The sequence below is a fragment of the Exiguobacterium sp. s36 genome, from assembly GCF_018618345.1.
Lineage (GTDB): Bacteria > Bacillota > Bacilli > Exiguobacteriales > Exiguobacteriaceae > Exiguobacterium > Exiguobacterium chiriqhucha.
The window spans coordinates 1-110,135 of record NZ_JACSLW010000008.1 but is presented as its reverse complement, the minus strand read 5'-3'; the positions used below and the strand labels follow the sequence as shown (position 1 = coordinate 110,135).

Sequence of the window (110,135 nt, the reverse complement as noted above, 5' to 3'; positions counted from 1 at the left end):
GCATAACTTTGAGCGGCTTTCGAGAGCGCGATCGTCGCACGTGGACTGATCCCCGTCTGAACGTTCCGGTGACTACGTGACGCGGTCGCGATCGAGACAATATAGCGTAACACGTCTTTCGAGATGTGGATTTTCATGGCATCGGCTCGATATTGCAGGAGTTGCTCGAAATCGACATTCGCCAATACCGCCTTACGGGTCTCGGTGACGGATTCCTCCAGCAATTGAAGTTCGAATTCTTCGGTCGGATACCCTGTATGTAGACACATCATGAACCGGTCAAGCTGCGCATCAGGCAAAGAGAAGGTACCAGATGATTCAATCGGGTTTTGCGTCGCGATGACGAAGAATGGGGTAGGAAGGTGATAGGTCTTGCCCCCGACCGTCACCTGTCGTTCTTCCATCGCTTCAAGCAATGCAGACTGGGTACGTGGGACGGCCCGGTTGATTTCATCGATGAGCACGATGTTGGCGAAGATCGGGCCTTGCTTGTTTTCAAACTCTTGCGTCTTTAGATTGAAAAAATCTGAACCGACAATATCTGACGGTAATAAGTCGGCTGTGAACTGAATTCTTGAAAAGTCGCCGTGGAAACTCGTCGCTAACGTCTTGGCCAACATCGTTTTCCCGGTGCCCGGTACATCTTCTAAGAGCACATGTCCGTTTGCCAACAGCGACGTCACACACAACTCTACTACTGTCGGGTTGCCCAAATAGACTTGGTTGATTTCCTCAATCATCGTACGAATGTTCATCAAGATTTCTCTCCTTTGTAGTGTTGTATATACTGTCTGACAGATACTTTGAAATCATGAAGTGAGCGCTCGTCGATCACGTTCAGTTCTCCATATCGCACATCGGCATAAGGTTTCACAGATTGTTCGAATCGAATGCGTGCAAACCACTCTGAGACGGTCTCGTGAGGTTTTCGTTTTTGAGTGTCGCTCAAGGTGTCATTCAACTCCACGAGTAGTTTCCCAAGCTCAGTATCAGAGGCATAGAGAAAGGTTGGTGTTGTATTGGTCACCGTGTTCATGTTGGCTCGAGATGATAATGGTCTCTCGTCAGCTGAGGACGATGTCGCTTTGCGTCGCCGTTTATCCCACCAATCGTGTACGCGCTTGTAGTTCTTGAGAAATAAAATGAGCAAGAAAGCTATAACGGCCCATTTCAGGACGTCTGAAGTATCCCCTTGGTCTTCACCAGACGTCTTTTTCTCAAACCGTTCTTTCGACAAAAGATCATACCACTTCGGTATATCATTAGTATCCTCTAGATTCTCTGTTTTATCTTTAAAGGTTGCCAATTCACCGTCGATGTACCTTGGATTTCCCGACATGTCTTGTTGGGTCGGGCGATCTACAATCATTGTATAAAGGAAAGTACCCCCGATTTTAAATAAAGCGACGATGATTAAGGTCGATATGATGAAATAATACATTTTTCTTTTCTGCATAAGCCCTCCTTCATCGATTAGTCTCTATGATAACTTAGTCTTCTTAAAGGAATTCAATGTATACTTATATATTCCTTTATAATAAAAAAATGTTAACAATTGAAAAATAATACATTAAAAAGCGAATCACCAGATTGGCTAATTCACCGAATAATGAAAACATAATAAATATTATTGGGGAGTGGCAAATGAAGGTCCATTTACTGCACACTACAAAATTTTGGAACATCCGCGTCGGCACAGACGAGTTCGTCGTCCAGTATGGAAAGCTCGGTACGGTCGGTAAAGTCCAACTAAAGTCTTTTGATACGGCAGAAGAGTGTAAGAAAGAAGCCGACAAACTCGTCCGTCAAAAACTAAAGAAAGGGTACGTTGAGGTCGAGTACGACTGGGACAACCATCTTTACTTAGATGACCCAGAGGTCGGCCCGCATCCGTTGACGGCCAACCCGGCGTTTATGCAACATTTCCAGGAAGACTTTTATTTAGACTGTACGGACGAGTACGCGCCGTTCGGGAGCGATGAAGGGGCCGACGTCCTCGACATGTTCGGAGAAGCGCTTCGAAAAGAGCAGGACTTCGATTTTCTGGAAGGGGCGTATGCCGTCCTGTCTGACTGGCTCGAGGAAGACATCTCGACGCCGGACGACTGGATGTTGAACGGAGATCGTTTCGTGTGTGACGTCGTCATCCTCGCGAGCGCGTTCGCTTCAATCAAACTGACCGGACGAATCACGGATGCGTTGAAACGTTCTGCCCATGAAGCGTTAACCACAATCGTCGAGGAAGTCGAGCCTGAGGATACGCATCGGTTTCAGCTAATCAACGAACAGCTCGCCACTTTCCCCGTGTCGAAATGAAACTTTTTCAGAAAAACGGCGTATACTAAAGAGAGAGAAGGACAAACGTCCGAACGAATAGGGGGAAACACCAATGTCAGACATAGAAACAACACCGACATCATTCAGCGGCACATTGCCAATCGAGGCACGCACCGTCTTCCGACTGTCGAGCGCCATCTTTTATCTCATTGGGCTCGTCATCACAGGGGGCCTCGTCGCCGCAGCGCTTTATTTTGACTGGCCGACATGGCTGCAATATACGATGTACGTCTTACTCGCCATCGACCTCATCTATAGTGTGATTGATATTGTCGTCTTCCAAAAATGGAAGCAAGAGCGGTTCACGTATGATGTGAAACCACTCGAGATTCGCTTGCATCATGGCGTCATCACGACAAACGACGTGTTGATCCCGATGACGAAAGTACAATACGTCCACGCCCAGCAAGGCCCGCTGCTACGAAAGTACGGCTTGCAGACGATCACGATTGGAACGGCGGCCGGGTCACATGACATCTATGCGATCGAGGAATCGTTCGCGAAGTCGCTTCGGGAACAGATTGCCGTCTATGCCCGCATCGAAGAGGAGGATGTCGTATGACGGAAGCCGCCCTCACGTGGCATCGACTGCCGAGTCGCGTCCTTATGCTTCGAGTGTTAGAGGTCATCAAGTCGTTCGCCATCCCGCTCGTGCTCTTGTTCGTTTTGAACAACGACTGGGAGTCGACGTTCGGCATCATCCTACGCGTCGGGATCTTGCTGTTCCTCGGACTCGACATCTTGCAGAAGTTCTTCGGTTGGCTCAACTTCCGCTATGCGCTCGATGAGAAGACGGTATATGTCATCGACGGCAACTGGATCAAGAAAGAGAAGTCGCTCCCGCTCTATAAGATTCAGAGCGTCCACTCGAACAGCCCGTTCTTGTACAGGTTGCTCGGCGTCGTCGAATTGACGTTCGATACGAACGCGAACAGTGACGATGCCTCGTTCAAGCTGGCCGGTGTCTTCCCGAACGAGGCGAAGCGGCTCGAGGACATTCTCGACCACGTCCGTCATCGGAAAACAGAAACTGCCTCACCGATAGAAGGAGAGGCTGAAGCAACGTCAGAACCGCTATCAATCGAAAAGCCGGCAAGTCGGTTGTTATATGCACTATCGACAAGAGAGATCATTATCGCCTCGTTGACGTCACTATCCGTCTTCGCGATCTTCCCGGTCGCTTCGACAATCATCTCGTCGATTGATGACTTCATCAATCTCGACGGGACGTTTGACACGGTCGGTGATTGGGTCGTCCACGCGTCAATTATCGCCATCGGTGTGCTCGTTTTGTCGGTCTTGCTCCTGTCGATTGTCATCGGCATGGTCATCAATTTCTTGAAATATGGGAACTTCCGTCTCGAACGGCGCGGCGATCGAGTCCGCGTCGAGAAAGGTCTTTTAAATCGTTCGGCAAAAGAAATCCCATATGAAAAAATCCAAGCAATCCGCATCAAAGAGACGTTCATCCGGCGCTGGTTCAATATCGTCGGTGTCGAACTCGTCGCGGCTGGAACGATGGACGAGGTGAAAGATGAGTCCTCGACCATCCTCCCGTTCGTGAAACGAGAACGGGCGATGAATGTGTTGAACGAGCACTTCGATCAGTTCGTCTGGTCTGATGCGCTTCATCGTCTGCCGAAGCGCTCGCTCTGGATCAAACTGTTGCGCATCAACTGGGTCGGTCTCATCATTTCGGGCGTCGTCCTTTACTTCTTTCGAGATTACGCCTGGTGGCTCATCCTCCTGTGGGCCATCATCATCGGCGGCAAACTGTTGAGCTATATGACGACGTGCTACGCCCAGAATGGTCGGTTCATCGAACTACGGACCGGCGCCTTCACCGTCACATCGTTTTTGACTGACAAGCCGCGGATTGAGCAGATTCAAGTGACGCAGACGCCGCTTCAACGCCGTTTCGATGTATGCAACGTCCTATTCTCGACGCGCGGTGTCTTATCACATGAATTGATTGAAGATATTCCGAAACAAGAGGCGGACGCCATGCTGAACTGGTTCTCCCGCTATACGGTACAGGAAGATATGAAAACACCGGGCTAACAGATAGCCCGGCCAGGTGATCGACGAGCCCACTCGCGTGTTGCAAGTGGGCTCGTCTTTTTAAATCGGCTTGAGGGGCTCGCTCCGACATAAGCTTGAAGTTGATCCTCTTTTGTGTGAATGCAACAATCATGGCACGTGTAGGTCACACGTGCCATGATTGTTCATGAACAGCATTGGAAGAGACTTTTGGGAGAATGATTGTGAACGTCGTTTTTCTTGGTTGACTCGTCACGTGAATCTCGCCCTCGTGTAAATCGATGATGGACTTGGCGATGGCGAGACCGAGACCTGATCCGCCGGTGTAATGTGCGCGTGACTTTTCCACTCTAAAAAATCGTTCAAACACGTATGGGATGTCACGTGATGGGATGGCCTCCTCGCCGTAATTCGTCATGTTGATAAGAACCGTTTCATCCGTATCTTCAATGAACGTATCGATATACGTTCCGTCACGACCGTAACGAATCGCATTCTCGAGTATATTTTCAAACACACGGACGAGCTTCAACGCATCACCTTCAACGATGGGTCGCTTGGCTGAGGAACTGAATCGAGCTTCCATTTCAACTTCCGAGAGACGTAACGTCGACTGCATGATGAGCTGATTGAGCAATTCATCGAGACGGACCTCACTTGTTTGCAGCGCGATTTGGTCGTTTTGTAGAAATGTATAGTCAAAGATATCGTTAATCAAGCCTTTCAGATGGATCGCATTCTCATGAATGACTTGGATGTAATGACGCAATTCCACCTCGTCCCGGTAACGGTCGCTGTGAATCAAGTCAAGATAACCCGTGATCGACGTGAGCGGGGAGCGTAAGTCGTGCGCGACGTTCGTCACGAGCTCGTGCTTCAAACGATCAGCTTGAACCAATTCCTGCTCCGCTTTTGCAGCACTGTCCGAGATGGCGCGAACGGTCGCCATCAACTGCTCTAGCTCTGGCGGGACCGATGGTTCAACCAAATCCCGATTGGCATGGAGTTCTTCGACAAGTGAAGTCATCCGCTCAATGTGAAACTGTAAATACCGTTTACGCTCATATTGATAGATCAACACGAGACAAACGATGACCATCAGACTGTAAAACATGACGATGACACCTTCCCGGAAATACGACAATACGATGATCAGACTCTCCACAAATCGTGAAGACTCCTCAAAGTACCAGACGGCAGGCAGTAACATAACACCGCTCAGGGTAGCGACTCCAAACGCAATCACCACATACAGCAGACGTTTCCACATCGGGATGAACGTTATGACGCGCCATATATTATGTCTCAATTTTATATCCCACTCCCCACACCGTATGAATGATGACCTCATGTGGCACAACGGCATGTAATTTCTCGCGGATGTTACTGATATGAACCATCACCGTCTGATTCGACCCGACGCCATGCTCTTGCCAGACAGCCTCAAATATTTCTTCAGAGCTATACACCCGGCCTTTATGTTTCGCCAGTAAATACAAAATCTCAAATTCACGTGCAGTCAATCGAATCGTCTGCTCTTGCATCATGACGGTGTGGCTGGCTCGATCGATGAGGAAAGGGCCAGCTTGTACACTTGAGGACTCGCTTGGTCGGTTATAGTTTGAACGACGCAACAAGGCTTTGATACGTGCCATCAACTCGAGCGGATTGAACGGTTTGATGATGTAGTCATCGACCCCTGTCGTTAATCCCTGAATCTTATCCATGTCACCCACTTTGGCACTGACCATCAGGATCGGGATTTGGCTCGTCTGGCGCACCCTTTTACAAAATTCAAGCCCATCCATCCGAGGCATCATCCAATCTAAAATAATTAAATCAAACGGTTCTTTGTTGAACAAGGCGAGCGCCATTTCTCCGTCGGTCGCCATCGTCGTGAGATAGCCGTCATTCTTTACGTACACATCAATCAGTTCTGCGATTTGGACATCATCATCCACTACCAAGATTTTTGTCATGCCGGAAACTCCCTTGCGGATTAAAGTTGGAAATTTTGATATAAACGTCGGAACGGAGCATATTGGACGATGAATCGAACGAGCAGGAACCCTAAAAGTGCGCCAATCGCATTCGCCAATAAATCATTCACATCCGTACTCCGTCCACTGCCTAGTGTCGTACGTACCAATAATTGAGTCAGTTCAAGGATCAGACTAAACTGAAATCCTAATTTAAGGACTTCTTTTTTCGTGATTGACGGTTTTAAAAATGGAAGATAGCATCCGAACGGGAGGAACATCACGATATTCAGTACAAATGAATACAAGTCGATGGTCAAAATCGGAATGAAATTGATTGTTCTCCACCATTGGATTTGGTTCGCATATTTTCCTAAATTGACGTCAATCGGGAAGAACACAAAGTGCAGGACACCTAATAAGTATATCCCGAATGATAGAAGCAAAATAGTTTGAGCAGCTTTTACACGTTGCTTCCGAAATGACCAGACGAGTAACGTGATGAGACCGATAATTGCGAGCGGAATCAGAACAATCCCTGATTCGATGGTGAACATGATTGAATAATCTTGATTATACATGGTTGTAAACCTCCTAAGAATTTGAACTGTCTTCAGTGTAGATGGCAGATCTAAAGAATTCTTAAAGGAGTCATAAATGAAATCTAAAAAAGGCAAAGCGACCCGCCTTGCCTCGAACAGTTGAACCATCGACCAAGAAACTTGGTCTCGGATCGATGCCGGGCGTCTTGCGATCATTCGTCACGTCAACTTCACCGGTTTCGTGTTTCTGATACTGAAAAATGGGAACAAGTATGGTATGATGCAAGTAGAAAGAGACCGGTGCTGGACACACCGGCCTCTGGCTTACAGGCTACCACTTTAAGAGTGGTCCCAGCCGCCACAATGGTTAGTGAATCAGAAAGTGACCCATCTCATTGCGCCGAGGGGGTCATTTTTTTGTGCGTTCAGACGTTGCACGATCGGATGTTTGGTGTAATACCAAGTGAACGATGATCGGAGCGAGGATCGGGACGATCACATAATCGCCGACCCAGGTCCATAGTTGTTCCATCCGCACCACCGCCTTCCTCCATTGTGGACTTGGCGGCTGACCCCACTATTGCTGCGTTAACCTGCCTCTTCATTATAGCAGATTATCCCCTAAAAAGATGCTAAAAACAGGAACGTTTGTTCTTATTTTAGAAATTGAACCTTTCGTCCGAATGGGTCTCATGACTGGGTCTAAAGATGGATTTGAAACAATATTAGCTTGTATGTCAGAGGTCAGACAGGATATAATCAATCTCGTGTGTATAACCACATGGGTGGGTGAGGGTGCCAATAAAGGATTGATTCCTATGGCAAAACAAATAGAATGGAAAACAGAAACATACGGGGGCGTGCTGAACTTTCTGGCGACAGCATACATCCCGGCCGTTCACGCGGCAATCTTGACACAAGCTGGACTCCCGTTCGAGGGAGCGCTCGTCGGAGCGATTTTGACAAGCATCATCGGAACGTTCATCGCAGGGCTGTTCAACTTGCCGCTGCTCCTGTTACCAGGGATGGGCATCAACGCGCTGTTCACGTACACGCTCGTCCTGCAGATGGGACTGAGCTGGCAAGGCGCGCTTGCCGTCTCGTTCGTCTCAGGGGCGCTCGTCGTACTGTTGACGGTGACGAAGGTGGCGAGGAAACTGGCAAACGCGTTCCCGCCGATCATTCATGACGGATTGACGGTCGGGCTCGGCCTATTCCTTATCTTGATCGGACTCGAGGCGGCGGGGATCGTCTCGGGCGGTGGCGGGGCACTGCTTCATATCGGAGACCTCGGGGAACGGCCGGTACAGGTCGCATTCCTGTCGCTCTTCGTGGCCATCCTGCTCTTCTTGAAGATGGGACCGAGCAGTTTCTTATGGACGATCGCGTTCGGAGTCGGCTTGAGCGCCGTCATGGGCACGCTCGACTGGACCGGTGAGTTCGCGCTCATGCCGTTCTTCGAGTCGTTCGGCACTGTGTTCGGAAACGTCTCGTTCGCCGAGTCGGCGTCACCGATCTTCCTTGTCGCCGTCGGCGTATTGACGCTCGTCTTGCTGATCGAGAACATCAGCCTGATCCAGAATCAGACGCGCGCCATCGGCAAGGATGCGGACGCACCGAAAGGGCTCGTCGCCCAAGGGTTGTCGACGATGGCCGGTGCCATGTTCGGCTCGAGCCCGACCGTCTCGACGGTCGAAGTCGCGGCCGGCATCTCGGTCGGCGCTCGGGGCGGCATCGCCTCGTTCGTCACATCAGGCCTTTACGTCGTCTCGCTCTTGTTGTTGCCGCTGTTCGCGATCATTCCGGTGACGGCAATCGCGCCGGTGTTGATCATCATCGGCATGATGATGTTCCAGAACGTGAAGCATCTCCCGCTCGACAATTGGGAGCATGCCTTCCCGGCGATTCTCGTCATCATCATGATTCCGTTCACGTATTCCATCGTCGATGGCATCGGGCTCGGATTCATCACCTACACGATGATCGTCTTGTTCAAGAAGGGCTATCGGTCGCTCAGTCCGGTCGTCGGTGTCTTGACCGTATTGTTCTTAGTTTTCTTTTCTTTACCAGTCTGGCTATGAGATAGGGCGGTACCGTGTATACGGTGCCGCTTTTTTGGATGATGAAACAAAGGGGGTGTTTGAATGGATCAAGCAGGCGGATTCATTTCCATCGGGATAGCTTATCCGAGCCATTATCTGTTATCTGAACTTGCTAAAAATGTATGTGCGGAACTGTTAAGTAGCGGTGGCGAAATCATAAACGTGACATACAGTCAGAATGAGGCGGGCACTAGTTGGACGACAACGACAGATACCGATTTTGCTCAGATCGGGCATTACGGATCTATCCATTTACAAAGCAACTATTTTGGAGACGTGGACATGACGATGACCGCGTCCCTTCAAGAGCTGGACACCTATGTCGGGATTCTCATCGATATAAAGTGGAATGATGTCGTTTCACCCCCTGCATCGAGACCCGTGTTCACACAGGAAATCGAACGACTGCTCGTTGACGTGTATCGCCACATGCCAATCTCGTACGCGCTTGCCGGGCACGAACTTGAGCTCGATTGGGCACTTGATGCGTTTCCGACATCAGCGGACTGGTTGGATACGTTCCCTCTTTCTATGGTCCCGTCACCACAAAGCGTGGCGGTAACTTACGGTTCAATTTCAATCGACGGGATGACTTCTCAAACCAATAAGAAGAGGTCTATCCCTTTGGATGCATAAGTGAGGCTCAATCACCCCCACCAAGCATTTCTTGATTGACGAAGCTCAGAGCTAAGCGGCCGGAACATGATACAATTTTCTTAGCTTATAACCGAAGGAGGACACTTTCATGACGAACACTTCAAACGTCATCGACGAGTTTGCATCCTATACAAAATGGCTTAACACGCTAACGGAATTGGATGAAACGACGTGGGAGAACTCGATTTCGACCAACAAATGGTCAATCAAAACGATCGTACTTCACATCGCCCATTGGGACAACCATCTGTTGAACGTCATCATCCCGGCCATCAAGAACGGGGAAGGGATGATCTTCCCTGAGTTCGACTCGTTTAACGCGCGAGCGACCCAAAAAGCAAAACGTCTCTCGGGAGAAAACGTGCTCCAATTAGCCAAAACAAGTCGGAGTTCGCTCGTAGAAGCGCTAACGTCACTTCGTCAAGAGACGCTGACTTCGCAGACGACGGCGAACGGAGCGACTCATTGTCCGCATCAAAGTGTCCCGTATACGCTTGCCTATATCGTCACCGAGTTCATCGAACATGACCGGCACCACCAGCAACAAGTCAACGCCATATTGGGAAGAACATCTTGAAAAGACGAGCGAAAGTACGCGGTGTCAGACGAAGACTGAAACGGTTGCGCATGTATGTCGACGAACAGACCCATTCGTTCCCGACGACGTTCCACGACGGGTATTGGCATAACAAAATCCCAATCGATCAACCGTTCTTACTATCGGTAGAGGAGAACAGCCGAATTCAGAAAGCAATCATCGAAGCGATGGTAGAGGGTTCTTCACGTCTCGTACGTCTCCGAGAAGAGGAGCGGTTCCGGGTCGTCGTCTTGATCGACCTACCGTCGCTTTGGCAGTCCGAACTTCTCGTGTTTGAAAGTGACGCAAGACTGAAAGCATTTATGGATCGGGACACTTCAGAGCAGGTGTGGACGCGGTTGCCTAACGATCATGTATTCCGACAAAGGCTCAACCTGTCGGCAGACATCGAGGTTCATCGGTTCCATGAGCTGATTCAAGATGAAGATTATATGCGTAGTGGGGAAGTCTGGTTGCTCGTTCAATGAACGGGCAATTTTTTTATTTAAAAACTGAATATTCTATCAATCCGTATGCTATAATCTTTCCAAATCCATTTTCCATAAAAAGGATTAAATGGAATCGATGAATGAAGGGAGCCGTGAGATCGGATGCGGTTGAATCAACAGATTCACAGACGGATCGTTGCATGAGAAAGGCCAAAGCTCTTTTTATATTCACGGTTTTGATTTCGTTACTGGTTGTCGCACTCATTTCATTCTCAGGTCAAGTCGCATATACATACTTTAAAGGATTGGACATTTCCGGGAGCCCCATCACGAGCTGGGTCACGGATTGTCATGACAAGCGAAAGTTGTTTGGGATTATCGAAGTGGTTGACACCAATCGTTGGTGCGGAGGTGGCGCTGACGAAGATTCTGCGTCCAAGTCTTCTGGAAGTGGAAGCATTGTTGGACCATCGGATGAGGAAGGCGGTTCACCGAGAGGAAATCGGGAGGACCTGTCTCCGTCATATGGGAAACCATCCAATGACGAAGCCGATCGCCTTTCCTTGTTCCCGTACATCCTCAGCGCACTCCTTCTGTTGATTGGCGCATGGATGTGGCGCAGGCATCGCTTGATGAAAAAAGTGAGGGAAGCCGTTCCGACAGACGAGAGGATTTACCCAAAGCAAAATCCAGACGGAACGTTCGAAGAACAAAAACGCCCCGTCCATCCGCTGCCGGATTCTCCGTTACGGCAACATCTGATTCAATTCGAACAAGCGCTGCCACCACAACAACGACGACGACCGTTCGAGACGTTATCCGCCTGGGCGAGACGCATCCAACTCGATGCCTCACTACTGAGCTATTTAGAGACCCGTTATGACAAAGTCGAGATCACACCACAACGTGAAGAAGTGTTTAAACAACAGCTTGATGCCTACCTACTTCGCTTTAAAAAGGAGTCTACCCCATGACCATCAAACGCGTATTGGAACAATTGGACCGAATCTATCTCGGAAAACCTGAAATCACGCGCCTCTGTTGCACTGCGCTACTCGCAAACGGACATATTTTGTTAGAAGACGTACCGGGTACCGGGAAGACACTGCTCGCCAAGAGCATCGCGAAGAGCTTCGAGGCCGAGTTCACACGAATCCAGTTCACGGCCGATTTACTACCGTCAGACATCATCGGATCAGATTTCTTTAATGTGCAAACGCAGACGTTCGAAAATCGGACGGGTCCAATCTTCACGAATATCCTCTTGATTGACGAAGTGAACCGGGCCGTGCCACGAACGCAATCCGCCTTGCTTGAGGCGATGGAGGAGCGGCAAGTCTCGATTGGCGGAGTCACGTATCAACTGCCGCAACCGTTCTTCGTCATCGCGACACAAAATCCGATCGAATCGGCAGGGACGTTCGCCTTGCCGGACGCACAACTCGATCGCTTCTTGATGTCCCTTCAAGTCGGCTACCCTGAAGCGGGGGAGGAGCTGCAGTTGATTCTACAGACGATTTCAAAAACTCGGCACGTCGTTCATGCCCTCATGTCGTCCGAGACATTTTTAGCAGCACAGCGAGAAGTTGAAGATGTCCGCATCCACGAGGACGTCGTGACCTACCTGCTCGCGCTCATCCAAGAGACGCGAAACCATCCGCTCGTTGAAGTCGGCGCCAGTCCTCGGGCGACGCTCGCCCTCGTCAAGGCGTCTCAAGCCTACGCCTATATCCAGGAACGAGAATTCGTGACGCCGGAAGATGTTCAAGCCGTCGCGACGCATGTGTTAGCGCACCGATTGACACTCACGCTCGAAGGGGACGTGAAATCGACGAAACGGGAAGTCCTCACTGACATCTTGGAGCGAGTCGACGTCCCAGTCGAGAAGGTGTGAAGATGCGTCAGGTCGAAGTAAGTACACCATCCCTCTTAGATGAAAAGCTTTGGCCGGCCTACACGAGTATCCTCGTCCTATTCGTTTGGTTTCCGTACGTCTGGCCGTTCGCTTATCTGTCTGGCGCGATTTTAGGGTTGATGCTCGTAAGAAAGTGGTTGACGAAGAAAATCGTCGAGGTGACACGTCTATCGTTCCACCAAAAAGAACAGTTGTTGTTCATGAATGATTGCGTCTCGTTGAAAATGGAGGTGACAGGAGTCGAGCGTCTCAAAGAACTCGGAATCCCGACATCGGTCCGCCTGGTCACGGGACACGGCTTGACGTTTGACGAAGATCAGCGCGTACATGTCATTCAACTTCGTGATGAATCGACCTATTTGTTTCCAATCCACGCGAAACGGCGCGGGCCCGTCCAAATCGATGAATGTACACTTCAGTTCAGACTCCCATTTGGACTTGGCACCATCTTCGTCACAGATCATACGCTTCCGTCCTGGATCATCCTCCCATCCGTCTCGAGACAGAACAGGTTCGACTCACGCATGTTGCGGATGGGGCATCGACTCGTCAAGCATTCACCGCTAAACGACCCGTTGATGATTCAAAGCACAAAACGGTATGAGCAAGAGCCGGTCAAACAAATCGACTGGGTCGCAACAGCTAAGACAGGGAAGATGCAGGCGAAAGTGTATCAACGCCAAAACCTCGATACTTTTACACTCATGCTCGACTTGAGCGGGCCGCTCGGAAACGGTCTTCACGCGCGCTATGAGGAATTGATTCAACAAGCCGCTTATTTGGTATCCTATTTAGTGAAGGAAGATTGTAAAGTCGAACTGTTCATCAATCGGCTCAATGCCGATAATCAGATTGATCACCTGCGAATGAGTGACGGCCGTAAGCAACTGCGCCGCGCCCTCGTGCGTTTGGCGTGGATTCACGAATCCAATCGATCCGTCGCCTCGAAACGATTTGACCAAATCATCGACCGACAAAAACATCCCCATGCGGAACTGATTCGGATTGACGCGTCACTTCTCAAACAGATGTCTGTCGGTTGAAAGGAGAAACAACATGTTCCGCCACCTCACAACATTTGCTTTAGCCTTGACCCTCGCGCTCGCTGCCACGTCCGCAGCTGCGGCGCCGACTGAACGATCCGCGGAGCGTTTTGCTGAAAAACATTTCGAGTCGATCGTCCTCGACCATATCGAAGGTGACGACCCGAGTAACTATCACTTGACGGAAAGTCGCGCCATCTCGTTCGGTTCGCTCCATGAAGTGATGATTGCCGCGCAATCCTGTTATTCGTCGGACGAAATGTGTACGTTCGTTCCGAGTGACGAGTACGTGTCGACCGTCTTACAGGACGGAGAACCAAGAAACGTCATCGGCACGTACGAGCAAGAACCGGGCCTCTTCGCCTTCTCCACGTTCGGGTATGGTGACGAGTTGGCCATTGCCTTAGCTGATGTGTCCGGTACATTGGTCCATTCCGCGCGAGAGAATGCCTGGTTTGACTATGATGGAAAGACGTTGACCGCCTTGACGACCGATGCGAAACGGTTCATCGAAGGAGACACGATCACGCTCGAGATGTATCAGAAACGCTTGGTCGAGACACAATCCAACACCGAAGCGCAACCAGGGGATGCGCTTACTGGTGGTTCAGGTGACGTTCAGACGACAGAGCCAACATCATATCGGATGCTTGGCCTCGCGTTGTTGGCGGGGCTCCCGCTCGGTTATCTTTTGTACCGGAGGCGAGGAAAAAGATGAATTTGAAACGTCCGTGGTTGCATGAAGTCGATGCGACCACGGCTTTATTTGTGCGTCAACATGCGGTGCACACGAATAAGTTTGAACAAAAGACGGAGAGTTTATCACGTTCGAATGATGGGACGTTATGGAAAGTGGACCGTTACGAATTCGACCAAGTTTATAATCAAGCGCTTGATGACACGTATCGCTCGATTCGTCGACAAGCTGCTGACATCTTCTCTTTTCATCCGGATGGCTTACAAATCGATGAACGCTTTACAAATAAGACGATATTGCGATTCCTCGTCTTGCATCCGTTCACAAGAGCCGTCTATGTCGATGCCGCACCATCTGGGGTCGTTGAGACGGTGTATGTCTGGATGCATCCGATTGAGGTGTGGAAACAAAGAGACCAAATCACTCGTGTGACGCTAGATGTCTCGAACATCGCGGCGGAAACCGACTTGCATCACCTGTTAAAAGAACAGTTCCATTTCCCTGCTCACTATGACATGAACTGGAACGCATTTTGGGACGCTATCACCGATGAGAACGGATTGCCGGATATCGTTGATTTGTATGGTTGGATGGAGTTAGAGCAACGTTTGCCTGAGGCGGCGAACACGCTCGCAACATGTTTTACGGACTACGAGAACGAGCCGGACTTGAAACCGTGTCGTATCATCTATCAAAAGAATGAGATGCTTATTTTACCGCGGCATGCATTAAAAGAGGGAGAAGCAAATCGCCTGATTTACCGACAACTTGCTGGCGCGACTTTCCCGTTACGCGTGGAACGAAAGACGTCAGTACGGTTGCCGAAGCGACATCTTTTCGCGTTTGAACGCTCAGAAGAGGAGTTTGTCACATTCGGAATTGTTCGCAATCATGAGGATATTGAGCCATGGCTGACACTTTCCCGTGACGACCAGCGTGAAGACGTCGTCACCTTCTCAAATGAAACGGATTGGCTTGTGAGTTCTTACCGTGAGGGACTGACACTCCAAGGGACGACAATTGAATCTGTTGAGTCGATTGACACAGCGGATTACGAGACGTTCTTTCACCACGTGATACGAGGGTCGTTTCCAATCGAGTTGACGTTCTGTCTCGAAGGAACGTTTGGACCAAAAGAGAAAGTCTATCGATTGATGCTACATGACGCAGCGTGGGAGAAGTTGATTGAAGACAGGTTGTTGCCTCAACTAGAGATTCCGAAAACAAAAGGGTTTTGGCAACCTTTCTCTTCACCCATATCTGAACAGACACTTGAGACGTTCTTAGAAGAGCTTCATCCTCATATCTTCGGAAACTTCGTACTGGCGCATGATGCGGACGATGTGTATCACTTTCTTGATCATGTGAACGGGTCAATCAAGCGGTTTTAACTTCGTGAGTGGAGCTTGTGCATAGCGCGTCACAAATTATTTTGACGAATTGGAGCTGTACAAATGAAAATATACACGTGTATCTGTTGTGGCTACAAAACGATGGAAAAGAAGCCGCCAGGGACGTTTGCGATTTGTCCAAACTGTTTTTGGGAAGATGAGGGTGTGAATCCTGATTGTTGGGGAGGAGCTAATGGTATTTCATTACGAACGGCGCAGCGAAATGTGATTCGGTTTGGCGTATCCGATGAATGTTACGTCAACGAGTACAGTACGAAGGAATATCAAAAAGATGTGATGTGGAAACCCATATGGGAAACAGAAAACTCTCAATCGTCGTTAATTTTAATTGATGGTAATGTCTTCTGTAAGAAAAAGAACAAGAATATTGATATCAATCGGTTCAATGAACAATTTGAAAAAATGTTGAAACAAAATGGATGGACTTTTGGCGGAGAGTTTGTTCAATCTGAAGAATAAGAGACTCTTTTGAAAACTACACAATGCATCATGTCATAAGATTATACTTGCATGGTATTTAGAGTAAGATAACATGGAGAAATCAGGTGGAAACGATGCATCGATATAGATTAATCAAATACAATCCAGAATACCGAGATGAGTTCGGTGGCTACGAAAAAAACGAGTGGACATCAATATCCGATGTTGGAAAGTCGTTTGATGGCGTTATATTTAATTTCGAGAAATACATGAGAGTGGAAGATGCATATGTGAAATCGGTGAAAATGATTATGGATTATTGCAAGGTGACTGCGCTAAAGATTACATATATTGAGAAGAGAGGAGTTCTCTCAGCTCACGAATATAACTCACCTAATTTTCCAAAGAACCTATATGATTTAAAAACGGCAGCTTTGTACAAAAGTGTTAAAAAAAGAACCGTGCTGACCGGATGGAGAATCGAACACATGATTCGCTTGATGTTACGAGAAGAACTTTATGCGCAACTCGTCGGTAATGAACCGGATCATAAAAGTGAACCATTCAAAGTGTTCATCGGATACGAATATTTGATGGGGATTCATACGAATACAAATCTTCAACAACTGAAAGAGCAGCTTTTAAAGATCGGAATGTATCTCGAAAACCCGTACGAGGAGTAGTGACTTGAACATACTTAGAGAATTCAAATCGATCGATAGTGAGGTTTGGCGAGTACTACTTGACGAGAGTGACGCATTCCTCGTGATTAAAGATGAGAAAAGACGAAGCGAGCTCACCGACTATCCATGGTTTTCTGAACATGAGGCTTCTCAATTTGAGTCAAAAGAAAATATGATTCATGTCAGTTATCTCGTCACTCCGGACGTCCGATTGAGTCCGGAACACTTGGCGGAAGTGTATGAAGTCGTCGAACAGATATTGCATCATGTCGCCCAGGCCACGTGTGATATCGTATTCATTCCATACAGTTTCCCTACCGAAACGGAGATACATACTCATATAAATGAGACGTGTAAGATTGATTCGTATTCAGTCGATGCGTATCGACATCTGACTCAAGTACAATCCGAATAGATTACGGTTCGACAAAAACACCGCTCTACGCCATCGCGTCGAGCGGTGTTTTTTCACATGTACGGTCCGTTCGCCTGGACGACGAACTGTGAGTGTTCGTAATGATACGTGATGCGTGAATAATCGAATGGCTTCCCGTTCGAAAGATGGAAAATCGTCTCGATGCGGAGCGTCGGGTCCTCCGTCTGTAAACCTAGATAGCCGGATTCCGTCTCAGTCAATCGCCCGACCTGCATGTACATGTCCGAAAAGCCGATGGTGACACCGAGTGCGCCTTGTACGTAATCGAAGATCGAGTCGGCGACGATTTCTCGGTTCAAATACGGAACGATCGCCTTCACATAGTACGACTCCTCGTAACAGAACACCTCGCCGTCGACGAAGCGGACCCGCTCGACGCGATAGACGTCATCTGTCACGTCGATGCCAAGGTTCTGTGCGACCATCGCGTCCGGTTTCGTGACCGAGACGTCGAGAACGTCCGACGTCAACACCCGGTCACCGAGGTTACTCTTGAACCCTTGTGTCGAGAACAGACTCATATAGCCCGGACGGTTGTGGCGCCGGACGAAGATGCCGCTCCCCCGTAATTGAAAGATGACGCCTTTTCGCTCAAGCAATTCGAGTGCTTTCGTGATCGTACTCTTGCTGACGGCATATTGGCTCATCAACTGCTCAAGGACGGGTAGTTTATCTCCTTGCTTCAAATCATGTTGATTGATGTACTGTTCAATCTCTGCTGCCACTTGTTGATATTTAAGCACGCTCATCCCTCATCTACTTGAAAATGTTGCCTTCATTATACCACACACATGTCTACGAAACGTTCACAAACTATTTATTGTATCGCTATTGATTAATTGTACCGGTACAATTATAGTAAGAGTGTACAAAATGTAAGCGTTACATCAAAGGAGGGTTTTCAGTTGAGTAAAGTTCGGGATTATTCAAAGCTGGCTCGGGATATTTTAGAGGCCGTCGGAGGGGAAGACAACGTCATCAATGCGGCCCGCTGTGCGACGCGACTCCGTCTCGTCTTGAAGCGGTCGAATCCGCAAGCGAAAGAACAAGTCATGGCGATGCCAGGTGTCATCACGGTCGTCGAGACGGGTGGCCAGTTCCAGGTCGTCATCGGGCAGCATGTCGGGGAAGTGTTCGATGAGTTCACGAAACTGGTGCAAATCGAAGGGACTGAGGTCGAAGACGGAAACAAGGGGACCGTCCTGAACCGCATCATCGCTACGATGTCCGCCGTATTCGCACCGTTCATCTATATCTTGGCCGCAGCCGGGATTTTGCAAGGGGTACTCATCATCACGACATTGTTGTTCGACGGTTTCGCCGAGACGGGGACGTACGAAGTGTTCAGCTTCATCTCATGGGCACCGTTCACGTTCTTACCGATTTTCATCGCCATCACGGCATCGAAACACTTTAAGACGAACACGTTCATCTCTGTCGCAGCCAGTGCGGCGTTGGTCAGTCCGACATGGGCCGAGATGGCGGCTCGCATCACGTCAGGGGAGACGATCAGTTTCCTTGGTCTCGCCTTGTCAGGTACGACGTATACGTCATCGGTATTACCACCGCTCTTCCTCGTCTGGATCTTATCCTACGTCGAGCGGTTCTTGAACCGACACATGAACGAGGTCATTCGTCCTTTGTTCGTACCGTTCTTCAGTTTGGTGCTCATGGTGCCGCTCACGATTCTCGTCATCGGACCAATCACGACGATGGGTGCGGTCGGGATTGCCAACGGCTACAACTTCTTAGCGGAGAACGCCCCGATGCTCGCTGGCGCAATTATCGGTGGTCTCTGGCAAGTCATCGTCATCTTCGGGGTCCATTGGGGCGTGACGCCGATGGTGCTCGCAAACTTCGACTTGTATGGCCGTGACTCATTCCAGGCATATCAGACGATTGCCGTCATCGCCCAAGTCGGCGCCGTTCTCGGTGTCATCTTGAAAGCGAAGAGCCAAGAAATCAAAAAAGTCGGTGTCTCGGCTGGGATTACTGGACTATTCGGAATCACGGAGCCTGCCATCTACGGGGTGACACTCCGCTTCAAGAAACCGTTCATCTTTGGATGTATCTCGGGGGCCGTCGGAGCCATCGTGGCCAGTTTCTTCAACCCGTATTATTTCGCTTACGCCGGTCTCCCGGGTCCGCTCACCCTTGTGAACGGAATCAGTGAAGACGTGCCGACCTCGATTTGGGGACTGTTGATCGGGACAGCGATCGCCATTATCCTTCCGGTCGTCTTGATTCAAATCTTCGGTTTCGGAGAAGACACGGCCAAACAAGTGACAGAAGTGACGGAAACACCTGCGACGGCAGAAGCGAGTGCGACGCTCGTCCAGGAAGAGACGATTGCTTCACCGCTCTCAGGAAAAGTCATCGCCTTGAGCGATGTTCCGGACGATGTATTCGCCTCCGGGGCGATGGGTAAAGGTTATGCCGTCGATCCAGACGGGAATAAGGTCATTGCACCGTTTGACGGGACCGTCGTCATGGTCGCACCGACGAAACATGCGATCGGTCTCCGTTCGAACACGGGAATCGAGTTGTTGATCCACGTCGGTCTCGATACGGTGACGCTCGATGGGAAACCGTTCACCGTACACGTCAAAGACGGGGATAGCTTTAAAGCGGGCGATGTGTTGACGACGTTCGACCGTGACATGATCGCTGCACATAATATTTCAAGTATCACGCCTGTCATCGTGACGAACAGCGCGACATACGCTGACGTACTCGTCCAAGCAAGTAATCAGACAGACACGACGACACCAATGCTCACGATTGTTAATCAATAAGGAGGAACTACGATGAAGACATTACCAAAAGACTTTCTATGGGGCGGCGCCCTCGCCGCGCATCAATTTGAAGGCGGCTGGGACGCCGACGGCAAAGGGCCGAGCGTCGTCGACGTGTTGACAGCAGGCGCTCACGGCGTCGCGCGTCGCATCACGGACAAGGTCGAGCCGGACGAATTTTATCCTAACCATGAGGCGATCGACTTCTATCACCGTTATAAAGAGGACGTCGCGCTCTTTGCCGAGATGGGCTTGAAGTGTCTCCGCACGTCGATCGGTTGGAGCCGGATCTTCCCGAACGGGGACGATGCGGAACCGAACGAGGCAGGACTCCAATTTTATGACGACTTGTTCGACGAGCTGTTAAAGCACGACATCGAGCCGATCATCACACTATCTCACTTCGAGATGCCGCTTCATCTCGCACGTGAGTACGGCGGGTTCCGCAACCGTGCCGTCGTCGACCATTTCGTCCGCTTCGCCGAGGTGTGTTTCGACCGCTATAAAGACAAGGTCAAATATTGGATGACGTTCAACGAGATCAACAACAAGATGGACGTCAACAACCCGCTCTTCTTATGGACGAACTCAGGCGTCATCGTCGAAGACGGGGAGAACGCCCGTGAAGTGATGTATCAGACGGGGCACCATGAGTTGATCGCGAGCGCCCTCGCTGTTTCGAAAGGGAAAGCCATCAACCCAGACTTCGAGATTGGGGCGATGGTATCACACGTTCCGATTTATCCGTTCTCGTCAAACCCGGACGATGTCATGCTCGCCGAAGAAATGATGCGTCAGCGTTACTTCTTCCCAGACGTGCAAGTGCGCGGAGTCTATCCGAGCTACGCCTTGAACGAATTTGAACGTGAAGGCTATTCAATCCCGTTCCTCGATGGGGACGAAGAGATTTTGAAGAATGGGACCGTTGATTACCTCGGTTTCAGTTACTATATGTCGACGACCGTGAAGAGTGACGTCGTCGCCGATAATAGCGGCGACATCGTCAACGGTGGTCTGCCGAACGGCGTCGAGAACCCGTACATCAAGTCGAGCGACTGGGGCTGGTCGATCGACCCCGTCGGTCTCCGTTATGTGCTCAACCGATTGTACGACCGCTATCAAATCCCGCTCTTCATCGTTGAGAATGGATTCGGTGCTGTCGATGAGATCGTCGACGGGAAAATTCATGATGCGGCCCGCATCGACTACTTGAAGGCGCATATTGAGCAGTTGAAACAAGCGGTCGTCTATGATGGCGTCGACTTGATCGGCTACACGCCATGGGGCATCATCGACATCGTCTCGTTCACGACGGGCGAGATGAAGAAACGGTACGGTATGATTTATGTCGACCGTGACAATGAAGGCAACGGCTCGATGGAGCGGATGAAGAAAGACTCGTTCGATTGGTATAAGCATGTGATTGAAACGAACGGGGAAGCGCTCGCGTACGAGCCTTCGAAGTAAACGACAATACCCCCTGAAGACAATTGTCTTCAAGGGGTATTTTTCTGTGCTTACGTCGTTTTCGGTTTGACCGCCACCCAGACTTCGCTATAGACGTTGTCCGACGGTCCGTCATGCTTCGTGAACGAGATGCTTGGCAAGTCGGCCAGTTCGTAGCCCGACGTCGGCAGCCATTCGGCATACGTCTTGGCCATCGTCTCCTGGAGCGTCTCCGGGAACGGGCCGGTATTCGGGAAGACGGCCCACAGGTTCGACTCGATCGTAATCTGTTCAAGATCCTCATACGGATTATCTTGTGTCGTCGCGAAGCCAATCATGTGCGTGAGTGAACCCATTTCGTCCAAATAGCCTTCATCGAAGTCGTACGACACGTTGAGCACTTGATTTGGATAAAGGTCCACCAATTGATGCATCTCGCTTCGCTGTTGCTCCGTGATTGACTGCGCCAACTCGACGATGTCATGATTCACGCCTTCGAACTGAATCGGGACGCGTTTGGACACGCCGACGACGTTGAATGAAGGTTTATGTTCTAATTTGAATTCCATTGAAATTCCTCCTTTGATGTCGATGTAGAAAGTGAATTTCGGGAATGACTTTTGAATCTTGTTCTTGATCACTTCAGACGGTAAAAAGCCACACCAGTCTCGAAACGATCGAGAGAACCCGTCGACGGATTGGTAGCCATACGTATAGGCCACGTCCGTGACCGATTTCCCATGAATCAAGTCCTTATTTGCTTCTGACAGCCGACGATTTCGGATGTATTCATTAAGCGTCATCCCGGCCATATAGGAAAACATGCGTCGAAAATGATAGTCGGACACCCCGACGATGCGGGTGATATCCTCACTCGTGATGTCTTCTGTTAGATGTTGATCGATGTGGTCCATCAATCGGTTCAGTGATTCAAGCATCAGCATTCCCTCCTTTCTGCATTCATCATACTTCGAACATCGTAGGGGCACTCGATGATTTTGATACGTATATCATCGGATAGAAGGCATCACTGGTTGTAGCCGATGAACATCGTGAACATGATGAGGATGACCGATGACGTCATGAGTAGAAACGCAATCGAGCTCGCGAACACGAGAAATGCTTTGGAGAAGTGACGTCGTCGTTTCCAAATCCCGATGACGAACACCACGTTCAGCATGAGAAACAGTGCGAGCAACAGTAACGGGAGGGCCCGGTCCTGCATTAGAATAAGTAAGTCCATAGATGGTTACCTTCCTTTAACTTTTTTTAAAATCAGGATATTTATCATAACTGCCCTTATAATAAACAAGAATTAATACGCATATCGTTTGTTACCAAGGAGGAAACAACTATGAAGAAGCTACTTCGTGCGACCATCGCCGGCATCGCGTTGTTCACGCTGAGCATCGCGCCGTCAGAAACCGCGGACGCTGCACCGAAAAAATTTAAGAACTGCACCGAACTGAATAAGACGTACAAGGGCGGTGTCGCCAAAACGAAGACGACGAAAAACAAAGGTGGGAAGACGAAGTACAAGCCTTACGCCAACAGTTCGTTATACGAAGCGAACAAATCAAAAGACCGTGATAAGGACGGCATCGCCTGTGAACGCTAAGAGATGAGAGGACAGCCGTCCTCCGTCTCTTTTTTAGTTGTTGAAGCGGTAGGATACGTCTCCCGCAGCATCGTAACCGGTGATCGACTCAATCGACTCGATTTGGTCGACGAGCACGAACCAGACATCATTCCCGGCCTTCGTCTTCAACAGTTCCGGTTCGAACCGTTCCCCGTTCAACTCGACGACGACTCTTGTCGTCTCGCCGTGGTTCATCCCGTAAAGGATATCGTACGGGGAACATGCTGACGTATCCCCGCACGATTGGCCGAAAGTGGCCCACGTGATGCCTGCTTCGGACAGCGATTCAGATGTAATCGACCGAACCTGATTGTCGACAGTAAGTTCAAGACCTATGCTTTGCGCAACCGGCTCTTCACTCCATTCCTCGACGGTGTAACTGTTCATGAAAAAGCGAAGACTCATATTACGGTCATCAACAGGGTAGGTGAGAATCGGTTCCGCTCCTTCGGGCAATTGTGGCTGCTTCGTCGAATCAAATGCCCAGGCCACTCCGGCTGATACCAACAATAAGCACACAAGAATGAGGACAATCTTTTGCTGACGGTTCATGACAGACTGCTCACTTTCTCAACTTGTAAAAACTGTCGTACCTGTTCAATCGGGAACGCAGGGTTCCAATGGACGAAGTGGCCGCCTGTCATTCGTATGTAAGTGATCGGCAGCTCATGCCGTTGCAGGTCCATCATGGCTGACTTCGTCAATCGGGCTTCTTTGTCGTCCAGTCCGACAAAATCGCCGTAAATAAGCAACGTCGGGACTTGAAGTGAACGGATGAGCTGCGGCACGTCAAGGTGATAGAAGGTGAACAACAGATTCAATCCGCCTCGTCCGAGCTTAGCCGGGTCGTTCAACGCACGTCGAATCTCGTCTCGTTCAGTGAGACCTGTCTGTGCGCAGAAAGCCTTAACCTGTTCCTCTGGCATCGGAGCTGACACGTTGTCTGAAATGATTTTTGTCTCGATTTTCCGGACGAGTCGAGGTCCGAACAGACGATAAAGTCCGCTCAGGAGCGGGACGGCAAGGCCCAACACCCCATATTCTCTCAACGGAACGCGCGGGAACGTCTTATGGCCTTGGTCGAGCAAGACGAGCCGCTCCACTTGCTCGGGATAGTGAGCGGCGAAAGCGAGACCGACCGTACCTCCTAGCGAATGCGCCATCACGTGTACAGGTCCGAGTCGATGTGTGACGACATAGTCGTTGACCCAATCCGCCAATTGTTCGGACGACACGATCTGCTCGATTCCTTCACTTCTCCCGAACCCTGGCAAATCTAACAAATGAACTTCGAAGTCGTTGCGCAACGCCTCGGCGAGCGAACGGCCTTCTTCACCAGTGAATCCTCCAGCCGGTAAAAATAAAACAGGTGTCCCGCTTCCAATCACTTCCGCATGATAACGACTCAATCGAACCCCGCCTCTCAAATTCCAATATCTGTATCTTTTCATTGTACGTGACTGACAACTTTAACAGAAGCAGATTCTTCCAAACAGAGATACGTTTTCCTCCAAATCCGGGTAAAGACTAATGACACGTGAGTAAATTGCACTTGTCGTTTTCTCTGTCGTTCTTGAGTTGTCTCAACAAGGAGGAATGCGGTGTGAAATTATCGGGTAGAACGGCAATTGTCACCGGGGCAGGGTCAGGCATGGGACGGGCCATCGCCAAACTGTTTGCCGAGGAAGGGGCACGCGTCGTCGCCGTCGACATGAACGGGGATACGGTCGAAGCAGTCGCGTCAGAGATTAAAGCGAGCGGTGGGGAAGCCGTCGGCGTCGCCGGGAATGTCACAAAGCAGGAAGATATCGACAAGATGGTCGAGACGGCGACGAGCACGTTCGGTTCGCTCGACATCTTGGTCAACAATGCCGGCATCATGGACAACTTTTTGACCGTCGGCGAAGTGACCGACGAGGTGTGGGACCGCGTCATCGCCGTCAATTTGACCGGACCGATGAAACTGGCCCGGGCCGCGATCAACATCATGGACAAGCAAGAAACGGGCGGCGTCATCATCAATAACGCCTCGGTCGGTGGCCTGTTCGGGACACGGGGCGGCGCCTCGTACGTCGCCTCGAAGCACGCACTTATCGGCCTGACGAAAAACATTGCCGCCACGTACGGTACGTTCAACAAGATTCGGGCCAACGCCATCGCACCGGGCGGGGTCAATACGAATATCGGCGCCACCATCACCGCGCCGAGCGAGCTCGGGATGCGGGCCATCCAAGGGGCAGGGGAGGCACCGATGGGTGAACCGGAGCAGATCGCCAAGGTCGCGTTGTTCCTCGCCTCCGACGATTCGAGTTTCGTCAATGGCGACGTCTTGAAAGCAGACGGCGGTTGGACCGCCCGTTAACGAGAAAAGCCGACACGCGCGTGTCGGCTTTTGTTATGTCTTCTGCTTGCGAAACGCGAGCGGCGTTCGGTTATGTACTTTCTTAAACGTCTGCACGAAATGGCTCACGCTCGTAAAGCCAAGCCGGTTCGCTACTTCAGCGACTGGACTGTCCGTCTCACATAACAGACGTGCGGCCCGCTGCATCCGGACGTCTTGGACGTAGGCGAGCGGCGATGTGTCCCCCCATTTTGAAAAGTAACGGCAACACTCGGCCCGGCTCAGTCCACCGGCAGCAGCGATGTCTTCGAGCGACAGCTTCATCGTGTCATGGTCGTGTATATAGGAAATCATGCGTTGCATGCGCTCCTGTCCATGCCGCCTCGTCACGGGCGGCCGTTGAATCCAATAGCGCCAGACGACGACAAGCTGCAGTGTCGCATCGAGCAACGCGAAAGCCGAGTCTTTCTTTAAACTCCTGATTACTTTATGAAGCGTCTCGAGGATGGCCTTGTCACCCGGTTCAGCCGGATGCAGCATGTGATGGCCAATCGTCTCGATGAACGGTGTGACATATTGCTCCGCGAGCGGCGGTGCCATCAAGTCGAACGGGTCGACATGAAGCATCGTCATTTGAAACGAGTCATCTGTCCGTTCGACTTTTGTGACCTGTCCGCGGTCGAGCATCAATGCCATCCCGGCCCGAAGCCTTAAACGGGTACCGTTGATCCGGACCTCGACTTGACCTTGGGTGACCAGCCAGATTTGAAACTGCTCATTGGTCGTGAACCCGATCTCCATCGTCCGTTCGGTCCACGACTGGACATCAATCATGTCTGCTTCAACTTTCATCTCTTCACCTCAACAATCAAATATTTATTTCGGTTTTGCACCGGGTGGAGACTTCGTTTTCTCGTTATCAAGCGTCAATCCAGACATTTCGACTCCATCTCCGTTGGACAGTGCTAACAAGTTCCTTCTATATAATGGCGTCAGAAGATGAACCAGCCCGTGATACCGGCGTGCACCAAGATGGCAATCGGGACACCGATCCGAAACATCGGCTTCAACGTCTTATGCCGGAAGAGGCGCATCGCAATATAAGCCCCAAATGCTCCTCCAATCCAAACAAGAATGAGTAACGTTCGTTCTGAAATTCGCCATTCCCCTGATTTCGCACGGCGTTTATCGAGGAAAAATGACATAAACGCTAGTAAATTAGTCACAATGTAATATAGCAGTAATAGTTCCAAAGACTAAAACCTCCTTTCTCTTCTCCTTAGTATAGACGAAAATGGCTCAACAAAGCCATTTGTATTTGGATTGTAAAAAATCAGATTCCTCTCATCTCGCTGAAAGCTTCTGTAACTGAACTGATATCACTCTCATATCAGGCTGTAACGGCAGTGAAATATACAGGTGTTACAGTAAGGGGGCGTTAGAAAAGGGAGGAATATTCTTATGAAAAAACCACTATTGACACTAACGGCACTCGCTGGCCTTAGTTTAGGAGTCGCTGCTCCAGCTTCGGCAGCATCAACACACACAGTTCAGTCTGGGGATACACTTTACCGTATCGCCGTGAACAACAACGTATCTGTAAATGATATCAAACAAGCGAACGGCTTAAACTCTAATATGATTTATCCAAACCAAGTATTGAAGCTTGCGAAGTCAGAAGCTAAAGCTTCAAGCGCTTCAAAAACGTATACAGTTAAAGCAGGCGACACGTTGTATCGCATCGCGACAAACAACGGCGTATCTGTCAACCAATTGATGACATGGAACGGTCTTAAATCAGATCTTATTTTCCCTGGTCAACAATTCTCTGTAAAAGGTGCCAACGCAGCATCGGTTGCAAACAGTGCACCAGCCGCTAAACCAAAAGCATCAACATCTGCACCAGTGACGAAACAGTCTACGTCTACAACGCAAACCCAAGCTCCGGCTTCAGGTAAGACGATGACTGTGGAAGCAACGGCTTACACGCCATACTGTGCAGGATGCTCAGGAATCACGGCAACAGGAATCGACGTCCGCTCGAACCCGAACCAAAAAGTCATCGCGGTTGACCCTTCAGTCATCCCACTCGGCTCTAAAGTATGGGTTGAAGGCTACGGCGAAGCAATCGCTGGAGATACTGGTGGCGCCATCAAAGGTAACAAAATCGATATCTTGATGCCGACACAAGAGCAAGCGCTCAACTTCGGTCGTAAATCAATCACAATCAAAGTCTTAAACTAATCGATTTACTCCAAAAACACCGCAGGCGCGGTGTTTTTTTGTGTGTCTATGACTGTGTCTGCAAACGAGCATTTCGTTTTGCCCATCATCGGGTAAACTAGATGATAAAGGAGGCGTCGAGATGGTCCCAACTGAAATCATCATCAGTATTCTTGGTATCGTACTGATTGTCCTGAACGTGACGTTCGCCGTCACCATCATCTTCTTCGAGCGGCGTGACATCGGTTCGACATGGGCTTGGTTGCTCGTGCTGTTTTTCATCCCACTGCTCGGTTTCTTCATCTACATCTTCTTCGGACGGTTAATCAAATCGAACAACTTTTATCAGGTCGACGAGGAGCGTCGTCACGAGTACGCCAAACACGTCGACGACCAATTGACCGAGCTTGATGCGCATGAAGGGCTTTTCGCCCATGACCCGCTCTTGTCAAAATATCGAAGGCTCGCCCGCTTGAACTTATCCTCCACGAATGCACTCGTGACGTATCATAATACGATTCAGGTCATCCATGACGGCGAGCAGAAGTTCGAAGCGTTATTCCATGACATCGAGATAGCGACGCAGGAAATCAACATCCAGTACTATATCATTCAAAATGACTCGCTCGGCCAAGCGCTCATCGAGGCACTCACGCGCCGGGCAAAAGAAGGCGTCAAAGTACGTCTGCTCTATGACGCCGTCGGCTCACGGGGATTGCGACGCTCCCATTTCAAACAACTCCTCGCGCACGGCGGCGAGGTGAAGTCGTTCTTCCCGTCACGCCTCGGTATCAACTTCCGCGTCAACAACCGGAATCACCGAAAGCTATGTATCATCGATGGGGAGATCGGCTATATCGGCGGTTTCAACGTCGGGAATGAATACCTCGGGACGAATCGTCAGTTCGGCTATTGGCGCGATGTGCATCTGCGGATGAGAGGGGAGGCGGTTCGTGAATTGCTCGAGCGTTTCCTCCTCGATTGGAACCGTGCCGTACCGACGAAACACCGGGCCGAGAAAGAGGACTTCCGTTGGCCGACTTCTCTACTCGAGACGTCTCGGTCACCGGTACAAATCGTCACATCTGGCCCGAACTCGTCGACCGAGCATTTGAAAAACATGCTCGTCAAGATGATCACCGAGGCGAAAGAGACGATTTACATCCAAACCCCATATTTCATCCCTGACGCTAGCTTCCTTGACGCCTGCCGCAACGCGCTCATGTCTGGGACGAAGATCCGCCTGATGATTCCGAACAAGCCGGATCACATGTTTGTCTATTGGGCGACGTATACGAATGCGGCCGAGCTCGTCCGCTACGGTGCCGAAGTATATACGTATGAAGGTGGGTTCCTCCATGCGAAGACGCTCGTCATCGATGGCGAGGTCGCCTCGATCGGCACGACGAACATCGACGCGCGCAGTTTCCGTCTCAATTTCGAGATCTCAGCGCTCGTTTATGACGAGGTCGTTGCCCAGTCTGTCATCGATGCATTCAATCGAGACCTCGCATGTGCCGACAGGTTAACGATTGAGCGTTATGAGACACGAACGAAATGGATCCGTTTCAAAGAGAGCGTGTCACGCTTGCTCAGCCCAATCCTTTAAAAAAGACCAGTCAAGACCGTCCGGCAGTGCCCGGCGAACTGACTGGTCTCTTATTTTTTGAGCGTCTGGGTGACATGTCGTTCGAACGCCTCGACGATGGGTACCGGGGCTTCTTTCTCCCCGTACTCGGCGGCCTCGAGCCAGACGGCGAAGCGGTTCCCTTCGCTGAATCCGATGCGGTCGAACCATTCCATGACCGTCTCCTCACGATGGCGAGGATGGGCCTGTTCGAGCCGGCGCCCGGCATCGAGCAAGCGGACGTGCCGTGGGGCCCGTGTGACGCGACGCCCGGCATCCGCTGCTTGATGGCGCTGTTTCGGTACCGTCACAGCCTCTTGAATCTCTTTACGGCGTTGCAAATAGATGAACAAGGCGACCAACCCGACCAGAAGGACGAGAAAAGCCAAAATCAAGAACAGCGATTGATTCGTCGCCGATTCGAGCAACGTCTCATTCGAAATCGTCTCGGCATCAATGTTCGGATTGTCCGGCACGAGAATCCGGTTGACGCGGTCGGTCGGATCCAAGTTGAACCCATCGAACCAACCCCCGATCCACACGAAGATGGGGCGAATCCAGGCGACGAGGTTACCGAACAATAACTCTTTGATTGTCCGGATGATCACAGCCAGTCCGAGACCGACGGCGAGGGCGACGACGAGCGTCGACAGCATCCGTTTATAGTCACGGCGGTAATATAGGCTCCGCTGCCAAAACAAGAACAAGAACGGGAAGACGATCATCGCGAGCGGCTGCGACGCCGGCGGAGACAACCAATCGACGATCAGGAAGAGCACGCTGGCGATCGCGTAACGGTCCGTCCAGTCGAGCGTCCGGATAAAGGCATGGACGTACGTGAACAAGAGCAACGTCACGCTCATCTCATAAGAAAACCAAAGGGCGGCGATGCTGAGTGCCGTCTGGACACCGAGTTGCCAGTTGCGCGGCAAGCGGAGCGTCAAGAGAAATACGAGTGGAAACGCGTGACCGACATAGAAAGCGGCAAATACCCACCAAAGTAGTTTCATCGGCCGTCACCTCCGAGCCGTAGAATCGATTGGCTGCCGCCATATTTGGCGACTTTCCGTTCGAACAGCGACCGGGCGAGCGGGAAGTCACGCTCCGATAGACAAGCGAGCGTCGTCATGACCTTGCGGAAATGCGTCTCACCGCTCCCCGGGGCGAGGTCATAGGTGATCCCTTCCTTCGTCAATGTCGGCACAATCAGCCCATAGCTCGCGTTCTCTTTCTCGAAGTCGCGGCATAGCGCCGCCGCCTGCGAAATCAACCGCTCCATCTGATGGGTGAGGGCGCGTCCGTCTTTCGTCAGCAAGTCGAGCACGACGACATATTCGTTCGCTTGGACGGGTTGCTCGGTCCGGGCAAGTAGCTCGCCGGTCTTCGCATAGGCCGACCAATACAGTTGCCGCATCGGCTGGCCGTGATACGGCGCCACTGACTGGAACGTCTCCGGGTCACGGTAGGCGCTATGACGGACCATCTCCTCCCCAGGTAACGTCGGAGGGCGCTTCGGAATCGGATAAGGCAGGAATTCAGGGAAGACATAGCCGATGCGGTCGAGCGGGTCTTCCTTATAGAGCGAGAACATACGGAGCGGGTCACGAATCTCCATACCGATCGCCTCCATGCGGATTGGTCCGCGTCGAATCGCCTTGAGCGGGAGCGTATAGGCGACGACCGCCTCGCGTCCGACATAGTTCTCTTGGCGCCAGAAGGCGTGTTCCTCCGACTCGACGGTAGGATGGAGATATCCTGACAGACGGACGACACCGAGCGGGACAGGCGCCGTTGAAACCAATTTGATTGTATACGTCTCTTCATCGTTCGGGAACAGCTTCAGCTCGTCGGTCACTTCGACATGTACGTATTCAGCGAGCCGGAACAACAACTCCGGCATGATGAGCGCATACAAGCTGAAACCGATAATTACACTCGCGAGGAAGACGTTGCCGTATAGGGCGGTGAACACCCCGACGACGAACAAGAGCCACATATACCCGGACTCGAGGTAGCGAGGGCTGACGAGTTGCATATCACACCTCTGACGGGACCGGGATGGTCTCCAAAACGGACTTGATCAATTTAGACGGCTTCGTCTTGAGCGACGCCTCGACCGTCAAGACGATGCGGTGTCCGAGAATCGGCAAGGCGAGCGCGCGGATGTCTTCCGGTGATACGTAATCCCGTCCGTCCATATAGGCATGCGCCCGAGCCGCCATCGTGTAGGCGAGCGTCGCCCGTGGGCTCGGTCCGACCTCGATATCCCGGTGATGACGGAGCGCCTCGACGAAATCGAGGAGATAGTCCTCCATCGCCTCGTGAAACAAGACATCACGGACGGCTTGCTGCATCTCGGCAAGTTCGGTCTGTTGCAACGTGAACGGGGCCGCACTCAAATGCTCGTTCCGTAGCAACCGGCGTTCCGACTCCCGAGACAACGGAGCGAGCGACAGTTTGAACAAGAAGCGGTCGAGTTGAGCCTGCGGCAACGGGAACGTCCCTTGCCCATCGAACGGATTTTGCGTCGCGATGACGAAGAACGGGTCCGGTAGACGAAGCGACACCTCACCGAGCGTCACTTGTCGCTCCTGCATCGCCTCCAGCAGTGCCGACTGTGTCCGAGGTGTCGTCCGGTTAATCTCATCGACGAGCAAGATTGACGTGAAAATCGGTCCAGTCCGGCGTTCGAACGTTCCCGTCGTCGGATTGAACAGCTCCATCCCTAAAATGTCACTCGGTAGCGTGTCCGGTGTACATTGCACGCGTTGGAACGCGGCCGAGACCGATGTGGCCAGGCTTCGTGCAAGCGTCGTCTTGCCGGTACCAGGCCGGTCCTCGAGCAGCACGTGGCCCCCGGAGAGGAGAGCGATCGTCGACAGCTTAATCGCCTTCGACTGCCCGATCACTTGATCGTTTAAATGTGTCGTCCATTGTTGCACCATAATGTAAGTCCCCCGTCTATTTTCTGAATATTTATAAAAATCATAGCACACTCGCGGACCGAGATGGAACGCTAAAGAACGGTGTTGCTAAATATGTAGGTCGATCATGGTCAATCCGAAGAAGACTTTTTCGCTTTCTTACGGCTCGGGAACTCGATGATCAAGTAATACAAGACAATCATGCTTGTGAAAGGTTGCAGGACGCTGACCCATGTTGTCCCGTCGAACAAAATATACGTAAGTGTGATAAGAACGGATGATCCGAATAATAATTTTGAGAACATAGGCGACGTCTCTCCTTTGAATCGCAATATGGAATAGGTTGACTATACCATGTCACTTTCGCAATAACCGCCCGACAAAAAAACTGACCTGCCTGTATGAGGCAAGTCAGTCATCGTTTCGGTGTATCCAAATAGCGTTCGAAATGCCGCTCCAGCCAGTCCTGGAAGAACGACATGAACGTACAGATGCCCCAATAGATCAAGGCGACAACCAAATAGACGGTCATATAATCGAATTCCCGACCCCCGACGATTTTCGCCTTATTGAAAATCTCCGGAACCGTGATCATGGCGGCGAGCGAACTCGCTTTAATCAAATCGAGGAACACGTTCGAAAGCGGGGGGAGGGCAATCCGCGTCGCCTGAGGTAAGATGACCCCTTTCAGCGTCAACCACTTGTTCATCCCGAGCGAGCGGGCCGCCTCGACTTGTCCTGGATCGACGGCACGGATCGCAGCCCGGACAATCTCCGCGATATAGGCCGCCGAGTTCAGACTGAACCCGATGATTGCCGCCGTCAGCGCTGCGAACTCGATGCCGATGAATGGAAACCCTGAATATAAGATGAACAGGATAATCAAAATCGGTACACCCCGCATGAACGAGATATAGAACGTCGACGGGAACCGTAACAACCGCGACGGTGACAGTTTCCCAAGGGCGAGCACGAGACCGAGCAACAAGCCGAAGAACATGCTGACGAATGAGATCCAAAGCGTGTTCGGCAAGCCGCCTAGCAGATAAGGGAACGAGCGCACAGCCAGGTCGACGTCAAAGATTGCTTCCCATTTCACACCTTCGAACATGATGGCTTAGTCCAATTCGACGATCGTCGCGTCGACGTCCGGTTCGACCGAGACATCGGCTCCGTTATAGAACGTTTCTGACAACTCTTTCACCGTTCCGTCTTCAAGCATCTCGCCAAGGACGCGGTCGATGTTCTCTTGGAGCTCTGCATTCTCTTTGTCCATCAAGAACGCGACTTCCTGTGGGTTATAGGCGATATCCGGGTGGATCGTGATATCGAAGTCCGGGAAGAAAGCGAGGGCGAGTGTCTGAAGATAGTAGTCGTTCAAGATGACGTCGGTCCGTCCTGTCGAGACGTCACGAAGGTACTGGTCGTTCGTCGCGTTGTCATAGATGACTTCCTCCGCCCCGTATTGACGTGCCACGTCCATGAAGACGGTTGTCGCTTCACCAGCGGCCTTTTTGCCTTTCAAGTCCTCGATTGACTCGATGCCAGACAAATCGCTCTTGCGAACGATGGCCGTCCCGTACGTGTACTTGTACGGTGTTGAGAAGGCGAACTTCTCTTTCCGGTCCTCTGTGACCGAGATATCGTTCGCTGCGACGTCGACTTGTCCGTTTTGGACGCTCGTCAACATGTTGTCGAACGCCATCTCTTTGAATTGAACCTCAAGGTCAAGACGTTTCCCGACCTCTTTCATGAGCTCGACGTCAAACCCAGTCAATGTATCGCTATCTTCTTCACGGAATGAGGCCGGGTAGAGTGTCCCCGCTGTACCGACCGTGAGTGTACCGTCTTCTTTGATTTCGTCCCAGCGCGAAGTTTCGGCCTGATCGGTGCTAGAATCACCACACGCCGCGAGCGGGACAGCCAGTAATAGCGATGCTGCCAAACCTTTTGTCATACGTTTCATTCAAGTTCCTCCTTAAGTTATCATCTGTCTAAAAATAGCATGACATACGCTTACAGGCAACTCCTAAGAGCGGATGAACAGCATTAAAGTTATTTTTGAAACATAAATCCATAAAGCGCTAACATGTTGATGAATGAAGGATTCAATCGAATGACACAGTTTAGTAATTATGATGAAACAGATCAATGGATGTCGGTTTGAACAATACGGTTTAAGCGAAAATATCATCGTGATGATCAGCCGACTCCAACCCACGTGAACTTTAATAATTCATGTATGATAGATAGTAAAGGCATATTCGTAACATATTAAAATGAGGAGAGCGGGGTACAAATGGAGAAATGGGAAAGATGGACCGTCAATCCAGAGATACCAGATAAACTATATCTGCAGGCGCTAATTAATGATAAAGACGGATTAACACTCGTGTTTATTGATGCCCATGAGAACACACATACATTCTTGTTTGACGGACTTGTGTTGTCGTATCGACATACAGACGAAGGAACGCTTATTAGAACGCTAGAACATTTATACAAACATCATGACCCTGATTTTTTTGGCGACTGGACACTCTTTAAAGTGACCGATTCCAGCTATTTAAAATGGTTAGCTGAAGAATCAACAAACATTTACGAAACGGTTTATAATATTCAGCATTACGTGTTCCTGACATCAAATGATGTAATTGAAGTGTTGTCGACAGAACCACCGACTTTGATTTCATGACCGCCACTTTATGGCTAGTCTAGTGAGACCATTTGGTTCTGGCATGGAGCGGTCATTACATATGAAGGGAGAAAGATGCAATGGAAGAAGCACCGAACATCTCGATCAAAGCGTTAGATGAGTATTCCATCAGCGTCGTAAACGAAGCCAATAATGCGTTTCCAGTCATCGGGAAAATCATCCCGAGCTTTTGTGACGGGGTTTGGATGTATGAGGAACAGGTATATGAGAAAGCCTATGAGACGAGCTTCCCGGACGATTCACTGGACTGGCATGAATACATCAACAGTGAGGACAAACAAATATTCTTGGCATTCGACGAGACAACATGTATTGGACAAATCCGTGTGGTGAAAGACTGGAACCGTTTTGCGTATATCGAGAACATCGCGGTCCGTGGCAGCCATCGCAACAGCGGGCTTGGGCATTTGCTGATAGAAGCTGCGCAGACGTGGGCAAAAAAGCAATCGTTGCTTGGATTGTCACTCGAAGCGCAGAACGATAACGTGATCGCGTGTCGATTTTATGCGAAAGAAGGGTTCGCGCTCGGCGGTGTCGATACGCTCAAACACACCGGCAATCCGAACATCGACATGACGTTGTATTGGTACAAGATTTTCTGATTTTTTTCGAGAGGAGAGATGTCACATCTGACATCGATTTTCTCTGTTTTTCTTCTAGTTAACATAACATATATTATCAGTAAAAATAAAACTCCGTCTCAATACTTTAGTATACTTAAAGTAGTGAGACGGGATTTGAAATTTGAGGAAAGGGATTCAAGATCGTGTAAAACGAATCAAAGTGACACCTGGTTCCGGTTCGAACTCGGCGCTCGGTTTGAATCCGAGCTTCGTGTACAGCTTCTTGGCCGGACCGTTATGTTTTCCCGTATGCACATAGACAAGCTTGTCTTCATGCAAGCTGAGCACATGTTCGAGCAACGTCGTCGCGAGCCTCGCCCTGAAATACGTCGGATCGATACATAATTTCGTGACCTCGACCGTGTTCTCGGCCGCTTCGACCGTGATGAATCCGATCAACCGCTCGTCGTTATATAAGCCATAGCTCGTCCCAGGCAGATTTTGAATCACTTCGACCGTCTCATAACGCGCTGGAATCTCATCGAATCCGAACAGCTCGGCCTCGACCGCATAAGCGTTCCGTTGAATCTCGAGCATCTGCTCGGCCAGTTGATAATCTGTCGTCTGAATCTCGCGTAACTCCATCTATCAGCACCTCCGGTTTATCGTGAAAATAGACGTGCTTGCTTGCGTTTGGCCCGTTTCAGCGCCAAATAGAGCCGGTGTGTCCCAGCGACGGGCTGTCCGTGTCCAACGAACGTGTGGCGCGGTGCCAGGTCGATCAACTTCTCCGCATGCTCGACCGCTGCCCGTTTGTCCCAGGTCGCGACGCCCGGCAGCGGGAACAACGGGCGTACATCCCCTGCCACGGCGACTCCCCCACGGGTCTGGAACGCGTCACCAGCAAACAAGTTCCGCTCCTTTTCATCGAAATAGGCGATGGAGCCCGGCGTATGACCCGCTGCCGGATAGACCCTCAGACCGAACAAGCGCTCACCTGGGTCGAGCAATTTATCCGGCAAGGAGTGGATTGTTGGGAGCGATCCTTTTAGTTTGAGTGACCGCTCATCCGGGTCGGTCGTCTTGTCCCCTTCGAGGAGACGAGCATCGCGCCTCGAGACGTAAAGCTCGGCGTGCGGATGCGCCTTCAAGATGGCGTCGACACCACCGACGTGATCGCCATGGGCGTGCGTCAGCAAGATGGCGAGCAGCGGACGCTCCTGTGCCTCGATATACGCTAAAATCGCTTCCGCATTGCGCGCGAGGGCGGTGTCAATCAAGACGAGTCCGAGCTCCCGCTCAATCAACTGGACGTTAATCGGTAATACAGGCGCATAGAATGTCAGTTGATGGACGTGGTCAATCCGTGTGACTTTCATGATATCCCCTCCCTTAATCAAACAACGTGATCCAATCTTCTTGCCATCTAGCTTCAAAACACATATAAAGCTGTTCCTGCGTGTTCCGCGCGGTCGATAAAGGTGGTAAGTTGTCCCGCGTGAAGAACGCGACCTCGCTCGTCTCATGGCTCACCTGCGCCTCTCCACCAATCAGCTCGCATTCGATGAACAGTTTATAGTAATGCTGCGACAGCGGTGGATGGTCGTGATGATGCATGTCGAACAACGCGAGTAGCCGTACCGGTACGACATCAAACCCGGCCTCTTCCTCAATCTCCTTAATGATATTTTGGGCCGGGGACAACCCGACCTCACAAAAACCACCTGGTAACGTCCAAAGCCCGTCCGACCGCTCTTTGACGAGCAAGAGCGCATCGTCCCGGAAGACGACACCGCGTACGTCGAGTTTCGGTGTCGGGTATCCATCGACGTGCGTCAGTTTCGTGACCTCCTCCAAGGCGAGGTCTGACTGTCGTTCGAACATCTCGGTCGCGATTCGTTGGAGCTCGACGTAACGTTCGCGATCGAACTCGTCTTTCGTAAACGTCAAGCCGGCCTGTGCCAGCGCCTGGAGCCGTTTGGCCCAGTCGAGCCATTGAGACATAGTGATCCCCCCATGATTTTTCCTCTTACCCCATTCGCCAAACGATGGACTTGTTCCTTTTAGGAATACCCGCTCCCATAAGAAAGTACCTATCCTCCCCGTGATATACTGAAATGAGAACGGTGGCAAAGGAGGAACGATATGTCGATGGCAGTGTTATCCCAGTTCAAAGAAGACTTGGACGGCTATACCGAACGGCAGTTGCGCTATCAGGAAGCTACAGACGTCTGGTCAATCGGACAGATGTACGACCATATCATTGTGGTGGCCGAGGAATATGCGGATGAGATTGAACGTTGTCTCGCCTCACACGAAGAGCAACCGCTCGGGAAGACCGAATTCGGTGAACGATTGTTTCAGGCCGGTGGGTTCCCTCCGATTAAAATCCGTTTACCTGATGAGATGAACCAACCTCCGAACAACTCGGACAAGCGTGAGACGCTCGAGCGACGACTCGACGAGTTGTCTGCGCGTTTGAAGCGACTTGAACCGCTCGTCCGCTCGGCGAACCGTTACGTCAAAGCCCGGCATGGTGGTTTTGGCTGGCTGAACGCACAGGAGTGGTACGACCTCATCGAGATGCATACCCGGCATCACTTGCGCCAACAGGCCGATTTGGAGCGCTATCTGATAGAGGCCGAGCTTTGAATCCATAAGAAAACCCCTGTATCAAAGACAATGGTCTCTGGTACAGGGTTTTCTTTAGTTCGATCTCAATCGAGATACACGTCCTCAATCTCTCCGAATGTCTCTTCATCAAACACGAACGAGCCGTTGGCGTAGCGGTCCAAGAGCGTCAACTGCTTCGTCTTGACCGTCTTCGCTTTCTCTTTCCCGATGATGTGGAGCGTCTCATCGTCATGCACCGGGAGCACGCGACGAATCTGGTGCGGTTTCGATTTGACTTCGCGGATGAGCATCGTCCCGCGCAAGTTGCGGTTCGTGCAGTCGAACTGATCCTCGAGCTTCATCTTCTTGACCGCTCCACGTTGCGTCACAAGGACGAACAGTGGCGGTGTGAAGAAGGCGAAAGCATCTGCGACCATATCCCCATCCTTCAAGTTCATCGCTTTGACGCCGGCAGCGCGCTGACCGACAACCGGCACGTCATCTTCTTTGAACCAGAGGCCGTAACCGCGCTCAGAGACGAGGAACAGTTGGCCAGGCCCGTCACTGATGCCGGCGAAGACGACCTCGTCGTCGCCTTTCAGTTTGAGCGCCATGAGCGCCTTCGACTTGCGTTGGGCGTCATAGTCACGGAGCGGTGTCCGTTTGACCATGCCTTCACGCGTCACAAACAGACAGTGCGCGTCGGTGTCGAACGTCGAGACGACATCGGCCGAAACGACTTGTTCGCCTTCGATCGGCACGAGGTTGGCGACATGCTGACCGGCGTCTTTCCATTTCGACTCTGGAATCTGATGGACCGGGATGAGCAAGTAACTGCCCTTGTTCGTCCAGACGAGCAAGTGGTCCGTCGTCATCGCCTGGGTGACGAGGACGGGACGGTCTTTCTGCTTCATCTCCGGCATCTCGTCGCTCGAGGCGCCATATGAGCGCATCGATGAACGTTTGACGTACCCGTCGCGGCTGACGAACACCATCGTCTCTTCGACGGCGATCATGACCTCTGTCTTCAGTTTCAACTCTTCGACCTCGGACTCGATGACCGAGCGGCGTGCGTCGCCGAACTCGTCACGGAGTGCGGTCAACTCTTTCGAGATGAGCTTCCGTTTCGTCGCGTCGACGTTCAAGATGTTGGCGAGGCGAGTGATCTCTTTTTGGAGCGCCTTCGCCTCTTTTTGCAGTTCGACGATATCCGTGTTCGTCAAACGATACAATTGGAGCATGACGACCGCTTCGGCTTGGCGGTCCGTGAACGAGAACCGCTCCATGAGCTTCTGTTTCGCCTCAGACTTGTCTTTGGCCGAACGGATGAGTTCGAGCGTCTCGTCTAGGACCGAGATGGCCTGCTCGAGCGCATCGACGATCTCGGCGCGTTTCTTCGCCTGGTCGAGCTCGAACGTCGTGCGTCGAGTGACGACCTCTTCGACGTGCTTCAAGTATGCGTCGATGATCGACAAGAGGCCCATCTGTTTCGGTGTCCGGTTGACTATGGCGACCATGTTGTAGTTATAGGCGAGCTGAAGGTCGGTATGCTTCAAGAAGAAATGGAGCACACCTTCCGCATCGGCTTCCTTCTTCAACTCGATGACGACGCGGACACCGGTCCGGTCGGTCTCGTCACGGACTTCGGCGACGCCTTCGACTTTGCGGTCGAGACGGAGCTCTTCCATCTTCTTGACGAGGTTCGCCTTGTTCACCTCATACGGGAGCTCGGTGATGGTAATCTGTTCACGACCTCCCTTAAGTGGCTCGATGACCGATTTGGCACGGATGATGACCTTGCCTTTTCCGGTCTCGAACGCCTTCAAGATGCCGTCTTTGCCCATGACGATTCCGCCAGACGGGAAGTCAGGTCCTTGCATATAACGGAACGCGTCATTCGTCGTCTCGACCTCACCTTTCAAGCGAGCGATGGCGAGGTTGAGCACCTCGGTCAAGTTGTGCGGCGGAATCTCGGTCGCATAACCGGCAGAGATCCCCGTCGTCCCATTCATGAGCAAGTTAGGGAGGAGTGACGGTAAGACGAGCGGCTCTTCGGTCGAATCGTCGAAGTTCGGCGTGTAGTCGACCGTGTTCTTCGAGATCGACGTCAGCATGACGCCGGCGATCTTCGACAGACGGGCCTCGGTATACCGCATCGCGGCGGCCGAGTCGCCGTCCATCGAGCCGTTGTTCCCGTGCATGTCGATGAGCGGGTAACGCAACTTCCAGTCCTGCGATAGGCGCACCATCGCCTCATAGACGGAACTGTCACCGTGCGGGTGATAGTTACCGATGACGTTACCGACCGTCTTGGCCGATTTGCGGTACGGTTTCTCGTTCGTGTTGCCTTCATGGTGCATCGCATACAGGATGCGGCGCTGAACGGGTTTGAGTCCGTCGCGCGCGTCCGGGAGGGCCCGATCCTGGATGATATATTTTGAGTAACGCCCGAAGCGGTCACCGACGACCTGTTCGAGCGACAAGTTTAAAATGTGTTGAATCGTCGACATCGTTACATCACTTCCTCAATCGCTTTAGTCACGTGTTCATTGGCGATGATTGAATCATCTTCCTGGAGGCCGAAGGCGACGTTCTCCTCGATCCATTCCCGGCGATGGGCGACATTGTCTCCCATGAGCACCGAGACGCGCTTGTCGGCGACGGCAGCGTCGTCGACCGTGACACGGATGAGCGTCCGTGTGTCGGGGTTCATCGTCGTCTCCCATAGCTGGTCGGCGTTCATCTCACCGAGACCTTTGTAGCGCTGGAGGATATAGCCCTTCTTATACACTTTGACGAGCTTCTCGAGCGCCTCTTCGTCCCAGGCGTACTCGAACTGTTCCGACTTGCCTTTCCCTTTCGAGATCCGATAGAGCGGTGGCAAGGCGACGAACACTTTGCCGGCCTCGACGAGTGGGCGCATATAACGGAAGAAGAACGTCAATAGGAGCACTTGGATGTGAGCCCCGTCCGTATCGGCATCGGTCATGATGATGATTTTGTCGAAATTACAGTCCTCAAGGTCGAAGTCATGGCCGACCCCGGCCCCGATCGCGTGGATGATCGTATTGATCTCCTCATTCTTCATGATGTCCTGGAGTTTCGACTTCTCCGAGTTGATGACCTTCCCGCGCAACGGCAGGATGGCCTGGAACGTACGATCACGGCCCTGTTTGGCCGAACCGCCGGCCGAATCACCCTCGACGAGGAACAGTTCGTTCTTGGCGGCGTTCTTCGACGTCGCCGGCGTCAGTTTCCCGTTCAAGATGCTCGAACGTTTCTTCTTCTTGCCGTTGCGCGCCTCTTCCCGGGCTTTCCGGGCGGCTTCGCGGGCCTGGGCGGCGCGGATCGCCTTCTTGATGAGCATCGTCGCCATCTGCGGGTTCTCCTCGAGGAAGATCGTCAGTTGTTTGGCCATGACACCATCAGCGCTCGTACGGGCCTCGGGCGAACCGAGTTTCGATTTCGTCTGCCCCTCGAACTGGAGGAACTCTTCCGGGATCCGTACCGAGACGATGAGCGTCAAGCCTTCGCGGACGTCACCGCCGTCAAGGTTCTTGTCTTTTTCTTTCAACAATCCGTTCTTTCGGGCGTACTCGTTCACGATGCGGGTCATCGCCGTCTTGGCGCCGACCTCGTGCGTGCCGCCGTCACGAGTCCGGACGTTGTTGACGAACGAGAGGACGTTCTCGGAATAGGCGTCCGTGAACTGGAAGGCGAGCTCGAGCTCGATATCGTTCTCCGTCCCTTCGAAATAGACGATTGGATGAAGCGTCGCCTTATCGTCGTTCAAATATTGGACGAACTCGGCAATCCCTTCCTCGTAATGGAACGTCTCTTCTTTATCCGAGCGCTCGTCCGTCAACGTGATCGTCAATCCTTTTAACAAGAATGCTGATTCACGGAGCCGTTCAGCGAGCGTGTCGTAGTTATATGTCGTCGTCGAGAAAATCGAGGCGTCCGGTTTGAAGTAGACGCTCGTCCCTGTCTGACGCGTCTTTCCGGTCTCGAGGAGCGTCGTCTGCGGGATCCCGCCGTCGGCAAACGTCTGCTCGAACACTTTGCCGTCGCGATAAATCGTGACGAGGACCTTGCTCGAGAGTGCGTTCACGACCGAGGCGCCGACCCCGTGGAGTCCACCTGACGTCTTGTAGCCGCCTTGGCCGAACTTACCGCCGGCGTGAAGGACCGTGAAGATGACCTCTGGCGTCGGTTTCCCGGAGGCGTGCATCCCCGTCGGCATCCCACGCCCGTGATCTCGTACCGTGATCGCGTCATCTTTATGGATGGTCACATCGATTTGGCCACCGAATCCGGCGAGCGCCTCATCGATTGCGTTATCGACGATCTCATAGACGAGATGGTGCAAGCCGCGATGGTCGGTCGAACCGATATACATCCCCGGACGTTTCCGGACAGCAGTCAGTCCTTCGAGCACCTGGATGGCGTCTTCATTGTAATTAAATAAGTCTGTTGACATCTTCGTCACCTCAATTTCGAACACACGTTCGTTTTTCTATCCTATTGTATAGCTGTTTTTGGATTCTGGCAAGCCTCCCTCCGCGAGCGGGGCTCGTGAAAAAAAGGAGACCTACCAAGGAGGTAGGTCTTAACCGAGAAGGCGGGCGTGCTCGACATAGATGCATCGATTTTCGATGTAGTCGAGTCCGGCATCGCGAGCGATCCGCTCGGCGTCCGGGCTGGTGAGCCCGAGCTGGTTGAAGACGAGACCGACATCCCCATGTCGGACGGCATCTTCGGCCACGCCGGCCAAATACTCATTGCGTCGGAAGACGTCGACGATATCGACGCGCCCCGGGATGCTCTCGACCGTCGGATAGACTTTGCGTCCGTTCCACGACTCGAGCGTTGGATTGACAGGGATGACTGTGTAACCTTGCAAGATCAAATAGTCTGCGATTTGGTTCGCGGTCTTGTTCGGGTTCGCTGACACGCCGACGACAGCGATCGTCTTCGCCTCGGTGAGCCATTGTTTCAAACGTTGATCGTCCATCCTGAAATCCCCCTTTTGTTTACGTTCTCAGTGTACCTTTACCTGAATCACCGTTTCAAGCTTTATTTTCTTTTATCATACAACTGTAACTCTTTCAAATTTTTAAAACAAATCAATTGGTTCACCATAACTAATTATGTAAACCGGATTATATGACGTGATTTCTCCGGTTCGCAGGTCGATGTGTGTCTCGGGTGAAAATGACGTGTAAACGAACGTTGCGTGAAATATCTATTTCACGCAATCATAATGACGTGTTCAAGACGTTTTCGAGTTTGGGATTGACTTGATTCTCGAATGCCCATGGGCAAATCGATGACGGTTCGGTATACTAAGATTCAGGAGGTGTTCGCGTGGGAACTGCCTATGAGGAACGTCGCGGTACACTATATAATTACCGCATCACTTTTTACGGGAACGCGCTCGCTTGGCTCATCCACGTCGTGTTCTTGATCACGTTTTGGCAACTCGGCGTCACGGTACTCGCCTGGTCGAATCTACTCAGCATTCTCTATTACACGTTATCCTTTTATTTTGTACATAAACGATTGTATCGGGCGTTCTTCGTCGGTCTGTTCGTCGAAGTCGTCTATAACGCGATTATCTCGACGGTCGTGCTCGGTTGGGGTGCGAACGTCCACTATTTCATCATCATGGTCACCTATGGCGTATTCTTCATGCCGAACGTCAGTCGGTCCATCCGGATTGTCTCGACGATGCTCGCCATGACGATTTACGGTTTCCTCTACCTGAACGTGACGACAGGGACGCAACCGCTCACGTCGTCGTTCGAGCAAATATTTGGCCTCTTTTGCCTCTTGTCGACGATTGCCTTGATTGCTGGGCTATCTTTCGTCTTCGAAGGTTCCGTCGTCGAGGTGACGTCCGAGCTTGAACGGACGAACGAACGGTTGCATACGCTCGCCTCAAGGGACGGGCTGACCGGTTTGTATAACCGGACGACGGGTTACCGTTTGGTCGAAGATGAGATTCGCGAAGCCGCCATCAATGGACGGCCATATGCCGTCGCCCTCGGGGACATTGACCATTTCAAGGCGTTCAATGAGCAACACGGTCATGACTGCGGCGATCTCGTCCTCAAACAAGTCGCCTCCGCGCTTGCCCGAACCGATGGGATTGCCATCCGTTGGGGCGGCGAGGAGTTCCTCATCTTCTTGACGGACAAGTCAGCTACAGAAGCCACGGAGACGATTGACCGCTTGCGGCAACGCATCAAATCACTCGAGACGATTTATGACGGCCGCCGACTCAGCGTGACGATGACGTTCGGCGTCACGACGCGGAGCGGATTCGAGGCCGTCGACACACTCGTCAAAGAGGCGGACGACAGGCTCCGGGCCGGCAAACAGGAAGGCAAGGACCGAATCGTCACGTCAATCCATCAGTAAGCAAGGAGAGATCTTTTGAGTATATTTCGCAAGCTCGGACAAGCGCCGACCAAGACCACGACGAAACGCTTTAACTTGAGCGGCTACGAACGCATGCCCAGCTTCATTCAACGTTTCCTGAACCACCTGGCTGCCAAACACTACTCCGAACAGACCGCGCAGCGCTATCTCTATGACTTTTTAGACTTTTTCCGTTGGGTCGAGGCCGCCAGCGCATCCGAGGTCGACCCAGCGTCGGTCGAGATTGACTCGTTCGTCGAGTTCGACCACGCGGGGGCCGAGGCGTACGCGACATATCTCGCTCTCGAGCTCGACAACGCGCCGAGTGTCATCAACCGCAAACTGTCTACGATGCAGTCACTGTTCAACCATTTGATTGAGACGGGCGTGACGGCCCATAACCCGTTCCAGGCAGTCGAGCGGCCGAAGCGCGCCAAACGCAACCCGGTCTATTTGACGGAGCAGGAATGGCTCGACTTCTCGACGCTCGTCCGTAGCAACGTCGGCATGTCCGACCGCGAGGCGAGTTGGTACGAGCGTAACCGGGACCGGGATTTCTTGATGATTCAATTGCTCGGGTTGACCGGGATGCGCGTCTCGGAACTCGTCGGCCTCGATTGGAACGATATCGACCGCGAGAGCGGGACGATTCGCGTCATCGGGAAAGGCAATAAGGAACGGGTCATCCCGATCGCCTCGCCGCTCGAGCCGCTCCTCGACGCCTATCGACGTCACGGGTCAGGTCCGCTGTTCCACTCGGAGCGAGGCAAGCGCATCTCGGTGCGGACGGTGCAACATACGTTGAAGGGGCACATCGACCGCTTGAAACCGTATTTGCCGTTTTTGACGCATAAACAGGTCACGCCGCATAAACTCCGGCATACGTTCGCTTCCCGGCTCGCCATGAGCGGAATCGATGTGTTGACGATTCAACAGTTGCTCGGCCACGAATCAGTGGCGACGACACAAGTCTATGCCCATATCGGCGACGAGAAGAAAAAACAAGCTGTGATAGGTTTACGATAACTTATTATGTAAACCATTATAAAACACCTGAATCAATCACATCGATTGGTTCAGGTGTTTTAGTTATAATTGCTTCGTCTATAGAATCACAATCGTCTCATCGAGGACCGTATAATAGGCATCTTCGAACGTTTGCCGCTCGTTTGTCTCGAGATTGAACACGGTCACACCCCCACCTGTCCCATCTGCCGCCGACTCATGGATGAAATAGTTCGAGGCGAGCACGCGCTCGAATGGAGCCGTGTCGAGGAAGCGGGCACCGGTCGTCGCGTCAATCAATTCGGTGTGGTCCGTTGATTCTTCCACTTTAATGAAAATCGTCGAACTAACATCGTCATATGTGAAGTCAATCGGCTCGTAGGCGCCCCAGTCGACCACCGCCACCTCGCGGAGCACGTCCGGAGCGGTCAATTCATAAATCGTCTCCTCGTTCGCCTCGTCGACGAAAGTCGAGAACCGAAGTCGCTTGTCCCGTTCACCCAAGTATTGGACCGTGTCCCCTTCCCCGTGCAGACGAATCAAGTCCTCGAACGGAATCTCGTTTTGACGGGACCTGATCGCCTCGACCGCCTCGTCGAGCGAACAAATCAGAATCGCCTCCGAATGGTCGATCGCATCGTCCGGGGAGACCCGACCGTCCTCGAGTGCCTCGTAATAGGCAAACTCGTCCAAGCGGGCGTTGCAGACGATATATGGAATGCCATCGAGCTCGGTCGAGAACAGATAGAGCTCACGGAACTTACCGGCATGTCCGACGAGTCGCTCGTCACGGATTCGCTCTTGGAACGACGTCTCCGCATCATACAACCATGCCTCATCGGTATCTCCGAAACTCGTCAGGAAGAGGAAGTAACGGTCCGCGAGAACCCAATAGAGTGTGCTGTTACCACGTTTCTCGAACGTCGCGAGCACATCTTCTCGTCCAGAGCGATAGTCGAACGCAATCAACTCCGTGCGGACGACACCCGTCCGGTCTGGTATCTCATTCAAGAAATAGACGCGGGCGTCACTGACGAAAAGCTTCGAGATCCCATAGTCTTCATAGGCGCGATGACTGATCGGCGTGACGGTACCGTCCGCTTCATCATAGCGATAGATCGAGAAACTCGTCTCGCCGGTCTTCTCTCGATAGTAGATGGACGTTTCGGTGACGGCGATCAAATCCTCATGGCTGATTGGCATGGCACGTGCGTCAACGATTCTCATAGGGCACCTCTCTCATAGGAAGATTCAACCGGCTCGACGGTGACGATACCGGGTGGTCGTTTCGGGAATGAAATCCGCAAATGGGCGAACTCGATGATGGATTGGTGAGGATCGGTCTTCTCGACCCAACGGACGCGTTGGCGATTCGCCAACGCGTGGCCAATCTTTTCTTCAATTTGGAACTGGGAAATGCCACGATAGGCGACTTCTTGGATATAGGTCGATTCATCAGGCTCGAACTGTTGCCAAATGCCCATCACGAGCTGTCCGAGCGATGAGACCCGTCGCTCAGGCAAACGGACCGTCCGGAGCGTCTTCTCCACTTCCTTCAAACATTCGAGCGGGTCGTTCGCGACGGCGAACAGCCGCTTGGCCGAATTGTTCATGGCCCGGTAGCGCCGTTTTCCGCTCTCGAGCCGGAGCACTTGTGCATACGGCTCAACCGGAACCCCGTGGAAAAACGTATCTGTCCCACCCCAGGAATAGCCGAAGGCAGGGTCGAATTTCTGAATCGTCTTCATGAAGGCGAGCATGAAATCCTCGACTTCACGACGCTCGAGCCGTAACCATTCGGCGAGCGCGAGCGTGCCGCGGTCTTTTTTAATGCGATGCACCGGGAAGAACAAGTCCCCTTCAGCCAGGCGATGCGGTTTGAGTTCCGTCCCGTCGGCGCGATAATCCGTCGCCGGACGGCCGCTTCGGCCCGCGTAGATAATCCATTCGTCATCCGTGCTCTCAAACGCGTAGGCTTGGTGCGCCCAAGGCGGCGTCACGTATAGGGCCGGATACTCTTCATACGTCTCCAGGTGCAGATAGGAACGGTCGGTCCACAGTTGCGCGAGCAGGTTAACGATTTCTCCCGTCTCGGATTCTTTCGGTGAGATATAGTTGCCGGTATTGCCGATATACGTCAAGACATGGAAGTCGTAGGCGTGATACAAGTGTCGGACGATGCGCTCGAACACGGCGGCAATCATTCGCTCGAACAATGGATGGTCCTCGTTCCGGTCGACCGATGTCGCATCGACTGTGCACATGAGCCACCCCATACGTACGTACAGGCGAATCCGGAGCGGATACGAGATCAATGGGGACGAAGATGCATGAATCTCCGTCAGACCGAGGTTGGCCATGTTCTCGACCTGTAACGTGAATCCGCTACGCCTCAGTTGCTCCTCCATCTTCTTTTTCCAATTGATCGTCTCCATTCGCATTCACTCGCTTTCCGTTGCCATCGGTCTTGTCTGGCTCATTGTGAAATTTTTCCCGTTTCTTGAATCAAACAAACGCCTTTCCACCAGCATGTTCGGTGAGTCGCTGAAGTGCCTCATCAATGATAGCGCGGGACGTCCCGAAATTGAGGCGTTCGAACGTCTGGCCCGACTCGCCGAACGGGCGACCTGGCGACAAGAACAGGCGGACGTCCTCATGCAGCCACTTCTTTCGCGCTTCCGGTTCTAAGTTGAGCGCCGCGAAGTCGATCCAAAGGAGATAACTCGCCTCAGGCATGAACGTCTTCAATTGGGGCAGCTCTTCCTGGAACCGCTCGACGAGGTAACTCGCCTGCTCCTCGAGTTCGGCCGTCAACTGGTCGAGCCAACGTTCGGCCCGCGGGTCCGCATAGGCGGCGGTGATGGCCGTGTTCGCGAACGGTGTCGGCAGCACATGGTGTTTGTTCTGTACTTGGATAATCCGCTTGCGCATCGCTTCGTCCGGACAGATGATATACGATGCGAACAACCCGGCGATATTGAACGCCTTCGATGGGGCACTCACCGTGATGACATCGTCATCGAGGCGGTTGAGAGCGGTGTGTCGTTGTGACGGATAAGTCAAGTCGGCATGAATCTCATCCGCGACGAGGATGACGTCATGGCGACGCGCCAGTTCGACAACTTGCTTCAGCTCGGCCTCGGTCCATACCCGTCCGACCGGGTTATGCGGCGAGCAGAGCAAGAACAGTTTCGCCTTGCGCATCTGCGTCTCAAGCGCATCAAAGTCCATCTCGTAGCGGCCATCAGTTTGACGGAGCGGGGCATCGAGCAACTCCCGTTTCAACCCGGTCACCAGTTCATGAAACGGTGGGTAGACGGGCGATTGAATGACGATTCCGTCTCCTTCCTCGGTCAACGCCTCGACGATGTGTGTCAATCCAGGCACAACGCCGTTCGAGAACAGTACGTGATCGGCATCGACCTTGAGCTTGTGACGGCGGTCGTACCATGAACTCACGGCGGCTTGCGCGTCTCTCGAGAACAGCGTATACCCGAACTCCCCTGTCGCTGCCCGTGCCGTGAGCGCCTCTGAGATGGACGGCGCTGTGCGGATATCGATGTCTGCGACCCAGAGCGGCAGGACGTCGTCCTTGACGTGGAACCACCGGTCGAGCCCGTCCCATTTCACTGAATCCGTTCCCGTCCGGTCAAGCGATTGATGTAAGATTGATTTCATGTTCATCCCTCCTACATCTACTGTAACAAAAAACGAGCGCATGAGTCCGCAAAACGATGGCAGATTCGGGGCGTGTCGGCTATAATCGACCAAGATACTTCAAGGAGGTGAACCCGATGACCGTGACCGTCATCCGCCATAAACGCCGGAAACGAGCAGCTTTTTTCGTGACACCGGACGGCATCGAGCTGCGGATTCCGGCGCGACTCCCGAACCGGGTCGTCGAGACGATTTTATCGAATCATGCCGGCTGGATCGCGGAACGCATCGCGGCACTACCTAAGCGTGACGTCTTGCCCGATGACAGACTGCTTCTTCATGGGGAGACGTTCCCGCTCATCAAATGTGATTCCGAGACGACGTTCCGCTTCGATGGCGAGCGATTCTATTGTCCACTCGCGTGGGACGAGTCATCACTTCGGGAAGCGTACGAGGCCTGGCTTCGCGAACGGGCTCTCACTTATGTCACGACGCGTGCGCCCCATTATGAACGTATGCTCGGCGTGAAGGCGAACCGGATTCGCATCGGCCATCAAAAGACGCGCTGGGGGTCGTGCAGCTCGACCGGTACGATTTCCATCAACGTCCGGCTCATGCTCGCTCCAAAAGAAGTAATAGATTACGTCATCGCCCACGAATGGGCCCATCTCGTCCATTTCGACCACTCGAAAGCGTTCTGGTCGACGCTCGCATCAGTCTATCCTGATGTCACCGGCGCGATGGCCTGGTTGAAACAGTATGGCCATACACTGCAAATCAAAAAAACCAATTGAACGTTCCCTTCTCACGGGGCATGTCCGATTGGTTTTTTAGATGGCGGACGTGAACCGCTCGGCCGTGCCGTTCAGTGATTCGGCCGACTGTTCGATATGTGCAAACCGCTCGAGCGTCTGTTCCATGATGCGCACACTCTCTTGGATGTCTGCACTGGAGCGAGTGACACCGTCGACAATCGAGACGAGTTCTTTGTTCATCCCGTCCGTGTTCGCACGCACCTCGATGACGGCGCGTTCGACGAGACGTGACAAGTTCCGGACCTCGGTCGCGACGACATTGAAACCGAGTCCGTGCTCCCCTGCCCGCGCGGCCTCGATGGCGGCGTTGAGTGACAACAGGTTCGTTTGGGCGGCAATCTCTTTAATCGTACTGGCGATTTTCGTGATCTCGGCTGCCTGCTCCTGCAAGTTCGCAAGCATCTTCAAGTTCTGATTCGAGTCCGCGTCGAGACGTTCGATCGTCTGCTTCAGCTGTTGACTCTCTTCCATGCCGCGTTGGGCCCGGTCGTCAAGATTAGCGGCCATGTCACGGAATGAACGTCCATATTCTTCAATCGTTTATTGGCGACTCGTGATGTCGGAGGCGATTTTTACGACACCGACGACCTCGTCTTGTTCATAAATTGGCATATACGTCGCCTCGAGCCAAATCGAGTCACCTCGGGCGTCAATCCGTTCGATTTTGTCGGCCGAACTGAATCCGTCGAACAGCTTGTTTCAAAACGCTTGATAGTCGGAGCTGCTGACGAAACTTGGTGTGCAGAACAAGTGATGGTGCATCCCAATCATTTCATCACGTTTATATTTCATCGCCTTGGCGAACAGGTCGTTCACATCGACGACGCGTCGTTGACGGTCGAATCGGATCATCGCCACATTGGCTTCGAGGGCGCGGAGCACGTCAGGGGATGAGAGACTAGCGGTTGTTGTCAGTTGCATTCCGATTATTTCTACCTTCTTTTCTCGATTTCCTGTAGTGCTTTCCTCCTGTAATGTAGCGGAATTCTAGTGTACCTTGTGCGAAAAGTCCTGAATAGCATCAGTTTTTGAAATCGAGTCAATATCTTGAATTTGAAGTGTTTTCCAGTCATTCTCGATGAGACCACAATCAAAAGGACCCGTGCTTTGCACGAGCCCTCAATCATTTCGATTGATCGAAGATGGCTTGCAACCGAGTGACCAGTTCGGCCGTGAGTTCGCCCCGGCTGTCCTTCGGATTGATGCCGCCGATTATCTGTTCTTCGTACCAAATCCCGAAGTCGAGCGAACGCTCGGGCGCATCGTCCGGCGTATAGACGAACGTCGCTCTCACATCCGGGTCCCGCTCGATTGGAACGGGTTGGTCTTCCCATTCAACCTCATCCGTCGTTCGATCAAGCTGAGTAATCGTCTCAGCGTCGGTAATGGTGCGTATCGGTCCATAGGCACCATCCGAGTTTAACGGCTGATAGTCGATGCGAGACGGATCCAAGTCTTCCTCGCTACTGGCACAACCGCCAAGAAGCAGTCCCATACAGATGACACATCCTGACAACATGCGTTTCAACAGGGCATCCCTCCTCGATTTACGTCCAATCCATTCATTCGAACGCCTGCGGGAACAGCTGTTGGAACGTCACCGCCCCGGCGCTCGACAGTTTGAACACTTTCCCGGTCTTCACGTCCTTCACATAGACATCGACTTTTTTCGACCGTTGCTGATAACTGACTTCGAACTGTTGACCGAGATTCCCACGCAACAGCGTCAAATACTTATAGTCATTCATTTCACCACTCTTCGTCGACGGGCGCGCGGTCTCGACGGCTTCGACCAACCGATCATAAGCTTTGCCGCTCACGTTCACAGCATCAGGGTAAGGGAGCGGGACTTCCCGGTGATACGGATACTGATGGAGGTAAGCGACCGCTATCTCGTCTTGATCTGCAGAATCGGTCAAGAGAGGGCTCGTTCGATAGCGCATCGACACGGTTTTTGTTACGTTTTGTCCGTCCACGTCAATCGTGACGTCATATAGCGGATAGGCTGTCATCGGTTCCATCGTGCCACCGTTATGGATTCGACGGAAGGTTAAACTGTCAGCCCCGTTGAGCAAATCGGCATCTTGTAAAATGGAGGAGGAATAGCGAGCCTTGTCTCCACCATAAGACTGGAGCAGATGAGGCATGTTCGTGGCCTTATCTCGTCCTAATGCGATAAACACATCGGACGGTCTAAGGTTCGGCAAAAAGTGGAAAGATGGGGTAAAGTAGCCCCCTTCTTCAATCCCAATCTCGACCGTGCCACTAAATCCAGGCGAAATCCTCATAAGTGTGACCGGATACGGTTCGATGTCTTGTTCATTGTCATAGAAGGCGTCCGGCTTATGTAACGCAGCCCGTTCATTTTCGGTCGCGATATAGACGGTCGGAAGAGCAGACATTTCAGTTCCGACCTCGTCTTTCAAGTAGGCAGGTCTTTCTGCAAGCTCGACGGCCCGATACCCTTCCATCCCGTCCATCCGGTCTGATTTACAGAGCGCATAGATTGTATCCCCCTCGACATAGGTCACTTCATTAAAACTATATCCATAATAGTCATCATTCATAAGCGGGGCCCGGGTCGCATACGCCATTCCAAGCACGGAAAACGTCTCTCCATTCAGTTCGGACAGGGGTTCACCGTCTTCACATTGGTTCAATATGGCTTCGGCATCCACTACAGGCTCCTGACTGTTCATCGTAACCCGCTCGGCCTGCCAATGCTCCTCGATATGGCCATAGCGGACGACGTCAACGTCTTCCGAGCAGCCTGCCGTCAACCATAACAGTGACAATGCCATCAACGCTCGTTTTTTCATATTCAACCCACTCATTTCTTCTTCAAGTCAGGGAAGTAGGACAAGAACGTCTCGGCCCCTTCGCTCGTCAGTTTGTACGTTTCGTCGGTCGAGCGGTCGGTCACGTAAATATCCAGCTTCTTCGAGCGCTGTTTATACGTCACCTCGAACTCTTGTCCCTTGTGTCCATCGACGATTGTTAAAAGCGGATAGTCGCCTTCATCACCTTGACGCTTCGTCGGTTCAGCGGAATTGATCGCTTGGACGAGGTCATCCATCTCGTTCCCCGCTGCTTTTAAAAGAACCGGGTATGACAACGGAGATTCCGGGTTGAACGGCTGTTGATGAAGATAAACGAGCGGACCGACCACAAGTGGCATGTAGTCTTCGTCAGGTTGCGTCTCGAGCTGCTTTCGTTCCGCTGTCGATAATAAGTCAGAAGTGCGGTATGTGAACGTCATCGTCTCATTGACGACTTTTCCATCACGAGTATAGGTGAACTCATACAATGGATAAGTCTGGTCCGGGACGAGCTCCGCCTCGAGGGGGATGCGCTCGACGCTCAACGCTTCATATGTAAGCCCTTCTGCGGTTTGGTCAATCATCGACTCGAGTGGAGTCACCGAGAAATAAAGATCCGCAAACATGAGCAGCAAATACGGTTTCTCAGTAATCGTGTCGTAACCGATCGCTACTTTGATATCTTTCATGCTGGCCATCGACGGATCGAACGAGAACAACGGATATGGACTCGGCATTCCCCCGATTTCTACTTCAATCTCACCGTACAGAGCCGGGGAAAAGGCGACGAGCGTTTCGAGGAACGGTTCAATCGGGTTGCCTGACTCGTTCAATTCATCGGCATCCCGTAAGGCGGTTTTGGCGGACTTATCGGCCGGACCGACGACTGGATAACGACCGATCGGTGTCCCTGTTGATACGTCCACATCGTCAGGGAACGACTCGATCACTTCCGCCGAGAAGCGGTTCGAGGCCATGTCACGACAAAGCACATAATTCTCATCCCCTTTCATATATGATACGGCCTTGAACGCATACTCCTCACCCGTGTCCGTCATCGGATAGCGGTTCGCCACGATCGTATCGAACACGATCAAGTCGCCTTCCAGCTCGGTCGTCAACTTACCGCTACAGGCTTCAAGCGTCTCGTCGGCTGAATGAAGGGAAATCAACTCCTCCTTGGCATACTTGCTGACGGTCCAATGCGCGTCGACGTAAGACAAGTTTACGACGTCCGGCTTTTCCACACCGCAACCAACCAATAAGCCTGTGGATAGTACAAATAAACCGACTAACTTTTTCAAATCATCCGCCCCTCACCATTTATTTGTACCAATTTTACCATTATATTACTTTAGGAGGGAACACGAAAAAACCCGTCCGACGACCTGGACGGGTTCAATGACCGTTACACAGTTTTATCGATGGCTCGGGTCAATCTCGTCTCGACATCGCGTGCTACAGCTTGGAGCGCCTCATCCTCGATCAGTTCGATCAGTTTCGTCGGCTTTGGCATCCCGACATGGGTCGACCCGTCTTTCGTGAAGACGGCGAGCTTGCATGGGAGGAAATAACCGCCTTCCCGGTGCGCCGTGATGACTTTTTTCGCTTCTTTTGGATTGCACACTTCGAGGATGCGGTAGTCCCCATCAATCGCTTGACCTTTCTCTTCGAGCGTCTCACTCAAATTGAAGTCCCAAAGCACCCCGAACTCTTCCTCTTTGAGCGTCGTTTTCAGCTTCTCGACGACCGCTTCGACCGTCTGATCGGTCTTGACCGTGTAATCAAACATGTGAACCTCTCCTAAGATGTAGTCTCTCTCGTTTTGTACCCGAAGTGAGGACCGACAAATTGTCTGTTTGGTCGAAAAAAGTATATGTGATTTGAAACATATTCGATGTCCGTCACGTATGTATGAGAGAAAATAAAGAAGTCCATACTTACGTAAAGGAGAAGTGGTTGCCGTGACGGTCACCGTATTCACACATACAAGCTGCAGTTCTTCCCGTAAGACGATCGATTGGTTACGCGAACAGAACATCCCGTTCATCGAGAAAAAATTGACCGACCAAGGGATGTCATTCACCGAGTTCAAAGATATGCTCCGCCTCACCGAAAACGGGACGACCGACCTGCTGTCCGTCCAAAAGAGCGTGTATAAACAAGCGGCGGATCAACTCGACGAGATGTCGCTCCGTGAGCTGTACAGTTTCGTGGCGTCGCATCCCCAGATTTTAAAAAGTCCCATCGTCGTCGACGACAACCGGATTCAAATCGGGTTCAGCGAGAAAGAGATCCGGACGTTCATCCCGCGCCATGACCGCATCGCCGAATTGAAACGATTACTCGACAACAAGTAAGAGCCCTGCCGAAGCAGAGCTCTTTTTGTTATGCCTTCTTGAGCCGGGCCGCCAAGCGGTTGCCGAATGACTGAATCGATTGGACGAGTAGAATCAAGACGAAGATGGTCACGTACATGACCTCCGGCTCGAATCGGAGATGCCCGTATTGATAGGCGATATCGCCGAGTCCACCGGCCCCGACGAGTCCGGCCATCGCGGTCGCCCCGATCAAACCGATCGTCGCAATCGTCAAACCGAGCACGATTGAAGAGCGGGCCTCCCGGATCAACACGTACCAGATGATTTTCCGGGTCGAGATGCCCATCGCTTCATACGCCTCGACGACCCCGCGGTCGACCTCGAGCAGCGCCGACTCCATGAGCCTCGCGATATACGGCGCCGTGAACACGATGAGCGGCAACAGCACGCCTTGGACGCCGATCGTTGTTCCCATGATGAAACGGGTGAACGGGAGGATGAAGAATAAGAGAATGATGAATGGGATCGAACGGACGACGTTGATGACACTCGACAAGATGCCGTAGAAATAACGGTTGGCGAGCCGCCCGTGCGGTCGCGTCAAGACGAGTAGCGTCCCGAGCGGCAGTCCGATCAACGTCGAGATGACGAGCGCGATGCCGGTCATCGTGAGCGTCTGAATCGTCCCCGTCCAAATCAAGTCACCCCAATTTTCCCAAAACTGAAGCATGGTTCGTCACCTCCTTCACTTTCACACCACTCGCTTCTAAGAAGCGGACGGCTTGGTCGGTCTGGCCCTCATCGCCGTCCAAATGGACGAGTAGATTACCGACGAGACCGCCTTTTAGCTTTTTGATGCCGCCCCCGATGATGTTCGGCAGCAAGCCGAACCGTTTCGTCAATTGGGCGAGCACGGCCTGTTCACTTTGATGGCCGATGAACGACAAGTTTACGAGCGTCCCGTGCGTGCTCAATTCTTCGACGACCTCTTTCGGGACATCGAGGTTCGTCTTCAAGAACTTGCGCGTCGTCGCATGTTGCGGGTCCGAGAACACGTCGAGCACGTCCCCTTCCTCGATGATCTGTCCTGCCTCGATGACCGCGACCCGGTCACAGATGCGCTCGATGACTTCCATCTCGTGGGTAATCAGGAAGATCGTCAGTCCAAGCTCGCGGTTGATATCGAGCAAAAGGTCGAGAATCGACTCGGTCGTCTCCGGATCGAGCGCGCTCGTCGCCTCGTCGCTGAGCAGGATGTCCGGCTCATGTGCGAGGGCGCGGGCGATGGCGACACGTTGTTTTTGCCCTCCTGAAAGTTGTTCAGGATAATGTGTCCGATGGTCGGTCAATCCGACGATGTCGAGGTATTTGTCGACACGATTCCGGATTGTCTGTTTATCAAGTCCTTCAAGACGGAGCGGGATGGCGACGTTCTCTTCGACGGTCGCCGTCTTCAGCAGGTTGTAATGTTGGAAAATCATCCCGATTCGATGACGCAACTTCGAGAGGCCGCGCTTGTCGAGCTTCGTGATGTCCTGTCCCTCGATCTCGACCTGACCCGACGTCGGTCGTTCGAGTAGATTGATCATGCGGATGAGCGTGCTCTTCCCGGCACCGCTTCGGCCGATGATACCGAAGATTTCGCCTTTCTCAATCGTTAACGAGACATCGTCGAGTGCGGTGACGGCACCTTTATTCACAGTGAACGTCTTTGTGATTTCTTTAAGTGCGATCATAGATCCTCCTTAAAACGCCGGGACGATTGAGCCGTTGAACGTCTCTTCGATGAACGTCCGAACTTCGTCCGAGTGGTAGTACGATTTGAGTGTCGCGACGACTTCATCATCCTTGTTGTCGGTACGGACGACGACGTAGTTCGGATACGGGTTGTCGACCGTGTCTTCATGGAACAAGGCGTCCTCGTTGATCGACAGGCCGGCACCCATCGCGAAGTTCGTGTTGATGGCAGCGAGTGCGACTTCCGGGAGCTGGGTCGGGAGCTGCGACGCCTCGAGTTCGATGAATTCAAGGTTGAGCGGGTTCTCGGCGATGTCACGTTTTGTCGCCTTGTCTGTCAATCCTTCTTTGAGCGTGATGAGTCCCGCTGTCTCATAGAGACGGAGCGCGCGTAGCTCGTTCGCCGGGTCGTTCGGGACGGCGACCTTGTCACCTTCTTTCAAGTCCTCGATGTCGGTCAATTTCTCTGAGTAGAGACCCATCGGGAAAGCGACGGTCTTGAACACGTCGTCGATTTTATAGCCTTTATCGGACTTTTGCAGTTCTAGGAATGAGAGCGTCTGATAACTGTTCACGTCGAGGCTACCCTCGGCGAGCGCCGTGTTCGGCGTATTATAGTCGTTGAACACTTTGATATCGAGTTCGAGGCCGTCTTCGGCCGCGAGTTCTTTCACTTTCTCGGCGATCTGTTGGTGCGGCCCGCCCGTGACGCCGATCGTGAGCGACTCCGTGCTGAGCGCCTCACTCGCGTCTGATTGTCCGCATGCTGAGAGCGCGATGGCGGCGAGTAGTGATGTTCCTGCGAGTACTGTTTTCTGTTTGATGTTCATGTATGTTCCTCCTCCAAAATGAAAGCCCGCTACTCATTCAGAGTGGCGGGCACGACAAGTCAAAGTCGGACACGCTCATCTCCCAGACGATTTCGTCTGTTGGAATTAGCACCATGATCATTACGATCTGGTTGCCGGGTTTCACAGGGCCAGTCCCTCCACCACTCTTGATAAGCAATCGGTCTATTAAGTTGTTATCATCTTACTTTTAATTGGTTTAATTGTAAATAGATAATTGTAAATTTTCAAAAATTATTTTCAAAAAATCTTTGTCGAGCGGGGCAGGCAACTGTTGCAGCTCGGTCTCCGTCATAACGGAGTCGACGAGAACTGGGATGTCACCCGGTCTGACACCGAGCGTCTCGAGCGTCGTCGGGGCACCGAATCGCTTCAACCAAGCCTCTAAGTACGGCGCATCGGCCGAGCCCCGCAACCGCTCTTGGACGATCAGGCCGAAGCCGACCTTGTCCCCATGCAAGAAGGCGTGCGTCGAGTCGAATCGGCTCAAGGCGTTATGGACCGCATGCCCCACGGCGACCCGTGTCCCGGCGTCACCAAATCCTCCGACGGCACCGCCGATCGCGAGCACATGATCGATTGCGAAGCGCACGTCGTCGCTATATGACTTGAAGGCATGTTCGCTCAAGTCGAGTTCGACGAGTCGTCCACACTGTTCGGCCAAGGCGAGCCCGGTGTTGACGCCGGCATCAATCGAGCTGTCCCCGCTCAAATAGCGTGCCTCGTAAAACTTCGCGACCGTGTCGATGACACCGGCCCGGAAGTACTCGTATGGGGAGCGTCTCATGACGCGCGAGTCGACGATGACCCGCTCGATGACGACGCGAAACAGGTCATAACGGTCGTAGCTCCCATCCTCCTGATAGACGACGCTGAGCGGCGTGAACGCGGCACAGTTCGAGGCAAGCGTCGGGATGACGATCAGCGGGACGCTCTGTTGATAGGCGACAAGTTTGGCCGTGTCGACGAGTTTGCCACCCCCGATGGCGATCAACACATCGGCGTCAAGCGGTTTGAGCCGTTCGACTTCGGCGTCCGTGCACTCCCCGCCGAACGCTATCGCCGGATAGTCGACGATGTCAGGATAGACGGCGCGCACGACGCCATAGCCGTTCTGACCGTGCAGGACGTGGGCCCGGCGACCGGCAATCAAGTCATCGAGACGTTCGAGCGCGTCATCGGCGTGATCATATTCAAGAACGGCCTGACGAATCATGCGCGCACCTCCTCGTAGGCGGCGAACAACCGCTCGATCCGTTCGACGGCCTCATCGATCTTCGGTTCCGGTGAGACGAGACCGAAGCGGACGTAGCCGTTCCCTTCCGAGCCGAAGAAGTAGCCCGGGGTGACGGCGACACCGGCTTCATGCAGCAGTTTCCGCGAGAACGACTTGGCATCACCCTCAGGCACTTTCGCCCAGACGAAGAACGAGCCTTCCGGCGGTTCGACGGCCCAGCCGGCCCGGTTCAACCCGTCGATCAGGCGATCACGCCGTGCCTCGTACAGTCGTGCCAAGTCATCGCGAATGGTACGGGGCGCCTCGAGCGCAGCGACAGCCGCCGCCTGGATGGCCGAGAACACGCTGACGTGGACGTGGTCCTGATACGTGTTGATCGCCTCGATAATGTCCGCGTTCCCGACGGCAAAGGCGACGCGCCAACCGGACATGTTGAACGCTTTCGACATCGTATATACCTCGATCCCGACTTCTTTCGCCCCTTTCGCCTGCAGGAAGCTAGGCGGGACATGGCCATCGAATCCGATGCTGCCGTATGCGAAATCGTGGACGACCATCAAGCCCCGCTCCCGGGCGAAACGGACGGTATCGTCAAAGAAAGCGGGTGAGGCGACGGCTCCGGTCGGATTGCTCGGGTAGTTCAAATACATGAGTCTTGCATCTTGCGTATCGAGCGTCTCATAGTCCGGCAAGAAACCGTTCTCTTCCCGGAGGACGAGGTCCCGGACGACGGCTCCGGCGAGACGAGCCCCCGAGATATAATCGGGATAGCCCGGGTTCGGTAACAGAATCCCGTCTCCAGGTTCGAGCACGCATTGCGGTAACGTGATGAGACCAGATTTTGAGCCGATGAGAATCGCTACTTCTGTCTCGGGATCAAGTTCGACTCCATACTCATTCAAATAGAACGTCGCCACTGCTTGCTTCAGGCGGGCCTGACCGCGGAACGGACCGTATTGATGGGTCGAGGCGTCGAGGAGCGCCGTCTGGAGCGCGTCACAGATCGGCTCAGGCGTCGGCAGGTCGGGCGTCCCTTGTCCGAGTCGGATGATGTCATGGCCGGCCTGTTCGAGTTCGGCCACCTCGTTCGCGAGTCCGACGAAATGTTGGGGTGGTAACGTTTTAAGTAGATGTGAGCGTCTGTCAGTCATGAATAGTCCTCCTATGCAAAAAACACCCCTTTCCGCGGAAAGGGGTGTCGAGATACGGACGTATTCAAACAACCACCTTTCCATCTCTCAAGGTCACCTTGCTGGAATTAGCACAGTATTGAATCAATCTGTTGCTGAAGCTTCATCGGGCCAGTCCCTCCGCTTCTCTTGATAGAAAGTGTTTTATATGCGATTTGTCTTTTTGTAATATGTCACTTAGTTAACCAAACGTTACCAATCTTGTCAATCCTTTTTTGAAAATGAGCATGTCCTCTTGAATCCCGATAAAAAAACGTTCATAGTGAAAGTGAACGTTATTCTACAAAATTTAAAACATGAGGGGATGGACCTTTGGAATTAAACCGTCAATTGATTTGGAAGTTGAGCGTGATCGGCCTGATCCTGCTCGTGCTCTGGAAAGTCATCAGCGAACCGGATACGATTTCGCAGATGATGCATTATACGTTCCAGTTGCTGACGCCGATTATTATGGGAATCGCCATCGCGCTGCTCCTGAATACCGTCCTGTCCTATATAGAAGAACGGTTTCAACTAAAACGATATCAAGGCTTGCTAATCGTCTATATCATCTTTATCGGGATTCTCGTCATCTCTGCGGTAACGCTGTTCCCACGCATTTATTCGAGCCTCGCCTCGCTCATCGAGGAACTCCCGTCCTATATCCGGCAAATCGACGGGTATCTGTCACAGTTGAACACGTATTTGAAAGAGTATAACGCGACAGTCGCCCAGGCCATCGATTTCAGCCGGTTCGAGGAGCGCTACTCGGGCTGGGTCGAGACGGCCGTCTTGTCGTCGGTCAGCTACGTGTCGAGCTTCACGATGACGCTCATCAACTTCTTGATTGGGATCGTCATCTCGATTTATCTTTTAAAAGACAAAGAGATTTTTGCCCGCATGTTCAAGCGGCTGTTGTATGCGATGTTCCCGGTCGCGTCAGCCAAGACGACGATCGACATCTTCCAAGAGATGGATTACATCTTTAAACGCTATATCATCGGGAAGTCGCTCGACTGCCTCATCATCGGGGTGCTGGCCGTCGCCGGTCTGTTGATTATCGGGGCGCCATACGCGCTTCTCCTCGGCGTCATCGTCGGTGTCTTGAACTTCATCCCGTACGTCGGGCCGCTGCTCGGGATGATCCCGGCGTTCATCATCACCTACTTCTATGACCCGTTCACGGCGCTCATCGTCCTCTTGTTCATCTTCTTGTTGCAACAATTCGACGGACTCTGGCTCGGCCCAAAGATTCTCGGCGACAGCGTCGGCATCACGCCGTTCTGGGTCATCACGTCGATCATCATCGGCGGCAGCCTGTTCGGCCTCGTCGGGATGTTCATCAGCGTGCCGGTCACGGCGATGATTCAAGTCGTGTTCTCACGCTTGATCGACTACCGGCTCAGTCGCAAAAATTTGAATGAATTGTTATGACACATTGATGATTTAGGTTGACACATTTCACAGAAATATCATAATCTTGAAGAGAAGACAGTCCAATGCAGAAAGGAGAGGTACCGATGTCAGTCATTCAACGCTCGCACGTCCAAGTCCATATTGACCGGCAGGCGCCTCTCCGTGATTTGAATCCGTGACGTTCGCCTGCCTTCCGAGGCATGTCTAAGATCGTAGGGACGCGTATGCCTTTGTGCATGCTGCGTCCCTTTTTACATTCCAATAATTAAAGCAGGTGAACCTAATGATTCAATCACTCAAACGACTCGACCGCAATATTTGGATCCGCTTCCTCGGGGAGACGATCACCGGCGTCATGATGTTCATGATCGCGCCGTTCCTTGTCCTCTATTACAGCGACAAGCTCGACAGTTATATCCAGGTCGGTGTCATCATGGCGACCGGTCCGATCATGGCCCTCATCGGTTCGGTCGTCGGCGGACGGCTCGCAGATTTGTATGGCCGCAAACCAATCATGATGATCGCCATCCTCGGCGACGCGCTCGCGCTCGTAGGTTTCGCGTTCGCCGAGACGTTCTGGCCGCTCCTCATTTTGAACGCCATGCTCGGTTTGACGAACTCGTTGTTCCATCCGGCCGCGAGCGCGATGGTGGCGGACGTGACCGAGCCCGAACAGATGAACGAGGCGTTCGGCCTGTTGCGGATGGGCCATAACATCGGGGCGGCGCTCGGCCCGCTCCTCGGCAGCGCCGTCCTGTTCATCGACCGGCAGTATATCTTCTTCTCGGCGTCATTCGTCTTTATCCTTTATGCGCTCGTCCTCGGCCGCTTCATCCGGGAGTCGCTCCCGGAGACGACCGAGGCCGATACACCGTCTAACCGGGACGTCCTACGGGTGTTCTATAACGATAAGGTGTTCCTCGTCTTCATCTTCGCCGGTGTGTTCATCTCGATGGGCTTCTCGCTCATCGAGAGCATGCTGCCGCTGTTCTTGCGCGAGTCGATGCCGTCGTTCACCGACCGTGAAAACCCGTTCGCCTATATGCTCGCCTTGAACGGCATCATGGTCGTGTTGTTCCAGTTCCCGATTGCCTCGAAACTTGGACGCAAGCCATTCGGTAACGTCATGCTCGCCGGGGCGATCATCTTCGGGGTCGGCATGATCTTGATCGCGGTCATGCCGCGTCTCCTCTACTCCATAGGGACACCGTACCTCGTCCTCGTGAGCGTCTTGCTCGCGGTATACGCGTTCTATACGCTTGGCGAGATGATCATGTCCCCGGTCCAACAGACGTTCATCGCCTTGATCGCTCCGGAGAATATGCGTGGGGCCTATAATGGGGCCGCCAGTATCCAATGGTTGATTGGCGGGGTGACGGCTCCGATCATGGCGAGCCTGTTCTTTGACCAGCGGGCCGGACATATCGCCTTAATCCTCGTCGGGGCGGCCAGTTGTGTGTCAGGCCTCATCTACTGGCAGCTCGGACGTCGCGTCAGTGCGGCCGAAGCGAAACAAAAGACGGCTTGACCTATATAAATCACACTGAACCTAGTCGTTTAGTGTGATTTTTTAATTCGTTGCAAATTCGTTAAATTTTGAATATTTGCTTCTATTATTCTTTACAAACATAATGATTCTTTTTATGATAATACGGTTAAGGAGGGATCTTTCATGGAAAGGATCGATAAACAGAAAATTGTGGACAGCGTGCCACAAAAAGGTTTTTTCGGACAGCCGAAAGGGTTGTTCACGCTATTCTTCACTGAGTTTTGGGAACGGTTCTCGTATTACGGGATGCGTGCCATCCTCGTCTTCTACATGTATTACGAGGTATCAGATGGCGGTCTCGGTCTCGACCAGAACGTCGCCTTGTCCATCATGTCGGTGTATGGCGCACTCGTCTACATGTCGGGGGTCATCGGGGGATGGCTCGCTGACCGTGTGTTCGGGACGTCCCGGGCCGTCTTCTTCGGCGGTGTGTTCATCATGCTCGGTCATATCGTACTGTCGATTCCGGGTAGCCTGACGTTCTTGTTCATCTCAATGGCGTTGATCGTCATCGGGACCGGTCTCTTGAAACCGAACGTCTCGAGTATCGTCGGTGATTTATACAATGAGACGGACCGTCGTCGTGACGCCGGGTTCAGTATCTTCTATATGGGGATCAACCTCGGTGCCTTCATCTCGCCTTTGATCGTCGGAGGGGTTCAAAAGAGTTATGGCTTCCATTGGGGCTTCGCGCTCGCCGCGGTCGGGATGTTCATCGGTCTCGTCGTCTTCATGGTCACGAAGAAAAAGAACCTTGGTCTCGCCGGTTCATACGTACCGAACCCGTTGACACCGTCTGAAAAGAAAAACGCAATCAAGTATACGACGATCGCAGTCGTGCTCATCGGTGGTCTGTTGGCCGTGTTGATTCCACAAGGGTTGTTCACGATTAACACGTTCATCGGTCTCGTCGGTGTGTTCGGGATCGCGATTCCGACGATTTATTTCATCGTCATGTATCGCAGCCCGAAAACGACGGAAGTCGAGCGGTCACGGATTATCGCCTATATTCCGCTCTTCATCGCCTCGGTCATGTTCTGGGCGATTCAAGAGCAAGGCGCAACGATTTTGGCCAGTTATGCGGATAAGCGGACCGACCTTGAATTTTTAGGGTTCACGCTGTCACCGGCCTGGTTCCAGTCGCTCAACCCGTTGTTCATCATCATGCTCGCTCCGGTGTTCGCATGGCTTTGGGTCCGACTCGGTGACCGTGAGCCGAGCATCCCCACGAAGTTCGCCTTCGGGATTTTGTTCGCAGGGTTAAGTTTCTTGGTGATCTTGCTCCCGGCCTACTTCGGTGGCCCGGACACGCTCGTCAATCCGCTCTGGCTCGTCCTCAGTTACTTCATCGTCGTGCTCGGTGAGCTCAGCCTGTCGCCGGTCGGTCTGTCGGCGACGACGAAACTCGCCCCGGCTGCCTTCTCGGCCCAGACGATGTCACTCTGGTTCTTGTCGAACGCGGCGGCACAAGGGATTAACGCCCAGCTCGTTCGTTTCTATTCACCAGAGAACGAGATGCTCTACTTCGGGATTATCGGTGGAGCAGCGATTGTACTCAGTATGATTTTGTTCGCTCTCGCCCCGGTCATCAAAAAGTATATGCGCGGGATTCATTAAGCGTAAAAGCCCATTCCTCGGCCGAGGAATGGGCTTTTGTATACGTTGCTTATTTACGGACTTGGATGAGCGACAAGTAGCGGTCGATCAAGTCATGGTTGAAGTAATCATGGAACCGGTCCGACTTGAGCGATTGAATCGACTCATGGAACGTCGCCGGGAGTGACGAGATGCCTTGGCTTTCAATCTGCTTCGCCGAGTACTCGAACAAGTCGTCCTCGTTCGGTGCCGACGGCTCGAGCTGTTGCTCGATGCCCTCGAGTCCGGCATAAATCAATGACGCAAGCGCGAAGTACGGGTTCGCACTCGGGTCTGGGTTACGGACTTCGACGCGCGTCGCGCTTCCGCGGGACGCCGGAATCCGAATCATCGAACTGCGGTTCGACGGGCTCCAACAGATGTTGACCGGTGCCTCGAAACCTGGCACGAGACGCTCGTACGACTCTGGGAGCGGGTTCGTGAAGATAGCCGTTGCGCGGGCATGCTTCAGAATCCCTTCGATGAAGTGACGGGCCGTGAGCGATAGACCGTAATCCGACTCCGGCTCTTCGAATGCGTTTACAGTCGGGTTGCCGTCCTTGTCGTTCTTCCAAACCGAGATGTTGAGGTGCATCCCCGAACCGTTCACGTCACGGAGCGGTTTCGGCAAGAATGACACTTTTGCACCTTTCTCTTGGGCTGCCAATTGAACGATTTCTTTGAAGAACTGGATGTTGTCGGCCGTGTGGAGCGCGTCATCATATTTGATGCCGATTTCGTGCTGGGCCGGTGCGACTTCGTGGTGGACCGCCTCGATGTTGAAACCGACTTCGCTCAAGCGGTTGGCGATATGTTGGCGGACCTCATACCCTTTGTCTTCCGAACGTGTCGAGAAGTAACCCGCCTCATCGTAAAATTCACCATTCTCGTCGAAGATGAAGAATTCCGGCTCAGCGCCGACGAAAATCGAGTAGCCGTCACGTGCAGCCCGCTCGAGGGCATCCTTCAAGACGTTGCGCGGGTCGAACTCGTAACGTTCGCCGTCCGGTGTGCAGACGTCACAGAAAAAGGCGAGAATGCTCTCGTCCCCATCCTGCTCGTAGCGTGGACGATCTAAATCCGGTCTCAAGAATAGGTCTGAGTTTTTGATGGAAGAAAAACCGGCGATGGATGAACCGTCAAACATCGTCTTCCCTTCAAAGACTTCCGGCAACAATTTTGCAGAGAGAGTCAGTAGCTTCAAGTCTCCAAGCACGTCGGAGAAGTACATGTGGATTTGTGTGATCCCTTTCTCCTGAACCGTTTTTTCAATCTCTTCTTGCTTCTTCCTGTTGCCATCCTTGTCTGTTCCGAATAGATTAGCCATGATTCTAAAAAACCTCACTTAAGTTATTTGACAGATCAACACTGTCATGACGTACCTTGCGTACGCTTCTCCTTAAGTCATAACCGACTTTAAAAATTGTTAAACCCCTAATTTTATTCTTTAGGTTGAAAGTGGCTCATTCCGTTGCCACTTGTTATGATGGGGAGAGACTGAAAAGAGAGGAAGAACGCTGTGAATATTTTTATGACCGGTGCGACCGGATTTTTGGGAGGACGGCTCGCCCGCGAGCTGATTCATCGTGGGCATACGCTGTGCGTCCTCGCCCGTACACCTGAGAAAGTGGAGGCGATGTTCTCACGGGACGAACGTCGCTCCATCACTGTCCTGGCCGGGGATTTGACGGCCCCGTTCCTCGGAGCAGACGAGCGGTTCATCACCGACCATGACCGTTCCTTCGACTTGGTGCTCCACATGGCGGCCCTCGTCAAATTCGATGAGGAGCTCCGTGAGGAACTGTTCGAGACGAATTTGACCGGGACGAGACAAGCGCTCGCGCTCGCAAAGGCGCTGCATTGCCCTCGCTTCTTCCACGTCAGCACGGCGTACACGCTCGGAGCACGCGAGGTCGGCGATGAGACGTTGTATGCGACCGACCAGACGTTCCATAATCCGTACGAGGAGAGCAAGGCGCACGCCGAACAGGCCGTCTGGGCGGAACGGGACCACCTCGACGTCTCGATTTTCCGTCCCGCCATCATCGTCGGTGACTCGAAAACCGGTGAGGCCGACTCGAAGTTCACGATGTACGGCTATATGCGCGCCCTCGAGGTGTTCAAGCGCCGCCTCGAGCGCCGTGGGGCACCGGATGGACCGATCCGTCTCCTCGGCTCTGAGACCGGCACGTCGAACCTCGTCCCGGTCGATTATGTGGCCGATGTGCTCCTCGCTGCCATCGAACACGCCAAACCGGACACCATCTATAACGTGACGAACGATGCCCCGCCGCGCAACGTGACCATGCTCGACTATATGAAGCAAGCACTTGCGTTCCCGCACTTGAAGATCACGGAGACGGCGACGTCTTCGCTCAGCCAAGCCGAGCAGACGTTCAACGAGATGGTGAAGGTGTTCAATCCTTACTTGAATCGCGATATCGCGTTCGACGACGCCAATACGAAACGTCTGTTGCAGGACGCTGGGTTCAAACCGCTCGATTTGAACGAACGGTCGCTACGCCGGATCGTGAACGCCTATTACGAGACGAAATGACGAAAAGAGCCGAAACTGACGAGGTCAGTTCCGGCTCTTTTTATGACTTGTCGCAGACGAGGACGATTTTCCCGGCCTGAATCTCTCCTTCGAGCGATTCGACCATCTCTTTCGTCAGACCGAGGCTCTCGAGCTGCTCGATCCGGTCATCCGAATTTTTTGTAAACTTCGACATGAGCGACTCCCACAGCCCTTTTTCAGTGATGCGGTATGGTTGCACACCCGCTTCTGCAGCGAGCCGCACCGTCAATTCTTCATCTCTCGCAAATAAGTAAATGTGCTCGTTGACACATCCCCCTGACACCATCCCGTTCACTTCATGGTCGACCGAGGTCATATCCCGCACGATTCTTGTTTCTAACATATTCATCCTCCTAAACGTCCGCTGATCTATAATCGAATAATATACTATTCCCGAAAAATGAGTCACAAAACCCATTTCGTCCAGCGATTTGAAAAAGAGGGGTTCAAGAAAACGTGGCGCTCCAGTCCTCGATCCCGAAATGGTCGACGATGCCTTGGATGCGGGTCCGTTCGTCCGATTCAGACGACACATCTTCGCGACTGACCCGAACGATATTGATGCCGGTCTGCCAGTCGATCTTTCCAGACCGATAGCCTGCTTGTTGTAACAACCCGGCAACAATCTCGAGCTTCTCGCGCTCGGTCGATTTCAACGTATGGCTCACTCTCACCCGTGACACTCCTTCCCGTTCCAAACCGTATTGTATCATAGGGGCGGACAACAGATGCGACACCGATTTCTTTGATGCTATACTACATATAATGAGACAAGGAGTGATGTTGATGCCGAGACAGGATATGAACACGATCATGCTCGACTATATGAATGAGAAAGAAGATTACGAGGCGTTCGCAGCCAAGCTGAAGTTACTCCTCAGCGAGCTGTTGAACGACGCCGGCATCCAGTTCCACTCGATCGTCGCCCGGGCGAAGGAAGCCGAGAGCCTGTATGCCAAGTTATCCCGCAAACCGTATCAATACCGGTCGTTGCGCGACGTCCAGGATTTGGCGGGGATTCGGATCGTGACCTATTTCCACGACGATGTCCGTGCCGTGGCCCAAATCCTCGAGGATGAGTTCCGGATAGACCGCGAACAGTCGATTGATAAATCCACGTTGCTCGACCCGAATGAGTTCGGTTATTTGTCGGTCCATTACGTCGTCGGCTTGAGCGACACGCGGCTCGCCCTCGGGGAGTACCGTCGCTATGAGGACAAAGAAGCCGAGATTCAAGTCCGGTCCATCTTGCAGCACGCGTGGGCCGAAATCGAGCATGACCTCGGTTATAAGAACCCGAACGCCGTGCCACCGGAAATCAAGCGCAGCTTCAGCCGTGTCGCCGGGCTCCTCGAGATTGCCGACTCCGAGTTCGTCAATATCCGCAAACAGTTGCGGACGTTCGAACAAGAGACCGTCGAACGGATCGTCGAATCGCCCGATAAGGTGAGTATCACGCGAGATAATTTGAATTACTATATCGCCAATGACGTCACCGTCGAGAAGCTTGACAACGCCATCTTCCAGAGCGATTGGCTGCTCGACACCGACTTGTCGACGATCATCGAGCTGACGCGTATGTTCCATTACGCGGAGATTCGCACGTTCCAGGACTTGAGCGACACGCTCGACCTTTACTTCAATCGGGCTATCCAATGTGCGACGCTGTTGCCATCGTCTCTCCTGCCCCGTCAAGGGATGGGTGTCGTCTATGCCGTCCTCGCGAAATTGCTCGCAGAAGGCGATGACCAGCAGATCGAGTTCTTCTTCCGACGCTTCTATCCGGATTTGAAACATTACGACGAGGTCATCCAAGAACTTCGTACCCGCGAAGAGCCATCATAACTTTACAGACTTCATGTTTTTGTTGTAGAATGTTTTTATGTTCTGAAATATATGCAAATAATGATATTTTATGTAGGAGGTATTCTTGAGGATGACAACACCTGTACAAACAGCATCCCGCCGTCAGCTCGTCGCCGATGCTGAGCGAGGGATTCGCATGAACTATCGCGGAGTGAAAAAGAACCTCCGGTCGATGTTCTCACAATACTTGACGCGAAACGAATTTTTCATTCTCCGCTCGCTTTGTCAAAACAGTCCTCAAATCGCCTCGGCTCTATCGAACGAGTTCCAATTCTCGGCTTCGATGATTACCGCTCTCGCGGATGAACTCACGAAAAAAGGGTTGATCTCCCGCGAACGCAGCGAACGTGATCGTCGTGTCGTCGAATTGCAAGCGACTGAAGAAGGCCGTGCCCTGTTCGAGACACTGGAAGACATGAAAATCGAGTATTTGATGGACGTGTTCACCGATTTCTCAGATGACGAATTGATTCTTCTGTCAAGACTGCTTGACCGAATGGACGCATAAGAACGACTGGGCCGATTATTGCGGCCTGGTCGTTTTTTGTTTCGCCACGCTACAACAAAAAACCCGAGTATGGTTGGACCACACTCGGGTTCATTCTTGATTCAAGACTTGACGATCGCCGTGACGACGATTCGGTCCCGGTATCCATACTCTGGGTCATAAGGGCCCGCACAAGTGATTAGCTGGAGCCGTTCCGCCTGGGTCGCCGCAAAAATCGAGGCGAGCGGGACGTCTTCGAGCCGATACCGTTCGACGGAAACGACTTCATACGCGATTGCCTTTTTGCCACGCTGGAGCGTCACCGATTCTCCGAGGCGTAAGTCGCCAAGGTTCGCGAAGATGGCCGGACCACTGAGGTCATCGAGATGACCAGATAATACCACGTTTCCGGTCGCCCCTGCTTTCGCCCCGTACCGATACCAGCCGACCTCATCTGTCTCCGTCGGGGTATCCATCCGGTCGAGTCGGTCTTTCCCGACCGGTTGGATGACCGCGTTGACATCAATTGACGGAATCTTCAGTCGTTTTGGGATAAATGTGTCGGTACGGAATGACTGCCGATCAATTTCGGTCGTTTCTAGGACGAGCGGTTCGGCGAAGCCGACCGTCGTCAATTTCGCGTCCGCATCCGGTGCGTCTGCGCCCGGTGAAATCATAAGGAACGATAACGATCCGATGAAGAGTAGTTTAAGCGTCTTGCTTCTGACGACGAAAGACGTAGAAGCCAGCTGCTGCTGCACCAAGAACCGCTGCTGCGAGCAACCAGTTCATCGATGCTGTCTGAGCGAGACCACCTTGACCTGTGTCAGGTGCTCCAGCCATTTCCCCACCGTCTGCTGCGAGAAGGACTTCAAACGCTGGTTCGCCTTCAAGGAGTCCGATGGCGAATGCCGTGTAGTTTTTACCGCCTTCGAGAGCGACACCGTCAAGTGCCTTCACGACGTCAGTCGCGCCGGCCGGACGAACTTCAAGGTCATACGTGCCAGCGTCGAGTGTACCGTAGTCACTTACTGCTTTGAACTCGAGGTTCGAGAAGAGTGGGTCGCCGCCTTTAGGAGCGACATCGACTGCCGGTGCGTCAGGTGCGAAGTGAGCGACGCGGACTTTCGATTTTCCATCTTCGAAGTTCGCATCGTCTTCCATTGCTGCAATCTCGATGTTTTCAAGTTGACCAATTGCTGCCGCTGTGTAGAATTTTCCTGCTTCGATTGAGAGGTCTGCCGCAACGACGACCGTCTCTGCATCACCAGCTGGCTTGATTTCCACGTTGTAATCTCCAGCCGGGAGAGTCAAGTAGTCTGTGAGCGCTTTGAACTCTGCGCCTTCGACCGCGACTTCACCGTTGACGTACACATCTACTGCAGGTGCGTCAGGTGAAGCGTGGAGTACACGTACCATCGCGTTCTCGTGTCCATCTGCACTGACCGGCACGATGAGTGCGAACGCCAAGGCGAGTGTACCAAGTAAAGACATCAATTTCTTCATGTGAAATTTCCTCCTTTTTCTGCTTGGGTTGACCGATTGACTGTATACAACAAGTTTGATGCGGTGCTGCAATGTGTGCTACATCTGATTGCTATGTAGCTGGTGACATCTTAAATTTAAGACAACGGAGCAACGGCGTAAAGGTGACGGTGTGCTCTCAATATGCTGGTGAGCGCATTCGATTGGAACCGCTTTCTTTACATTAATCAGACTTCCCCTTCCCTATTATTTAAAAACCCCGTAACGCGTAACGTTACGGGGTTGAATATGCTTTTGCCCATTCGATGTCGTTGACGAACACCGCATCGACGCCGAGACGCCGGAAGCGTTCGAGATCAGGCACCGTTTTGACGGTATAAGGCCGTACCACAAGCCCGACCTGGTGAAGCTGGAGGATTTCATCATCGGTCAACGTCCGGACGTGCGGATGTACAGCCGTCGCCCCGATCTTCTCACAGTATGCGGCGAGATCGTAGAGCGGTTGCGCCAAGAGCACGGCGCATTCGAACTCTGGTGCCAGCTGGTTCAACCGGTTCAACGTCGTATGGTTGAAAGAAGAGAACACGACCTGCTCGACAGGGAGGCGTTGATTGACGATGACGTCAATCAGCCGTTCCTCGATTCCGGGATAGCGTTCGATATCGGTCTTGACCTCGAGATTGAGACGGAGCGATGTCCCCCGGCATAGCTCGAGCAACTCTTCTAACGTCGGAATTTTCTCCTCTACCTCAAACTTGACGCCGGCGTTGACGCGGCGCAGGTCCGACAAGCCCATCGTAGCGACTTGACCGTGTCCGTCCGTCGTCCGGTCGATTGTCTCATCGTGGATAAGGACGAGCTTTCCGTCCTTTGTCATGTGCACGTCCGCCTCAATCCCATCGCTTTGTGCGTCGAGTGCGGCCCGGAACGCCGTCATCGTATTCTCCGGATGATGGGCCATCACCCCTCGGTGCGCGAAAAGTTTCATTCGTTTCCGCCTCAGTTCGTTTTGTATTTGTTCGTCAAATAGCGGATGAGCGGGCGGACCGAGATGTCCTCTCCGGTCACTTGCTTGATGAGTTCGTTCGGTGTCAGCGCTTTACCATGGCGGTGGACATTGTCCTCGAGCCATTGTTTGATTGGACCGAACGTGCCCGTGCTGACGAGCGACTCGAAGTCAGGATGCTCGTTCTTGAGTGATTCCGTCAATTGAGCGGCGTAAATCAGACCGAGGGCGTAACTCGGGAAGTAGCCGAACGACCCGCCGGCCCAGTGAACATCTTGTAGGACGCCTTTCGCATCACTCGGCACATCGACACCTAGATATTCCTTATAGAGCGCGTTCCATGCCGCTGGCAAATCCTCGACCGACAAATCGCCTTGTATGAGTTGCTTTTCAAGCTCATAGCGGATGATGATATGCAGGCTGTATGTCAGTTCGTCCGCCTCGATCCGGATGAGAGACGGTTTCGCCTCGTTCACGCCGGCATAGAACGTATCAAAATCTATGTTCTGCAACTGTGGATGCTCGGATTGAAGGCGCGGATAGACGCTCTTCAAAAACACCTCGCTTCGTCCGACAAAGTTTTCAAAGAAGAGGGACTGTGACTCATGGATGCCCATCGAGGCACCGCCCCCGAGACCGAGTTCGTCGAGTTCCGAGTCGATTTGCTGTTCGTACGTCGCGTGTCCGGCCTCATGCATCGTACCGAACAAGGCGTTACGGAAATCGGTCTCATCATATTTCGTCGTGATGCGCACATCGCGACGGTTGATCGTGATCTCGAACGGATGCACCGTGGCATCGAGACGGCCGCGCGTCAAATCATAGTCGACGACACGCATCCAGTCCTCACACAGTCGTTGCTGAACGGCCTTGTCCATCGACCAGTCGAGCCCTTGGACCGGTTCAGGCAGCTGACGGATCAGCGGGACGAGCTCGTCACGAAGCGTCCGGAACAATTCATCGAGCTGGTCGACGGTCATCCCTGGCTCATAATCGTAAAGGAGGGCGTCATACGGATGCGATTCGTAGCCGAAATAGTCGGCGAACTTCCGCTGAAATCCGATGATTTTCTCGAGATATGGGGCGAACATGTGCCAGTCATTCTGATCCTTCGCTTTCTCCCACGCCGTCTCAGCCTCAGAGACGAGCGTCACATACGCCTGATATTCTGAGGACGGGATTTTGGCATTCCGTTCATATTGGGTTTTGGCGACCGCGACCGAACGTAACTCGATCGGTGTCAAGTCCTCCGTCTCGGTCATCTCGGCCAACAGTGCCTTGAAGGATTCGCTCGTCTGGCGTTTGAACGCCTCGGTCGACAGATAACCGATTGTCTCGGCCCGTAGCGGTGCCGACTGTTCCGGCATCTGGGTACGCATGTCCCAATACAGTAAAGAAATCGCCTCGTCGAAGGCACGCAATTGTTTGAAATGGTCACGCCACTGCTTTGTTAGTTCCATTCTGATTCCACCCCTATGACAGTTATATCGTTACTTCTTTACTTTAATATAGACGACCCGCGTTGCCTATTGTTTCGGCACATCGATTTTCCGATCATAGGCGAGCGGTTGTGTCGCCGGTCCTTCCAACACGTTTCCTTTCGTGTCGAACCGTGAACCGTGGCACGGACAATCCCATGAGCGTTCCGCATCGTTCCAATTGACGGTACATCCCATATGGGTGCATCGTGTCGAGACGAGATGGCATTCGTTGTCGAGGTCACGGTACGCGCCGACCTTCTTGCCGTCTACCTGGACGATCCCGCCTTCATCAAGTTGCAGGTCGTCGAGTGTACCCGGTATTTCCAGTGAGCCTTTGACGAATTGAACGGCCGTGTCGAGGTTTGTCTTTAAGAATTGCCCGACGTCGGCCGGTTTCAATTTCGAGCGTTGTGGGTCCAATAAGTCGTTGAACCGATTCGGGCGCCCGGTCAGTCGATCGGCCAGCAACAGTCCGCCGGCAATCCCGTTCGTCATCCCCCATTTGGCGAACCCGGTGGCGACGAACACGTCCGGCTCACGGCTGAACATTTGCCCGATGTACGGGAGGTGGTCCAACGTGATCAGATCCTGGGATGACCAGCGGAAACTCGCTTTCTTGGCCCCGAACGAATCATGGGCGAAGCGGTCCAAGCGGTCATAGCGCGAGCGGGTCTCGGTGACGTGTCCGCTCAAGTGTCCTTCGCCTCCGACGAGCATATACGTCTTGTCGCCATCCTTGAACGTACGGAACGACCGGCTCGGCTGATCGACACTCAAATACATACCGTCCGGGACGCTCTGTTCCGTCTCACAAGCGACGATATAGGAACGCTCGACCTCAAACTTCGAGAAGTACAGCCCCCGGATGTCGTTGAACGGGTAATGGGTGGCGACCACGACCTGATTCGCCTGGACCCGTCGCCCTGTCGACGTCGTGACGATCGGGCGCGGTCCCGAACTGATTTCGGTCGCCCGTGTCTTCTCGTGGAGTCTCCCGCCAGCCCCGACGAAGCGGTTGGCGAGCTCGTGTAAGTATTTGACCGGATGCAACTGGGCCTGGTCGCGAATGACGATCGCTTGTTTGACCTCGAACGGGAGGACCGCCTTCACTTCCTCGGTCGCGTCTCCCCCGGGCAGCTCAAGTTGTGCATACGCCTCGCGCTCGGCGACGAGTTGACTCGACCCATCGATTGAATATAAATATGAATCTTTTGTCTCGAAATCGATGTCGAACCCGGCCTCGACCTGTTGCCGCAAATAGGCGAGTCCCTGCTCGTTGAACTCGTAATAGAGGCGCGCCGTCTCTTGATTGAACGTCCGAATCAATTTGGAATAGACGGTCCCATGCTGAACGGAACATTTCGCGGTCGTGTGGCCGGTCGTCCCCCGGCCGATCTCAGTCGCTTCGAGCAAGACGACTTGCTTGCCGCGCTGTTGCAACTCATATGCCGTGACGAGCCCGGCGATTCCTGCCCCGATGACGACAATGTCACACGAAATAGAGCTCTCAAGTCGCGGATAAGGTGTTGCCGCATTGTGCTGACGCCAGAGTGAATTGGTGAACGGATGACGATGCATAAACGTACCTCCTCTAATAAGATAAGTGTCTGTTACTGTGTATACCCCTTCCGATTCATTTCATACGCCTCAATTATTGACCTGATTCTTGATTTTGAAGACGATTTCAGGAGGCCTCATCCATTATGGTAGAAAAGTAAACAATGAAGGAGCGATTATCTAGTGAAACGAAACCACAGACATCGAAGAAACACGTACATCATGAGGCGACTCTTTGTCGGCCTCGCCATGATTGGATTACTTGCCATCATCCCTGCATTGATCGGCTTTAAACAAGAAGCAGAACCGAAAACCGTTGCGCCGGCCGCGGCCGCCGTACCGGTCAAACAAGGACCGTCGTTCCCCGAGATTCCAATCAAACCATGGACGACTCAACCGCTCGTGTCGCCCGATACGGCCGAACTTCTCGTCGGGTCGATGGCGTTCGTCAATTTGACAGATGGCCAGGTGCTGATTGACAAGAATGGTGCCGACCGCGTCTTCCCGGCCAGTACGACCAAACTGATGACCGCACTTCTCGCTTATGAGAAGGCCGTCGCCGAGAAAGAACTCGATCAAAACGTCGTCATCGTCAAAAAATCTACTTTGGATATCCCATGGGACAGCCATATTGTCCATCTCGCGGTCGGTGACCGCTTGACCGTTCGCCAGGCCTTATACGCGACATTGCTCGAATCAGGAAATGACGCGGCCAATAGTCTAGCCGAGTACGTGAGCGGCTCGACGAATGAGTTCGTCGAACTGATGAACGCACGCGCCCAAGTGCTTGGACTGACCGGGACCCAGTTCCGGAATGCCCATGGCTACTCCGACCCGAATCATTATACGACCGCGCTCGACATGGCTCGCATCACGTATGCGTTCGGCACTTATCCTGAACTCGTCGAGATTGCCGGAACGTATGAATATGAGGCAAAGTTTAAAGATGCTGCCGGAAATCAAAAGCGACGCTGGTGGTATCATCTCGGATCGGCCGTCAATGAACGGAGCATCCATTACTCGAAACTCGTCACAGCGACCAAGACCGGCTATACCGACGAATCGGGCTATACGATGGTGTTCTTGATGGAGCGGGATGGGAAACAATATGCCTTGGTAACGATGCAAGCCAAATCCGGACAGACGTTCCCGACGATGCGTTCTGTCGAAAAAATCGCGTTCAATCTCACCACCGAATGATTTAAGCAATCAAACGACGGTTTCTCTCTGCAAAGGGAGAAGCCGTCGTTTGCGTTTAAAGACATAAAATATGACGAGTTATATGACAAATAGATGACACAGAAGTGTCACGAACATAACTAATTGTCAGAATGTTTAAACTTTAATCACGAAAAATAATGCACTCATCCGTTGATACTATGCGCTTTAGAGCCGTTTTTATGAAAACATGACAGTTTGCAATGATTTCCGTGGTCCGTTATGGTTAGTCACAAGTTCGCCTAGTCATTCAAGTTTGACTCATTTGTGTGAGACACACACATGATTGAACCGTGATTGATTGAATCGACACAATTGAAAGCAAACAGGAGGTAATCAAATGTTATGGCAAGAATGGGTATCCATCGCGCTTTACCTCGTGATGATGCTCCTCATCGGATACGTCGCTTATAAACGGACGACCGATTCATCAGATTATATGTTAGGTGGCCGCAAGATGGGGCCAGGTGTTACCGCCATGTCAGCCGGAGCTTCGGATATGAGTGGTTGGATGTTAATGGGACTTCCGGGCGCAATGTATGCCACGGGATTATCAGCGATTTGGTTAGCCGTTGGATTGGTCATCGGAGCTTACTTGAACTACTTGTTAGTCGCTCCCCGTCTACGTGTCTTCACAGAGATGGCAAATGACTCGATCACGATTCCTGACTTTTTAGAGAATCGGTTCCGAGATCACTCGAACTGGCTACGGATCCTGTCTGCATCCGTCATCATCATCTTTTTCACGTTCTATACGTCAGCCGGACTTGTCTCTGGCGGGAAGTTGTTTGAAAGCTCATTCGGGCTCGACTATCAGACAGGTGTCATCGTGACGATTAGCGTCGTCGCACTATATACACTGTTCGGCGGTTTCACAGCCGTCAGTTGGACGGACTTTGCGCAAGGTGTCATCATGTTCCTCGCTCTCGTCCTCGTCCCAGTCGTCGCCTTGACTGACGTCGGTGGTGTATCAAACGCCGTCGATACGGCTTCGACAATCAACACGGAATTGTTCGACCTGTTCAAAGGAACAACGACGCTCGGAATTATCGGTCTCCTCGCTTGGGGACTTGGGTACTTCGGTCAACCGCACATCATCGTCCGCTTTATGGCGATTCGTGATGTGAAATCATTGAAGACGGCACGCCGTATCGGTATGGGCTGGATGACAGTCTCAATCATCGGTGCCGTCATGACTGGACTTGTCGGGATCGCCTACTTCCGTGGTCAAGGCAATCCTCTCGCTGACCCGGAGACGGTGTTCATCCGTTTCTCAGAAGTATTGTTCCACCCGTTCATCACTGGATTCTTGCTCGCTGCAATTCTGGCAGCGGTCATGTCGACGGTATCGTCGCAGCTTCTCGTGACATCTTCGGCTTTGACAGAAGACTTCTATCGCAAGTTCTTCAATAAAGATGCCAGTGAAAAAACGATGGTCCTCGCCGGTCGAATCGGCGTCTTGACGGTCGGACTTGTCGCGACACTCATGTCGCTCAGCCCGTCGAACACGATTTTGACGCTCGTCGGTTATGCTTGGGCCGGTTTTGGCTCAGCGTTCGGTCCAGCGATTCTCTTGTCACTCTACTGGAACAAGATGACGCGCCAAGGTGCACTTGTCGGTATCCTCGTCGGGGCCATCACGGTCATCGTTTGGATCGTCACCGGACTCTCGACGGTCATCTATGAAATGGTGCCAGGCTTCTTCCTCAGTATGCTCGCCATCGTGCTCGTCAGTACGTTCACGAGCCAAAGTGAGCAGAAACGGATCACCCGTGAATTCAGTGAAATGGAAGCTGAACTCGCCGTTGCGAAAAAAGAATAACATCAATCAAAAAACGCGGGCCGTTCGGCTCGCGTTTTTTGTTGCGCACGGTCACGTATCCTTATTCTAACGCGGCTCGTTTTATAAATGACTGTGACAATGGATTAAAGAAAAAACCACAGACATCTTGTCTGTGGTCTGAATAAATTACATCGCTCTCGCCATGAACCATAGTTGAATGAAGAATGGCACGAGGACGAGCACGAGCATCGCGTTGCGCATCCGACGATTCCGGTTCCAATAATACGCCATCAAGACGAACGGATGGAGCGCCGTCAGCTGGTAAGGGTTGAACCAGAACCAAGTGAGCAACAAGACGATAAAGAAATATAGGACCGAGCGCTGTTTCGTGGCACGCCATTCTCGCCACATATCGAACGCCCCTTTGAAAAACACAATAAACGTTACTACCCAAAATACCATCACAATCACACTATTCAATGATTAGACCACCTTCATGAGACATTTTCGATATAGAATCCGCCCCAGTAGATATGCCGATACGTGTACTCTTTCCCACTCTCTGCCGTGATGATAATTTCATCCTCTGTCAACACGAGCACGTGTACTGGAATCTCACCTTTTCGAAGCATCGGACTGAACAATTGGAACTGCTTGTTCAACCACTTCCGTTCTGTGAAGTCACGGTAATGGTGTAAGGCGAGCGAAGGATGGACCAAGAACACGCCGAGCACAAAGGCGATGGCCCCTGGCGATGCTGAGACTTCAAGCAGTAAAGAGAAGACGAGGACGAGCGATAGCACCGCATAGCCGAATTCGAGTAACTCCATCAACGAAGCCCGGCTCGCAATCACGTATTGCATGACACGGAACGCCACATACAGCAACAGACTGACCGCCACATACTGGGAAAACGGGGCACTGCTCATCGAAACGTCTAGATAGAACAAGACCGGTAGTAACATAACCCACTTCCATAATTGTAAGGCGAGGTAAAACAATGTTTGATCGATGAAACGACGATTGTGTACGAGCCGTTGCATATCCATGTTTCCCACCTCCGATTAAAAGATGTGACCTTAACCGTATCATTCCCTGAATCAAAAAATGATAACAAGCATTTACACGTCAACCGGATATTTCTTTTCGTTCGATAAGCGTGGCGTTTAACAGCCCCCCGAGAAGGATGACCGAGGCCGCCAAATAAAACCAGATCAGCAAGATGATGAAGGCACCAAGTTGACCGTAAAACTGTTCATAGTTTGCATACTGTGAATAGTAGCTGAAGACGTTCGAAACTGTCAAGATGCCGATGGTAGCAAACGCTGCCCCGGCCCAACTGTCGCGGAACGTGCCGCGATGGCTCGGCAACCACTTATAGACGAGCAAGAAGACGCTGAACAGGACGAGCGTGCCGACAATCCAACGGAAATAGAACCAGATTTGCGCATAGCGTTCGACGATGTCGTCAATAAAGATGATATGTGTCGCCAACTCCCTGAGCGCGGTCTCGATGACCGGGATCAGTAGCGAGAATGGCAAGACGAACATGAGCGCGAGCGTCACGGCGATGTCTTGCAAGACGCCCCGCCAGAACGCCTTGTTCCGAATCAGGCGATAGGCGTCATTGAGCGACCGGACGAGCGATTGGACCGCCATCGATGAGATCCAGAGCGCCGGCAAGATGCTGAGTGAGGCAATCCGCAACCGTGAATCATCAAAAATCGCCTCGATGTTCCCTTCCAGCAATCGATAGCTGGCTTCAGGCATGACCAGGGCGAGTGCGGAAATCACGTCTCCGCTCGAGAACGGCAGCCACCCGACAATCCCGAGTACGAACAGTAAGAACGGGAACGTCGACAGGATGAAATAATAGGCCAACATGGCGGCTTGGTCAAAAAATCGTTCGGCAAAAAATCGTTTGAATGTATGAAGGAATGGTTGTATCATTTCTTGCACTCTTTTCTATAATTTATTAAATAAATACGGTATTTGAAATAAAAAATTCGATAAACGAAAGGCAAGAATGGCGCGACGCGTCCGATTCTTGCCCCGATTTTAACTGATGTTCTCTCGTTTCGCTTCCCACGCCTCGACATGTTCTTTACCAGGTAAATCCACATCATCACGATTGAACACCGGATCACGTCCGGCCCGCTTCTGTGCCACATAATCGTCGAGCAGCGCTTTGGCGACCTTACTGAGTCGGAAGATGGCATACATATTGACGAGCGCCATCAAGCCCATAAAGATATCGGCGATCGACCAGACCAACCCCGCCGATCGAACCGAGCCGAACAATACCATCCCGACGACCGCGATCCGGTAGATGACCAGATACACTTTTCGTTCGGAGATGAACTCGATGTTCGTTTCCCCATAATAGTAATTCGCCAAAATCGAACTGAACGCAAACAATAGGATGGCGATTGTCATGAGTGTCGTCGCGAGCGGTCCAATTTCTGTCAAGAGCGCCTCTTGTGCGAGCTCGATGCCTTGGAAGTCCTCTGACCCCGGCACTCCCGAGATGAGGACAATCATCGCTGTCGCCGTACAGATAAAGAGTGTATCGACGAACACGCTGAGCGATTGAATGAGACCTTGTTTGACCGGGTGGCTGACCTCCGCGGTCGCGGCCGCATTCGGAGCCGACCCCATCCCCGCCTCGTTCGAGAACAAGCCGCGGCGAATCCCTTGCAGGACGGCCGCACCGACCGCACCGCCGAGCAGTTGGCGGAAGCCGAGGATCCCTTCTGAGAAGATGGCCGAAAAGACGGCCGGGATGGCCTCTAGATTGGTGAACACGACCCACAAGGCGAGCAGGATATAGCCGCCGGCCATGATTGGGACGATAATCCCTGACAACGTTGAAATCGAACGGATTCCGCCGAAGATGATGATGGCGGTCACGATGGCCAAGATGATGCCGACCCAGAGCGTATCGATTTCGAAGACGTTATTGATGGATAGAGCGATCGTATTGGCCTGAACCGAATTGAACGCGAATCCAAATGCGAACGTGATTAAAATCGCGAACACGATGCCGAGCCACCGTTGACCGAGCGCCCGCTCGATATAGTAGGCCGGTCCACCGCGCCAAGCCTTCCCGTCGTGCACTTTATACACTTGGGCGAGCGTGCTCTCGACGAAAGCGGAAGCCGAACCGATGATCGCGATGAGCCACATCCAAAAGACGGCCCCCGGTCCCCCGAGCGCGATGGCCGTCGAGACGCCGGCGATATTCCCGGTCCCGACCCGTGCAGCCGTTCCGATGGCGAACGCCTGGAACGACGACACCTGCCCTTTCTCGTGTTTAATTCCTTTGACGAACAGCAACTTGAACATCTCGGGCAACATGCGGAACTGGACGAATCCCATCCGGATGGTGAAATACAACCCTCCGGCAATCAAAACGAAAATGAGTACGTACGTCCATAACAGGTCGTTCACCTGCATGACGAGCTCACGAATATCCATGCGCATCCCCTCCTTTTACGGAGTTAATACCCGCTCGATGGGCCACAGAAACGACACGGTCAACGCGAAGCCTCTTCTAGTATGCGCTCACAGAGCGCGTGCGTCGTCAAACTGTCCTCTGCCCGCACTGAGTCATTCGGTTCACCTGCGAGGAGCTTCAGGAACTCGTCGAGCATGGTCGTGAAGCCGCGACGCGTCAAATTCGACTCCCACGGATTCAATGCCCGCTCGAGCATGCCGTCACGGGTGAAATCATACACACGCTCAACGTCGCGCGACACCCGCTTCAGACGAGGCGACATCACTTCCATCACTTCTTCCGTACAGCCGTTGTCCCGGTTCATGATCCCGACCGCTTCGACCCCTCTGGCCGTGAATTGAATCTGGAGCTGATTCAACGTCCCGGACTCATGCCGCGTCCGGACGGCCAAATTCTCGACAGGGGCGAGCCCTGTCAAATAGCGGAGCGTATCGACGACGTGGACGAAGTCTTCGATGATGAACTCACGCAGCGTCGCCGGTTGATACGTCCGATTCTTTTGAATCAAAATCAGATTCGGGTCGGACACTTCTTTTAAGGCAGCCGTCGCCGTCGCGAAACGGCGGTTGAACCCGGTGATGAGCTCGACGCCCTGCTCGGCAGCGAGGCGTACGAGCCGCTCCGTGTCCTCGAGCATGAACGTGACCGGCTTATCGATGAAGACGGGCACACCTTGCGCGAGCACGTAACCGACCTGGTCGGCATGGACCGATGTCGTCGAGTGAATCAACGCACCGTCCATCATCTCGAACGGGACGTCTTCGAGTGATGCATACTGACCGGCAAAACGATACTTCTCGACGAGTTGACCTGCTTTCGCCGCGTCTCTCGAGACGAGATAAACGTCGACCCCTTCTAAACCGGCATAGACCGGCAAATACGCCTTCTTCGCGACGTCCCCTAACCCAACAACGACAATCTTCATGTGTACATCTCTCCTCTTCCTAAGACTGAACAAAACCCCAAGGCGTGCGCCCGGGGTCAAAGGTTCGTTTAATGGACCGCTACAATTTCAAAACTGGTGATCGGTTTACGAATCGCATCTGACACGATTTGATACAAGTCGGCCAACTGCTCGTTATCATGTAAATCGGGCGTCCGGTCGAGAACGACCTCACACGTCCGCGTCGTCTGCTCTTTGTCCTGGAACGCATATTCGATGGTATATGTCTGCATGATACGTCTCCTCTCAAGCGATGTATACGTATGTATAGCCTGAAACGAAACGATTGAAACGCCATAACCCGCTCGACCGCCGGACCGTTCCCATCCATTGTACCACTAGTCCCAACGGAGGCGCGTCATCGAATCGTGACAATTTCTGGCTCGTTTATGACAAGCACGACCGAAACACGTCCCAATCCGATTGCTTGTCAATCGTGTCGAAGATTCCTAGAATGAACAAGTATGCCTCACACATAGGAGACTTGAAATGAAATTAAACATTACTTATTTAGCATTCCCGCTCTCGATTCTGCTATTGGCAGGTTGTACGAGCGAAGAAGCCGGGACCACCACGGTGACGGACACCCCAGAACAGTCCGCCGTCGAGACGACGGCGCCACCCGAACCGCAGACAGAGGACCGCTTCACCGGTTATGACATGATCGAAGTCGAGGGTGGAGATTTGTCAGGTGAACGCGAGAGTAATGTCGTCGTCGATATCGGATACGGCGACCGCGAATATTGGGCGTTCACGAACGAGCACGGTCAACTCGTGAAAGTGATTGCGGACGAGATTGTGCTGCAGGATGACGACCGAGAAGACGTGACGTCGGATGGGCGATACTACGCTGACGAGGCGAAAGTGTCTGGGGTCGAACACCGCGACCTCGACGAAGGGCACGTCATCGCCGATTCGCTCGGCGGCGTCTCGAACGCCTTCAACATCACGCCCCAAAACAGCACGCTCAATCGCCACGGCGACCAGGCGTATATGGAGAGCGTGATCCGGAGCGCAGGCGGCGCGACCGACTTCGAGGCGCTCATCACATATCCGGATACGAATACTCATATCCCTTCACACTATGAGTACACATACACGGTCAAAGGAAATGTCGTTACCGACTCGTTCGACAACGTCAACCCGGATGAGGTGAATGAAGAACTTGGATTGACGGAGAGCGCACCATCGGCCACCGAAGCAAGCGGTGACGTCACGCGCGTCGATACGAACGGCAACGGCCAAGTGACGATTCAAGAGGCGAAGGACGCCGGCTTCACCATGCCGATCACGAGCGACCATTGGCTCTATCCGCATATGCGTGATAACGATGGCGACGGGATGGTTGGCGAGTGATCCAATATCTGAATCAAAAACGAGATGGTTGGCCGATGGGGCCAATCATCTCGTTTTATGTACAATGCTTGAAGCTTCATCCAGTTGGTCGTGCGTGTAGGTCAACAACTCATGCCCGTCATAACGAAACGTATGGCGTCTAGGCATAGGATAGTCTAGCATCGGCTGTAAATACTGCTTCAAGTTGCTGATGATTCCCATATTGTCAGGATGAAGCACCCAGTCGATTTGCTTCCATTCCAAAATCCCTTCACGTGTCCTCTGTACCTTGTCAGCGGCTTCATGTTTCGTGACTTCCACGACGAACAGATGCATCCCGACCTGCTGTTCTCCGTGCAGGATGATCTCCCCTTTATACAGAGGATGCTCAATCTTATATCCGGTCTCTTCGAATACTTCTCGACAGACCGACGCTTCAACCGTCTCGCCCGACTCGATTTTCCCACCTACGCCGTTCCATAGCCCCATCGCTGGCGGCTTCTCACGATTCAACAGTAAGACTTCATTTTCTGATTTCAATAGACATAACGTATACCGATACATCGCCCTACCCCCTGCCTTGTCTCATTCAGTATGTTGTGACACTTGCATCCGCTTCTTTTCTGACCAATTAGCGAAAGACATCATTTGAAACGCAGCGGTCGGGTCCGTCTCAAGAAACGTGATCAGTTCGAGCGAATTCCCGTCCGGATCGTCGAAATAGATGGCGGCATGTGCGTGCGGGAAGTTCGGCAGGATTAACGGCTGCTCTGCAGACGTCATCTTGAATGCGGTCCGTACTTCGATGTCCCGTTCATCGAGCCACTCCTTCACCGTTTCAAGGCTTTCGGGGTCGATTCGAAACGCCACGTGACGAATCGATGGATGGTACGGCACCTCGACGCAATCGCTCTCCCACAAACCGAGCCAACTCTCTCCTTCAATGATCCATAGAAACGCCAAGGACTCGTTTTGGAAGGCCAGCTTCATTCCGATTTTTTCATAAAACGGGATCGCCACCGTCAAATCACTTACAGGCAAGTGTGCCTCATATATACCTCTTATCATCCATTCTTCATCTCCCTATCTTAACCATATTATGAGTATAATCCTTATATATGGAAATGTAAGTTATAATAGCTTGAATATTGAACGGTAGAGCGGTGTTTAGGAAAGTGAGTGCTGTAATGTGTTAAAGGATGTGATTACGCAATGTTTAGAAACTTGTATGGCCATTCACTGCCGTCCGATTCCAGGAAGGCTATTCGAACGTCTCGTCGTAACGTATTAGAAGTACGGGAAGAACGCGCAATCGATTCTTGAACAGACGGACTTAGGACGGGCCATGCCCATTTATGAGGACTGGTCCGACTATCTGGCACATACATCCATTCCATCACCTACAAGGGCGAAAAAACCACGGCAAGCAAAAAAACTGCTCCTAGGAGCAGTTTTCGCTTGTCTTCAGTATCACAAACAAAAAGTGTGCAATGTGTGTGCAATGAAGACTTATTTCGTATCAGAAGTCGGCTCAGCTGAACGTCTCGGCGGACGTTTACCGAAGAACTGGTAGTATTGCGTCTCGATATTCCCGTTGTACAGCTTACGGCGTTTCGTCGCCGGACGGCCGTACGCTTTCTCGAAGTCCTCATAACTCGTCAACATATAGACGCTATAGCCCGGATACTTGGCGAACTGTTGGCCAATCCGCTCGTACAGGTCGATAATCTCTTCTTCGGTCTGCAACCGTTCGCCGTATGGCGGGTTGCCGATGATGACGCCGTACTCTTCTTTCGGCTTCAAGGCAGCCGCGTCACTGTGAACGAACGTGATGGCGTCACGGACGTCGGCGAGCTCGGCGTTATCCTTGGCGAGCTTGACCATGCGTGGGTCGAGGTCGATGCCGTAGATTTTGAGCGGTTTGTCCCACTCCGCTTTCTCGTTCGCTTCATTGATGGCATCATACCAGGCTTTCTTCGGTACACACGGCCAGTCTTGTGAACAGAACTCACGGTTGAGACCAGGCGCGATGTTACGGCCGATGAGCGCCGCCTCGATGGCGAGCGTCCCTGAACCGGTGAAGACGTCGTAGAACGGCATGTCCGGCTTCCAGTTCGTCAGCTGAATCATTGCCGCAGCCATCGTCTCTTTGAGCGGTGCCTGTGAGTGGAGCTCACGGTAACCACGACGGTGAAGCGCGTCACCTGACGTGTCGATCGTGATCGTCGCCACATCTTTCAACAAGGCGACTTCAATCGGGTAGTAGGCGCCCGTCTTCGGGAGCCACTCGCCCGGCTTATCGTATCCGCGTTGCATCGCGTCGACGATCGCCTTCTCCGTGATTTTCTGACAGTCGCGGATCGAGAACAGCTTCGACTTGACCGAGCGGCCGTCGACGATGAATCGAGCGTCCCACGGCATGAGATCCGTCCAAGGCAATTCGACGACACCGTCAAACAGTTCCGTGAACGTCGTCGCTTTGAACTCGGCGACGACGAGCTTGACGCGGTCTGCCGTCCGGAGCCATAGGTTCAATCGCGGAATGTCTTCCATTTCTGCATCGATATAGACGCGTCCGTTCTCGACCTCACACGTGTAGCCGAGGTCGCGCACTTCTTTGGCGACGAGTGCTTCGATGCCCATCGCTGCGGTGGCAATCAGTTTTCGTTTTGCCATACTATCCCTACTTTCTATAAGTGTTACTCCTAAAATGGTCATGTAAAAAGGAGCTCAAGTAGGATTGCTTGAACTCCTGGTCAATGTTAAATGAGAGACTATGCTGCCCTGTAAGCCATGTTCTGTACTCCGGTGCTCATAACGGTCTCCCTGGCACGATGGAGTGACAATCATCTATCTGCGCCGATTGGCGCCTTCCGTCCCGTTCGGTTCCAGTCAGGAAGTTCCCCTACCATAGTTTGGGTTTCTCGCTCGTGGGGTTTACCTCGTTCCACTCTGAACGTTTCCGATCAGACTCCGTCACTGTGGCACTTTCAAGAAGCTTGCACCATATCCGAGGACTTAGGTGCTTCTTCTGCCGTCAACTTGCGTTGCCTACACTTATCTTTTCGTGTAGCACGATCACTACAGCCATCACAGGCTGTGCGAGCATGGACTTTCCTCAAGACTTGCGTCCCGCGATTGCCCAGACCTCATAGTCACTTTACCCATTGTAGCGGATAACCCGTGAAATGACAACCGAGAACCTGAACTTGATTTTCACCGGCGTCAGCGCTAAAATAAGGCGTGTTCCATTGAACAAGGAGGGATTTTGATGCGTCAAGATGCAAAAAACGGTTGGATTCAACGACTGACCTATGTGATTGAAATCGATGACATTAAAGCGCTCCACCCGAATAACGGCGTGTTCGCCTTCTACCGGAATAATCGACTCGTCCGAGGATTCGAGCCGTTTGACATTAAAGCACCGAATGAACTGTCCAAACGTCCGTATCACTTCGACCATCATAACTTGGCCCACTTACAGGAACGTTTTCCTGAATCGATTCCGACGTTCGACGCGTCGACTCAGACACGTCGCGCATGGAGCGAGGATGTCCGTGTCGGTCTCTGTGAGATTATTGTCGACGGGAAACTGAGTTTTGAACATATCGACGACAACGGCAACGTCTTAGAAGCGAACATTCGTTGGAGCGGTGAAGCCATCACGAAAGCATAAATCAACACCCGGAGCCAAGCGTTGGCTCCGGGTGTTTTTTCATGTCGATTCCGCCGATTTGTCCGTCTCAGCTTGGACCGGTTGCGGCGCATACTTGACCGTCACCACTTTCTCAGAGACGTCGGTCGGTTTCAAGACGACCGTGTACGCAGCTCCCGTGTCGCTCCGGACCGGGAACTTGCCCGGTACGTGAAGCGCCTCATAGACGATTTTTTTGTTCGCATCGAGTACGGTGACGACCCCTTTTCGCGTCGTCGCCAATTCGAACGTGCCTCCGTCGGACGCTTTGACCGCAATCGCCGGCTTGACGGGATTCACGTATTTGAAGGACCGACTGGCCGTACGTTTATGTTTCCCATCCGTGACGACGGCTTGGAGTTTGTACGAGCCACTCGGCAGCCAATCGCCGCCGGCATACATCGTGAACATCGAATTCCCTGCCGACAGCGTCTTCACTTTACGGGTACCTTGATATAACGTATACGTCGTTTTCAAATTCGTTTTTTTCATGACCGTCAGTTTCGCTTCTTTGACGTAACGGCTCTTGAGCGTCGACGGCACCGAGAGCGTCACGGGACGCGGTGTCGTATCGAGGAGCCGCTTCGTGTTCAGCTCCGTATAAATCTTGCCGCTCGCCCGTGGCATCTTTTGAATCAAGGCGTCCACATCGGCCGGTGTCAAAAACGGATTGACCGATTTGACGAGCGCGAGACCCGACGACACCATCGGCGCGGCCATCGACGTCCCGTCCATATAGACGAAGCCGTTATTCAAGCCGAGCGACAAGATGTTCACCCCGGGTGCGACGATTTTCACTTGAGCGGCCATATTGCTGAAACCGGCGACGCGACGGTTCGCGTCAATCGCCCCGACCGCGATGACTTCTTTCATATTGGCCGGGAACGAGACGGTCTTCTCCCCGTCGTTTCCGGCCGAGGCGACGATGATGACCCCTTTGGCCCGGGCCCGGCGAATCGAATCGGCGAGGACTTGATCGTAATCTTGCCCGCCGAGCGACAGGTTGATGATGTTCGCCCCTTTCGCCACCGCCGTGTCGACCGCTTTGGCGACGGTCCAAGAATCCGTGTACTCCGAGTTTTTACCGTAGAAGACGTTATAAAAATGATAGCGTACGTTCGGAGCAAGTCCGGCCATCCCGAACTTGTTGTGACGGCCAGACATGATGCCGGCCGTATGCGTCCCATGATAATCGACGCTGTAAGGCCCTTTCATCGAATTGACGACACGAGGGACCTTGTATAGTTCTTTATGCCGCCGATCGGCCGACGAATCGATTAAAGCGATCACGATGTCTGAAGCGCCGCGCGTCGTGTTCCACGCCAGATCGGTGCCTGTTTGCTTGATATAGTATTGGTTCCCGACCCTCGGCTCGGCCACGACGTAACCGTGTTTCTCCAACACAACCGGTTTCGCCGCGTCCACCGACGCCGGCATGAGCAGCGCGAGCGCCGCCACAAGCATCATTTTTTTCATCGCCTACCGCTCCATTCCAAACTTCCTAAGATGCCCCCATTATCTCAAATTACGGAATCAATTTCCCTTTTTTTCGAAAAATAGATTGTGACATTTTTTCGACGCTCACCAATAGTTCGGTTCGTCAGGCTCATCCATCTCATAGTCGACAATCTTTCCGATGGTCAAATACGTATAATAACGCGCCAGTTCCGTCCGATACGGATCGGGTGTAAATCCGTCGAGGTCCTCACCGAGCGGAGATCCATCAATCGTCTCGAACTGTTGACAGAAAAACGATTCCGTCTCTGTGTCCCAGACGATATTGTCGCCGATATATCCACTACCGAACCGAATATAGTCGATGATAGAAGGGACGATCACCTCGGCCGGGAGCCGTTCACTCATCCGGCCGACCAGTTCATAGCGGTCTCGGTCGACATAGTCGGCCTGATCGAGGGACGTACATTTCAATACTTCCTTGTTGATTTCAATCAACACGACATAATCCCCCGGTTCTATCGATAGCTTCATCTCATCACCTCATCTCAACATCCGCATAGCTCTATCATATTCAAGTATTCGCAATCAATCCACGAAATCCTGTATGCCTGTAAAATTTTCCATCTGGTTGATTCATACAACATGTCGAAATTTGTTTTTGGTATACTAAATGATATGAATGCAAGAAAGGAAGTGCAACATGGCCAAACGTCCTCTGACCCCTCGCGAGAGTGAATTGATTGCCACCGCCCTGTTCGTCGTCGGACACGTCCCATACGTCGGGCATATCGACCGGCTCGAATCAATCACGCTAAGAGATATCGCCGATGATTATTTGAGTGGAAAAAATTCCGTCACCGACGCCGTCGAGGCGCTCGATCAATACATTTTCGTCCGCCGGCATCGCTTTAAAAATGTCACACCGAACAATCTGTGGACGCTCGACGACAAGACCGAACAAGAAGCGCTCCGCTACATCGTCCGACGTCCGGAACTGAAAAAAGGCGAGACGCTCAACAAACAGAACCAACCGTTCACGGTCGGTCAGGATATCGAGTTCAAAGTCGATAAGCAACTCGACCGTGGCCAGTTCCGAATTTACATCGGCAAACTGAACGGTTACACGGTCAAAGCCCAGTCGAAAGACAAAGACAAGCTCAAGACGGTCAAAGGATGGATCACCCACCTCGACCGCAAGGACCGTCTCGTCTTCGTCAATATCTCCGAATTCGGACGTGAGCCGATCGAGTCAGAAGCCAAGGCGCGACTCGAGGCAATGAGTGCCGGACTGCTCGGCTGGTTCGCGACGGCCACGTTACCGTCCGAGGCGGAGGCACAGACGGCCAAGCAGATGATTGCCACGTTGCAGCGTCGGGACCAACCGTATTGGTTCACGTTGACCGTTGCGATGAACCATCCGAAGCCCGAGCATGTCAAGCGCTGGGGAACGGTCGTCAACCTGCTCGTCAAAGCGAGCGCGGGCGATACGACCGCGCTCGAGACGCTCGAGGCCCAAGAAGACAAGTACTTCAAAGATGCCTTCCTGCGGGCGCTCCGGGCGCTACACAAAGAACTGACCAAAGCGACATAACGGCCAGGTGACCTGACATGGGTCACCTGTTTTCGATGTCCTTCATGAGAAAGGAAGAGAGTCATGCACGTACTGATTGTTGAAGACGACCTGGCTATCCTGCATCTGATTGAAACGACGTTACAGCGGGCCGGTCACACCGTCACCACGGCCATGGACGGAAACGTCGCCGAGCGACTGTTTTTAGAGCGACCTGCAGATGCTGCCGTGATTGACATCCTGTTGCCGGGCCAAGACGGGCGAACGCTCTGTTCCCGGCTGAAGCGATTGACGGATATTCCGGTCATCCTATTGACCGCCCTCGGGGAATGGGAGGAGAAACGGAGCGGTTTTGAGCACGGGGCCGACGATTACATGACGAAACCGTTCATTCCGGAAGAACTGCTCTTCCGGCTCCAAGCCGTCGCGAAACGTTACGCCAAGAATGCGGCCACGGTCGTCACTGCCGGACCGCTCAAACTCGACTTGCGTGATTATCGGCTCGAACTTCATGAGGAGACGATCCACTTGCCGAAAAAAGAGTTCGAGCTGCTCTATCAGTTGGCTGCGTTTCCAAGTCGTGTGTTCACCCGTGATGAATTGATTGAGCAAGTATGGGGCCTCGAGTTCGAAGGCGACGACCGGACGATCGACGTCCACATCAAGCGATTGCGGGCTCGCCTCCGTGACGAAGGCAACATGATTCGGACGGTGCGAGGCGTCGGGTATACGCTCGAGGTGACGCCATGAAGACGCTATACACGCGAATCGTCTTGACCGTGTTTATGATTTTATTGTTGTCGGGCGCTATCGCCCTGCTCGTCAGCAACGTCGCCTACTACGTGTGGTGGCAACCGTCCTATAGCGACAAGACCGAACAGACGGCTGAAGCCGCGAAAGCGTACTTCGAGGCCCATACCGATGGTGAGACGTCCACATTTTATACACTGCTCGCTCAGACCGGCTATCAGTTGTTCCTCGTACGACCGGACGATACGATTGAACGCTATGGCGGAGCGTTCCGGGATGAGCGGCTCGACACCGACGTCATCGCCTCCGTCCGGTCCGGTGAAACCTACGACGGGATGCACACCTATCCGTTCCACTTGTTTTTGCTCGGACTGTTCGACAACGAGGTCGTCAATACGTATGGGTTTAGCATCGATGGTGAGGATGCCGTCTTCATCCGTCCCGATCTGAGTGCCCAAATCCGCGAGCTGCATTTATTCGTCGGGTTGTTCTTCGCCTTGTTGACCGGGCTCGCCTTCATTTTGATTGCCTTGTCGACGAGTCAACTCGTCCGCCCGTTGCGGACGTTGACCGCTGCGACCGATTCGGTCGCATCCGGGGGTCGGCCGAGCGATCTCCCACTCGAGCGCAACGATGAGATTGGCACGCTCTCCCGTCGCTTCAACGATATGGTCGACTCGCTTGAAAAATCGGAAGGCGAGCGCAGACGGTTTGTCTCGAGCGTCTCCCATGAGTTCCAGACCCCGCTCACTTCCATCAAAGGCTACGCCTCGGAACTCGTCGCGACGACCGACGGTGACGCGAAAGCGCATGCCGCCATCATTCGTGACGAGGCGTCGCGCCTGTCCGAGCTGACGAGACAATTACTGCTCCTCGCCCGGCTCGACGAGGCCAACGTGTCGTTAACGACACCGGTCGATGTGCGTGCGTCCATCGAGGATGTCATCCGGCGGCACACGTTCCAACTCGACGAGAAAGGAATCGCTGTCGCCACAGAACTCGATTCGACGCTCATCGTGACCGGTGACCCGCTATTGCTGGCACAAGTGTGGTCCAACTTGCTGACGAACGCGATTCACGCTTCTGCAGACGGTGGCCTCATCACCATCAAGGCGTATCAAGGCGAACGCCCGACCGTCTCGATTCAAGACGTTGGTGTAGGCATGGATGAAGCGACGAAGGCACGGCTGTTCGAGCGTTTCTATAAAGGCGACGCCTCACGATCCGGACGAGGCACCGGGCTCGGCCTCGCCATCGCCCGAGATATCGTCCACCTTCACGACGGTACGTTGACGGTCGAATCTCAGCTCGGGGCGGGTACCGTCTTTTACGTCACGTTGTAGTCATGTTCATATTCCGTTCATCTTGGTCGGTTATGCTTCCTTCATCGCTATGAAGGAGGCTTTTTTTATGAACTTAGGATTAAAAGAGATGTGGCGGCAAAAACGAAAATTTTCGCTCATCTTCGTAATCACGCTACTCATCGTCTTGTTGTCGACATTGATCACCGGACTCGCGGACGGTCTGGCTTATGATAACGGGGCCACCTTGCGTGAACTCGATATCGAGACGTTTCAACTGGCCGATGATGCCGACGGGCAATTGACCCGCTCATTCATCGAACTGCCGACACCCGATGCGCTCACCCCGCTCGGCGTCAAATCGATGACGCTCGTCCATGGGACGAAAAAACAGGATGCCACATTATTCACACTGCCGAAAGATTCCACAATCGGGCCCGAGCTTGACCTCGCTGTCGGGGACGTGCTCGTCGACCCAAGTTTTCTCGGTGACGTCGAAATCGGAGACACGGTTCGCGATTTTGCGTCCGGGTATGCATTCACCATCGTCGGGACGACGGACGGTCGCTATAGCCACGCCCCGGTCATCTGGGCAACACAGGACACGTGGGAAGCGTTCCAGACGGCTAGCGGTCAGCCCGCCTACGTCTCGGCCTGGCTCGGGAAGGCTGACACCTCACTCGCTACGATGACGAAACAAGACGTCGTTGAGGCCGTCCCTGGGTATACGGCAGAACAAGGCACATTCACGATGATGCGCGGCTTCTTGCTGTTCATCGGCGCATTCATCTTGACCGCTTTCTTTTATATGTTGACACTCCAAAAGCTCCCGGAGCTCGGGATTTTGAAAGCAATCGGGATTCGTCCCCGTGTGATCGGCACGGCTCTCGTCATCCAGGTCATGGCCACGGTGCTCACGGCGAGCCTGCTAGCCACGGTGCTGACAGGGTTCACCGGCACGTTCGTCCCAGACGCCATCCCGTTCCGGTTCGACTTGGGCAACGTGCTCGCATATGGTGCGGTCATGGCCGTCCTCTCACTCATCGGGACGTTGTTGCCGCTTTGGAAATTGCGCCGGCTTGACGCCGCCGACGCGCTAGGAGGAATTGGACAATGAAATTGACGAATATTTGCCACACGTATGATGGACAACCCATTTTGCGTGGCATCGATTTACAGGTCGAGCCCGGGGAATGTATCGGCATCATCGGACCGAGCGGTAGCGGGAAGAGCACGCTGCTCCAAATTCTTGGTTTATTGAAACGACCTGACGTCGGGCTCATCGAGCTCGAGGGACGGGAGTTGCTCGCTGCGAGTGAAGAAGAACGACGCTTGCTTCGCTTGAATGAAATCGGCTTCGTGTTTCAGCAGGCCCACCTCGTTCCATATTTGACGGTTCGAGAACAACTCGAGCTCGTCCAGGCCGAAAGCGAATCTAAACAAGACCCGCTCCACCTGCTCGACGTCCTCGGTCTGAGTCATCGCCTCAATCAACTGCCGAAACACTTGTCGGGCGGCGAACGGCAGCGCGTCGCCGTTGCCCGAGCCCTCATCAATCGGCCTCGACTCTTGTTGGCCGATGAACCGACGGCGAGCCTCGATTTCGAGAACGGGCGCCGGGTCATGGAGTTGCTCGTCGCCGAGGCGCGTAATCACGGACGTCGAGTCCTCGTCATCACTCACGATGAACGCATGCTAGACGTCTGCGACCGGGTCCTATTGCTTCAGGACGGTCAGCTTCAACCCTCGCCCCGACATTAAAAAAAGGGAAGACCGCGTCCATCGCGGCCTTCCCTTTTTGTTGTTCAAGGTTTGTCACATGGCGTGCACGCGAGCCGGCAGCTCGACCCACTCGCCCGATAGATGGCCCAAATGATGCGTCAGCCAAGCGTTGAAACCGATGACGAGCGTCAATCGACCCGCTTCATCGATGCCCGCCGAGACGACACGAATCAATCTCTCCTCGATATGTTGCGAGACGAGAGTGATGCGGGCGAGTGCGAGTACGGACCGGACGATTTCATCGGCCGACACGTCAATGGAAACGGCGATGTCCGGGACCGATAATTCGATTGCCTGCCCAGGCCGACATAAGTAGCGGTCAATTAACACGTCCAAGACGATTCCATGTTGCCGTTCCCCGCTCGTCGGAGCGCGATAAAACGTCACTCCCTCAGTCGTCGTATAATCCGTCTGTCCCATCAAACATGCCTGTAAAAATTGATACATCGCCTGTCGCTCCATTGGTTCATATCCTCCCACTTGGTGACTATTCGCTACCATCATATGTGGCAACTCTATTCGGCACAATGTGTCTTATCTAACATAAGCCTTGGCGTTCCGTCATTGAAAACACACCATGATCCATATGGCGCGTGAATTGGGAACGCGTTTTCGGGTACAATAATGGGGAAAGGAGCGGTTCATATGCAGAAGAGATGGAAGGTTGGACTCGCAACATTATTCACTGGCTATTATGCCATCAGCTACTATGCGTTCAAACGCATGACACGAGGGAAACGCAAGACGCCCGAGATGCTGTTGGCCCCCTACACGAAGGAAGATCAATCCTTTTATCACGACGTGCCGTTTGAGCACGTCTCGCTCCGCTCGCAAGACGGATATCGCCTCTATGGGCGTGTCTACCGAAACGAAGGCTCATCGAAGTGGATCGTCTTCGTGCACGGCTATACGGCGTCCCACAGCTTCATGGCCCCGCATTTGGCGATGTTCCATCGCCTCGGCTACAATCTGCTCGCCGTCGATTTGCGGTCCCACGGCGAATCCGAGGGCGTGTACGCCTCGTACGGCTATCATGAGAAACATGACATCGTGGATTGGGTCGACTGGTTGCGGGTTAATGAATCCGTCTCCGAGGTCGGGCTGCATGGCGTGTCGATGGGCGCCGCCTCGATTTTACAGGCCGGTCCATTGACAGATGTCGATTTTTTGATTGCCGAGTGCCCGTTCGATGACATGAGACAACTCATGCGCCATCAGTTGAACGTCTTACACCGACTGCCTGGTGATTTGTTGTTGCCGGGAATCAATTACTTCCTTTGGACGCGAGCCGGATTCCGGATGCACCAAGTCCGACCGAAACGAGCGCTCGCGGCAATCGATGTGCCGGTCTTGTTCATCCATGGGACAGAGGACGATTTCGTCCCGACCTGGATGTCCGTCGAGATGAATGCGCTCAACCGCAAAAATGAGATCGCCCTCATCCACGGCGCGGAACATACGAACTGTATTTTGAAAGACCAGCCCGCGTATGAGGCGGCCGTCAGTCAGTTTCTGAATCGACGACGTGAATCGGTCCAGCAATAAGATCGAGCAAGGCATGAACGACCATCACCGGCCAGAGGATACCCATCGCCACATATAAATAACCGAGCCCCCACCCGACGAGACCGGTCACGAGGATGCCTCGGACACCTTGATAAGCGTGGGCCAACCCGAATAACGCTCCGCCGATCAAGGCGAGCATCGGGGGCGAGACGTCCACCCACAATGTGACCGTGTAGAGCAGCACGCCACGGAAGATGAACTCTTCGGTCACTCCAGCCGTCCAAGACACGGCGCCCCACGCTCTCGCCTCCTGAATCGTCTGAGGCAACAGCAACCGTTCAATCTCGAGCTCATAATATGTCCGTAACCGGCGCCGCAAACCTGGAGACGTTTTCACGAGCAGATAGAACGCGATCAATGCGGAGATGAGGACGCTCGTCAAAAAGAAGAACTGCCAGGCGCGCAAATCCCCCTCGGCCGGGGCGAAGCCGAGCCCGACCGCTTCAGGCGGGACCTGGAACAAAAAGACGAGGGCGAGCAACAGCAAACAGAGCCCCCACGCCGATTTGATGGTCTGATCGTACACGCGGCTTCGTCCGAGCGTTTCAATCATCGGTTTCATCAACCGGGCGTTGAACAATTGGACAATCAATAAATACACGAGAATGATGGTAAAGACGGCCTGTTCGAGCATGGATATCCACTCCTGTCCTTCCTGTTAGCTATATGCTACACTATTCGGGTATTGTCTAGAAAGCTAGGAGGCGGAATCTTGAAACGATTGATTTTGCGACTGACCGGTCTCTTGCTTGTGATCGTGCTGTGCCTCGGCGCAATCGGCTGGTTTGGTCAACATGATAAAGTGAACAACGCCCTTTTCCGGGCCTATTACGGGGATCATGGCATCCCCGCCGTCCATCGTGACGTTTATGAGGATGCGGCGGCGACCTATGACGTCGATTGGCGACTCCTCGCCGCGGTCCATCGCGTCGAGACGATTTTCTCCCATAGCTCATCGATGCGTTCATCGGTCGGGGCGATCGGTCCGTTCCAATTCATGCCGCGGACGTGGCTTGGTTGGCAGTACGACACCGACGACCAAAAAGGAGATGTCCCCGAGGATGAAGTCGATTTGACAGACCTCGCCCTCATCGAACAGTATGGCGGTCTCGGACGGGACGGCAACAATGACGGTCAGGCCGACCCGCACAGTCTCGTCGATTCGGCCCATACGGCTGCATATTATTTGAGTGAGCACGGTGGGACGACGGCAGACTCGACTGATTCGATTCGGAACGCCATCTTCGAGTACAACCGAAGTGAGCAGTATGTCAACGATGTGATGTCGTTTTATGAGTCATATCAAACTGACGTGTCTTATTTACCAGATGACAAGGCGTCGGCGACGCAACAAGTCGCCCGCTATACGATTCGCTATTTGGAATGGTTCGCCGGCTGGGTCTGACCTGGCACTATTTGAGCAAAAGTGAGGAAACATTATGAACACCCATATCGAGGAAGTGACGATTCGCGTCAAGTCGGTCTTCAATGAGGACAAGACGAAACGATATATGCGAACGTACGAATTCACAGATGTCGTCGACGGCGTCATCTGTGCCGTCATCATCTACTCACCCCGGATGAGCGATGCCTTCTTGTCTGGCACGACCACACAGAGGGCGTATATGCTCATGCGTAACCATCTCGATCAACCGATCCGTGAGATGCGCGTCATCAGTCTCGTCCCGACACTCGCCATCAATGACAATCTGCCTTACGTCGAGTCACAGCTTGACGAGGTCAACTTTCATTACGTGGAGGAAACGCTCGACGAGGTCGAGGCGACCGGCGGGATGGCAATCGTCGGCTGGGGCTCTCCAGGGCGCTTGATGCACCATGCGACTCCGTATAAGACGCTGTTCGCCGACCACGAGGCTCATATGTTCTGTATCGGTACGACGTCCAAAGGCGAGCCGCAACAGATTCGTATGGCCAACGAGAACACTGTGCTCGAGGCGTTCAATAACGAATCGGTCAAACCGAAGTTTAGAATCGTGAAAGAAACGAAACAAGACGACTCCGAGTGAGTCGTCTTGTTTCGTTTATATGCCAATCCATACGCTCACTCCGAACAATAGAAGTAAGAGCGACGCCATCAGAAAGTCACTCCGCGTGACGGGAACCAGTTCATAGGTAGCTCGAGGCTCCCCCGTGAACCCGCGTGCCTCCATCGAGAACGCGATGCGTTCCGCTTGTCGGATTGATCCGGCCAGAAGCGGGATGATTAAATTCGGAACGTGCCGAATGCGTTCGAGTCGCGTCTCTAAACGAACGCCTCGCAAAGCATGCGTTTCATACAGCTGCATCAGTTCATGCTTCAAAATCGGAAAGAAACGAAAGCCGACGAAGACACTGTAAGCGATTTTAGGCGACAACTTCCCTTGTTGCATCAAGCTGTAGACGAACCGTTTGGGGTCCGTCGTCAATGTGAACAGGAGTGACAACGCGGTGAATGCTAATACCCGTAAGGAGAGCGTCGCTGCTAGTATCACATTTTCGACGGTGACGTCGTTGCCGAACAGCGTGAACATGACCTCCCCGCCCGTCTCTTTTCCAAAGACGAGCGTCGTCCACAATGTCCCGAGCGCGGTGAATAAAAACGGAATCATGAATAGCCCCCACCGCTTCCAGTTCACGTTAGAAAAAAGAAGTTGAAGTATAAGCGTTCCGATGAATACCGCAAGCGGCGTCCATGGATTGTACATAAAGGCAAGACCGAACATGAGACACGTCACGGTCATAAATTTAATCGTCGGATTCATCTCTTGAAACGTCATCACGATTCCTCCAGCAATAAACCGTGAGCTTGTAGTAGCTCTGTCTCATTCCAGAGCGATGCATCATATGGCCCACTCAAGTAACCTTCATGCATCAAGTAATAGGTGTTCGCGATTCGGGCGAAACTAAGGTCGTGTGTCACAAACAGAACCGTCTGGCCGGCGCGGATTCGTTCAACCATCAATTCATAAAGCGCACGAAGCGATACCTCATCTTGTCCAGCAGTCGGTTCATCGAACGCGATGAGCCGTTTATTCGAGAGCATCATCACGCCGATGGCGAGCCTTCGTTTTTGCCCGTGACTAAGCGAGAGTGGGTGGTCGTTACGAAACGGTCCAAGTCCGAGCCGGTTCATGATGTCCCCAATCGGACGATTATGGCCATATGCGAGCTCACATGACACATCACTCGTGATAAACAGATGAGCCGGAGATTGTGGGACGAGTCCGACTTCTTGATGTTCGCGGGCAAGGCTCTTGAGCCAAGTCGATTTGCCACTGCCGTTTCGACCGAGTACGGCAATGAGATCACCCTCGGCGACGGTCAGCTTGCTCGCTGCTAAATTGAATGTTTTTTTGTTTAATTGCGGTACGTGAAATAAAAAATCATCTCCTTTTGTCACCTCGACCGGAGAGAACGTATAATCCGGGCGGGCAACGAACGGTCCATCATAGTTGATGCGTCCGTTCACGAGTTCCACTTCTCTGTCGAAGAACCCGCCCCATAGGAAGGGTCGATGTTCGATGATGACAACGTTTACCGTCTGTGCGACGTTGTCGAGCCACTGAACGAAACGGGTTGATGTCTCGGGATCAAGGTGCGCGAGCGGCTCATCGAGCAGTAGCCATTCTGGCTTCCCGATCAAGGCGCAGGCGACAGCGATTTGTTGCTTTTCTCCACCTGAAAGGTCATGAATGACTCGGTCACGATAATCGGTCAACTGCAATTCCGCTAAAATATTGGCCACACGCGTCATCATCTCGTCCCTCGCCACGGCAAAATTTTCGAGTGTGAAAATCAATTCCTCCTCGACCGTCTGCATGACGAACTGACTGTCAGGATCTTGAAACACCGTTCCGACACGACGATTCACCTCACCAGCTGCATACGTATCATAAGAGCGGTCAAACAAATATAGTTTGCCCGTCACGATTCCATCGCAGTTCTCTGGATACAGACGATTCAACAAAGAGAACAATGTCGATTTCCCCGACCCGCTCGCCCCTGTAATGAGAGTCCTCCCAGCCGTTAATTGAAGCGTGATGTCCGTCAATACTTTGCTCTGTTTTTCCGGATAGCGGAATGACAGCTGTTCTGCATCAACCATGCACACGTCCCTGACGCGCGATGGCATACCCTTCGAGCGCACCCGTCCGAAGCAACAAGTCGCTTAAAATCTTACCTCCCAGACCGGCAATGATCATCCCGCTCGTCGCTCGTAACGCGAACATCGTCGCCACGTATGTCGGACTGAGGGCAGCAAGTCCACCCATGACGTACGTATACGCAAAACTAGTCGCAGCTGCACCAAATCCGGCCAGCATGAGCACCCAAAGGTCATATCGCTTGTAGCTCGTGACCGCAAACGCCGCTTCAGCACCAAGTCCTTGAATGATCCCGACTAAAATAATACGAGGTCCAATCGCGTTACCAATCATCATCTCAATCGTCGCCGCAAGCACTTCGGACAAGAATGCGGCGCCAGGTCGGCGGATGATATAAGCCGCAATAATCGAGACGATGAACCAAATCCCAAAAATCCATTCGTACGCGATCGGTCCAATCAAGCCAGCCCATAGATTCCCGACATGTACGAACGCCAAATAGACGACAGCGAACACGACCGATAAAATGGCCAACAAGACGATTTCTTTTAACTTCCACGACTTAAGCATCGTTACGTCCCTCGTGTGACGGGCTGTTCACGCTGAACGTCACCGTCATGACGACGTGGCTCGTCTTCGCACGGACCCGGTCGAACGTCGCCTCGTAAAATGAAAACACCGGTTCGATGTCGCCGTGAATGCCCGAGGCGTAATGCATCGAGTCATTGAAGACGCCACGCTCTTTCGCAAACGCAATTTCTTCGTAGATGATGTCCATATACTTCGCGTCCCCGAGCGGATAGAGGGCGAACTGGGAAGAGACGTACTGGGTCGATACCGTACCGTTCACAGGATCAGTCGTCACGTCGAGCAGATTGTCTCCTGCCGTGTCGCCTGGGCACCCGACCGAGAACGTCCCGCTCATCGACACATGTTCCCCGGTCTTCGTTGCATGTGACAAGACGGCTTTGGCCACGTCGAACACATGCTCACTGCGTCCCCGGATGACAGTCGAGACGTCATCGGTATGCCGCCAAACGTTTTGCAAGTTCGTCTCTTTCAATGCCCCTTTGATGATACTCACAAAATCAGATGTCATTGGGCTCAGCGTAAAGCGGAATCCGACAATCGGACTCGTACCACATTGGTTGTTCATGTTCTATTCCCCCTTATTGTATGTACACAAAAAAGCCGCATCCATGAGAATGCGGCCACTCGTTCAATGTAAAAATCCATTAGAAAAAGTGCCACACTTCCTCACGCCGGTATTACCCGGATCGAGTCATAAGGGATTGGAGCCATGCTCACATCTCAGCCGAAGCACCCCTAGTGTAGTCCAATGTATGCGGTTATCTATGCAACGAGAAGTATAGACGACCGCTCCGAATTTGTAAACGGTTTATGTGAAAGTCACGATACCGTTCCCCGGAAGCGTGTCCTGCAATGTCGTCCAATCGAGCGCCATCTCCTCATCCGTCAATAGACACGCGTCGAGTCCGGCCTCGATGACCGAACGCTCCATCTGCTGCCCGATCAAGACGAGCTCCGTCTGACGGTCCCCGTACGGCTCGACGAAGTCGGCGGCGAGCTCAGGTTCTGCCGCGAACATGAGATGGCGTTCCTCCTCCGGCAACGTCGCGAGCCAACGTCCCGCGTGTTCGAGCGTCGATGCGTACCCCGCTTGCGAGAATAGGCAAGCGATGTCGTTCCGGGAGGCGATCCATAAGAAACCTTTGGCACGAACGACTTGATCCGGGAACGCCTCAATCCAGGCGTGGAGCCGCTCCGGATGAAACGGACGACGGCGGCGATAGACGAACGAGCTGATTCCGTATTCCTCCGTCTCTGGTGTGTGTGTCTCGGCCTCTAGTTCTTGAATCCAGCCGGCGGCGTGCATCGCCTGCTCGAAATCGAACAGATTGACGTCCAACAGCTCGGTCAGTTCCACGTTCGCGTGGACCGACGTCAACAGTTTGGCGGTTGGGTTGAGCGCCTTTAACAGCCCGGCCATCTCGTCGAGTTCCGTCTCGGTCACGCGGTCCGCCTTGTTCAAGACGATGATGTCCGCGAACTCGATTTGGTCGACGAGCAGGTCGACGACTTCGCGGACGTCCGTCTCATCGATGGCCTGCTTGCGCTCATGGAGCGACTCGCCCGAGTTGAAGTCTTTCAAAAACCGATACGCATCGACGACGGTCACCATCGCATCGATATAGACGCGGCTCGTCAAATCGATACCGAGGGCGTCATCTGCGTATGTAAACGTTTGGGCGACCGGAATCGGTTCTGAGATGCCGGATGACTCGATGATGATCCCGTCGAGCTCACGGTCGTTCGTGATCTCCTGCACCGCTTCGAGCAGATCTTCACGCAGCGTGCAACAGATGCAGCCGTTCGATAGCTCGACCAATTTTTCGTCCGTCCGCGAGAAGCCATTCTGCTCGATCAATCGTTCGTCGATATTCAACTCGCTCATGTCGTTGACGATGACCGCATATTTCTTGCCTGACCGATTGTTCAACAGATGATTCATCAACGTCGTCTTGCCGCTCCCTAAATAACCGGACAGCACCGTGATTGGAATTCGTTTCATATATCCCCACTCCTAAATCGTAATCATTACTTTTTAGATGATGACGGGTCGCGTCTTTCTTGTCAAGAAAAAAACACGCCCGTTTCCGGACGTGCTTACTTCCCCTATTCTTCTAACGCCTTGCGTTCCGCCTCGGAGCGGGGGTACGCGTTCGCCTGCCATTCGGCCCGATATATCGAATCGAGCTGTGTCAAACCGACCTCATCCTCATCCTTATCGGCATCGACACTCGGGGCCTCATCCCAGCGCGGATTCAAATACGTGTGGTTGTCTTCCCGTTTCGCATCCAGTAGTTTTTGGATTCCGACCCTGGCCACGGCCGCGAGTGCCAAACCGATGCCTGCACGAACGAGCAATCGCTTCACCATCTCCTTACCTCCTTATCGTCCAAACCGATAGAGCGGCATTCCTTTCACGTCTGTCTCGATTTTGAAGACCGACCCTGCGTCCGGATGGGCTTCGAGCGCCTCGTCATCCATCCCCTCACGAGCCGTCGTGATGGCGAGTTGGTTCAAATCGTCGCCGACAAAACAGCACGACGTGACGTTCGGGGCCGGCACGAGCACCTCGAGCACTTTTTCACCCGTCTTCGGGTCCCAGCGCGAGACGCGGCCGCCAGCAAAGTGCGCAATCCATAAAAACCCTTCCTCGTCGGACGTCATGCCGTCCGGGAATCCGTCCTCGACTGAAAAATCGATGATTGCCTCTCCTTCGCCGAGCGTTCCCGTCTTCAAGTCAAAGGCGTACTTACGGACCGTCTCGGTCGGTGTATCGATATGATAGAACGTCGAATGGTCAGGTGACCATGTCAGTCCGTTCGATAATGTCAATTCGCTCAACATGACCTCGGTCTTGCCGTCGCGATTCAACCGGTATAGCGTCGCTTGTTCCGCCTCGTCTTCAAGATGGAGCGTGCCGGCGAAGATGCGGCCGTACGGGTCGGCTTTCCCGTCATTGAAGCGTAGCTTTCCTTCTGGGTCGTCGAGTTCGACGATTTTATCGAGCTCTTTTGACGTCTCGTCCCACTCATAAATCCCGTCTTTCAAGCCGACGACGACGCCGTCCGTCACTTTCGGGACCGCGAACCCGATCTGTTGTCCCATATCGAACGACGACAGTTCATCTTCTTTCTCATCGTACCACCAAAGTGTATGTCCCTCGATATCGACCCAATAGAAGCGTTTCAGTTCCGCATCCCAACACGGGCCTTCCCCAAGCGTATTTCGAACTCGAATCCATAACGCAGCGTTTACTGTCTCCATTGAATTGCCTCCACTCTCTACATTGATTTCAAGTGACTATTCCCTGAGGGGGCACTCTCTATTCAACATTTCCCAAAATAGCAACCGCTCGGACGAAAAATACTGAACCGGGCCGGCAATCCATCTAGGGCAGAAGACAAAAAAACTCCTTGAATCAGGAGATTCAAGGAGTCTCTGTCATTTTGCGCCTTCGACATTCATATGCTTGCTGCGCAACTGGCCACAGGCCGCATCGATATCAGTCCCGTGCTCGAGACGGACACCGGTATTGATGCCCCGCTTCTTCAAGACGTCATAAAACGCCATGATGTCCTCAGACGTGCTCCGCTCATACTGAATATGCTCGTTGACCGGATTGTACGGAATCAAGTTGACGTATGACTTGTCTTTAATATCGTCAATCAAGTCGGCGAGTTCCTCGGCGTGCTCCGGCAAATCGTTCACTTTCGATAAGAGAATATATTCGAACGTGATGCGTTTGTTCGTCTTCTCGACGTAATACCGGATGGCCGGCATGAGCTTGTCGAGCGGGAACGCCCGGTTGATTTTCATGATTTGCGTCCGCAACGCATCGTTCGGGGCGTGGAGTGACAGCGCCAAATTGATGCGAAGATCGAGGTCCGCGAACTTATAAATCTTGTCGGCGAGACCGCTCGTCGACACGTTGATTTTACGCGGTGCGATGGCGAGTCCGCGCTCGTCTTTGACGACACGGAGGAAATCGACCAAGTTATCGAAGTTATCGAACGGTTCCCCGATTCCCATGACGACGATATGGCTGACGCGGGCACCTTCTCCGACCTCGTCCAAATAATGTTGCACGGTCATGATCTGTTCGACGACTTCGCCGGCCGTCAAATCACGCGTCTTCTTCAAGAGGCCGCTCGCACAGAAGCTACAGCCGATGTTGCAGCCGACTTGCGTCGTCACACAGACCGAACGTCCGTATTTGTGACGCATGAGCACCGTCTCGATATAGTGTCCGTCATGCAATTTAAGTAAAAATTTGACCGTCCCGTCGCCCGCTTCTTGTTTGACGAACAGGTCTTGCGTCGAGATGACGTATTCGGCGGCGAGCGCCTCACGTACCTCGGCCCGTACCGAGATGTCCTCGATGTGCTTGACTCGGTCGATATAGAGCGAGTCCCAGATTTGTCTAGCGTGGAAGGAGCTGTATCCCCAAGAGACGCACGCTTCCGTCAGCTGATCGAATGTCAGCCCGTATATAGATGGTTTCATTGCTATCTGTCCTTTCTTCAATCCGCATACGTACCATTGTAGCGGACGTGGACGACCTGTGCAACGTTCTTATAACGGTGGGACGGGACGTGTCACGTGACGCTCGAACGCATAGGCGAGACGAATCAAGTCGCGTTCGGCATAGCTCGTCCCGGTGAACGATAGACCGAACGGGGCCCCGCTCGCCTTCAAGCGATACGGGATCGTGACGGTCGGATGGCCGGCTTTCGCCGCCATGTCATAATTGTGGTCATGCGGCAAGACGAGCGCATGAAGTTCCTGCTCGGCCAACAATCGGTCGATGCCGTCTGTCTTGGCGTGATAGACGTCGTCGAGGCGGCGCGTCAAATAGGCGTCCTCAATCAAGCGGCCCGATTGTTCGTTCGCTTTCTCGAACGTCTTCTGTCCATGCGGAATCGTCTCCGGATGACTGTTGTTCCAGTTAATCAAATCCGACAACGTCTCATACGGGAGCGTCGTCGAGGCGAGATACGCCTCGATTCCGAGCTTGAACTCATGGTACAGGATATCCCCTTGGTCGAGCCCTGCTTTCGTCGGCAGTTCGACGGTGACGATCTCGATGCCGCTCTGTTTCAGCAATGCGATCGCTTCGTCGTAGAGCACCTGCTCTTCTTCCGACAGATCGGTCTTGACGACACCGACACGCATCCCGACTGCTTGCCGCTCATCAAGACAAGTCCGGTAAGGCGGACCGGCCGGAAGATGCGTCGTCGCTGGGTCAGCTGGATCTTCCCCAACCATCGCCTCAAGGGCGAGCACCGCATCCCGGAGTGTCCGTGCCATCGGGCCGGCCGTGTCTTGCGACCGGGAGATCGGGATGATGCCGCTGCGGCTAATCAACCCGACGGTCGGTTTGATGCCAACGATTCCGTTATGGACGCTCGGGTGAATAATCGAGCCGCTCGTCTCGCTGCCGACGGCAAGCAACGTCAAGTTGGCCGCGACCGCTGACGCCGAACCTGAACTCGACCCTCCGACATCGAGCTTGTCCCCATATGGATTGAGCGTCTGGCCACCGACCCCACTCCAGCCGTTCGGCATGCCCTCGGTCAAAAAGTTGGCCCATTCGGACAAGTTCGCTTTCCCGAGGATGATGGCCCCGCTCGCGCGCAAGCTTTGGACGAGATGGGCGTCCCGGCCGGCGAAGTGATGCGCGAGGGCGACGGCCCCGGCCGTCGTCTTCATCAATCCCGCCGTCTCAACATTGTCTTTGATCAGCACCGGGATGCCGAGCAACGGTAATCGCTCACCTCGTCGAAACGCCCGGTCGGCCGCCTCGGCCTCGAACAAGGCGTCCGGGTTCACTTGAATGACCGCTCTCAGCTTATCGTTCAACTTGGCGATTCGAGTCAAATAATAGGCCGTCACGTCACGTGCCGTGAACGTTCCTTCTTTATATCCGCGATGGGCGGTCTCTATATCGAGTTCGAAACATGTGTTTGGTTCAGTCATATAGATTCCTCCTTTGGTCACTCGATGGTATTCGCTATCGCCACATGATTTCCTGTTTTCGTTCGCCAACGAATATGTAACTTGGTACACTGAAAGAAAAGGGAGGTTACTATGAACCGTTCGTACGTACTCGTCTTATTGTCCGTCTTTGCCTTGTTCTTCTTACAGCTATATGCCGGGGACGCTCCGTATACGCTACCGCTCTCCATCGTCCTCGTCATCTTGATTCTCGGCACCACCTTGGTCCAACTTCGACGCAAACCAAACCGTTGACGCCGCTTCAAATCTGATGGTATGATGCTCTCACCAACTACATATCGATATCTCGAGTGAACGAGAGACCTGGCTCTATGACTTCACAGCAACCTGCTTCGGCAAGGTGCTACTTCCAGCAAGGCAGTTTGCCTTGGCCGATATGACAGAGCGCTCATGTCGATGACATGAGCGCTTTTTTTTTGGAAATTGATCGAGGGGGAATTACTAATGGAAAAAGCAACATTCGCAGGCGGCTGTTTTTGGTGCATGGTGACGCCGTTCGAGGAACAACCTGGCATCGAGTCAATCGTATCCGGTTATACGGGAGGTCACGTCGATGACCCGACGTATGAACAAGTGAAAACAGGGACGACGGGACACTATGAGGTCGTCGAGATCACGTTCGACCCGACGCTATTCGCTTATGAGCGACTGCTCGAACTGTATTGGATTCAGACCGATCCGACCGATGACGGCGGCCAGTTCCAAGACCGCGGTAGCCAATATGCGCCGGCCATCTTCTATCATACGGAAGACCAACGCGTGAAAGCAGAACAGAGTCGCGACGCGCTCGCGGCGAGCGGACGCTTCAAACAGCCGATTGTCACGAAGATTCTACCGGCCGACACGTTCTATCCGGCCGAGGAATATCATCAAGACTTCCATAAAAAAAATCCGGCCCACTATAAAGAGGACCGGAAGAAATCTGGGCGCGACGCATTCATCGAGCAAGCCTGGTAAACAAAAGACGGGTCGTCTGACCCGTCTTTTTAGCTCTTGGCAATCCCGAGCATGAATCCGGCCACGACGATGAGCCCGATTCCCATAAAGACGAAGACCCGTTCTTTCGTCGTCTTCTCTTCTTTCAATAGATAAATCCCGCCGAGCGTCGCCACGACGACGTTCAATTGGGACAAGGCGAACGACGTCGCGATGCCGACCTCACCGCTTGACACGAACAGCCCGAAGTTCCCGATCCCCCAAGCGAGACCGGCCAAAATGTTTTTGAACGTCTTCGGGTCGAACTTCTTCACATCTTTCTCACGCAGGCTGAACAATAGCGCCGCGATGAACATCCCGACCGATTGCGGCAAGATGGCCGTGATGCCGTCGACCTCGAAATAGTTCGTCAGGACGGCATACGTCACATAACCGATACTCGACACGAGCAGGACGAGCAAACCTTTCTTCAAGGCGCCGCTGCTATCGCCATCTTTTTGTTGTTGGTATGACGTCAGTGCCGCCCCGATGATAATCAACACGAGCGCAGAAAAGCCGAGCCACAACTCGGTCGTCGTCTTCCAATCGCCGAGCACGATGACCCCGAACAACGACGTCCCGACGAGTTGCATCCCAGTGCTGATCGGCATCGCTTTCGATACACTTAAAATTTGGAACGACTGGAACTGTAAATATTGCCCGAGTGCCCAGAACACACCAGAGATGAAGCCGGTCACGATTGCGAGCGTCGTGAACTCCGGATTGAAGACGAGTGCGATGATGACCGCCATCACCATCGCCCCAATCGTCGTCCCGATTAACTGTTGAATCGGCTTGCCGCCGACTTTCGAGACGATAAGTGGGATACTCCCCCACATCAAGGCAGGTAAGAGTGCGAGTAAAATCATTTCCATAGATAACACCTGCTTTCGTAGAATAACATTACCCATGATTTTCCCACGTTTACGCCCGATTAAACTTTGTTCAAAAAAATTTAAAAATACCCATTGCCAAATGTTTTACTAGGATGATATAATAATTTTCGAACGGGGCATTAGCTCAGCTGGGAGAGCGCCACGCTGGCAGCGTGGAGGTCAGCGGTTCGAGCCCGCTATGCTCCATTATGGAAGTCACCACTCATTTGAGGGGTGACTTTTTTGCGTCTCCGCCCGGTTTAAGTCACCTGGTAGCGGGTAATGATTGTAAGACATCATTATTCTAAGGGGGACTTACTATGGATCGTGCCTCTGTCGAAGAGACCATTTTAGCCGTCATCGACTGTATGCGGGCAAGCAATCACTGTTTCTCAAAATGTTTACAAGAAGAGGATTTATTGATGGTCGCCGAGTGTATCCGGCTGACGAAAGAATGTTCGGAAGTGTGTGCGCTCGCCTTGAACGCGCTCGAGACCGATTCGGCTTTCACCAAACCGATTGCTGCACTCTGCGCCCAGGTGTGCGACACGTGCGCCGTCGAATGTGGCCGCCATTTGCATGACCATTGCCAACGTTGTTCCGAAGCGTGTCTCCGCTGTGCCGAGGCGTGTCGCAACCTCGTGGCCGCATAATCGCTTTTTAGTCTAACGATATGTTAGACTTTTTTTATACTTGTTTTATGAGAAAGGGACCAATTATGTCATATTCAATTCTTGCCATCGACGTCGAGACGGCCAACCGCGATAGTCGCAGCATCTGCTCTGTCGGCTGGAGCCTACTCGTCGACGGTGAAATCATCGAGACGAACCAACTACTCGTCAATCCAGAAGAAGACTTTGACGCAGGCAATATCCGCGTCCACGGCATCCGGCCGAGCGACGTCTGGGACGCCCCAGTCTTACCCGAGGTGCTTGAACAGCTCTATCCGACGCTGCGGGATGTCGACCTCGTCATGGCGCACAATGCCTCATTTGATATGGGCGCTTTCAAGAAAGCGATCGCCAAATATGATTTATATACGTTTCCGACGATCGAGTACGGCTGTACCGTCAAGCTGTCGAGAAAACTGTATCCTGGACTGCCGAATCACAAGCTGAACACGATGGCGGAATATTTGAACGTCCCGTTCATCCATCACGATGCGGCTGAAGATGCCCGTGTCTGCGCATTGCTCATGCGCGACATGATGCAAAAGACCGGGATACATGACCCGCGTGAACTGCACCGCTATACATCGGTCAAGATCGGGAAGCTCGCCTATTGAACCATATGCATGCCAGACGAGGCTGGGACATAACTAGCCAGTTCTAAAGTATTTCAATCAAAAAGAGGGGTCCGGTCACCGATTTTCGGTGACCGGACCCCTTCTTT

The 110,135-nt window shown here is 52.8% G+C and carries 118 protein-coding genes, 1 tRNA gene, 1 other RNA gene, 2 pseudogenes and 4 riboswitches; of the genes and pseudogenes, 51 read left to right on the top strand and 71 right to left on the bottom strand.

Going from position 1 to position 110,135, the window contains the following annotated elements; all coding sequences use genetic code 11:
- A partial coding sequence (locus KNP95_RS14190) for an AAA family ATPase (protein ID WP_214837953.1) occupies positions 1-755 on the bottom strand: 755 nt, incomplete at its 3' end.
- A complete protein-coding gene (locus tag KNP95_RS14185) occupies positions 755-1,456 on the bottom strand; it encodes a hypothetical protein (protein ID WP_131472721.1) in 702 nt (233 codons plus the stop codon). The genes KNP95_RS14190 and KNP95_RS14185, both read right to left, overlap by 1 nt.
- A gap of 188 nt (positions 1,457-1,644) precedes the next feature.
- On the opposite strand from KNP95_RS14185, the gene KNP95_RS14180 reads away from it, so the two are divergent.
- From KNP95_RS14180 to KNP95_RS14170, 3 genes are all read left to right on the top strand, one after another.
- Positions 1,645-2,316 (top strand): WGR domain-containing protein, encoded by a 672-nt coding sequence (locus KNP95_RS14180; protein ID WP_214837950.1) that lies wholly within the window; start codon positions 1,645-1,647, stop codon positions 2,314-2,316.
- A 73-nt stretch (positions 2,317-2,389) separates the two neighbouring features.
- Complete coding sequence (locus tag KNP95_RS14175) at positions 2,390-2,899, top strand: PH domain-containing protein (protein ID WP_214707820.1); 510 nt, start codon at positions 2,390-2,392, stop codon at positions 2,897-2,899.
- Entirely contained in the window at positions 2,896-4,398 is a 1,503-nt protein-coding gene (locus KNP95_RS14170) for a PH domain-containing protein (protein ID WP_214837947.1), read from the top strand. The genes KNP95_RS14175 and KNP95_RS14170 overlap by 4 nt, the downstream gene beginning before the upstream one ends.
- A 145-nt stretch (positions 4,399-4,543) precedes the next feature.
- Here KNP95_RS14170 and KNP95_RS14165 read toward each other — a convergent pair.
- From KNP95_RS14165 to KNP95_RS14155, 3 genes and pseudogenes are all read right to left on the bottom strand, one after another.
- Positions 4,544-5,242, bottom strand: a pseudogene (locus KNP95_RS14165) (sensor histidine kinase); the annotation flags it as partial.
- Positions 5,243-5,675: 433 nt separating this feature from the next.
- The gene (locus tag KNP95_RS14160; RefSeq protein ID WP_214837941.1) at positions 5,676-6,356 is read right to left on the bottom strand and encodes a response regulator transcription factor; all 681 of its coding nucleotides are present in this window, start codon (positions 6,354-6,356) and stop codon (positions 5,676-5,678) included.
- Positions 6,357-6,376: 20 nt separating this feature from the next.
- Positions 6,377-6,937 (bottom strand): VanZ family protein, encoded by a 561-nt coding sequence (locus KNP95_RS14155; RefSeq protein ID WP_214837938.1) that lies wholly within the window; start codon positions 6,935-6,937, stop codon positions 6,377-6,379.
- Positions 6,938-7,716: 779 nt separating this feature from the next.
- Here KNP95_RS14155 and KNP95_RS14150 point away from each other — a divergent pair.
- The 12 genes and pseudogenes from KNP95_RS14150 (at position 7,717) to KNP95_RS14095 (ending at position 17,268) form a co-directional block, all read left to right on the top strand.
- Positions 7,717-8,979 carry an NCS2 family permease gene (locus KNP95_RS14150; protein ID WP_214837935.1) on the top strand — a complete coding sequence of 421 codons (1,263 nt, stop codon included), beginning with the start codon at positions 7,717-7,719 and terminating at the stop codon, positions 8,977-8,979.
- Between the two features lie 63 nt (positions 8,980-9,042).
- Positions 9,043-9,636 carry an Imm64 family immunity protein gene (locus tag KNP95_RS14145; RefSeq protein WP_214837933.1) on the top strand — a complete coding sequence of 198 codons (594 nt, stop codon included), beginning with the start codon at positions 9,043-9,045 and terminating at the stop codon, positions 9,634-9,636.
- A 109-nt stretch (positions 9,637-9,745) separates the two neighbouring features.
- Entirely contained in the window at positions 9,746-10,234 is a 489-nt protein-coding gene (locus KNP95_RS14140) for a DinB family protein (RefSeq protein WP_214837930.1), read from the top strand.
- Positions 10,231-10,722, top strand: coding sequence for a DUF3916 domain-containing protein (locus tag KNP95_RS14135; protein WP_214837928.1), 492 nt, complete (start codon positions 10,231-10,233; stop codon positions 10,720-10,722). Before KNP95_RS14140 ends, KNP95_RS14135 begins: the two co-directional genes overlap by 4 nt.
- A gap of 161 nt (positions 10,723-10,883) precedes the next feature.
- The gene (locus KNP95_RS14130) at positions 10,884-11,657 is read left to right on the top strand and encodes a hypothetical protein (protein WP_251138571.1); all 774 of its coding nucleotides are present in this window, start codon (positions 10,884-10,886) and stop codon (positions 11,655-11,657) included.
- Positions 11,654-12,577 carry an AAA family ATPase gene (locus KNP95_RS14125; RefSeq protein ID WP_214837925.1) on the top strand — a complete coding sequence of 308 codons (924 nt, stop codon included), beginning with the start codon at positions 11,654-11,656 and terminating at the stop codon, positions 12,575-12,577. The genes KNP95_RS14130 and KNP95_RS14125 overlap by 4 nt, the downstream gene beginning before the upstream one ends.
- A 2-nt stretch (positions 12,578-12,579) precedes the next feature.
- On the top strand, positions 12,580-13,641 hold the full coding sequence (locus KNP95_RS14120; protein WP_251138570.1) for a DUF58 domain-containing protein: 1,062 nt from the start codon (positions 12,580-12,582) through the stop codon (positions 13,639-13,641).
- Positions 13,642-13,654: 13 nt separating this feature from the next.
- The gene (locus tag KNP95_RS14115) at positions 13,655-14,359 is read left to right on the top strand and encodes a hypothetical protein (RefSeq protein WP_214837922.1); all 705 of its coding nucleotides are present in this window, start codon (positions 13,655-13,657) and stop codon (positions 14,357-14,359) included.
- A complete protein-coding gene (locus tag KNP95_RS14110) occupies positions 14,356-15,729 on the top strand; it encodes a barstar family protein (RefSeq protein ID WP_214837919.1) in 1,374 nt (457 codons plus the stop codon). Before KNP95_RS14115 ends, KNP95_RS14110 begins: the two co-directional genes overlap by 4 nt.
- Before the next feature lie 63 nt (positions 15,730-15,792).
- Positions 15,793-16,041 (top strand): annotated as a pseudogene (locus KNP95_RS16225) (CPCC family cysteine-rich protein); the annotation flags it as partial.
- A 254-nt stretch (positions 16,042-16,295) separates the two neighbouring features.
- On the top strand, positions 16,296-16,853 hold the full coding sequence (locus KNP95_RS14100) for a hypothetical protein (protein ID WP_214837913.1): 558 nt from the start codon (positions 16,296-16,298) through the stop codon (positions 16,851-16,853).
- A 4-nt stretch (positions 16,854-16,857) separates the two neighbouring features.
- Positions 16,858-17,268, top strand: coding sequence for a hypothetical protein (locus KNP95_RS14095; RefSeq protein WP_214837910.1), 411 nt, complete (start codon positions 16,858-16,860; stop codon positions 17,266-17,268).
- A gap of 53 nt (positions 17,269-17,321) precedes the next feature.
- On the opposite strand, the gene KNP95_RS14090 is transcribed toward KNP95_RS14095, so the two are convergent.
- Complete coding sequence (locus KNP95_RS14090; protein ID WP_214763120.1) at positions 17,322-18,032, bottom strand: GntR family transcriptional regulator; 711 nt, start codon at positions 18,030-18,032, stop codon at positions 17,322-17,324.
- A 162-nt stretch (positions 18,033-18,194) separates the two neighbouring features.
- On the opposite strand from KNP95_RS14090, the gene KNP95_RS14085 reads away from it, so the two are divergent.
- Both KNP95_RS14085 and bglA read left to right on the top strand, forming a co-directional pair.
- Positions 18,195-20,084 (top strand): beta-glucoside-specific PTS transporter subunit IIABC, encoded by a 1,890-nt coding sequence (locus KNP95_RS14085; RefSeq protein WP_131472695.1) that lies wholly within the window; start codon positions 18,195-18,197, stop codon positions 20,082-20,084.
- Between the two features lie 12 nt (positions 20,085-20,096).
- On the top strand, positions 20,097-21,551 hold the full coding sequence (gene bglA, locus KNP95_RS14080) for a 6-phospho-beta-glucosidase (RefSeq protein WP_214756609.1): 1,455 nt from the start codon (positions 20,097-20,099) through the stop codon (positions 21,549-21,551).
- A gap of 50 nt (positions 21,552-21,601) precedes the next feature.
- Here bglA and KNP95_RS14075 read toward each other — a convergent pair whose 3' ends face one another.
- Positions 21,602-22,468 carry an AraC family transcriptional regulator gene (locus KNP95_RS14075; protein WP_131472691.1) on the bottom strand — a complete coding sequence of 289 codons (867 nt, stop codon included), beginning with the start codon at positions 22,466-22,468 and terminating at the stop codon, positions 21,602-21,604.
- An 89-nt stretch (positions 22,469-22,557) separates the two neighbouring features.
- Positions 22,558-22,773, bottom strand: coding sequence for a hypothetical protein (locus tag KNP95_RS14070; protein ID WP_131472689.1), 216 nt, complete (start codon positions 22,771-22,773; stop codon positions 22,558-22,560).
- A gap of 111 nt (positions 22,774-22,884) precedes the next feature.
- Between KNP95_RS14070 and KNP95_RS14065 the strand changes: the two genes are divergently transcribed.
- A complete protein-coding gene (locus tag KNP95_RS14065) occupies positions 22,885-23,148 on the top strand; it encodes an excalibur calcium-binding domain-containing protein (RefSeq protein ID WP_029595456.1) in 264 nt (87 codons plus the stop codon).
- Between the two features lie 33 nt (positions 23,149-23,181).
- Here KNP95_RS14065 and KNP95_RS14060 read toward each other — a convergent pair whose 3' ends face one another.
- Together KNP95_RS14060 and KNP95_RS14055 are read right to left on the bottom strand one after the other, a co-directional pair.
- Positions 23,182-23,556, bottom strand: coding sequence for a hypothetical protein (locus tag KNP95_RS14060; RefSeq protein WP_131472687.1), 375 nt, complete (start codon positions 23,554-23,556; stop codon positions 23,182-23,184).
- A 161-nt stretch (positions 23,557-23,717) separates the two neighbouring features.
- The gene (locus tag KNP95_RS14055; protein ID WP_214716253.1) at positions 23,718-24,578 is read right to left on the bottom strand and encodes an alpha/beta fold hydrolase; all 861 of its coding nucleotides are present in this window, start codon (positions 24,576-24,578) and stop codon (positions 23,718-23,720) included.
- Between the two features lie 194 nt (positions 24,579-24,772).
- Between KNP95_RS14055 and KNP95_RS14050 the strand changes: the two genes are divergently transcribed.
- Positions 24,773-25,531 carry a glucose 1-dehydrogenase gene (locus tag KNP95_RS14050; protein WP_214716255.1) on the top strand — a complete coding sequence of 253 codons (759 nt, stop codon included), beginning with the start codon at positions 24,773-24,775 and terminating at the stop codon, positions 25,529-25,531.
- Between the two features lie 33 nt (positions 25,532-25,564).
- Here the strand turns inward: KNP95_RS14050 and KNP95_RS14045 are convergent, their stop codons facing one another.
- Together KNP95_RS14045 and KNP95_RS14040 are read right to left on the bottom strand one after the other, a co-directional pair.
- Entirely contained in the window at positions 25,565-26,362 is a 798-nt protein-coding gene (locus KNP95_RS14045) for an AraC family transcriptional regulator (protein ID WP_214716257.1), read from the bottom strand.
- Between the two features lie 140 nt (positions 26,363-26,502).
- The gene (locus KNP95_RS14040; RefSeq protein ID WP_251135329.1) at positions 26,503-26,763 is read right to left on the bottom strand and encodes a DUF1294 domain-containing protein; all 261 of its coding nucleotides are present in this window, start codon (positions 26,761-26,763) and stop codon (positions 26,503-26,505) included.
- A 208-nt stretch (positions 26,764-26,971) separates the two neighbouring features.
- Between KNP95_RS14040 and KNP95_RS14035 the strand changes: the two genes are divergently transcribed.
- Both KNP95_RS14035 and cls read left to right on the top strand, forming a co-directional pair.
- Positions 26,972-27,754, top strand: a complete 783-nt coding sequence (locus KNP95_RS14035; protein WP_021067451.1) for a LysM peptidoglycan-binding and 3D domain-containing protein — start codon at positions 26,972-26,974, stop codon at positions 27,752-27,754.
- Between the two features lie 121 nt (positions 27,755-27,875).
- Positions 27,876-29,342 carry a cardiolipin synthase gene (gene cls / locus KNP95_RS14030; RefSeq protein ID WP_131472679.1) on the top strand — a complete coding sequence of 489 codons (1,467 nt, stop codon included), beginning with the start codon at positions 27,876-27,878 and terminating at the stop codon, positions 29,340-29,342.
- Positions 29,343-29,392: 50 nt separating this feature from the next.
- On the opposite strand, the gene KNP95_RS14025 is transcribed toward cls, so the two are convergent.
- The 6 genes from KNP95_RS14025 to KNP95_RS14000 all read right to left on the bottom strand — a co-directional run bounded on the left by KNP95_RS14025 (position 29,393) and on the right by KNP95_RS14000 (position 34,250).
- Entirely contained in the window at positions 29,393-30,370 is a 978-nt protein-coding gene (locus tag KNP95_RS14025; RefSeq protein WP_131472677.1) for a hypothetical protein, read from the bottom strand.
- Positions 30,367-31,395 (bottom strand): DUF58 domain-containing protein, encoded by a 1,029-nt coding sequence (locus KNP95_RS14020; RefSeq protein ID WP_131472675.1) that lies wholly within the window; start codon positions 31,393-31,395, stop codon positions 30,367-30,369. The genes KNP95_RS14025 and KNP95_RS14020 overlap by 4 nt, the downstream gene beginning before the upstream one ends.
- 1 nt (position 31,396) lies before the next feature.
- Positions 31,397-32,305, bottom strand: a complete 909-nt coding sequence (locus tag KNP95_RS14015; RefSeq protein WP_029595449.1) for an AAA family ATPase — start codon at positions 32,303-32,305, stop codon at positions 31,397-31,399.
- 110 nt (positions 32,306-32,415) lie between these two features.
- Positions 32,416-32,589: a hypothetical protein gene (locus tag KNP95_RS14010; RefSeq protein WP_158001043.1), complete on the bottom strand. Its 174-nt coding sequence runs from the start codon at positions 32,587-32,589 to the stop codon at positions 32,416-32,418.
- A 110-nt stretch (positions 32,590-32,699) separates the two neighbouring features.
- Positions 32,700-33,395 carry an amino acid ABC transporter permease gene (locus KNP95_RS14005; protein WP_021067457.1) on the bottom strand — a complete coding sequence of 232 codons (696 nt, stop codon included), beginning with the start codon at positions 33,393-33,395 and terminating at the stop codon, positions 32,700-32,702.
- 6 nt (positions 33,396-33,401) lie between these two features.
- Positions 33,402-34,250, bottom strand: coding sequence for a transporter substrate-binding domain-containing protein (locus tag KNP95_RS14000; RefSeq protein ID WP_029595448.1), 849 nt, complete (start codon positions 34,248-34,250; stop codon positions 33,402-33,404).
- Positions 34,251-34,583: 333 nt separating this feature from the next.
- Here KNP95_RS14000 and KNP95_RS13995 point away from each other — a divergent pair, with 333 nt between their 5' ends.
- Complete coding sequence (locus KNP95_RS13995; RefSeq protein ID WP_214837907.1) at positions 34,584-34,979, top strand: hypothetical protein; 396 nt, start codon at positions 34,584-34,586, stop codon at positions 34,977-34,979.
- Between the two features lie 80 nt (positions 34,980-35,059).
- Entirely contained in the window at positions 35,060-35,602 is a 543-nt protein-coding gene (locus KNP95_RS13990) for a GNAT family N-acetyltransferase (protein WP_214837904.1), read from the top strand.
- Positions 35,603-35,758: 156 nt separating this feature from the next.
- Here KNP95_RS13990 and KNP95_RS13985 read toward each other — a convergent pair whose 3' ends face one another.
- Genes KNP95_RS13985 through KNP95_RS13975 form a run of 3 tightly spaced genes read right to left on the bottom strand, consistent with a single transcriptional unit; the run spans position 35,759 to position 37,567 of the window.
- Positions 35,759-36,208 carry a GNAT family N-acetyltransferase gene (locus KNP95_RS13985; RefSeq protein WP_029595445.1) on the bottom strand — a complete coding sequence of 150 codons (450 nt, stop codon included), beginning with the start codon at positions 36,206-36,208 and terminating at the stop codon, positions 35,759-35,761.
- A gap of 17 nt (positions 36,209-36,225) precedes the next feature.
- Positions 36,226-36,942 carry an MBL fold metallo-hydrolase gene (locus KNP95_RS13980; protein WP_029595444.1) on the bottom strand — a complete coding sequence of 239 codons (717 nt, stop codon included), beginning with the start codon at positions 36,940-36,942 and terminating at the stop codon, positions 36,226-36,228.
- A 13-nt stretch (positions 36,943-36,955) separates the two neighbouring features.
- Positions 36,956-37,567: an NUDIX hydrolase gene (locus KNP95_RS13975; protein WP_029595443.1), complete on the bottom strand. Its 612-nt coding sequence runs from the start codon at positions 37,565-37,567 to the stop codon at positions 36,956-36,958.
- A gap of 147 nt (positions 37,568-37,714) precedes the next feature.
- On the opposite strand from KNP95_RS13975, the gene KNP95_RS13970 reads away from it, so the two are divergent.
- On the top strand, positions 37,715-38,215 hold the full coding sequence (locus KNP95_RS13970; RefSeq protein WP_338042451.1) for a DinB family protein: 501 nt from the start codon (positions 37,715-37,717) through the stop codon (positions 38,213-38,215).
- Between the two features lie 65 nt (positions 38,216-38,280).
- On the opposite strand, the gene parC is transcribed toward KNP95_RS13970, so the two are convergent.
- The 3 genes from parC to KNP95_RS13955 form a co-directional block, all read right to left on the bottom strand.
- Positions 38,281-40,686: a DNA topoisomerase IV subunit A gene (gene parC, locus KNP95_RS13965; protein WP_214837902.1), complete on the bottom strand. Its 2,406-nt coding sequence runs from the start codon at positions 40,684-40,686 to the stop codon at positions 38,281-38,283.
- Between the two features lie 2 nt (positions 40,687-40,688).
- On the bottom strand, positions 40,689-42,656 hold the full coding sequence (gene parE, locus KNP95_RS13960; RefSeq protein WP_031200243.1) for a DNA topoisomerase IV subunit B: 1,968 nt from the start codon (positions 42,654-42,656) through the stop codon (positions 40,689-40,691).
- 129 nt (positions 42,657-42,785) lie between these two features.
- Positions 42,786-43,190, bottom strand: a complete 405-nt coding sequence (locus KNP95_RS13955; RefSeq protein WP_214837899.1) for a CoA-binding protein — start codon at positions 43,188-43,190, stop codon at positions 42,786-42,788.
- A gap of 353 nt (positions 43,191-43,543) precedes the next feature.
- Here KNP95_RS13955 and KNP95_RS16220 point away from each other — a divergent pair, with 353 nt between their 5' ends.
- Together KNP95_RS16220 and KNP95_RS13945 are read left to right on the top strand one after the other, a co-directional pair.
- Positions 43,544-44,599 carry a GGDEF domain-containing protein gene (locus tag KNP95_RS16220; RefSeq protein ID WP_214837896.1) on the top strand — a complete coding sequence of 352 codons (1,056 nt, stop codon included), beginning with the start codon at positions 43,544-43,546 and terminating at the stop codon, positions 44,597-44,599.
- Positions 44,600-44,614: 15 nt separating this feature from the next.
- Positions 44,615-45,625, top strand: coding sequence for a tyrosine-type recombinase/integrase (locus tag KNP95_RS13945; protein ID WP_214837895.1), 1,011 nt, complete (start codon positions 44,615-44,617; stop codon positions 45,623-45,625).
- A gap of 78 nt (positions 45,626-45,703) precedes the next feature.
- Here the strand turns inward: KNP95_RS13945 and KNP95_RS13940 are convergent, their stop codons facing one another.
- The 3 genes from KNP95_RS13940 to KNP95_RS13930 all read right to left on the bottom strand — a co-directional run bounded on the left by KNP95_RS13940 (position 45,704) and on the right by KNP95_RS13930 (position 49,282).
- On the bottom strand, positions 45,704-46,831 hold the full coding sequence (locus KNP95_RS13940) for a hypothetical protein (protein ID WP_214837893.1): 1,128 nt from the start codon (positions 46,829-46,831) through the stop codon (positions 45,704-45,706).
- Positions 46,828-48,039, bottom strand: coding sequence for a hypothetical protein (locus KNP95_RS13935; protein WP_214837891.1), 1,212 nt, complete (start codon positions 48,037-48,039; stop codon positions 46,828-46,830). Before KNP95_RS13935 ends, KNP95_RS13940 begins: the two co-directional genes overlap by 4 nt.
- A 70-nt stretch (positions 48,040-48,109) precedes the next feature.
- Positions 48,110-49,282, bottom strand: coding sequence for a MalY/PatB family protein (locus KNP95_RS13930; protein ID WP_214837889.1), 1,173 nt, complete (start codon positions 49,280-49,282; stop codon positions 48,110-48,112).
- Between the two features lie 116 nt (positions 49,283-49,398).
- Between KNP95_RS13930 and KNP95_RS13925 the strand changes: the two genes are divergently transcribed.
- Positions 49,399-50,055, top strand: coding sequence for a M48 family metallopeptidase (locus KNP95_RS13925; protein WP_214837886.1), 657 nt, complete (start codon positions 49,399-49,401; stop codon positions 50,053-50,055).
- Between the two features lie 36 nt (positions 50,056-50,091).
- Here KNP95_RS13925 and KNP95_RS16105 read toward each other — a convergent pair whose 3' ends face one another.
- The 7 genes from KNP95_RS16105 to KNP95_RS13900 form a co-directional block, all read right to left on the bottom strand.
- Positions 50,092-50,583, bottom strand: coding sequence for a methyl-accepting chemotaxis protein (locus KNP95_RS16105; RefSeq protein ID WP_251138568.1), 492 nt, complete (start codon positions 50,581-50,583; stop codon positions 50,092-50,094).
- Between the two features lie 33 nt (positions 50,584-50,616).
- On the bottom strand, positions 50,617-50,730 hold the full coding sequence (locus KNP95_RS16165) for a PAS domain S-box protein (RefSeq protein ID WP_353048998.1): 114 nt from the start codon (positions 50,728-50,730) through the stop codon (positions 50,617-50,619).
- A gap of 45 nt (positions 50,731-50,775) precedes the next feature.
- Entirely contained in the window at positions 50,776-50,997 is a 222-nt protein-coding gene (locus KNP95_RS16095; RefSeq protein ID WP_251138567.1) for a PAS domain S-box protein, read from the bottom strand.
- Positions 50,998-51,199: 202 nt separating this feature from the next.
- On the bottom strand, positions 51,200-51,604 hold the full coding sequence (locus KNP95_RS13915; protein ID WP_214837883.1) for a hypothetical protein: 405 nt from the start codon (positions 51,602-51,604) through the stop codon (positions 51,200-51,202).
- A 34-nt stretch (positions 51,605-51,638) separates the two neighbouring features.
- Positions 51,639-52,895, bottom strand: coding sequence for a hypothetical protein (locus tag KNP95_RS13910; RefSeq protein ID WP_214720028.1), 1,257 nt, complete (start codon positions 52,893-52,895; stop codon positions 51,639-51,641).
- 11 nt (positions 52,896-52,906) lie between these two features.
- Positions 52,907-54,199 (bottom strand): hypothetical protein, encoded by a 1,293-nt coding sequence (locus KNP95_RS13905; RefSeq protein WP_214837880.1) that lies wholly within the window; start codon positions 54,197-54,199, stop codon positions 52,907-52,909.
- 104 nt (positions 54,200-54,303) lie between these two features.
- A complete protein-coding gene (locus KNP95_RS13900) occupies positions 54,304-54,687 on the bottom strand; it encodes a DUF302 domain-containing protein (protein WP_214837878.1) in 384 nt (127 codons plus the stop codon).
- Between the two features lie 172 nt (positions 54,688-54,859).
- On the opposite strand from KNP95_RS13900, the gene KNP95_RS13895 reads away from it, so the two are divergent.
- Positions 54,860-55,255 carry a Spx/MgsR family RNA polymerase-binding regulatory protein gene (locus KNP95_RS13895; protein WP_021067479.1) on the top strand — a complete coding sequence of 132 codons (396 nt, stop codon included), beginning with the start codon at positions 54,860-54,862 and terminating at the stop codon, positions 55,253-55,255.
- 28 nt (positions 55,256-55,283) lie between these two features.
- Here the strand turns inward: KNP95_RS13895 and KNP95_RS13890 are convergent, their stop codons facing one another.
- The 5 genes from KNP95_RS13890 to KNP95_RS13870 all read right to left on the bottom strand — a co-directional run bounded on the left by KNP95_RS13890 (position 55,284) and on the right by KNP95_RS13870 (position 60,189).
- Positions 55,284-55,946 carry a methionine ABC transporter permease gene (locus KNP95_RS13890; protein WP_021067480.1) on the bottom strand — a complete coding sequence of 221 codons (663 nt, stop codon included), beginning with the start codon at positions 55,944-55,946 and terminating at the stop codon, positions 55,284-55,286.
- On the bottom strand, positions 55,918-56,952 hold the full coding sequence (locus tag KNP95_RS13885) for a methionine ABC transporter ATP-binding protein (RefSeq protein ID WP_214837874.1): 1,035 nt from the start codon (positions 56,950-56,952) through the stop codon (positions 55,918-55,920). Before KNP95_RS13885 ends, KNP95_RS13890 begins: the two co-directional genes overlap by 29 nt.
- 9 nt (positions 56,953-56,961) lie before the next feature.
- Positions 56,962-57,783, bottom strand: a complete 822-nt coding sequence (locus KNP95_RS13880; RefSeq protein WP_131435086.1) for a MetQ/NlpA family ABC transporter substrate-binding protein — start codon at positions 57,781-57,783, stop codon at positions 56,962-56,964.
- Between the two features lie 72 nt (positions 57,784-57,855).
- Positions 57,856-57,960, bottom strand: a riboswitch (SAM riboswitch).
- 40 nt (positions 57,961-58,000) lie between these two features.
- On the bottom strand, positions 58,001-59,017 hold the full coding sequence (locus KNP95_RS13875; protein ID WP_214837870.1) for an iron-containing alcohol dehydrogenase family protein: 1,017 nt from the start codon (positions 59,015-59,017) through the stop codon (positions 58,001-58,003).
- Positions 59,014-60,189, bottom strand: a complete 1,176-nt coding sequence (locus tag KNP95_RS13870; RefSeq protein ID WP_214837867.1) for an aminotransferase class I/II-fold pyridoxal phosphate-dependent enzyme — start codon at positions 60,187-60,189, stop codon at positions 59,014-59,016. The genes KNP95_RS13875 and KNP95_RS13870 overlap by 4 nt, the downstream gene beginning before the upstream one ends.
- Positions 60,190-60,266: 77 nt before the next feature.
- Positions 60,267-60,367, bottom strand: a riboswitch (SAM riboswitch).
- Positions 60,368-60,540: 173 nt separating this feature from the next.
- Between KNP95_RS13870 and KNP95_RS13865 the strand changes: the two genes are divergently transcribed.
- The 3 genes from KNP95_RS13865 (at position 60,541) to KNP95_RS13855 (ending at position 64,789) form a co-directional block, all read left to right on the top strand.
- Positions 60,541-61,641, top strand: coding sequence for an AI-2E family transporter (locus KNP95_RS13865; protein WP_021067485.1), 1,101 nt, complete (start codon positions 60,541-60,543; stop codon positions 61,639-61,641).
- Between the two features lie 265 nt (positions 61,642-61,906).
- Positions 61,907-63,151, top strand: a complete 1,245-nt coding sequence (locus KNP95_RS13860; RefSeq protein WP_214837864.1) for an MDR family MFS transporter — start codon at positions 61,907-61,909, stop codon at positions 63,149-63,151.
- A 144-nt stretch (positions 63,152-63,295) separates the two neighbouring features.
- The gene (locus KNP95_RS13855; protein ID WP_021067488.1) at positions 63,296-64,789 is read left to right on the top strand and encodes a peptide MFS transporter; all 1,494 of its coding nucleotides are present in this window, start codon (positions 63,296-63,298) and stop codon (positions 64,787-64,789) included.
- Between the two features lie 49 nt (positions 64,790-64,838).
- On the opposite strand, the gene KNP95_RS13850 is transcribed toward KNP95_RS13855, so the two are convergent.
- Entirely contained in the window at positions 64,839-66,134 is a 1,296-nt protein-coding gene (locus KNP95_RS13850; RefSeq protein ID WP_214837861.1) for a glutamine synthetase family protein, read from the bottom strand.
- A 192-nt stretch (positions 66,135-66,326) separates the two neighbouring features.
- On the opposite strand from KNP95_RS13850, the gene KNP95_RS13845 reads away from it, so the two are divergent.
- Entirely contained in the window at positions 66,327-67,364 is a 1,038-nt protein-coding gene (locus KNP95_RS13845; RefSeq protein ID WP_214714910.1) for an SDR family oxidoreductase, read from the top strand.
- Positions 67,365-67,404: 40 nt separating this feature from the next.
- Here the strand turns inward: KNP95_RS13845 and KNP95_RS13840 are convergent, their stop codons facing one another.
- Positions 67,405-67,728, bottom strand: a complete 324-nt coding sequence (locus tag KNP95_RS13840; RefSeq protein ID WP_021067491.1) for a YflT domain-containing protein — start codon at positions 67,726-67,728, stop codon at positions 67,405-67,407.
- A 103-nt stretch (positions 67,729-67,831) separates the two neighbouring features.
- On the bottom strand, positions 67,832-68,059 hold the full coding sequence (locus tag KNP95_RS13835; RefSeq protein WP_021067492.1) for a hypothetical protein: 228 nt from the start codon (positions 68,057-68,059) through the stop codon (positions 67,832-67,834).
- Between the two features lie 112 nt (positions 68,060-68,171).
- Here KNP95_RS13835 and KNP95_RS13830 point away from each other — a divergent pair, with 112 nt between their 5' ends.
- Together KNP95_RS13830 and KNP95_RS13825 are read left to right on the top strand one after the other, a co-directional pair.
- On the top strand, positions 68,172-69,230 hold the full coding sequence (locus KNP95_RS13830) for a GTP pyrophosphokinase (protein ID WP_021067493.1): 1,059 nt from the start codon (positions 68,172-68,174) through the stop codon (positions 69,228-69,230).
- 91 nt (positions 69,231-69,321) lie between these two features.
- Positions 69,322-69,759 carry a MarR family winged helix-turn-helix transcriptional regulator gene (locus tag KNP95_RS13825; RefSeq protein ID WP_021067494.1) on the top strand — a complete coding sequence of 146 codons (438 nt, stop codon included), beginning with the start codon at positions 69,322-69,324 and terminating at the stop codon, positions 69,757-69,759.
- 101 nt (positions 69,760-69,860) lie between these two features.
- Here the strand turns inward: KNP95_RS13825 and KNP95_RS13820 are convergent, their stop codons facing one another.
- The 5 genes from KNP95_RS13820 to KNP95_RS13800 all read right to left on the bottom strand — a co-directional run bounded on the left by KNP95_RS13820 (position 69,861) and on the right by KNP95_RS13800 (position 75,288).
- A complete protein-coding gene (locus KNP95_RS13820; RefSeq protein ID WP_353048996.1) occupies positions 69,861-70,499 on the bottom strand; it encodes a class F sortase in 639 nt (212 codons plus the stop codon).
- The gene (locus tag KNP95_RS13815) at positions 70,447-71,244 is read right to left on the bottom strand and encodes a DUF4397 domain-containing protein (RefSeq protein ID WP_021067496.1); all 798 of its coding nucleotides are present in this window, start codon (positions 71,242-71,244) and stop codon (positions 70,447-70,449) included. The genes KNP95_RS13820 and KNP95_RS13815 overlap by 53 nt, the downstream gene beginning before the upstream one ends.
- Positions 71,245-71,497: 253 nt before the next feature.
- Complete coding sequence (locus tag KNP95_RS13810; protein WP_214837858.1) at positions 71,498-72,211, bottom strand: glycerophosphodiester phosphodiesterase; 714 nt, start codon at positions 72,209-72,211, stop codon at positions 71,498-71,500.
- Positions 72,212-72,222: 11 nt separating this feature from the next.
- Positions 72,223-73,689, bottom strand: a complete 1,467-nt coding sequence (locus KNP95_RS13805) for a carboxypeptidase M32 (RefSeq protein WP_214837856.1) — start codon at positions 73,687-73,689, stop codon at positions 72,223-72,225.
- Between the two features lie 66 nt (positions 73,690-73,755).
- Positions 73,756-75,288 carry an FAD-dependent oxidoreductase gene (locus KNP95_RS13800; RefSeq protein WP_214837853.1) on the bottom strand — a complete coding sequence of 511 codons (1,533 nt, stop codon included), beginning with the start codon at positions 75,286-75,288 and terminating at the stop codon, positions 73,756-73,758.
- A gap of 201 nt (positions 75,289-75,489) precedes the next feature.
- Here KNP95_RS13800 and KNP95_RS13795 point away from each other — a divergent pair, with 201 nt between their 5' ends.
- Complete coding sequence (locus KNP95_RS13795) at positions 75,490-76,467, top strand: D-alanyl-D-alanine carboxypeptidase family protein (protein WP_214720013.1); 978 nt, start codon at positions 75,490-75,492, stop codon at positions 76,465-76,467.
- 358 nt (positions 76,468-76,825) lie between these two features.
- A complete protein-coding gene (gene putP / locus KNP95_RS13790) occupies positions 76,826-78,307 on the top strand; it encodes a sodium/proline symporter PutP (RefSeq protein WP_214837850.1) in 1,482 nt (493 codons plus the stop codon).
- Positions 78,308-78,454: 147 nt separating this feature from the next.
- On the opposite strand, the gene KNP95_RS13785 is transcribed toward putP, so the two are convergent.
- The 6 genes from KNP95_RS13785 to KNP95_RS13760 form a co-directional block, all read right to left on the bottom strand.
- Positions 78,455-78,679, bottom strand: coding sequence for a hypothetical protein (locus KNP95_RS13785; protein WP_251026068.1), 225 nt, complete (start codon positions 78,677-78,679; stop codon positions 78,455-78,457).
- Positions 78,680-78,762: 83 nt separating this feature from the next.
- On the bottom strand, positions 78,763-79,317 hold the full coding sequence (locus tag KNP95_RS13780; RefSeq protein WP_021067503.1) for a hypothetical protein: 555 nt from the start codon (positions 79,315-79,317) through the stop codon (positions 78,763-78,765).
- A 79-nt stretch (positions 79,318-79,396) separates the two neighbouring features.
- Entirely contained in the window at positions 79,397-80,218 is an 822-nt protein-coding gene (locus tag KNP95_RS13775; RefSeq protein WP_131471179.1) for a YihY/virulence factor BrkB family protein, read from the bottom strand.
- 108 nt (positions 80,219-80,326) lie between these two features.
- A complete protein-coding gene (locus tag KNP95_RS13770; protein WP_214837847.1) occupies positions 80,327-81,745 on the bottom strand; it encodes an alanine/glycine:cation symporter family protein in 1,419 nt (472 codons plus the stop codon).
- Between the two features lie 59 nt (positions 81,746-81,804).
- Positions 81,805-82,710: a Gfo/Idh/MocA family protein gene (locus KNP95_RS13765; protein WP_214837844.1), complete on the bottom strand. Its 906-nt coding sequence runs from the start codon at positions 82,708-82,710 to the stop codon at positions 81,805-81,807.
- Positions 82,711-82,778: 68 nt separating this feature from the next.
- Entirely contained in the window at positions 82,779-82,961 is a 183-nt protein-coding gene (locus tag KNP95_RS13760) for a hypothetical protein (RefSeq protein WP_021067507.1), read from the bottom strand.
- A 256-nt stretch (positions 82,962-83,217) separates the two neighbouring features.
- On the opposite strand from KNP95_RS13760, the gene KNP95_RS13755 reads away from it, so the two are divergent.
- The gene (locus KNP95_RS13755) at positions 83,218-84,084 is read left to right on the top strand and encodes a DNA/RNA non-specific endonuclease (RefSeq protein WP_214802543.1); all 867 of its coding nucleotides are present in this window, start codon (positions 83,218-83,220) and stop codon (positions 84,082-84,084) included.
- A gap of 45 nt (positions 84,085-84,129) precedes the next feature.
- Here KNP95_RS13755 and KNP95_RS13750 read toward each other — a convergent pair whose 3' ends face one another.
- The 4 genes from KNP95_RS13750 to rnpB form a co-directional block, all read right to left on the bottom strand.
- Positions 84,130-84,627: an NUDIX hydrolase gene (locus KNP95_RS13750; protein ID WP_214837841.1), complete on the bottom strand. Its 498-nt coding sequence runs from the start codon at positions 84,625-84,627 to the stop codon at positions 84,130-84,132.
- Between the two features lie 21 nt (positions 84,628-84,648).
- On the bottom strand, positions 84,649-85,131 hold the full coding sequence (locus KNP95_RS13745; protein WP_214837838.1) for a VOC family protein: 483 nt from the start codon (positions 85,129-85,131) through the stop codon (positions 84,649-84,651).
- 441 nt (positions 85,132-85,572) lie between these two features.
- Positions 85,573-86,739 (bottom strand): THUMP domain-containing class I SAM-dependent RNA methyltransferase, encoded by a 1,167-nt coding sequence (locus KNP95_RS13740; RefSeq protein ID WP_021067511.1) that lies wholly within the window; start codon positions 86,737-86,739, stop codon positions 85,573-85,575.
- A 106-nt stretch (positions 86,740-86,845) separates the two neighbouring features.
- Positions 86,846-87,213, bottom strand: an RNA gene (gene rnpB / locus KNP95_RS13735) — RNase P RNA component class B.
- Between the two features lie 121 nt (positions 87,214-87,334).
- Between rnpB and KNP95_RS13730 the strand changes: the two genes are divergently transcribed.
- Positions 87,335-87,739, top strand: a complete 405-nt coding sequence (locus KNP95_RS13730) for a hypothetical protein (protein ID WP_021067512.1) — start codon at positions 87,335-87,337, stop codon at positions 87,737-87,739.
- Between the two features lie 39 nt (positions 87,740-87,778).
- On the opposite strand, the gene KNP95_RS13725 is transcribed toward KNP95_RS13730, so the two are convergent.
- Entirely contained in the window at positions 87,779-89,233 is a 1,455-nt protein-coding gene (locus KNP95_RS13725; RefSeq protein ID WP_214837835.1) for a S8 family peptidase, read from the bottom strand.
- 105 nt (positions 89,234-89,338) lie between these two features.
- Complete coding sequence (locus KNP95_RS13720) at positions 89,339-89,746, bottom strand: hypothetical protein (RefSeq protein WP_131471184.1); 408 nt, start codon at positions 89,744-89,746, stop codon at positions 89,339-89,341.
- A 169-nt stretch (positions 89,747-89,915) separates the two neighbouring features.
- Here KNP95_RS13720 and KNP95_RS13715 point away from each other — a divergent pair, with 169 nt between their 5' ends.
- From KNP95_RS13715 to KNP95_RS13695, 5 genes are all read left to right on the top strand, one after another.
- Positions 89,916-90,806: a hypothetical protein gene (locus KNP95_RS13715; protein ID WP_131471185.1), complete on the top strand. Its 891-nt coding sequence runs from the start codon at positions 89,916-89,918 to the stop codon at positions 90,804-90,806.
- Positions 90,807-90,869: 63 nt separating this feature from the next.
- On the top strand, positions 90,870-91,535 hold the full coding sequence (locus KNP95_RS13710; RefSeq protein WP_029595409.1) for a response regulator transcription factor: 666 nt from the start codon (positions 90,870-90,872) through the stop codon (positions 91,533-91,535).
- A complete protein-coding gene (locus tag KNP95_RS13705) occupies positions 91,532-92,878 on the top strand; it encodes a sensor histidine kinase (protein ID WP_214837832.1) in 1,347 nt (448 codons plus the stop codon). The genes KNP95_RS13710 and KNP95_RS13705 overlap by 4 nt, the downstream gene beginning before the upstream one ends.
- A 67-nt stretch (positions 92,879-92,945) precedes the next feature.
- Positions 92,946-93,953 carry an ABC transporter permease gene (locus KNP95_RS13700; protein ID WP_058763750.1) on the top strand — a complete coding sequence of 336 codons (1,008 nt, stop codon included), beginning with the start codon at positions 92,946-92,948 and terminating at the stop codon, positions 93,951-93,953.
- Entirely contained in the window at positions 93,950-94,597 is a 648-nt protein-coding gene (locus KNP95_RS13695; RefSeq protein WP_035385665.1) for an ABC transporter ATP-binding protein, read from the top strand. The genes KNP95_RS13700 and KNP95_RS13695 overlap by 4 nt, the downstream gene beginning before the upstream one ends.
- 54 nt (positions 94,598-94,651) lie before the next feature.
- Here the strand turns inward: KNP95_RS13695 and KNP95_RS13690 are convergent, their stop codons facing one another.
- Positions 94,652-95,080 (bottom strand): hypothetical protein, encoded by a 429-nt coding sequence (locus KNP95_RS13690; protein WP_029595405.1) that lies wholly within the window; start codon positions 95,078-95,080, stop codon positions 94,652-94,654.
- 183 nt (positions 95,081-95,263) lie between these two features.
- Here KNP95_RS13690 and KNP95_RS13685 point away from each other — a divergent pair, with 183 nt between their 5' ends.
- Positions 95,264-96,163: an alpha/beta hydrolase gene (locus tag KNP95_RS13685; RefSeq protein ID WP_021067521.1), complete on the top strand. Its 900-nt coding sequence runs from the start codon at positions 95,264-95,266 to the stop codon at positions 96,161-96,163.
- Here KNP95_RS13685 and KNP95_RS13680 read toward each other — a convergent pair.
- Entirely contained in the window at positions 96,120-96,818 is a 699-nt protein-coding gene (locus KNP95_RS13680) for a CPBP family intramembrane glutamic endopeptidase (RefSeq protein WP_214837829.1), read from the bottom strand. The genes KNP95_RS13685 and KNP95_RS13680 overlap by 44 nt on opposite strands.
- 78 nt (positions 96,819-96,896) lie before the next feature.
- Here KNP95_RS13680 and KNP95_RS13675 point away from each other — a divergent pair, with 78 nt between their 5' ends.
- Together KNP95_RS13675 and KNP95_RS13670 are read left to right on the top strand one after the other, a co-directional pair.
- Positions 96,897-97,589, top strand: coding sequence for a lytic transglycosylase domain-containing protein (locus KNP95_RS13675; RefSeq protein ID WP_251131218.1), 693 nt, complete (start codon positions 96,897-96,899; stop codon positions 97,587-97,589).
- A 34-nt stretch (positions 97,590-97,623) separates the two neighbouring features.
- Positions 97,624-98,211: a hypothetical protein gene (locus KNP95_RS13670; RefSeq protein ID WP_214837826.1), complete on the top strand. Its 588-nt coding sequence runs from the start codon at positions 97,624-97,626 to the stop codon at positions 98,209-98,211.
- A gap of 15 nt (positions 98,212-98,226) precedes the next feature.
- On the opposite strand, the gene KNP95_RS13665 is transcribed toward KNP95_RS13670, so the two are convergent.
- The 9 genes from KNP95_RS13665 to KNP95_RS13625 all read right to left on the bottom strand — a co-directional run bounded on the left by KNP95_RS13665 (position 98,227) and on the right by KNP95_RS13625 (position 106,854).
- On the bottom strand, positions 98,227-98,961 hold the full coding sequence (locus KNP95_RS13665; protein ID WP_251138566.1) for an energy-coupling factor transporter transmembrane component T family protein: 735 nt from the start codon (positions 98,959-98,961) through the stop codon (positions 98,227-98,229).
- Positions 98,961-100,289, bottom strand: a complete 1,329-nt coding sequence (locus KNP95_RS13660; RefSeq protein ID WP_214837823.1) for an ABC transporter ATP-binding protein — start codon at positions 100,287-100,289, stop codon at positions 98,961-98,963. Before KNP95_RS13660 ends, KNP95_RS13665 begins: the two co-directional genes overlap by 1 nt.
- Positions 100,282-100,857, bottom strand: a complete 576-nt coding sequence (locus KNP95_RS13655; protein ID WP_114166245.1) for an ECF transporter S component — start codon at positions 100,855-100,857, stop codon at positions 100,282-100,284. Before KNP95_RS13655 ends, KNP95_RS13660 begins: the two co-directional genes overlap by 8 nt.
- Entirely contained in the window at positions 100,850-101,443 is a 594-nt protein-coding gene (locus tag KNP95_RS13650; RefSeq protein ID WP_214837820.1) for a Ykof family thiamine-binding protein, read from the bottom strand. The genes KNP95_RS13655 and KNP95_RS13650 overlap by 8 nt, the downstream gene beginning before the upstream one ends.
- 81 nt (positions 101,444-101,524) lie before the next feature.
- A riboswitch (TPP riboswitch) is annotated at positions 101,525-101,625 on the bottom strand.
- Between the two features lie 61 nt (positions 101,626-101,686).
- Positions 101,687-102,880: a GTP-binding protein gene (locus tag KNP95_RS13645; protein WP_214837816.1), complete on the bottom strand. Its 1,194-nt coding sequence runs from the start codon at positions 102,878-102,880 to the stop codon at positions 101,687-101,689.
- Positions 102,881-102,984: 104 nt separating this feature from the next.
- On the bottom strand, positions 102,985-103,248 hold the full coding sequence (locus KNP95_RS13640; protein ID WP_214837815.1) for a hypothetical protein: 264 nt from the start codon (positions 103,246-103,248) through the stop codon (positions 102,985-102,987).
- A gap of 12 nt (positions 103,249-103,260) precedes the next feature.
- Complete coding sequence (locus tag KNP95_RS13635) at positions 103,261-104,142, bottom strand: SMP-30/gluconolactonase/LRE family protein (protein ID WP_214837812.1); 882 nt, start codon at positions 104,140-104,142, stop codon at positions 103,261-103,263.
- A gap of 177 nt (positions 104,143-104,319) precedes the next feature.
- The gene (rlmN, locus tag KNP95_RS13630) at positions 104,320-105,381 is read right to left on the bottom strand and encodes a dual-specificity RNA methyltransferase RlmN (protein ID WP_058763765.1); all 1,062 of its coding nucleotides are present in this window, start codon (positions 105,379-105,381) and stop codon (positions 104,320-104,322) included.
- Positions 105,382-105,450: 69 nt separating this feature from the next.
- Positions 105,451-106,854: an amidase family protein gene (locus tag KNP95_RS13625; RefSeq protein WP_214837809.1), complete on the bottom strand. Its 1,404-nt coding sequence runs from the start codon at positions 106,852-106,854 to the stop codon at positions 105,451-105,453.
- A gap of 111 nt (positions 106,855-106,965) precedes the next feature.
- Here KNP95_RS13625 and KNP95_RS13620 point away from each other — a divergent pair, with 111 nt between their 5' ends.
- Both KNP95_RS13620 and msrA read left to right on the top strand, forming a co-directional pair.
- The gene (locus KNP95_RS13620) at positions 106,966-107,127 is read left to right on the top strand and encodes a hypothetical protein (protein WP_214837806.1); all 162 of its coding nucleotides are present in this window, start codon (positions 106,966-106,968) and stop codon (positions 107,125-107,127) included.
- Between the two features lie 44 nt (positions 107,128-107,171).
- A riboswitch (SAM riboswitch) is annotated at positions 107,172-107,273 on the top strand.
- Positions 107,274-107,337: 64 nt separating this feature from the next.
- Complete coding sequence (gene msrA, locus KNP95_RS13615; protein ID WP_021067535.1) at positions 107,338-107,850, top strand: peptide-methionine (S)-S-oxide reductase MsrA; 513 nt, start codon at positions 107,338-107,340, stop codon at positions 107,848-107,850.
- Positions 107,851-107,879: 29 nt separating this feature from the next.
- Here msrA and KNP95_RS13610 read toward each other — a convergent pair whose 3' ends face one another.
- Positions 107,880-108,743 carry a GRP family sugar transporter gene (locus tag KNP95_RS13610; protein WP_021067536.1) on the bottom strand — a complete coding sequence of 288 codons (864 nt, stop codon included), beginning with the start codon at positions 108,741-108,743 and terminating at the stop codon, positions 107,880-107,882.
- A gap of 134 nt (positions 108,744-108,877) precedes the next feature.
- On the opposite strand from KNP95_RS13610, the gene KNP95_RS13605 reads away from it, so the two are divergent.
- From KNP95_RS13605 to KNP95_RS13595, 3 genes are all read left to right on the top strand, one after another.
- Positions 108,878-108,950 (top strand) — tRNA-Ala (locus KNP95_RS13605).
- A gap of 113 nt (positions 108,951-109,063) precedes the next feature.
- The gene (locus tag KNP95_RS13600; RefSeq protein ID WP_021067537.1) at positions 109,064-109,396 is read left to right on the top strand and encodes a four-helix bundle copper-binding protein; all 333 of its coding nucleotides are present in this window, start codon (positions 109,064-109,066) and stop codon (positions 109,394-109,396) included.
- Positions 109,397-109,461: 65 nt separating this feature from the next.
- Entirely contained in the window at positions 109,462-110,028 is a 567-nt protein-coding gene (locus tag KNP95_RS13595) for a 3'-5' exonuclease (RefSeq protein WP_214837803.1), read from the top strand.
- The last annotated feature ends 107 nt before the right edge of the window (positions 110,029-110,135 follow it).

Coding starts and splice junctions, on each gene's coding strand:
- KNP95_RS14185 (WP_131472721.1), bottom strand. CDS start 1,456: ATGCAGAAAAGAAAAATGTATTATTTCATCATATCGACCTTAATCATC.
- KNP95_RS14180 (WP_214837950.1), top strand. CDS start 1,645: ATGAAGGTCCATTTACTGCACACTACAAAATTTTGGAACATCCGCGTC.
- KNP95_RS14175 (WP_214707820.1), top strand. CDS start 2,390: ATGTCAGACATAGAAACAACACCGACATCATTCAGCGGCACATTGCCA.
- KNP95_RS14170 (WP_214837947.1), top strand. CDS start 2,896: ATGACGGAAGCCGCCCTCACGTGGCATCGACTGCCGAGTCGCGTCCTT.
- KNP95_RS14160 (WP_214837941.1), bottom strand. CDS start 6,356: ATGACAAAAATCTTGGTAGTGGATGATGATGTCCAAATCGCAGAACTG.
- KNP95_RS14155 (WP_214837938.1), bottom strand. CDS start 6,937: ATGTATAATCAAGATTATTCAATCATGTTCACCATCGAATCAGGGATT.
- KNP95_RS14150 (WP_214837935.1), top strand. CDS start 7,717: ATGGCAAAACAAATAGAATGGAAAACAGAAACATACGGGGGCGTGCTG.
- KNP95_RS14145 (WP_214837933.1), top strand. CDS start 9,043: ATGGATCAAGCAGGCGGATTCATTTCCATCGGGATAGCTTATCCGAGC.
- KNP95_RS14140 (WP_214837930.1), top strand. CDS start 9,746: ATGACGAACACTTCAAACGTCATCGACGAGTTTGCATCCTATACAAAA.
- KNP95_RS14130 (WP_251138571.1), top strand. CDS start 10,884: ATGAGAAAGGCCAAAGCTCTTTTTATATTCACGGTTTTGATTTCGTTA.
- KNP95_RS14125 (WP_214837925.1), top strand. CDS start 11,654: ATGACCATCAAACGCGTATTGGAACAATTGGACCGAATCTATCTCGGA.
- KNP95_RS14120 (WP_251138570.1), top strand. CDS start 12,580: ATGCGTCAGGTCGAAGTAAGTACACCATCCCTCTTAGATGAAAAGCTT.
- KNP95_RS14115 (WP_214837922.1), top strand. CDS start 13,655: ATGTTCCGCCACCTCACAACATTTGCTTTAGCCTTGACCCTCGCGCTC.
- KNP95_RS14110 (WP_214837919.1), top strand. CDS start 14,356: ATGAATTTGAAACGTCCGTGGTTGCATGAAGTCGATGCGACCACGGCT.
- bglA (WP_214756609.1), top strand. CDS start 20,097: ATGAAGACATTACCAAAAGACTTTCTATGGGGCGGCGCCCTCGCCGCG.
- KNP95_RS14075 (WP_131472691.1), bottom strand. CDS start 22,468: ATGCTTGAATCACTGAACCGATTGATGGACCACATCGATCAACATCTA.
- KNP95_RS14070 (WP_131472689.1), bottom strand. CDS start 22,773: ATGGACTTACTTATTCTAATGCAGGACCGGGCCCTCCCGTTACTGTTG.
- KNP95_RS14065 (WP_029595456.1), top strand. CDS start 22,885: ATGAAGAAGCTACTTCGTGCGACCATCGCCGGCATCGCGTTGTTCACG.
- KNP95_RS14060 (WP_131472687.1), bottom strand. CDS start 23,556: ATGAACAGTTACACCGTCGAGGAATGGAGTGAAGAGCCGGTTGCGCAA.
- KNP95_RS14045 (WP_214716257.1), bottom strand. CDS start 26,362: ATGAAAGTTGAAGCAGACATGATTGATGTCCAGTCGTGGACCGAACGG.
- KNP95_RS14035 (WP_021067451.1), top strand. CDS start 26,972: ATGAAAAAACCACTATTGACACTAACGGCACTCGCTGGCCTTAGTTTA.
- cls (WP_131472679.1), top strand. CDS start 27,876: ATGGTCCCAACTGAAATCATCATCAGTATTCTTGGTATCGTACTGATT.
- KNP95_RS14025 (WP_131472677.1), bottom strand. CDS start 30,370: ATGAAACTACTTTGGTGGGTATTTGCCGCTTTCTATGTCGGTCACGCG.
- KNP95_RS14020 (WP_131472675.1), bottom strand. CDS start 31,395: ATGCAACTCGTCAGCCCTCGCTACCTCGAGTCCGGGTATATGTGGCTC.
- KNP95_RS14015 (WP_029595449.1), bottom strand. CDS start 32,305: ATGGTGCAACAATGGACGACACATTTAAACGATCAAGTGATCGGGCAG.
- KNP95_RS14010 (WP_158001043.1), bottom strand. CDS start 32,589: ATGTTCTCAAAATTATTATTCGGATCATCCGTTCTTATCACACTTACG.
- KNP95_RS14005 (WP_021067457.1), bottom strand. CDS start 33,395: ATGTTCGAAGGTGTGAAATGGGAAGCAATCTTTGACGTCGACCTGGCT.
- KNP95_RS14000 (WP_029595448.1), bottom strand. CDS start 34,250: ATGAAACGTATGACAAAAGGTTTGGCAGCATCGCTATTACTGGCTGTC.
- KNP95_RS13995 (WP_214837907.1), top strand. CDS start 34,584: ATGGAGAAATGGGAAAGATGGACCGTCAATCCAGAGATACCAGATAAA.
- KNP95_RS13990 (WP_214837904.1), top strand. CDS start 35,060: ATGGAAGAAGCACCGAACATCTCGATCAAAGCGTTAGATGAGTATTCC.
- KNP95_RS13985 (WP_029595445.1), bottom strand. CDS start 36,208: ATGGAGTTACGCGAGATTCAGACGACAGATTATCAACTGGCCGAGCAG.
- KNP95_RS13980 (WP_029595444.1), bottom strand. CDS start 36,942: ATGAAAGTCACACGGATTGACCACGTCCATCAACTGACATTCTATGCG.
- KNP95_RS13975 (WP_029595443.1), bottom strand. CDS start 37,567: ATGTCTCAATGGCTCGACTGGGCCAAACGGCTCCAGGCGCTGGCACAG.
- KNP95_RS13970 (WP_338042451.1), top strand. CDS start 37,715: ATGGCAGTGTTATCCCAGTTCAAAGAAGACTTGGACGGCTATACCGAA.
- parC (WP_214837902.1), bottom strand. CDS start 40,686: ATGTCGACGATTCAACACATTTTAAACTTGTCGCTCGAACAGGTCGTC.
- parE (WP_031200243.1), bottom strand. CDS start 42,656: ATGTCAACAGACTTATTTAATTACAATGAAGACGCCATCCAGGTGCTC.
- KNP95_RS13955 (WP_214837899.1), bottom strand. CDS start 43,190: ATGGACGATCAACGTTTGAAACAATGGCTCACCGAGGCGAAGACGATC.
- KNP95_RS13940 (WP_214837893.1), bottom strand. CDS start 46,831: ATGAGAATCGTTGACGCACGTGCCATGCCAATCAGCCATGAGGATTTG.
- KNP95_RS13935 (WP_214837891.1), bottom strand. CDS start 48,039: ATGGAGACGATCAATTGGAAAAAGAAGATGGAGGAGCAACTGAGGCGT.
- KNP95_RS13930 (WP_214837889.1), bottom strand. CDS start 49,282: ATGAAATCAATCTTACATCAATCGCTTGACCGGACGGGAACGGATTCA.
- KNP95_RS13925 (WP_214837886.1), top strand. CDS start 49,399: ATGACCGTGACCGTCATCCGCCATAAACGCCGGAAACGAGCAGCTTTT.
- KNP95_RS16105 (WP_251138568.1), bottom strand. CDS start 50,583: ATGGCCGCTAATCTTGACGACCGGGCCCAACGCGGCATGGAAGAGAGT.
- KNP95_RS16095 (WP_251138567.1), bottom strand. CDS start 50,997: ATGCAACTGACAACAACCGCTAGTCTCTCATCCCCTGACGTGCTCCGC.
- KNP95_RS13910 (WP_214720028.1), bottom strand. CDS start 52,895: ATGAAAAAACGAGCGTTGATGGCATTGTCACTGTTATGGTTGACGGCA.
- KNP95_RS13900 (WP_214837878.1), bottom strand. CDS start 54,687: ATGTTTGATTACACGGTCAAGACCGATCAGACGGTCGAAGCGGTCGTC.
- KNP95_RS13890 (WP_021067480.1), bottom strand. CDS start 55,946: ATGCTTCAGTTTTGGGAAAATTGGGGTGACTTGATTTGGACGGGGACG.
- KNP95_RS13885 (WP_214837874.1), bottom strand. CDS start 56,952: ATGATCGCACTTAAAGAAATCACAAAGACGTTCACTGTGAATAAAGGT.
- KNP95_RS13880 (WP_131435086.1), bottom strand. CDS start 57,783: ATGAACATCAAACAGAAAACAGTACTCGCAGGAACATCACTACTCGCC.
- KNP95_RS13875 (WP_214837870.1), bottom strand. CDS start 59,017: ATGATTCGTCAGGCCGTTCTTGAATATGATCACGCCGATGACGCGCTC.
- KNP95_RS13870 (WP_214837867.1), bottom strand. CDS start 60,189: ATGACTGACAGACGCTCACATCTACTTAAAACGTTACCACCCCAACAT.
- KNP95_RS13860 (WP_214837864.1), top strand. CDS start 61,907: ATGATTCAATCACTCAAACGACTCGACCGCAATATTTGGATCCGCTTC.
- KNP95_RS13855 (WP_021067488.1), top strand. CDS start 63,296: ATGGAAAGGATCGATAAACAGAAAATTGTGGACAGCGTGCCACAAAAA.
- KNP95_RS13850 (WP_214837861.1), bottom strand. CDS start 66,134: ATGGCTAATCTATTCGGAACAGACAAGGATGGCAACAGGAAGAAGCAA.
- KNP95_RS13840 (WP_021067491.1), bottom strand. CDS start 67,728: ATGTTAGAAACAAGAATCGTGCGGGATATGACCTCGGTCGACCATGAA.
- KNP95_RS13830 (WP_021067493.1), top strand. CDS start 68,172: ATGCCGAGACAGGATATGAACACGATCATGCTCGACTATATGAATGAG.
- KNP95_RS13825 (WP_021067494.1), top strand. CDS start 69,322: ATGACAACACCTGTACAAACAGCATCCCGCCGTCAGCTCGTCGCCGAT.
- KNP95_RS13815 (WP_021067496.1), bottom strand. CDS start 71,244: ATGAAGAAATTGATGTCTTTACTTGGTACACTCGCCTTGGCGTTCGCA.
- KNP95_RS13810 (WP_214837858.1), bottom strand. CDS start 72,211: ATGAAACTTTTCGCGCACCGAGGGGTGATGGCCCATCATCCGGAGAAT.
- KNP95_RS13805 (WP_214837856.1), bottom strand. CDS start 73,689: ATGGAACTAACAAAGCAGTGGCGTGACCATTTCAAACAATTGCGTGCC.
- KNP95_RS13800 (WP_214837853.1), bottom strand. CDS start 75,288: ATGCATCGTCATCCGTTCACCAATTCACTCTGGCGTCAGCACAATGCG.
- KNP95_RS13795 (WP_214720013.1), top strand. CDS start 75,490: ATGAGGCGACTCTTTGTCGGCCTCGCCATGATTGGATTACTTGCCATC.
- putP (WP_214837850.1), top strand. CDS start 76,826: ATGTTATGGCAAGAATGGGTATCCATCGCGCTTTACCTCGTGATGATG.
- KNP95_RS13785 (WP_251026068.1), bottom strand. CDS start 78,679: ATGTGGCGAGAATGGCGTGCCACGAAACAGCGCTCGGTCCTATATTTC.
- KNP95_RS13780 (WP_021067503.1), bottom strand. CDS start 79,317: ATGGATATGCAACGGCTCGTACACAATCGTCGTTTCATCGATCAAACA.
- KNP95_RS13775 (WP_131471179.1), bottom strand. CDS start 80,218: ATGATACAACCATTCCTTCATACATTCAAACGATTTTTTGCCGAACGA.
- KNP95_RS13770 (WP_214837847.1), bottom strand. CDS start 81,745: ATGGATATTCGTGAGCTCGTCATGCAGGTGAACGACCTGTTATGGACG.
- KNP95_RS13765 (WP_214837844.1), bottom strand. CDS start 82,710: ATGAAGATTGTCGTTGTTGGGTTAGGGGACGTCGCGAAGAAGGCGTAT.
- KNP95_RS13760 (WP_021067507.1), bottom strand. CDS start 82,961: ATGCAGACATATACCATCGAATATGCGTTCCAGGACAAAGAGCAGACG.
- KNP95_RS13755 (WP_214802543.1), top strand. CDS start 83,218: ATGAAATTAAACATTACTTATTTAGCATTCCCGCTCTCGATTCTGCTA.
- KNP95_RS13750 (WP_214837841.1), bottom strand. CDS start 84,627: ATGTATCGGTATACGTTATGTCTATTGAAATCAGAAAATGAAGTCTTA.
- KNP95_RS13745 (WP_214837838.1), bottom strand. CDS start 85,131: ATGATAAGAGGTATATATGAGGCACACTTGCCTGTAAGTGATTTGACG.
- KNP95_RS13740 (WP_021067511.1), bottom strand. CDS start 86,739: ATGGCAAAACGAAAACTGATTGCCACCGCAGCGATGGGCATCGAAGCA.
- KNP95_RS13730 (WP_021067512.1), top strand. CDS start 87,335: ATGCGTCAAGATGCAAAAAACGGTTGGATTCAACGACTGACCTATGTG.
- KNP95_RS13725 (WP_214837835.1), bottom strand. CDS start 89,233: ATGAAAAAAATGATGCTTGTGGCGGCGCTCGCGCTGCTCATGCCGGCG.
- KNP95_RS13720 (WP_131471184.1), bottom strand. CDS start 89,746: ATGAAGCTATCGATAGAACCGGGGGATTATGTCGTGTTGATTGAAATC.
- KNP95_RS13715 (WP_131471185.1), top strand. CDS start 89,916: ATGGCCAAACGTCCTCTGACCCCTCGCGAGAGTGAATTGATTGCCACC.
- KNP95_RS13710 (WP_029595409.1), top strand. CDS start 90,870: ATGCACGTACTGATTGTTGAAGACGACCTGGCTATCCTGCATCTGATT.
- KNP95_RS13705 (WP_214837832.1), top strand. CDS start 91,532: ATGAAGACGCTATACACGCGAATCGTCTTGACCGTGTTTATGATTTTA.
- KNP95_RS13700 (WP_058763750.1), top strand. CDS start 92,946: ATGAACTTAGGATTAAAAGAGATGTGGCGGCAAAAACGAAAATTTTCG.
- KNP95_RS13695 (WP_035385665.1), top strand. CDS start 93,950: ATGAAATTGACGAATATTTGCCACACGTATGATGGACAACCCATTTTG.
- KNP95_RS13690 (WP_029595405.1), bottom strand. CDS start 95,080: ATGGAGCGACAGGCGATGTATCAATTTTTACAGGCATGTTTGATGGGA.
- KNP95_RS13685 (WP_021067521.1), top strand. CDS start 95,264: ATGCAGAAGAGATGGAAGGTTGGACTCGCAACATTATTCACTGGCTAT.
- KNP95_RS13680 (WP_214837829.1), bottom strand. CDS start 96,818: ATGCTCGAACAGGCCGTCTTTACCATCATTCTCGTGTATTTATTGATT.
- KNP95_RS13670 (WP_214837826.1), top strand. CDS start 97,624: ATGAACACCCATATCGAGGAAGTGACGATTCGCGTCAAGTCGGTCTTC.
- KNP95_RS13665 (WP_251138566.1), bottom strand. CDS start 98,961: ATGACGTTTCAAGAGATGAATCCGACGATTAAATTTATGACCGTGACG.
- KNP95_RS13660 (WP_214837823.1), bottom strand. CDS start 100,289: ATGGTTGATGCAGAACAGCTGTCATTCCGCTATCCGGAAAAACAGAGC.
- KNP95_RS13655 (WP_114166245.1), bottom strand. CDS start 100,857: ATGCTTAAGTCGTGGAAGTTAAAAGAAATCGTCTTGTTGGCCATTTTA.
- KNP95_RS13650 (WP_214837820.1), bottom strand. CDS start 101,443: ATGAACAACCAATGTGGTACGAGTCCGATTGTCGGATTCCGCTTTACG.
- KNP95_RS13645 (WP_214837816.1), bottom strand. CDS start 102,880: ATGAAACGAATTCCAATCACGGTGCTGTCCGGTTATTTAGGGAGCGGC.
- KNP95_RS13640 (WP_214837815.1), bottom strand. CDS start 103,248: ATGGTGAAGCGATTGCTCGTTCGTGCAGGCATCGGTTTGGCACTCGCG.
- KNP95_RS13635 (WP_214837812.1), bottom strand. CDS start 104,142: ATGGAGACAGTAAACGCTGCGTTATGGATTCGAGTTCGAAATACGCTT.
- rlmN (WP_058763765.1), bottom strand. CDS start 105,381: ATGAAACCATCTATATACGGGCTGACATTCGATCAGCTGACGGAAGCG.
- KNP95_RS13625 (WP_214837809.1), bottom strand. CDS start 106,854: ATGACTGAACCAAACACATGTTTCGAACTCGATATAGAGACCGCCCAT.
- KNP95_RS13620 (WP_214837806.1), top strand. CDS start 106,966: ATGAACCGTTCGTACGTACTCGTCTTATTGTCCGTCTTTGCCTTGTTC.
- msrA (WP_021067535.1), top strand. CDS start 107,338: ATGGAAAAAGCAACATTCGCAGGCGGCTGTTTTTGGTGCATGGTGACG.
- KNP95_RS13610 (WP_021067536.1), bottom strand. CDS start 108,743: ATGGAAATGATTTTACTCGCACTCTTACCTGCCTTGATGTGGGGGAGT.
- KNP95_RS13600 (WP_021067537.1), top strand. CDS start 109,064: ATGGATCGTGCCTCTGTCGAAGAGACCATTTTAGCCGTCATCGACTGT.
- KNP95_RS13595 (WP_214837803.1), top strand. CDS start 109,462: ATGTCATATTCAATTCTTGCCATCGACGTCGAGACGGCCAACCGCGAT.